Below are 112090 nucleotides of genomic sequence, written 5' to 3' on the forward strand. Positions count from 1 at the left end.
CGTGTGGACGCCCTGCAACAGGCGCTGGCCACTTTGCCCGACCGCCAGCGGCAAGCGGTGGTGTTGCGCCATATCGAAGGTATGGCCAATCCCGAGATCGCCGAGGTGCTGGGCATCGGGGTCGAAGCGGTGGAAAGCCTGACCGCGCGGGGCAAACGGGCATTGGCCGCGCAACTGTCGGCACAACGGGACGCATTGGGGTTTGAAAATGAGTGACTTCGACGATCTGGAAGATTTCTTTGCCGCGGCCCGGGCCAATCCGCCACAGGTCTCGGCCGATTTGCAGGCGCGCGTTCTGGCCGATGCCGAAGCGCATATGCCCAAAGCACCGCGCCAGCCGTGGCATCAAGCGCTCTGGCAACTCTTGGGCGGTGCGGCGGGGCTGAGCGGTCTTGCCACTGCCGCGGCTGTCGGGGTTTGGGTCGGAGTGGCACCGCCCGAAGGCATGCCGGATTTGGCCGGGCAGTTCGTGACCGGCACATGGGAGACCGAGACTTCGGACCTCACGGCGGCTGACACAGACAGCGAATTCGGTGGATTTGGCTGGGACATGGAGGAAAGTTGAGATGACACAGGATCCCATACCACGGCGCAGGCGCCTCATGCGGGTGGCCCTTGGCCTGTCACTGGCGCTGAACGTGATGATCCTCGGCGCGCTTGGCGGGGCGATGTGGCGTCACGGCGGGCCGGGGCCGCATGGCGGGGGTGATTTGCCGGGGCTGCGCAGCTATGCCTCGCCCTATGTGCAGGCGCTGCCGCCCGAAGCGCGGCGCGGGTTGCACGGGAAAATGCGGGCCAGCGGCAAGGCGCATCACCTCGACCGGGAAGCGCGGCGCGCGCTTTACGACGAAATGCTCACCGCGCTTCGGGCCGAGCCGTTTCAGGCGGATGTGGCCGCTGCGGTGCTCGCCGCACAAGGGGAGGCTGCCGCGGGTGTTCAGCAGGTCGCCCATGACGCTTGGTTGGCCGAGGTCAGCGCGATGGATGCCGCCGCCCGTCAAGACTATGCCGACAAGCTGCAACAGCGGCTAGAAGCGGGGCCGCCGCGCAAGAAAGGCAAACGCGACGGCAAGCCCGAACGGTGAGCGGGCCGGGCGCTGCCCAGTGCCCGGTCTTGCCCTTTGCCGGACGGCGGGCTAGGCCGAGGGCGAATGACCCCGGCAGGGGGCGGCATTAACCGGCCCCTTGCCCCTTAGAAAGCCCGGCCCATGACCGACACCTCTCAGACGATGCACAGCGGCGCGGAAACCGTGCTGGCCACGGCCAAGGCGTCACCCGCGCGGCGGGCGGTGGGGCTGTTGTCACTGGCAGGACTGGGGCTGCTGCTGATCTATTCCGCGCTGACCCGCTCGCCCGATCCGGTTTGGCAGAGCGTTCTGGTGCTGGTGGGGCTTGGTTTTATCGCGATTGCCGAGGTGATGCGCCGCGCCACCGCCAGCGCGGTGGAACTGACCGAAGAGGCGCTGCGCGATGCCGATGGCCGGGTGATCGTCCGCATGGACGAGATCGCGCGCATCGATCAGGGCGCTTTCGCCGTCAAACCCTCGAACGGTTTCCTGCTCAAGACCAACCGCCGCGTGGCGCGGGGTTGGCGCTTGGGCCTGTGGTGGAGCCTTGGCCGCCGGATCGGTGTGGGCGGCATGACCCCGGCCAATGAAACCAAGCTCATTGCCGAGATCATCCGCGCCAAACTGGCCGAGCGTGAGACCGCTTAACCGTCCGACCAGACCGTGCGCGGCGCATAGCGCGGGCGGGTGAAGACGAAGTTGTGAATGTCGCGCCGCTCCAACCCGGTTTTGAACAGCGGCTCGAAGTCGCGCCATGTCTCAACCAGCGTGACGCGTTCGTTATTGGGCATAACGGGCAGCTTGTCATGCCAATCGCGCACATCGTCGCTGGTCAAAGGCTGAACCGTTCCGCGCACTTGTGACCAATCCGCGTGGTAGCGGTCGTTCGTCTGATCATACCAGATCGAACTGACCCGAAGGGCCGTTTGCCCGGTGCCGCGGGTGAGATACTCTAAAAGCTGTTGCATCCCGCGCAGATAGTCCGCGTCAATCGCCTGCGTCTCGCGCGAGATGGCATCGCCCAGGGTGTAGGCCGCCGTCTGGTTAAGGTTGTACATCCGGAAGGTGTCAAAGGTCGAATACATCGCCAGATAGGCCCAGAACATCAGCGGCAACATGATCACCGTCTCAACGGCGATGGAGCCGTCCTCGCGCCCTTTGAACCGGGCCAGCAGATTGCGGAAAACGCGCATCAATTCGGCTCCTGTACGAAGGCCGCGCTTGAGACCATGGAAACACGGCCCGCGCCGTCTTTCTCAAGGGCATAGCCAAGGCCGGTGGTCGGAAAGAAGGGCTCAAACCGTGCGCAGGCGCGCAGCAGCATCAACTGATGCTCGACCCCAAGGGTCCAGCCGCGCACCGGTCTGGGGTCTTCGGAAGTGTCGACGCAATCGGGCGACTGGTCGAAGCTGGCGAAATTGCGCGGGTCCACGCGGATCATCTCAAGGCGCAGGGTCTCTTCGCAGTCATCCAAAAAGATCGCGGCCTCGCAGATTTTGTCCTTGATGGTCTGATGGGTCATCGGGGTATTGGTGTTCAGCCGGATGTAGCGCACCGTCATGTCGAGCCCCCGGTCAAGGAGCATGTGGCGGATAGCGTAAAAGCTCATCTCGACGGACATGAGCAGGCAGCCGAAGAGCAGGGGCGACAGGATGGCGAATTCCATCAACATGGCCGAGCCATCCTCATCGCCGCGAAACCGGCGCCATGCCTTGATGCAGCGCTGTATCATTGCGTCAGCCTCAACTGGTTGATCTGGCGGGCAATGGCCTCGAACGCGCTGACGATTTCCACCCCTTCGACGCGGAAGAAATGGCTGTCGGAGGAGGCGCAGTTCTTCATCACCGATGCGCCGTGGTCGGTCACTTCAAAGCCGATCGACCAGATTACGATGCCCTTGGCCTTGGCCGCGTCGCAGATGTTGTCGAGTAGGGTATCGGCCTGCGATGCGCTGTATTTCGTCCAGTACCAGCGGTGACGCTCGCTTGAGCGGACATTGCGGTTCAGCCACCAGTAGAAGGGGTAATCGCTCCAGTGGCGGTAATGGTCCCGGTTGGCATAGACTTGGCGGTTGATCCGGCGGGTGGTCACGTTCACCCCGTCGGTCATCAGGATCACCGTTTTCAGCGTGTCGATATCGCCGTAGTCAGCCGGGCGCCCTTGGAAAGCCGCATCGCCGCCGATGGCTTGATTGATCGCGCGGAAGGACGGGTCGAGCAGGGCCACGCCCCATTTCATACCCAGATGAATGGCGGTGTTCGCGCGGGGCTGGAAATTGGAGATCCGGGCTTTCAGCGCGGCGGCGTTCTGCGAATAGGGCGCGACTTCTTCGTAATCCTGCTTCGGGCAGCCGGGGTTGTAGATGTTGTCATAACGGCCGGTGTTGTCGCGGTGATAACCGTTCCAGCTATAGCCCGCCTCAAAGTGCTGCATATGCTCATAGCTGCGGGTCTGGCTGATGGCGGTGAGGTCAAACTCGCTGTCGTCGAAATCAACGCAATGGGAGAAGGAATGCAGCTGGGTGACGTTCAACTCATCCATGATGTCCTTCCCGACGTTGACCTGCGCAGTATAGGGCACGACGGAGATTGAGATCAGGTCCGCGTTCTCGGGCTTCAGCACGGTGTCGATGAAGGCATCGCTCGCGTCATGGAGGTTGGCCATCTTGCCGTTCTCCCGCATGGAGCCCGAGATATCGAGCACCATAGAAATCTCGACCTTGTTCACCTTTTCCTCCGCCGTGGATTTGGCAGGGACATGCAGCCGGTCTTGGCCGAATTTACTCATGAACATCGTGTTGAGCGTGCGCGAGGCATCGACGGTGACACGGCGGTAGTTCAAGCCTTCGTCGACCGTTACGCTGGATACATATTCGGCCAGCCCCGCTTTATCGAAATAGTCGCGGGCCACGGCCTCGGGGCTGAGCGTTTGGTCGAGGTCCGCCGCCGCCAGCACGGCGCGGTCGGCCACGGCTTGCACCCTTGCGCGTTCGCGCTCATGGCGCATCAGGTCCACGCCGATGCCGCCCATGAGGATCATCAGCAGGATCATCAGAATGGCAAAGACCGTGACCAGCCCGTCTTCTTCGCGCGCGAAGCGGCGCAGCAGCGCGGGCAGGGGCTGCGGGGGATTTTCCGAACTGTGAGTGCTATCGCGCATCGTCATCAACCTCTCTTCCTTTGGCGTCCTGCGGGCGCCAAAGGGAATGGGCGGCATTTGCCTTGCCCTGTTGTGCTGCGGGAAAGTGTCCAGAGTTTGGCGCGTCTGGGGCAATAGGCGGCGCTTGGGGCCGGTTTTCGGGGGCGTTTTGGACCGATTTCCACCGGGCGGGGAGGGTGGCGCGGGTTGCTCCTACCCACGGTTGATAAAGTTTCGCAAATCGCGAGGAATTGGGTCGCGCCCCGCCATGAGGCGTCCTACGGTGCGACTGCATGCCCCTAGGGCAGCCAGATGAGTCGCGCCCGCAAACAAAGGGACCGTGACCGGACAAGAAGAGGAGAGACCGATGAATCCAGCCAATGAGCCGAGTTTCCGCGACAGTGTGGACCTGATGTTCAATCGCGCGGTCGCGCTGATGGATTTGCCGCCCGGTCTCGAAGAGAAAATCCGCGTTTGCAACGCCACCTACACGGTGCGTTTCGGCGTGCGTCTGCGGGGCCGGATGCATACGTTCACCGGCTACCGTTCGGTCCATTCCGAACATATGGAGCCTGTGAAGGGCGGTATCCGCTATTCCATGGCCGTGAACCAGAACGAGGTCGAAGCGCTGGCCGCGCTGATGACCTATAAATGCGCGCTGGTAGAGGCGCCCTTTGGCGGCTCCAAAGGCGGCCTTTGCATCGATCCGCGCGACTACGATGAACATGAGCTTGAACTGATCACCCGGCGTTTCGCCTATGAGCTGATCAAACGCGACATGATCCACCCCGCGCAGAACGTGCCCGCCCCCGATATGGGCACCGGCGAGCGTGAGATGGCTTGGATCGCGGACCAGTACAAACGCATGAACACCACCGACATCAACGGTGTGGCCTGTGTCACCGGCAAGCCGATCAACGCGGGCGGCATTCAAGGCCGGACCGAGGCGACAGGCCGGGGCGTGCAGTATGCGCTGCAAGCCTTCTTCCGTGATCCCGAGGGTCTGAAGAAAGCGGGCCTTTCCGGCAAGCTCGACGGCAAGCGGGTCATCATTCAGGGTCTCGGCAACGTGGGCTATCACGCCGCCAAGTTCCTGAGCGAAGAGGATGGCGCGAAGATCACCGCGATCATTGAGCGCGACGGTGCGCTGCACAGCGAAGACGGGCTGAACGTCGAAGCCGTGCACAAGTGGATCGAAAAGCACGGCACGATCAAAGGCTATGCCGATGCGAAGTTCGAGGAGGATGGCGCCAAGTTTCTGGAAGCGGATTGCGATATCCTGATCCCCGCCGCACTTGAGGGGGTGATCAACCTCACCAATGCCGAACGTATCAAGGCGCCCCTGATCATCGAGGCCGCGAACGGTCCGGTGACCGCCGGTGCGGATGAGGTGCTGCGCAAGAAGGGCACGGTGATCGTGCCTGATATGTATGCCAACGCAGGCGGTGTGACGGTGTCTTACTTCGAGTGGGTCAAGAACCTCAGCCACATCCGCTTTGGCCGTATGCAGCGCCGCGCCGAGGAGTCGCGTCACCAACTGGTGGTGGATGAGCTTGAGCGGCTGAGCGCGGATAAGGACCTTGGCTGGACGCTGAGCCCCGACTTCAAAGAGAAGTACCTGCGCGGTGCGGGGGAGTTGGAACTGGTCCGCTCCGGTCTCGATGACACGATGCGCACGGCCTATGAGGCAATGGCACATGTCTGGCACAGCCGCGATGATGTCGATGATCTGCGCACGGCGGCCTATCTCGTCTCGATTGAAAAGGTCGCGGCGAGCTACCACGCCAAGGGGCTTTGAGGGGCACATCGCGTCTCTTGAAGTGACCGAAAAAGGGGCGTCTTGCGCCCCTTTTTGCCGCCTGGGGGCGTAGGGGCCGGGGGAAGCGTTTTCGGTCATTGATACTTCCGCCCCAAGTTGCTTGACTGCGCCAAGACCGGGGGAGGCGAATGATGCGATTTTCAGGACTGCGGGTGTTGCGCGAAGGCTTGACCGGCAATCGGGGTTGGACGGCGCAATGGCGCGATCCAGAGCCGCAGGCGGAATATGACGCGGTGATCATCGGCGGTGGCGGGCATGGGCTGAGCACGGCCTATTACCTTGCCAAGAACCACGGCATGACGAATATCGCGGTGCTCGAAAAAGGCTACCTTGGCGGGGGCAACGTCGGGCGCAACACGACCGTCGTGCGCGGCAATTACTTTCTGCCCGGCAATTCCGAGTTCTACAGCCATTCGCTGAAACTCTGGGAGGGGCTGTCGGAAGAGTTGAACTATAACGTGATGTTCAGCCAGCGCGGCGTGATCACCCTGTTCCACTCCGACGCGCAGCGCGATGCTTCGGCCCGGCGCGGCAATGCGATGATCAACCAAGGCGACGATGCGGAACTGCTCGACCGCGACGGCCTGCGCAAACTGCTGCCCTATCTGGACTATGACAACGGGCGCTTTCCGATCCACGGCGGGTTGCTGCACCGACGCGGCGGCACCGCTCGCCATGATGCGGTGGCTTGGGGCTATGCCCGCGGCGCGGACCAGCGCGGTGTCGATCTGATCCAGCAATGCGAAGTCACCGGCATCGACATCGAGAACGGCCGCGTGCGCGGCGTGCAGACCACGCGCGGGGCGATCCGGGCCAAGAAGGTGGCGATCGTCACGGCTGGGCGCTCAGGCCAAGTCGCCGCCATGGCGGGGATGCGCCTGCCGATCGAGAGCCATGTTTTGCAGGCTTTCGTCTCCGAAGGGTTAAAGCCCGTGATCGACCATGTGATCAGCTTTGGCATGGGGCATTTCTATATCAGCCAGTCCGACAAGGGCGGGTTGGTCTTTGGCGGCGATCTGGATTTCTATGCCTCCTACGCGCAGCGCGGCAATCTGCCGATGATGGAACATGTGATGGAGGCGGGGATGACCCTGATGCCGATGATCGGCAAGGCCCGCGTGCTGCGCTCTTGGGGTGGGATCATGGACATGACACCCGATGGCAGCCCGATCATCGACAAGACCGAGACCGAGGGTTTGTTCGTCGACTGCGGCTGGTGCTACGGCGGCTTCAAGGCGGTGCCCGCCTCGGGCTATGCGCTGGCGCATCTGATGGCCACCGGACAGCCCCATGAGACGGCGGCGGGCTTCAGGCTCGACCGGTTCCGTTCGGGCGAAGGTTTGATGGATGAAGAGGCCACCGGGTCTCAGCACAACTTGCACTGAGGGAGGGCCAATATGCGGATCGAATGCCCCATCTGCGGCAGCCGGGATCGGCGAGAGTTCTATTATCGCGGCGATGCCATCGCCTTGGCCCGGCCTGCGCCCGATGCCTCGGATGAGGACTGGGACGCCTATCTGCATCTGCGCGACAACCCGGCGGGAGAGACCCGCGAGCTGTGGCAGCATGAGACCGGCTGCGGCGCGTGGCTCGTCGTCACCCGCGATACGGTGACCCATGCGGTGCACGCCGTGGAACTGGCGTCGGATGTGAAAAGGGCCATGGCATGAGGATTGCAGGGCGCGGATTGATCGACCGGGACAAGCCGGTCAGCTTTACCTTCGACGGGCGGCGCTATGGCGGGTTTGCGGGCGATACGGTCGCCTCGGCCATGCTGGCGAATGGGCAGCGGCTGATGGGGCGGTCGTTCAAATACCACCGCCCGCGCGGGGTGCTCAGCGCGGGCAGCGAAGAGCCGAACGCGTTGGTGACCACCAGCGTCGGCCCCGCCTCGGATCCCAACGTCCGCGCCACGACGCAGGAGATTTACGAAGGGCTGGCGGTGCGCAGCCAGAACGCTTGGCCGAGCCTCGATCTCGACCTCATGGCGGTGAACGATCTGGCGTCGCCGTTTCTGGGGGCGGGGTTCTATTACAAGACCTTCATGTGGCCGCGCAATTTTTGGCGGCGCGTCTATGAGCCGGTGATCCGCCGCGCCGCGGGTCTGGGGCGGCTGAGCGGCCAGCCCAATGCGGACGCCTATGAGAAAGCCTATGCCTTTTGCGATCTCTTGGTGATCGGTGCAGGCCCGACGGGTTTGATGGCGGCGCTGGTGGCGGCGCGGGCGGGGGCGGATGTGATCCTCGCCGACGAAGATGCGCTGATGGGCGGGCGGCTGAATGCTGAGAGTGAGCGTGTCGATGGTGAGCCGGGTCATGTCTGGGCAGCAGGCTTGGTGGCGGAACTCGCGGCAATGGACAACGTCCGCCTGATGCCCCGCACGACGGTGACCGGGGCCTATGACGGCGGCATGTTCGGCGCGCTCGAACGGGTCAACCAACACCGCGCGCGGCGGGGCGAGGGCGCACCGCTTGAGTGTTTCTGGCGCATCGCAGCCAAGCAATCCATCCTCGCGGCAGGCGCGTTGGAGCGCCCCGTGGCCTTCGCCAACAACGACCGCCCGGGCATCATGACCGCGGGCGCGGTGCGGGCCTATCTCAACCGCTGGGGCGTGGCCCCGGGCAAGCAGGTCGCGGTCTTTGGCAATAACGACGACGCCCACCGCACCGCGCGCGATCTGGCGGCAGCAGGTGTGCATGTGGCCGCGCTGATCGACAGCCGCGAGGGCGTCAGCCACGATGGCGCGGATTTCCCGGTGCTGAGCGGGGCGGTGGTCTGCAATACTTCGGGCGGCAAGGAGTTGGAGGCGGTGTCGATCCGCACCGCCGGGGGCGTGCATAAGATACAGGCCGACTGTCTGGCCATGTCGGGCGGTTGGAACCCCTCGCTGCATCTCACTTGTCATATGAACGGGCGACCGACATGGTCGCCGGAGATCCACGCCTTTGTGCCCACCCCCGGCGCGGTGCCGGGAATGCATGTGGCGGGAGCCTGTAACGGCAGCTTCTCGACCCACGGCTGCCTTGCGGCGGGTGTGGCAGCGGCAGGGGACGCGTTGGCGGCTTTGGGCCGCAAGCCGGAGCCCATCGATCTGCCGCAGGCCAATGACGCGCCCTACCGCCTTGCCCCGCTTTGGGCGGTGCCGGGCAAGGGCCGGGCGTGGCTGGATTTTCAGAACGATGTCTGCGTGAAGGATGTGCAGCAGGCGGCGGCAGAGAGCTTCCCCTCGGTCGAGCATATGAAGCGCTACACGACCCAAGGCATGGCCCCCGATCAGGGCAAGAACTCCAACGTGGCGGCGCTGGCGGTGCTGGCAGATGCCACCGGGCGCGGCATTGCCGAGACGGGCACGACCACCTTCCGCCCGCCCTATACCCCGGTCGCGATTGCAGCGATGGGCGCGGGTGGGCAGGGCAAGGGCTTTGCGCCCGAACGGCTGACCACCAGCCACGCGGCCAGCCTTGCCATGAACGCCCCGATGGTGGAGGCGGGGCTATGGTATCGCCCCAGCTATTTCCCGCGCGGGCAGGAGCGCAACTGGCGTCAGTCCTGCGACCGCGAGGTCGGGTTTGTCCGCAAGACGGTGGGCATCTGTGATGTCTCGACCCTAGGCAAGATCGACATTCAGGGGCCGGATGCGACCAAGCTGCTCGATCTGGTTTACACGAACAAGTTCAGCACCTTGAAGGTCGGTAAGGTGCGCTATGGTCTGATGCTGCGCGAGGATGGTTTCGTCATGGACGATGGCACCTGCGCGCGCTTGGGCGAGACGCATTACCTGATGACCACCACCACCGGCGCTGCCGGTGAGGTGATGCGCCATTTGGAATTCGTCACGCAATGCCTGCACCCCGAATGGCAGGTGCATCTGTCTTCGGTCACCGAACAATGGGCGCAATTCGCCGTGGCAGGGCCGAAGTCTCGTAAATTGCTGAACGGGCTGCTGAAGCAGCCGATCGACAATGACAGCTTCCCCTTCATGGCCTGTGGTGACGTGTGGCTCGGCGGGGTCGCGGCGCGGCTGTTCCGCATCTCCTTCTCGGGCGAACATGCCTATGAGATCGCCGTGCCCGCGCGCTATGGAGCGGCGCTGTTCGACCTGCTGGTCGCGCGGGCCGAGGCGTTGGAGGGCGGCGCCTATGGGATGGAGGCGCTCAACGTGCTGCGGTTGGAAAAGGGCCATATCACCCATGCAGAGATCGACGGCCGCGCCACGGCAGAGGATATCGGCTTGGGGCGGATGCTGTCGGATGCCAAGGATTGCATCGGTAAGACCATGTCCGAACGCCCCGGCCTGCGCGACCCGAACCGCGCGCAACTGGTCGGGCTGCGGCCCGTCGGCGCGGTGAAACAACTCACGGCAGGGGCGTTTCTGTTCGAGGCCGGGGCCGAGGCCAGCCGCGAGAATGCGCAGGGGCATACAACCTCGGTCGGATTTTCACCGGATGTCGGCACCTTTATCGGGCTGGGCTTCGTCACCCGGGGCCGCGCCCGGCATGGGGAGGTGATGCGCATGGTCGACCATCTGCGCCAAATCGAGGCGGAGGTGGAGATCTGCGCCCCGGTCTTTTCGGACCCGGAAGGAGGGCGCACCCGTGGTTGAATTGAAAGCGCAAACGCCGTTCGGTGATCTGCTCCCGCTGCACATCGGTGACATGACGGTGGCGGCCCGCGATCTGGGCCAGTTGACCGTGCTGGGTGTGTTCGATCCGGCTGGCCTGTCGGACGCGCTGGAGGCCGCTCATGGGGTTGCCCTGCCGGAGCCGCTTCAGAGCACCGCCGAGGACGATGTCCAATGCCTGTGGTTTGGCCGGGAAGAGGCGTTGCTTGTCGGGCCTGCGCCGGATGAGGCGCTTGCGAAACATGCAGCCCTTGTCGACGTCTCGGACGGATGGGCGGTGGCGGAGTTGCAGGGGCCGGGGGCCGAGGGTGTGCTGGCGCGACTGGCCCCGGTGGACCTGCGCGCGGCGGCGTTCAAACCCGGTCAGACCCTGCGCAGCCCCCTGCGCGAAATGCCCGCCGCGATCACCCGCACGGACAATGGCTTTTTGTTGATGGTCTATCGGTCGATGTCCGCCACTTTGGTGCAGGAGTTGCGCCGCGCTATGGAAGCGGTGGCATCGCGGCGCTAGGTTGTCCCGCAGGGGCCCGTATCCCCGTTTGGCAAACAACGGAGCATAGACATGAACAAAACGATTTTCGCCGCATTGGCCGCGATCAGCATGGCGGTCTCGGGCCCGGCGCTGGCGGCCTCGAAGAAAGAGACGAGCTGCATGCATCAGGCCGCCGTGGTCGCCGCCGTGCAGCAGGCCCGCCTCGACCGCGTAAAAGAGCGCCAAGTCCCCGCCGCCGTGAAGGCCAAGGCGACATGGCCCGAGAGCTTTAACACCGCGATTCCGCTGGTGACCCCTTGGGTCTACGAGATGAAAATGCGCGACGTGAAAAAGAACGATCTCGCCGCCGCTTGGAAAGAAATGTGCCTCGCCCAATAGGCTGACCAACGCCGTGCCGGGCAGGGGGCGCTGCCCGGCAAAAGGGGTGTTTTACCGCCCGCTGCCGCTCTGCCTCCTCTGGACTCTGAACTGCCCCAGCCGGTATATGAAGCCATGAGCCTGCCCCCCGGATTTTTGGAAGAACTGCGTGACCGCGCTAGCCTGTCTCAGGTGGTGGGGCGCAAGGTTGTTTGGGACAACCGAAAGTCCAATCAGGGCAAGGGCGACATGTGGGCGCCATGCCCCTTCCATCAGGAAAAATCCGCCAGCTTTCATGTCGATGATCGCAAGGGGTTTTACTACTGCTTTGGCTGTCACGCGAAGGGCGACGCGATCTCATTCGTACGCGAGACCGAGAATGTGAGCTTCATGGAGGCGGTGGAAATCATCGCCCGCGAAGTCGGCATGCCGATCCCCAAGCAAGACCCCCGCGCGCAGGCCAAGGCCGACAAACGCACGCAACTGGCCGAGGTGATGGAGCAGGCGGTGCAGTGGTTTCGCCTGCAACTGCGCACCGGGGCTGCGGGGGCGGCGCGCGACTATCTGGCCAAGCGCGGGTTGTCGGAACAGGCGCAGGCGCATTGGGAGATTGGCTTTGCGCCGAACAGTTGGCAGGGTCTATGGGATGCGCTCAAGTCAAAGGGTGTGGCGGATGAGTTGATCCTCGGCGCGGGGCTGGCGAAACCCTCCTCCAAGGGCGGCAAGCCCTATGACACGTTCCGGGGGCGCATCATGTTCCCGATCCGCGATGCGCGGGGCCGGGCGATTGCCTTTGGTGGCCGCGCGATGGACCCGGAGGATAAGGCGAAATACCTCAACTCGCCCGAGACCGAACTCTTTGACAAGGGCCGCAGCCTTTACAACGTCAAACACGCCCGCGCCGCCGCAGGGCGGGGGCAGCCGCTGATCGTGGCCGAAGGCTATATGGATGTGATCGCCCTGCATGGGGCGGGGTTCGAAGGGGCGGTGGCCCCCTTGGGCACCGCCATCACCGAGAACCAATTGCAAATGCTGTGGCGGATCGCGCCTGAGCCGATCATCACGCTGGATGGCGATGCGGCGGGCCAACGCGCGGCGTTGCGCCTGATCGATCTGGCGCTACCGCGGTTGGAGGCCGGGCAGAGCCTGCGTTTCGCGGTCATGCCCGAGGGACAGGACCCCGACGATCTGCTGCGCGCGCAGGGGGCCGGGGCCTTGCAAAAGCTCTTGGACAATGCCCTGCCCATGGTGCGCCTGCTGTGGCAGCGTGAGACCGAGGGCAAGGTTTTCGACAGCCCTGAACGCAAGGCCGCGCTGGATAAAAGCCTGCGCGAAAAGATCAAACTAATCCGCGACCCGTCGATCCGCAGCCATTATGGGCAAGAGATCAAGGACCTGCGGTGGGAGCTGTTCCGCCCGCAGAAGAAACGGCCCGAATTCCGCCCCGTCGGGGGCAAAGCGCCGGGCAAGGGCAAAGGCGGCAAGGGCGCTGCATGGGGCGCGCCGCCGCTGGCCCCGCTGGCCAGCACCAAAGCCTCCGCCCTCGTGGCGATGAGCGATGAGCAGGTGGGCATGCATCTGCGCGAGGCGGTGATCCTTGTGGCCCTCGTCGATTGCCCGCAGTTGATCGAGACCTTCGAGACCGGGTTGGAGGCGATGCGCTGCGATGATCCCGATCACGCGCGGCTGCGCGATCTGCTGCTGCGCTTTGGCCATGCGGGCGAAGAGACGCTGCGCGAGGAGATTTCCTACTCCCTCGGCTGGGAGACACTTGAAAATATGAAGGGGCAACGCCACGTTGCCATCACGCCCTGCATCCGCAATCCTGGCAATGTGGACATGACCCGCCTGACCGTGGCCGAGGAACTGGCCAAACTGGATGCTGCCCGTGGGCTGAACGAAGAGATCGCCGAAGCCGTCGAAGACCTCAGCGGCCCGGCGGATGAGGGGGTCACCTGGCGTTTGAGCGAAGCGGCCCGTGCTGCCGATCTTGCCCGCCGCAGCGCACAGGAAGAAAGCAACGGGGAATTCGACGTGGGCGACAACGGCATGACGATGGACCGCGATGAGCGCAGCGCATTGGACGCGCTGTTGGGAACGATTAAATATGACAAGTCAAAGGGCCGCGGATGAGCATCGGCGTGGCCCATTTGCAGGACTTTTTGAAAATGCTGGGCAACGGGTTTAAGAATCACCCATAACCCCGCATGATTCGGAAAACCGAATCGTCTGCGGATGATTCGCGCTGACGCGCTGAAGGAGCATGAGATGGCTGCCAAAGATACGAATGACGACGCAAAGAGCAACGATTCAGAGGCCGGCCACTCGCTCGACATGAGCCAAGCCGCCGTGAAGAAGATGATCGGTGAGGCCCGCGAGAAGGGCTATATCACCTATGATCAGCTCAACACGGTGCTGCCGCCCGATCAGGTCAGCTCGGAACAGATCGAAGATGTGATGTCGATGCTCTCGGAAATGGGCATCAACATCATTGAAGACGAGGAAGCCGAAGAGGAAGAGAACAAAGGCTCGACCGAGGTTGCGACCACTGAGTCCAACCGCGACGTGGCGCTGTCTTCGGGCACCTCCGAGAAGCTCGACCGCACCGATGACCCGGTGCGCATGTACCTGCGCGAGATGGGCAGTGTCGAACTGCTGAGCCGCGAGGGCGAGATCGCCATCGCCAAGCGCATCGAGGCTGGCCGCAACACGATGATCGCCGGGCTTTGCGAAAGCCCGCTGACCTTCCAGGCCATCACCATCTGGCGTGACGAACTTCTCTCCGAAGACATTCTGCTGCGCGATGTGATCGACCTTGAAGCCACCTTTGGCACGCAGATGGGCGATGAGGAGGAGACCTCTCCGGTCGTCGCCCCCGCCGCCGGGGCCGAGAGCAAGACCGAAGAGTCCAAGCCAGAATATGACGCCGACGGCAATCCGATCTCGTCGGATGACGACGACGACGAGGACGAACAGGCCAACATGAGCCTTGCGGCCATGGAAGCGGCGCTGAAACCGCAGGTTCTGGAAGCGCTCGACATCATCGCGGATGACTATGAAAAGCTCAGCGCGATGCAGGACAGCCGGATTTCGGCCACGCTGAACGAAGACGGCTCTTTCACCAAGGAACAGGAAGAGACCTATCAGAAGCTGCGGTCGGAAATCGTGCTTTTGGTGAACGACCTGCACCTGCACAACAACCGTATCGAAGCGCTGATCGACCAGCTTTACGGCATCAACCGCCGCATCATGCAGATCGACAGCGCCATGGTGAAGCTCGCCGATCAGGCGCGCATCAACCGCAAGGAATTCGTCGACAACTACCGCGGCTATGAGCTTGATCCCAACTGGATGGAGCGGATGGCCGAGAAGTCCGGTCGTGGCTGGCAGATGTTCATCGAACGCTCCTCCGAAAAGGTCGAAGAACTGCGTGCCGACATGGCGCAGGTTGGCCAATATGTCGGTCTGGATATCTCGGAATTCCGCCGCATCGTGCAGCAGGTCCAGAAGGGTGAGAAAGAAGCCCGTCAGGCCAAGAAGGAAATGGTCGAGGCGAACCTGCGTCTCGTGATCTCCATTGCCAAGAAATACACCAACCGTGGCCTGCAATTCCTTGATCTTATTCAGGAAGGCAACATCGGCCTGATGAAGGCCGTCGATAAGTTCGAGTATCGCCGCGGCTACAAGTTCTCCACCTACGCGACATGGTGGATCCGTCAGGCGATCACCCGTTCGATTGCTGACCAAGCCCGCACCATCCGCATTCCGGTGCATATGATCGAGACGATCAACAAACTGGTCCGGACCGGGCGCCAGATGCTGCACGAGATTGGCCGCGAGCCGACGCCGGAGGAACTGGCCGAGAAACTGCAAATGCCGCTCGAGAAGGTCCGCAAGGTGATGAAGATCGCCAAGGAGCCGATCAGCCTTGAGACGCCCATCGGCGACGAGGAAGACAGCCAGCTGGGTGACTTCATTGAGGACAAGAATGCCGTGCTGCCGCTCGACAGTGCCATTCAGGAAAACCTCAAGGAGACCACGACGCGGGTGCTGTCCTCGCTCACGCCCCGGGAGGAACGTGTGCTGCGGATGCGTTTCGGCATTGGCATGAACACCGACCACACGCTCGAAGAGGTCGGCCAGCAATTCTCGGTCACGCGCGAACGTATTCGCCAGATCGAGGCCAAGGCGCTGCGCAAGCTGAAACATCCCAGCCGCTCGCGCAAGCTGCGCAGCTTTCTGGACCAATAAACCAAAACGCGGCCCCGGTGGCCGCGTTTTCTTTTGCGGGGCGGGTCTTTGACCTGCCGCCCGCGCCGCTTACATCAAGGGGGTATCCCAAGAAGGTTCCCATGATGCGCAAAACTGTCCTTACCCTTCTTTGTCTTATGCTGCCGCTGCAAGCCGCCGCACAGGCCTACCGGGCCGAGAACCGGCTGATCGTCGTGCCCCTCACCGCGCAGGAGTTCGAGGTGATCGAAGACCACGGCGCGGGCGCGCGTCACATCTGGTGCGCTGCGGCAGAGTTTGCGCAGGACGTGCTGGGCCTTCCGCGCGGGGAGCGGCTTTATATCAAAACCCCCCGCGGCCCGTCGGTGAGCGGTGTGGGCCGTACCGGCGTCGTTTACACCACCAACCCTGAGCGGGTGAGCGGCGACAGGGGGCAGTCCTATTCCGTCACGATCAACCGCGCGGGAGAGAACTTGCCCAGCCACCATGCCCGGCAGTTCTGTCTGGATCGCATAATTGAGTTACGGGATTTCTGAACCGGGGAAGCCGTTGTTTTCACGCGGTGGCAGGCTTATTCTGCGGGTATTATTACGACGGATTTTTCTCATGCGTTTTCTGCTCGCCAGCTTGTTTCTGACCCTCGGCATCAGCCAAGCCCATGCCCACTGCCACCAGCGCAGCGCCACGGTTCTAACCTGCACGATTGACCAAGGGGCAAAGCAGTTGGAGGTCTGCCTCGACGGGGAAGAGGTGATCTACCGCTTCGGCCCGGCTGACGCGCCCGGTCTGACCCTGATCGCTCCGATTACGGAGGTGGCGCATCAGCCTTGGCCGGGCATAGGTCGCGCCATTTGGGAGAGTACGACCTTCCGGAATGGCGATTTTACCTATCAGGTCTATGGCTCTTTCGACAAACTCGATCAGATCAGCGATGGCGGGGTAACGGTGCGCGAGAATGGGCGCGAGATCGCCTCGCTTTCCTGCGACAGGGGGTCAGCGGAACTGGGCCTCTTCGCGATAAGCGACGCGAAGGAGGCGGCGGGCCAGTGTTGGGACATCGACGCGCAGCGGTGGGGAGGTTGCTGAAATGCAGACAGCCTTTACCATTCAAACCCGCGGTCAGGCGCTCTACGAGTTCACGGATGACGTGGCCCGATGGCTTGCGGGGCAGAGGGATGGGTTGCTAACGCTACTGGTCCGACACACCTCGGCATCGCTGCTGATCCAAGAGAACGCGGACCCGGACGTGCAGCGCGATCTCTTGGCCTATTTCGCGCGGCTGGTGCCGCCTGCAAATGCGCCGGAAATGCGCTATCTCACGCATCTGCTGGAAGGGCCGGATGACATGCCCGCGCATATCAAAGCCTCAGTCCTGCCGGTGAGCCTTAGCATCCCCGTCGCGCGGGGCCAAATGATGTTGGGCACATGGCAGGGCATCTATCTGTTCGAGCACCGCGACGCCCCGCATCAGCGGCGCATCGCGGCACATTTCCGGCCCGACTGACGCCGGACCGGGCAGGGGTCACCCTGTCGGCATCAGGTGAATTTCCCGCACCGCCGCGCGCGCGGGCGCTTCAAGCGCATGCATCACTGCATCTGCCACGTCCTCAGGTTGAAGTTTGTCGGGCTTGGCCTCATCGAAAAAGGCGGTGTCGACCATGCCGGGTGAGACCACCATGCAGCGGCCACCCCATTCGGCCATCTCATCCGCCAGATTGCCCGCGTAGCCGTGGATAAACCACTTGGTCGCCCCGTAGATCGACCCTTGGATATGACGCCGCCCGGCAGCAGAACCGGTCACGATATATTGCCCCGTGGTCTTGCGCAGATGCGGCATGGCGGCATGGGCGGTATAAAGCGCGCCCATGATGTTAAGATCGACCATCGCTTTCCAATCCTGCGGGTCGCCATTCTCCGTCCCCGGCGGACTGGTGCCGCGCCCGGCGTTGGCGAAGGCAGCGTCAACCTGTCCGAAGTGGTCGGCCAGTTTGTCGATCGCTTGTCTCTGTGCGTCGTAATCTGTGGCGTCGCCCACCAGCACCAACGCCTGATCGCCGATCTCATCAGCGAGGGCGTTCAATTTCTCTTCGCTCCGGGCAAAGAGGCCGATGTTCCAGCCCGCTTTCGCGGCGGCGCGGGCGGTGGCGGCGCCGATCCCGCTGGAGGCGCCGGTCAGGAAAAGTGTCTTGGTCATGGTATGCTCCGTTTATAGCCTTCGCTGACCAACGCAGGGGCATGGCGTTGGGTCCATGACACATTTTTGAACGCAAGATATAGCTGTGGAAATCTTCTCTACCCAAAACCTCGCGGCTCCCCTATAAGTTTTGACAAGAGGGCCGCGCGCCCCACAAGTGAGGCAGGATGAAGAGGGGGACGGCCGATGCGCTGCCCGTTTTGCGGAAATATCGACACCCAAGTGAAAGACAGCCGCCCGGCCGAGGATCACGTCTCGATCCGGCGCAGACGGTTCTGCCCGGCCTGTGGGGGCCGCTTCACCACCTATGAGCGAGTGCAACTGCGCGATCTTGTGGTGATCAAGACATCCGGCAAACGCGAAGATTTCGACCGCGACAAGCTGGAACGCTCGATCCGTATCTCCATGCAGAAACGCCCCATTGATCCCGAACGTATCGATCAGATGATCTCGGGCATCGTGCGCCGGTTGGAAAGCATGGGTGAGACCGACATCAGCTCGAAACATATCGGTGAGATCGTGATGGAGGCGCTGGCCCGGATCGATACTGTGGCCTATGTGCGTTTCGCCTCTGTCTACAAGAACTTCCAAGCCGCGGACGATTTCGACAAATTCGTTCAGGAACTGCGGCCCGACGCCCTGCCGGAAGAGTGACCGGCGAGCGGGTGAGCGACGCGCGGTATATGGTGCTGGCGCTGTCCTTGGGGCGGCGCGGGCAGGGCAATGTCTGGCCCAACCCGGCGGTGGGCTGTGTCATCGTGCAAGGCACGCGGATCGTCGGGCGCGGTTGGACCCAGCCGGGCGGGCGCCCCCATGCCGAGCCGCAGGCGCTGGCGCAGGCGGGTGCGGCGGCGCGGGGGGCGACGGTCTATGTCACGCTTGAACCCTGTTCCCACCACGGCAAAACGCCGCCCTGCGCGCAGGCGCTGATCGACGCAGGCGTGGCCCGGGTGGTGATTGCGACGCAGGATGACGACGCGCGGGTCAACGGGCGCGGCATCGCGATGTTGCAAGATGCCGGGATCGAGGTATCGGTCGGGCTGCACGAGGATGCGGCCCGCGCGGATAACGCCGGTTTCTTCTGCCGCACCGATCTGGGCCGCCCGATGCTGACGCTGAAGCTGGCCAATTCCTTTGATGGGCGCATCGCCACCGGCACGGGCGAAAGCCAATGGATCACCGACGCCCCCGCGCGGCGGCTGACCCATGCCATGCGCAGTCGCCATGACGCGGTGATGGTCGGGGCGGGCACCGCCCGCAAGGACGACCCGAGCCTGACGGTGCGTGGTCTTGGCATCGCCCAGCAACCGGCGCGCGTCGTCGTCTCTCGCAGGCTCGACCTGCCGTTGATGGGGCAACTGGCGCGCACGGCGGCTGAGGTGCCTTTGATCCTCTGCCACGGTGCGGATGCCGATCCGGCTTTGGTCAAAGCCTGGGCCGATCTGGGGGCGACGCTGTTGCCCTGTGCCGCACGCGGGGCGCAGTTGGACCCGCAGGATGTGATGCGGCAATTGGCGGCGCATGGCCTCACAAGGATTTTCTGCGAGGGGGGAAGCGCCTTGGCCGCTTCGCTTATCGAGGCGGATTTGGTCGACCGGCTGGTGGGGTTCACCGCCGGGCTGGTGATCGGGGCCGAAGGTCTGCCCGGCATCGGGGCGCTTGGCCTGTCGCGGCTGGCCGAGGCCCCGCGCTTTGCGCTGCAATCCAGCCAGCAGATCGGGCCGGACCTGTTGCACGTCTGGCGGCGCAACGCAGCCGATTGAGCGCTATCGCCGCCAGAGGTGGCTTTGGCTGGCAAAGACCCCTTGGAGTTTCGATAGCATCCGGTTGCCCAACCCGGCGCGGGGCAGGCGGCCCGTGGCCAGCCGTTCGACCACCACTTCGACAGGGCAGGGCAAGCCGCTGACCGGGTCGCGGTAGCGCGGGTAGTCGATGAGCGCGGCATGAACAAGGCCTTCGAGCGTCGGTGTCGCGCGGCGGCGGGGCGGGACATCGCCCCGGTCTTCGGTCAGCCCCCAGCCCGCGTAGAAGGGCGCGCCCAAGGTCACCACCGGCACCCGGCGGAGGAGCGCTTCGAACCCCAAGAGGGAAGTCATGGTCCAAACCGCGTCGACTTGACCCAAAAACGCCACCGGGTCGGCGTGATGTAGGATCAGATCGGCGTCGCCCGCCTCGGTTGCGCCTTTGCGCAGGCCCGCTTCGACATCAGGGTGGGGTTTGTAGAGGATCACGGCATCCGGGTTTGCGGCGCGGGCGGCGGCCAGCAGGGCCGCGTTGCTGCACACATCGCCCGTGCCGGTGAGGATGGAGGCGTCGTCTTCGACCTGTCCGGGGACGAGGATGCGCCGCCCCGGCGGTAGGTCGGGCGCGGCACCGCCGAGGTTGTATTTGCTGAGGCCCGCCCCGGTGAGCGCCGCGATCAGCGCGCGGGCGCGGGCCAGTTGATCGGGGCGCAGGTCGGCGCGTTTCTCGATCCATTTTTCCAACCGGCTCGGCCCTTGGGGATCGTAGTAAATGCCCAGATCGTCACAGACCAGCGACAGGGGCGGGACCAGTTCGGCCCCCAGCCCACGCGAGCGCAGAAACCCGTCCTCGACCCGCAGCGCATCTTGGGGCGCGACCTCGGCCTTGCTGGCCCAGACCATGGCGCGGCGGGGCGGCTTGGGGGCTTCTGCCGAGCCGTTGCGAAAGCGGAGGGGCGTGGCCCCTCCGAAGAATTGTTGCAGCGGGCGGCGCTTCCACAGGCGCATGCCCCATGCGTCCCAGCCGCGATGATCCTCTCGCCACGCGCGGGCCTGCGCGGCGAGGGCGGTGAGGGCCGTCTCGAAACTGCCGAGCTGGTCGCGATAGGGATCGTACCACGTCGGATAGAGGATCATCGCGGCGGCGAAAAGTTGCGCGCGGCTAAGGCGGCGCTGGCGGCGTTGGACGGGGAACTCATCATCCGTCAGCCCCCAGCCGGCATAGAAGGGTTGGCCGAAGACACGCGGCCTGTGGCCGGCAAAGATCGCCTCGAACCCCATTTGCGATGAGACGGTGTAGACATCCACCGCCCCTTCGAACAGCGCCCAAGGGCTGATGGGATCGGTCAGCAGGGTGATCCGCTCGTTGGTATCCTCGGGGCCGTAATGCCCGGCGCGGAAGCCCTGTGCCGTCTCGGGGTGGCTCTTGATGATGACCCGCGCGCCGGGGTGTTCCTCTTGCGCGAAGACGAGCATTTCCAGAAACCGTGAACGATCCGCGCCTGAGGCGGTGATCGAGGCATCGCCGCGGGTCTGGTCGATCACCAACACATAGCCCGGCTCCGGCGCGGGCATGTCGGGGTCAAAGCCCGCATATTTTGTCAGATGCGCCTCGGCCATCTGCGCCATGCCGCCCCGGGCGCGGTCCAGAAGGGCGGTATCGTCCAGCGGGTGATGGGCGAGCAGCTCTTCGAGGTCCGAGGGCTGGGCAGGGTCGAAATGCGCCCCCCGGCTGTCGATCAGCAGGCCCAAGGGCGGCTCGCCCGCGCGACCGGGGTGGAGCGAGCGCAGCCATGCGTCCTCCACCCGGATCACCGGCACGCCGCGTTTTGCGGCCACGGCGAGCCCCCGGTGCGCGGTGGGGGAGTTGCCCCAGACCGCCACGGCGTCATCGGGGCCGGGCAGGCCGAGGCGCAGGGAATGGCCCGACAGTTGCAGGATGCGCCGCAGACGGCGCTGCGTCAGAAACCCACCGTTATATACGAAAAGCCGCCGGCTCCTTTCGGGACCGGCGGCGGGGTATTGGTATGGGTCAGCTTCGAATGCCACCGGGGTGGATCATTCGGTCAGCGAGGTGATGCTATCCGCCGAACCCGCCGTGCCGGTGATGGCCGAGATTACCTTGCTCCACTGGGTGAAGGGCGCTTCGGTCACATAGATGGTGTCGCCATCGCGGATCACGAAATCGCGGGCCATGAACATGCCGTTGGGTTTGGTCAAGTCGGTGACATAGACCATGCGCTGCGCACCGGTCAGATCGCTGCGGCCGAGCACCTGTTCGGCGACTTCCTCTGGCTCATTGCGGAACACGAAGACGCCGGTGGGGTCGGCCGAGAGGGGGCTGAGCCCGCCCACCTGCGCGATGCCTTCCAAAAGCGAGAGGTTTTGCGATTCAAAGGGCACGCGGGCCTGTCCGCCGGTGGCGCCAAGCGCGGTGAAAGAGCGGGTGTCTTCCTCGACCAAAATCCGGTCGCCCGGACGCAGGGCGATGTCGAGTTCGGGGTGGTCATAGAGGTCTTGGAACCAAATCTTACCGCGCTGCCCGCCGCGGATCACGGTGACCTGCGCGATTTCGGGGATGATGGTCACACCGCCCGCGCGTGCCAGCATGGCGGCCAGCGTGCGGGTAGGCCGTTCGATCGGGTAGACGCCCTGCGCCCCGATGGAACCGATGAGCGAGACGGTCGAGCCGTCACCGGCGGCGCGACGCACTTCGACCTGCGGGTCTGGGGTCTGTTCGCCCAGCTTGTTGGTGATGATGCGGCGGATCGCTTCGGGCGTGTTGCCCGCAGCGCGAATGCGGCCCGCGTAGGGGATGAAGATAAAGCCCGCGCCGTCGACCTGCACCTCTTCCAGCATTGTGGCCGGGGCGCCTTCGACGCCGAGAAGCGGATCGTCCACGTTCTCATAGACCGTGATGCCAAGAATGTCGCCCGGCTGGATCGTGTCGGAGCCGACCCGGCCTGCGTTCTTGAAGCTTTCCGAAAAGCCAAGCGCCGGGGCCACGGCGGTGGCGCGGGTCACACGGTCATTCACGCTGACGACAAAAGCATCGCCTTCGCGCTGAACAGAGCCTGCATAGATTTGCCGTTTGTTCGGTCCGACCTGCGGCAAGCCACATGATGAGATGACGGCCACCGCCGCCAGCGCTGCGATGGGGCGCGCCCACCGGAAAGATACGGATTTCACTGCCCGGTCTCCTCGACCTGAAATATCTGCCTCGAAATCGCCAATTGTCTTGACGTATTACTTTGCAACTTAGCGCAGCCTAGCGAAAAAATCTACAGGGCGGAATGGGTTAACTCAGGTGACGACCCGCAACTGTTGCCGAGGGGCCGCGGTGCCCTGTTCCAGTGCGTCATAGGGATCCTCGGCGGCGAGCATCATATCGACCACTTGGCGCAGCAATTGCCGCCGCCCGCGTGCGGCATAGAAACCGCCGGGAACCTGAGAGGTTTCAAGCAGATAGCGGCGGTAATCCTTATAGGCGCGGTTGTCGGGGCGGTTGGCAGTGGCAAAGAATTCCGGCAGCGGCTGGTCCGAGACAAACTCAGGCTGGGAATAGACCGCGCGGCCAAAGACCTTGAGGGGGATGCCGCGCCAAAGCACCTGTTGCCCGGCGGTGGAATTCACCGTGACAGCACTGCGGGTGTCATTGAGAAGCTGTGCCAGCTTGCCGCCGCGCACGAAATGGACACGGTCGGAAACCCCATGCGCGCGGGCCAGCCGTTTGACATCGCGCCGCACCGGCACGCGGCCATCCTCCAGCGGATGCGCCTTGATGACGAGGTGGTGGTGCTGCGGCGCGCCCTTGGCGAAACCTTCGATCACCAGTTCAAGGAAATCGGCCATTGTGTTGAAGGGCGAATGTTTCTGAAAAGAGGAATCATGCTCCAGTTGCAGCAGCGCCAGATGGTAGGGAAAGCCGCCCAGCCGGATCTTCAGCGTGGCCAGCAGGCGGTCGGCGGCCAGCACCGGCATCAGCAAGAGCCGCTTGAGGTAGAGGCGGAATTCCTTGGTCACCGGCAGGCTGCGATGCGGTTTGAAATTGCGGTAGTCGCCGTTCCGGAACATCACGAACCAATGGTAGAGTGCGCCGTAAAAGATGTGGTGGCGCATGTCGCCCCAATGGCCGGGGGGCAGGGGGGCTTCCATGTCCGAGCGGGCGAGGGCGGCCTGCATCTGGGGAATGGTCATCTCCATCAGCCGCGAATTGCCGTTCGAGCCGCCGCGCTCATAGGTGACCCAATAGGGCCGCATATAGCCTTCCTCGAAGACATGGACGGTGATGCCACGGCGCTTGGCCTCGGCTACGGCTTCGGCGTGGATGGGCCGGGTGTCGCCGTAAAGCACGATGTCGGTGATCTGCTTGTCGTCCAGCAGACTGGCAAAGACGCGCGGCCAATCCTCAACCCTGCCGCGATAGGGGATGTAGGTCGACGGGTGAAACCAAAAGGCCCGGTCGCCCGCGTTGAAGCCCACGCGCCAGACCTCGGCCCCCGCACGGCGCAGCATCTTGCCCAGACTGTTAAAGAAAGGGCCATGCGGTCCTTGCAGGAACAAGAAGGTTCTGGTCGGGGCGGCGATCACGGTCACTCTGGTCCTTTGGTGGGGCTTTGCCCTCTTAACCACCATATAATAGGGGCGACAATGTGGCGTCACCCGCTCTTGCCTGTGGCGGTGACCGGGTTTACCACTGCGCGGAACCAGCAAAGGAGCCTACCCCATGTTCACCGGCATTATCACAGACGTTGGCACCGTGACCAAGCTGGAGCAGGAAGGCGACCTGCGCGCGCGCATCCAGACCGGCTATGACACCAGCTGCATCGACATGGGCGCCTCCATCGCCAGCGACGGGGTCTGCCTGACCGTCGTGGGGCTGGGCGAGGATTGGTATGAGGTGCAGATCAGCGGCGAGACGGTGGCCAAGACCAACCTCGGCCAGCACTGGCGCGAGGGCAAACGCGTGAACCTTGAACGTGCTTTGAAGGTGGGCGATGAGCTGGGCGGACATATCGTCTCGGGCCATGTCGACGGCGTGGCCGAGATTATCGAGATGAAGGATGAAGGCGACAGCACCCGCGTGACCCTGCGCGCGCCCGAGGATCTGGCGCGGTTCATCGCGCCGAAAGGCTCGGTGGCGCTGAATGGCACCTCGCTGACGGTGAATGATGTCGATGGCTGTGATTTTGGTATCAACTTCATCCCCCATACCAAGGAGGTGACGACTTGGGGCGATGCAGGCGTCGGCGATCTGGTGAACCTCGAAATCGACACGCTGGCCCGTTACGTGGCACGCCTGAACGAGATGTGACGCCGCGCCCTTCGGGGCGCGCTCTGGCCAAGCGGCGCGGGTCAGGCTAAGAGCCGGGCAACAGATAGATGGAAGCAGCCGATGCAATTTGACAAACCCGGACCGGTCGAGACAGGGCTGAGCGATGCGATCTCGCCGATCGAAGAGATCATCGAAGACGCGCGCCAAGGCCGTATGTTCATTCTGGTGGACCATGAGGACCGCGAGAACGAAGGCGATCTGGTGATCCCGGCTGAGTTTGCCGATGCTGCGGCGATCAACTTCATGGCGACCCACGGGCGCGGGCTGATATGTCTGCCGATGACGGCAGAGCGGGTCGATCACCTTGGCCTGCCGATGATGGCGGTGAACAACTCCTCCCGGCATGAGACGGCCTTTACCGTCAGCATCGAAGCGCGGGAGGGTGTCAGCACCGGCATCTCTGCCGCCGACCGTGCGCTGACCGTGGCCGTGGCGATCTCGGAACAATCCGGTTCGGCGGATATCGCCACCCCCGGCCATGTCTTCCCGCTGCGCGCCCGCGATGGTGGCGTGCTGGTACGGGCAGGCCATACCGAAGCGGCAGTTGATATCTCGCGCCTTGCGGGGCTGCATCCTTCGGGCGTGATCTGCGAGATCATGAAGGACGACGGCGAAATGGCGCGTCTGCCCGATCTGGTGGAATTCGCCGCCGCGCATGGGCTTAAGATCGGGACGATCAGCGATCTCATCACCTACCGCCACAAGCATGACAATCTGTTGGTGGAGCGCGACAGCCGCACCGTGACCTCCGCCTATGGCGGCGACTGGCAGATGCGGGTGTTCTCCGACCAGATCACCGGGACCGACCATGTGGTGCTGACCAAGGGCGACATCTCAACCCCCGAGCCGGTGCTGATCCGAACCCATGCGATCAACGCGCTGGAAGATATCCTCGGCCTCGGCCCCAGCCCGGCGGACGAATTGCCCCGTGCCATGCAGATCATCGCCGAAGAGGGGCGGGGAGCCGTAGTGCTGTTCCGCGATCCTTACCCGCGCCTCAAGCTCGACCCCGAGGATGACGACCGCCCGCGCACGATCAAACGCACTGGGCTTGGCGCGCAGATCCTCTCGACAATGGGGCTGCATGAACTGGTCCTGCTGACCGACAATCCCGATACGCGCTATCTGGGCCTCGACGCCTATGCGCTGGAAATCGTGGGCACCCGGCCCATCACCACGGAGTAATCGCTATGGCATCCGCCGAAGAGCATACCATCCTGCCGCGCCCCAGCTTCGACGAACCGGTGAAGCTGCTGATCGTCGTCTCGCCCTATTACTCGGACATCGCGAATGGCCTTCTAACCGGTGCCAAGGCCGAGTTGGAGGCCGCGGGTGCTAGCTATGAGGTGATCGAAATGCCCGGCGCGTTGGAGATTCCCACCGCCATCGGCATTTCCGACCGGGGCAGCAATTTCGACGGCTATGTCGCGCTTGGTTGTGTCATCCGGGGCGAGACCACGCATTACGAGACCGTCTGCAACGACAGCAGCCGTGCCTTGCAACTGCTTGGCTTGCAAGGGCTTTGCATCGGTAATGGCATCCTGACGGTCGAGAACAAACAACAGGCCGAGGTGCGCGCCGACCCCGAGGGGCAAAACAAAGGCGGCGGTGCAGCCGCTGCGGCCTTGCATCTTATCGCGCTCGCTCGTAAATGGGGCCGCCAGAGCAAGGGCATCGGGTTCAAGCCATTCGGGCAGGACACTTTGATGGCCGGCGACACGGATGGATCAAACATCGCATGACCAGCAACGGGCCTTCGGGCAACCAGAAACGTAAGATGAAGTCGGCCTCGCGGCTCTATGCCGTGCAGGCGCTGTTCCAGATGGAGCATTCCGCGCAGACGGTCGATGTCGTGCGTCACGAATTTATCGACCACCGTTTCGGTGCCGTCTATGAGGGCGACGAGATGCAGGAGGGGGATGTGGATCACTTCTCTCGCGTGCTCGAAGATGCGGTGAACTATCAAGCGCCGATCGACCAGATGGCCAACCGCGCCATCGTCGCCAAATGGGCCATTGCCCGGATCGACCCGACCCTGCGCGCGCTGTTCCGCGCCGCCGGGGCCGAGTTCCGCCATGACGACACGCCGCCGCGCGTGGTGATCAAGGAATATGTCGACGTGGCTCATGCCTTCTTCCCCGATGGGCGCGAGCCGAGCTTTGTCAACGCCGTGCTTGACCATATGGCCCGCGAGGCGCGTCCCGAAGCGTTCTAAACGCGCGGGAAAGTGGCCCCGAGGGGGCCATCTACCACATCAATGTCTTGGGAAAGTGACGGGAACCGCGCCTGCCGCTGCTGTTTTATATTCCCGAGGACCTGTATGTACAGGTGGGCGCCAGGTAACCGAACCAGGGCTCGGACAGAGCCAGCTCCCTCGGATTTGCTTAAGGCCACTGGAATGTAACGTTCACGAACAGGGCAGAACCCGTCGACCCCCGATGTAGGGGCCAAGTGGGGCTGCGGCAAGGGGGCGGAAGTGGATTTGCAAAACTTCTCTGCCCCGCTCAATCTTCCGCGGGGATAAAGCCATAGCGGCGCAATTCTTCGGGCAGCAGCACATAGATTTCATCGGGTGGCGTGACCAGCGCGTGCTGCATCACCATCGGATCAATGCCCATATCATCGAGGTATCGCATCACCTCACCTTGGCCGCGCTGGATGTCCTCCACAGCGACAAAGGCGGGCAGGATCGTGCTTTCGCCAAAGTAATGCTGATGCACCCCGACCGAGGCGCTCTCGGGCACCGTCCGTGCCGCGCCGGCGGCCAGCAGATAGGGGCAGGCGGAATAGCAGATGTCCCCCTCTCGCAGTGCGGTGTTTAGCCCCTCGCGCCGCAGGTGGCGGCCCAGTTCCAAAGCGTCGCGGACCGATCCGCCGGGGGAATTGAGGTAAATTTCCTCGGGCGTGGGGGTCAGTTCGCTCAACTGCTTGATGATCCGCTCCGCATCGCCCGCTTCGATGGCCCCTTCCAGCAGCGCCGCCCGCCCGCCCGAGACGGGGGTGAGCACCAGCCGGTCGGGCAGGGCGGTCTCGGGCATCGGCTGGCCGGGTGTTGGGGCGCGCTCGGGGCGGAAGCGGCGGGTCTGATCGCCGGGGCGGATCGGCTCGGTCAGTTCCGGGGCGCGCGGGCCTAAGCCCGGCAGGCGCAGCCCTTCCCCTAGGTCCCCCCAGAACAGCAGCACCGCAAGGCCAAGTTGGAAGATCAGCACGCCGATCAGCACCCGCCCGACAATCGGCTTCCGGTGGGGGGCGTCGGCTTCTGGTGGGGTTTCCTCGCTCATGTGCTTTTGATCGATGTGACGGGGCCGGGGGCCGGTTCTTCGGGCGCATCCGCGGCGGGCGGCGCTTCGGCGGCGGGGCGTTTGTGGGCGGGGCTTTCCTGCATCGCCACATCGACATCGCGCACGGCGGCCAGCGCGGCGCGCAGTTCTGCAAGGGTCAGCGTGTCTTCGACGGCAGCCCCCTCACGGCCCGAGCGGATCGCCCCTTGGGTGATGGAGAGGATCAGCACCAGAACGGCGGGCAACAGGTCAATCGCGATGGCCCCGGCCCAAGAGGGCACGAAATTGCGCGCATAAAGGATCACCGCATCGGCGCTGGAGATCGGCGTATAGGTCGTGTCGGCAGCGGGCGGCATGGTCTGCACGTCCTGCGCCGCGCGCTCCAATGTTGCTGCACGCTGGGCCAGCACCTCCAGAACCGAAGTGATCGTCGCCCCTTGCGCGCCGCGTTGTTCTTCGTTGCTGCCGTCCAGTTCCGGCAGCACGACGGAGGCCGCCAAATCCTGCGCTGCGCGTTCCACCAGCGGGGCCACGGAAAGCTGCCGCAGCCGGGTGATCAGACCTGCAAGCCGCACGGCCTGTTCGGAAAACTCGACCGAACGCGCCTCGACCGGGCCGGGCTCTACCGTAAGGGCGCGCATCCGGCTGAGGATCTGGTTCCCCTCGGCGAAGGCGTCATTCACCAGCGGGGTCTGGGTGGCGATCTGCGCCTCCAGCGCGCCCAGTTCCGCCGACTTCTGCCGCAGCACCCGGAACACCGCGCCGCGCCCGGCAAGGCCCGACAGGCTGCCAGCCGCCTCTTGCTCGCTGAGGTCTTCGAAGCTCTGTCTGACCCGCGCCACGTCCCGCTCAAGCCCTTGAGCAGACAGGGCAATCTCATGTGTGCGCTCTAACGCGCCTTGGTAGTCTTGCACCGTCTCGGCCAGATGCTGCTCCACCGCCGCCGATCCGGCAAGCGCGGCGGCGTTCAGCCAGCTCGACATCGCGATGATCGCGACGGAGCCGAGCCCCATGGCCCCCAAAAGTCCCATCCGCGCACGGGTCGTGCGCACAGCGGGGAAGAGCCGCAGCAGATAGGACCAAAAGACAAAGATACCCACCGAGACCGCCACCGAATAGGCGATCGCGGCAAAGGCCGACATGGCGCCATTGTCATCCAGCAGCGACGAGACGCCAAGATAGGTGTAAATGCCCGAGGCCACTGCCAAAACGCCAAGCGCCGTGCCGGAGAATGTATCGAGCCATGTCAGGTGGCCCTCCAATTCACGGGCGTAACGCACCCCGCGCGCCTGCGTCTCACTCATCGGTTCGCGTTGTGCCATGGGCCTCCCTCGCTTTGCTGGGGTGAAGATAGGGGGTCGCGGGGGAATTACCAAACTTTCCGGTGCTGCCCCTTGTGGATGTTCATCAAATGTTCATATTTGTCGCCATGATGGAGAATGACATACGACAACTCCAACCCGGGCAATTACTGGCACGGGGGGTGATGCGGCATCTCGCCGATCTTGGTTTCGCCTCGGTAGAGGAATTGGTGCCAACGCGCGGCCTGCGGGTCGATGTGATGGCGCTTGGCCCGAAGGGGGAGATTTGGATCGTCGAATGCAAATCCAGCCGCGCCGATTTCATGGGCGACGCAAAATGGGAGGGCTATCTGGAATGGGCGGACCGGTTTTTCTGGGCCGTCGACAGCGATTTTCCGGTCGAATTGCTGCCGGAGGAAACCGGCCTCATCATCGGTGACGCCTATGGGGCCGAAATTGTGCGGATGTGCGATGAGACCAAGCTTGCGCCCGCCCGGCGCAAGGTGATGGTGCAGAAATTCGCGACCCATGCCGCCCGGCGCCTGCATCGTCTACGCGATCCCGACATGGCGCCGAACTGGTCTTGAAAGGGGGGGGGTGAGGTTGTTCGCCCATATCCCTAAGGCGGGGCGAACCTGCGCGTAGGCGGCTTAGCGCCCTTTTTTGCCCGCGCGGTTTGCGGCGGCCATAATCTCTTCCGCGATTTCGCGGGCTTCTTCCGGGGTGAAATCCATCGGAATTTCAACGCCGCCGCCTTCGACGAAAAGGCGGACCATGCCCTTGTCTGTCGGGCCGATTTGCAGGTTTGCTTCGATGTCGCGTTCGGTGTCGATGCCCATGGGAGCCTCCGGTTTGGTGGGGCTTATCGCTAGCGCGGCATGGGCGGAAAGGCAAGATATCATGGCGAGTTGCGTGGAAGGGCAGGGGGCGCTTTGGCCTTAGGTGACGGATGCGTCATCACCATTTTGTACGAGGGTGGGGTGCCGTTCGGGGGGATCGGGAGATTGCTGCGATGCGCAGCTTGGAGACCGAGGGCGGAATCGCCGCGTAATCCACCTGCGTTTCCCGCATGAGTGCCGATGACACCGGGCGCGCGAAAAATCTGACGGAAACCGGCATTTCTTCTGACTTTGAGGTCTTGCATTCCTCCGCCACGGGCGCTAAATCCGCCCCAGTGCCGCCTTAGCTCAGTTGGTTAGAGCGCTTGATTGTGGATCAAGAGGTCCCTGGTTCGAGACCAGGAGGTGGTACCACCCCCCCCAATTTCATTCTACCTCCGCCTTGGGGCGAACTGCCTTTTCTGCGGCGCGCCGCATAACGCTGCCGGCGCGCTGGCACCCTAACCCATAGTAAATTTTAGATTTTCTGGAACGTTCTGTCCGAGCTTTCGTTGTGACCATAGCAAATAACGAAGAGGAGAGAGACATGAAAACGCTTACAGCCAGCACCCTTGCCCTGACACTCGCAGGCACCGCCGCTCTCGCTGAAACGCATATGACCGACTATTCCAATGTCGACAGCATGCAGATGAACGAAATGCGCGGCGATCTGATCCGCTCGCGCGATATCACTGGCGGGGAGATCTACACCCTCAACGAAGCCGGCGACGAATGGAGCCCCAACACGGCCTATAACGAAATCGGCGCCGATTGGAACGAAATTGGTGAGATCGAAGACATCGTTCTGTCCAAGAACGGCCAGATGGTCGGTATCGTGGCCGAGGTCGGTGGTTTCCTCGATATCGGTGACAAACACGTCATGATCTCGACGCCCGACGTGAACCTCGTGGCTGTTGATGATCAGACTTACGCCTATGTCACGCGTCTGAGCGAAGAAGAGCTCAAAGCGCTGCCCGGCGTTGACGAAGGCTTCTGGGACTAATTTAAGCGGTTAACGCTTAAGTTGAATTTTTGGACCCCGGCGTGGAGCTTTCCGCGCCGGGGTTCTTCGTGAATGGACTTAGCCCAGATTCATCACGATGCAGGTGGTGGAGCCTGTGGCATAAAGCTTGCCATCCTCGACGCCGCGAATCTCTCCATGCGCGACACCGGTCGAACGGCCCACATGATCGGTCACCCCGATACAGTCGATCTCCATCCCCAAAGGCAGGCCGCGCAGGATATTAATCTTGTATTCCAAAGTGGTATAGACCGAGCCCCGGGGGATTTTCGTCATCACCGCGCAGGCCATCGCTGAATCGAGCAGCGTGCCGTACCAACCGCCGTGCACCGTGCCCATCGGGTTTGTCATGGCAAAGCTCGGTGCGCCGCGAAAGACGATGCGGCCCTCTTCAACCGAATGCAGCGCATAGCCCATGGTCTGGCCGATCGGTGGGCCGGGGGTGGTGCCATCGAGAATGGCCTGCATGAACTCCAGCCCCGAAAGCTTGAGCGCTTCGGATTGGGACAAAAGGTCAGCGGGGCTTTGGGCGATGCGGGGCATGGTCTTCTCCGGCAAGTGAATTTTGCCGGAGGATACGCCCGCGCGGGGCAGGGGCAAGCCCCCCTGCCGGAGGGACAGCGCTTACGCGACGTCCGAGAGATCGACCTGCGGGGTCACACCGATGGCACGGCAGACGTCGCGGGTGAGTTCCGCGCGGTTGAGCGTGTAGAAATGCAGCGCATCCACGCCTTCATCAATCAACTCGCTGCACAGTTCGGTGCACATGGCTTGGGCCAGCAGATCGTGCCGGTCATCGCGGATCGCGGCCTCATAGGCTTGGTCGACCCATTCCGGGACTGGGGTGCCGCATTTGACGGCGAATTTGCGGGCCGAGGTCCAGTTCACCACCGGCAGGATGCCCGGCGTGATCGGCTTGTCGATGCCCGCTTTCACGCAGGCGTCGCGGAAACGCAGGAAGGTCTCCGCCTCAAAGAAGAACTGGGTCAGCGCCTCATCCGCGCCTGCGTCGAACTTGCGCTTGAGCCAGTCGATATTCGCCTGTTGGTCTGCCGCTTCGGGGTGCGGGTCGGGGTAGGCGCCAACGCGGATGGTGAATTTGCCGGTCTTGGCTAGCGCCTCAATCAGCTCGCAGCTGTCGGCGAAGCCCTCGGGGTGGGGCACGAACTTGTCGGTGCCCGCTTGTGGGTCACCGCGCAGGGCGACGATGTCTTTGATGCCCGCCTCGGCGAATTTATCGGCCACGTCCAGCGTTTCCGCCCGGCTGGCGCCAACGCAGGTCAGATGGCCCGCGACGGGCAGGCCCGAGGTGCGGTGCAGCACATGGGCCGAATCATGCGTCAGATCGCGGGTGGTACCGCCCGCGCCATAGGTGACGGAAAAGAAACGCGGTGCCAGCGGGGCCAATGCCTGCGCCGCATCCCACAGTTTGAACGCCGCGCCGACGGTGCGGGGCGGGAAGACTTCGAAGGAAACGGCAGGGGTGGTCATTGAGAGATCCTTTTGGCGGTTTCACGTCTTGTCTCACATCTAGGCTTGTGAGACAAACTCATAACATTCATCTTGAACATGAGTAATGCCTCAAATGCACATTGAGTTCCGTCACCTGCGCACAATCAAGGCCATCCACGAGGCGGGCGGCTTGGCCCGCGCGGCGGATCAGATGAATATCACGCAATCGGCGTTAAGTCATCAGGTGAAGGGGTTGGAGGAGCAGGCGGGGGTCGAACTCTTTGTGCGGCGTTCGAAACCGTTGAAGTTGTCGCCCGCCGGGCAGCGGCTGTTGAAGCTCGCGCAGCAGGTCTTGCCGCAGGTCGAAGCCTTGCAGGACGAGTTTTCGGGTCTGCGGGCGGGCAGCACGGGGCGGATGCACATTGCGATCGAATGTCATGCCTGTTTCGAGTGGCTCTTCCCGGTGTTGGAGCAGTTCCGCCGCCATTGGCCGGATGTGGATGTCGATATCCGCCCCGGTCTCGCCTTCGATGCGCTGCCTGCGCTTTTGCGGGAAGAGGTGGATTTGGTGGTCTCCTCGGACCCTGAGGAATTGCCGGGTGTCGAATTTGTCGAACTCTTTGATTATAATCCGGTTTTCGTGGCCTCGCAGAACCACCCTTTGGCCGAAAAGCCCTTTGTCGAGGCGGCCGATTTTCGTGGGGAGACGTTGATTACCTATCCGGTGGAGCGGACCCGGCTGGACGTGTTCAGCCAGTTGTTGATCCCCGCCAAGGTCGAGCCTGCGACGATCAGGCAGGTAGAGCTGACGGCGGTGATCCTGTTGCTGGTGGCATCCAACCGCGGGGTCTCGGTCCTGCCGGATTGGGTGGTGCGGGAGGTGAAATATTCCTCCGATTACGTCACGCGGCCTTTGACGGCCGAGGGGATCACACGGCGGCTTTATGCAGCGGTGCGGCGGGATGATCTGGGCAAGCCGTTCATGGATGAGTTGCTAAAGCTGGCCGGGCAGGAGGCGCGGAAGTTGCAGCGGGCCTGAGCGGGGTGCCGAGGGCCAGCGCCTGCCCGTGGGTGGGCGATTGACCGTGGTTCATGCCGCTTTATGGTTCAGCCATGACGCACGGTCGCGAAGTCGTGCCAAGCCTTTCTAAATCGCCTACCCGGGGGACGGGCAGGCGATGGCCCGGCGCCTGCGACTTGACGCCGGGCCGGGTGCGTGAACGCGCCGTTCCACAAGGCGGAACGACGCATTCCAAAGCTTACTTCACCTTAACGATAGCCTTGCCGGTGTTCCCGCCATTCAGCATGTCGATGAAGGCCTGCGGTGCATTCTCCAGCCCTTCGGTGATGTCCTCTTTCACCTTCACGCGGCCATCGGCGACCATTGGCGCCACTTCGCGCTGGAACTTCGGCATCTGGTCCCAGTGGTTCGAGATGATGAAGCCGCGCACGGTGAGGAAGTTCACCAAAATCGTGCGCCATAGCCGCGGCGCGGTGAGGCCAGCTCCCTCGGCATCGGCACCCAGCCCACCTGCGTTATACCACGCGATCATGCCGCAAAGCGGGATCCGGCCATGGGGGTTCATCAGCGGCAGCACCGCGTCCAGCACCTTGCCGCCGACGTTTTCGTAATAGATATCAATGCCATCCGGTGCGGCCTCTTTCAGGGCGGTGCGCAGGGATTTGGCATCGTCATAGGCGCGGTGATCAAGGCAGACGTCAAAGCCGAAATCGCGGGTGGCGATCTCGCATTTCTCAGCCCCGCCCGCGATGCCCACGGTGCGCAGCCCTTTGGCCTTGGCCAATTGCCCCACGATTGAGCCGACGGGGCCGGTGGCGGCGGCCACGACGAGGGTCTCGCCCTCTTTCGGTTGGCCGATGTCGTTCAAACCGTACCAGCCGGTCAGGCCGGGCATGCCAAGCACGCCGAGGGAGGCGGTGATAGGCACGCCTTCGGCATCTACCTTCTGACATTGTTTCGCCGGGGCGACGCCATGGGTGGCCCAGCCGAAGGCGCCAAAGGCAAAATCGCCCTCGGCGAAGCTCGGGTCATTCGAGGCGATCACTTTGCCCACGCTGCCGCCTTCCATCAGCCCGCCGATGGGCACAGGTTCGGCATAGGACTTCGCATCGTCCATCCGGCCCCGCATATAGGGGTCGAGCGACATGTAATGCACTTCGACCAGAATTTCGCCGTCGCCCGGCTGCGGGATATCCGCGCTTTCAAGGCGGAAGTTCTCGGGCGTGGGTGCGCCATCGGGGCGGGAAGCGAGGACGATTCTCTGCATCTGGTCGGACATGGGGTTTCCTTCGTGCTGGTTGCTACAGCGTCCAAGGTGTTCCCTCGCGCTCTGAATGCAACCCGTGAAGCGCGCGAGAATCAATAAGCGGTGCAGGTTTCTGCCCCCTTGGCAATTGCGCTCTTGCGCCCTATACGTCCCGCCTTATCCATCAAAGGGCGCGAACAATGATCGGCAGTGCGAATCTCAACATCATGATCAAGGCGGCACGCAAAGCGGGGCGTGCATTGGTCAAGGATTTCCGCGAGGTCGAGAACCTTCAGGTCTCGGTCAAGGGCGCGGGCGATTTCGTGACCAAGGCCGATATCGGCGCCGAGAAGATTATCAAAGACGACCTCATGGGCGCGCGTCCGACCTATGGCTGGCTGGCCGAAGAGGGAGGCGAGGAAGAGGGCCAAGACCCGACCCGCCGCTGGATCGTCGACCCGCTGGATGGCACGACGAACTTTCTGCACGGTCTGCCGCATTGGGCCATCTCCATCGCGTTGGAGCATAAAGGCGAGATTGTCGCCGGTGTGGTCTTTGACCCCGCCAAGGACGAGATGTTCTTTGCCGAGAAAGGCACCGGCGCTTGGATGAACGAAGGCCGTCTGCGGGTCTCTGGCCGACACCGCATGATTGAGTCGATCTTTGCCACAGGTCTGCCTTTCGGGGGCCGTGCCGATCTGCCTGAAACGCTCAAGGATTTGGGCCGCCTGCTGCCCGTCTGCGCCGGTGTGCGCCGCTGGGGCGCGGCATCGCTCGATCTCGCCTATGTCGCCTCGGGCCGTTACGATGGCTTCTGGGAGCGTCGTCTGAAGCCATGGGATGTGGCCGCGGGCATGTTGATCGTTAAAGAGGCCGGTGGCCTTGTCGAGCCGATCCGGCCTGAGCGCAACATCCTGCAACATGGTGAGATCATCTGCGCGAACGAGCCGATCTATTCGACCTTTGCCAAGACGATCCGCGGCTGATCACTCGATCGCGACCGTCTGGCGCAATGCGCCGGTCAGCTGGTCAAAGATCAGGATCTCATCCGCATCCGTCACCACCGCATACCAGCCGCGGCCTTGCGTGAACGCTTGGGCGCTGCTGCCATCGGGCAGGGTGATGCTGCGCGGCATGGTCGGGCCCTGATCGCTCAGGCGGGTGACAAGCACGAAGATCAGCACTAGAACCCCGCCAATCATCACGACGGTCAAGACCGTCACCATCCGCCGCAGAAACCGCAGGTTCGCCGGTTCATCAGGGTTGTCCGTGTCCATGTCTCACCGCCGCATTGATTTCATTCTGAACGATAGCCCGCCCGCCCGTCTTGATAAGGCGCTGGCCCGCGATGTGCCAGAGGAAGCGAACCTGTCGCGCACCCGTTTGGGCCGTTTGATCACCGAGGGCGCCGTCACGCTGGACGGTGTGGTGGTCCAAGACCCCCGCGCCAAAGTGGCCGAAGGGCAGGCGGTGCAGATCACTGTCGAAGAGGCGGCGGAAAGCCACATCCTGCCCGAGGACATCCCCCTTTCGGTGGTCTTTGAGGATGACGACCTGATCGTGATCAACAAGCCTGCGGGCATGGTGGTGCACCCCGCGCCGGGCTCGCCCTCCGGCACCCTGGTCAACGCATTGCTGGCGCATTGCGGCGATGATCTCTCTGGTGTGGGCGGAATGAAACGGCCCGGCATCGTGCACCGGATCGACAAGGATACCACTGGTCTGCTCGTCGTCGCCAAATCTGATGCGGCGCATCACGGGCTGGCGGCGCAATTCGAGAAACATACCGTAGAGCGCTATTACCAAACCCTCGTCTATGGGGTGCCGGATGCCAATGATCCGCGCCTGCGCGGGGTCAAAGGCGCGTCCTTCGAGGCGGGGAATATCCTGCGGATGACCACCCAACTGGCGCGGCACAAGACCGACCGACAGCGGCAGGCGGTGCTGTTTCAGGGCGGGCGGCACGCGGTGACCCGCGCCCGCACGGTTGAGCGTTTTGGCACTCCGCCCGTGCTGGCGCTGCTGGAATGCTGGCTTGAGACGGGGCGCACGCACCAAATCCGTGTGCATATGTCCCACGCGGGCCATGGTTTGGTGGGGGATGCGACCTATGGCGGGCGGCGCAAGCTGGCCAAGACGGCCTTGCCTGAGGCCACCGCCGAAGCAATCCGTGCCTTCCCCCGCCAAGCGCTGCACGCCGCCGTTCTGGGGTTCGAACATCCGGTGACTGGTGAGAACCTGCGTTTCGAAGCACCCCTGCCGACCGATATGGCCGCCCTGCTGGACCTGCTGCGCGACGGCCCCACCGCCCCATCGGCGTGACCCCGCCACCCTGCGGAACCGCCTAAGGATCGGTTACGTTTTGTCCACAGAAACTGTGCAGTCATGAACAAAAGCGTGAATGCTTCTGTCTTGAAAGCACGAAGGGGGCCGCCCATATTGCATGTTAAGCGAAATAACATAGGCCCCAATTAAACTGGGGAAAGGGACAAGACATGGCAAATTATGCAAATCTGCCCGCACCAACGCCCGAAGGCGGGCTGAACCGCTATATGCAAGAAATCCGCAAGTTCCCGCTGCTGGAGCCTGAGGAAGAATACATGCTGGCCAAACGCTGGGTCGAAGAACAAGACACCGAAGCCGCGCATAAGATGGTTACCTCTCACCTGCGCCTCGCGGCAAAGATCGCGATGGGCTACCGGGGCTATGGATTGCCACAGTCCGAGGTGATCTCGGAGGCCAATGTCGGCCTGATGCAGGCGGTGAAACGTTTCGATCCTGAGAAGGGCTTCCGCCTTGCCACCTATGCGATGTGGTGGATTCGCGCCTCGATTCAGGAATATATCCTGCGGTCGTGGTCGCTGGTTAAGCTCGGCACGACCTCAGGTCAGAAAAAGCTGTTCTTCAACCTGCGTAAGGCCAAGAACAAGATCGGCGCGCTGGAAGAGGGCGATTTGCGCCCTGAAAACGTGAAAGAGATCGCGACCCAGCTTGGCGTGACTGAGGATGAGGTCGTCTCCATGAACCGGCGGATGTCGGGCGGGGATGCTTCGCTCAACGCCACTGTCGGGTCCGAAGGCGAAGGCACGATGCAGTGGCAAGATTGGTTGGAGGATGAAGACACCGACCAAGCGGGCGACTATGCGGAGCGTGACGAGCTTGAAACCCGGCGGGAGATGCTGGCCGAGGCTTTGGACGTGCTGAACGAGCGCGAGAAGGACATTCTGACCCAGCGTCGCCTGTCGGATGAGACGGTCACGCTCGAAGACCTCTCGGCGCAATACGATGTCAGCCGCGAGCGGATCCGCCAGATCGAAGTGCGCGCCTTCGAGAAGCTGCAAAAGCGGATGCGCGACTTGGCGAAGGAAAAGGGCATGTTGGCGGCTAGCTAACGGCTGATCCAGTTGATGCAGAGGGCCCCGCTTCTTTGGAGCGGGGCTTTTCTTTATTAGCTTTGGGGTTCGACAAGCTGGCTTTCGAGCCTTGCGACTTCTTCGAAACAGGCGCCGATCATGCCCGACTGCATCGCCCGGGCAGCGGCTTGCAGCACCGCCCGCAGATGCACGATCTGAGGTTCCGGCGCGGTGTCGAAATCACGCAGGGACCATCTGATCAGCCGCCAATAGGCCGCGCGAAAGGCGTCGCTGAGGATCGGGTTCTCGATCATCTCCGATAGGGCGTTCAAAAGTCGGGCGCGGATGTCGAAAAAGGCCTCAGCATTGTCCAGCGGGGCGAGGTCCATCATTCCCAGTATCCCGGCGAGTGACATGAAGTGCGCCGTCGGGGCGGTGGAGGGCTCTGCACATTTGCCGGCGGCTTCGATGATCGCCCCAGCCGCGTGAATGTCATCCGCGCGCATGGGCGCGTCCAAAGGGGTCACGACAGACCCCACGCCGGATTTCACGGCGATCATGCGTTCATAGGCCAAACGTTGCAACGCTTGCCGGATGGGCGTGCGGGACACGCCGAAACGCTGGGCGAGGGCCACCTCATGCAGCATGCCGTCGGCGATATTGCGGTTCAGGCAGATGTCCGTCCGAAGCGCTTCTGCAATCGCGGCGCTGGATTTGACTTGGGTAGGCATTGCCCGGCATCCTTAGTCTATTCGATTTTACCTATTTAACATGTATACAGGTGCTCCTGCCGTTACTCAAATTCTATGGACGTTTTTATGTCTCGTGATGTGCCTTTTTTCGATCCTGAAGCGACCTCGATACGCGCTGTTATCCCCACGCCCCGCGGCGGGCATCTGGCGATGACGGGTTTTCCGGGGCTGTTGACCCATGTGGATGGCAGCGCTTACCTCGATCCTCAACAGATGCGGGAAACCTTGGAAGGCCTGCGCGCAGCTGAGGCGCGTGAGTTGCTGGTTCTTACCGAGGAGGTCGAGCTTCCTGACGGAGCTTTTCCCTTGATTTTAAAGACTTCACAGTCTCTTGGCTTAAGGCTCTCTTTCGCGCCGATCGAAGATTTCAAAGTCCCTTGCGATAGATTCTTAGCCGAATGGCCTGCACACCGGGTGCGTTTCGAGGCGGCGCTAGAGGCGGGTGAGACAGTCGCCTTTTCCTGCCAATACGGCGCGGGGCGCAGTGGGCTGATCGCAGCGTGGATGCTGATTGGGGCCGGAATGCCGGCCGCGGAAGCCATCGCCTTGGTGCGCAGCCATTTCCCCGAAGCGATTGAAAACCAGCTTCAGGAGAACTGGCTGCTAGAGGTCGAAAAGGAGAGGTAGACCTCCCCTTCGCATAGGAAATGTGAAAAACGTTTGGCGAATTATACGATTGCCCCATTGTCGGCAAGTTGTTGCCACATTTGAGCCACAATTGGGCCCGACAACATGTATACAGGTTGGGCAAAAGCGGCATCTCAGGGAACGCAAAGGCCCATAGAAAGGGAAGATAAGCGACCAGACGATTAGGAAGAGGATCAGACATGCCAAGCCGCTCTACCGCGCCAGAAACACTCGGCCCCATCACGTCCCTCAATGCAGGTGACATTCTCCGCCGCAAACGCAGCTATGATCCCGTCACCCTTGGTCACCCGTCCGATGAATGCCCCGTCACACTTACCATCTGCGACGCCCGATTTCACAGTGTACAGTATGCCCGCGACTTCGGCCGGGTCGAGGCGATGGTTGAAGTGACCTATACCTGCCATCCCGCCGCCATGCCGCAAAGGGTCCACCTGCGCACCAACGTTCCGCTGCGCCCTGCCGGCCAGCGACAAGAGCTTCGCCGGCGGCTCATTCAAAGCGCCGTCACCCTGTCCACCCTGCTAAACCGCTTGAATGGAGGAGATACGACCCTGCGTGCTGCTTGACTCACAGCCCAATGCCTAGCAACTGCACCCCCTTTTGGGGGTGTTTTTTTATTTGCGCGACCCATTTAATAAATCTTGGGGCGGGGGGCATATCCCGGGTGAAGCCGTGACAAGCCGCCGCTGCGCCCCATATCTCTGGAGTGAACCGCATAAGGAGGGCGCAACATGGCAGGTGGATGGACGCGCGATGGCGCGGTGAGCGAGCAGATCGAAGCCTCCATTTCCGACGAATTGGCGCGGCTAAAAGCGCGCCGCGCGCCGGTGGGCGAGAGCCGCACCCATTGCGCGGAATGCGAAGAGCCGATTCCAGAGGCGCGGCGCATGGCGCTGCCGGGGGTGAAGCTTTGCATCGACTGCGTGCGAGAACGAGACGGGCAGGCGCAGATGCGCGGCGGAATTAATCGGCGTGGCTCGAAAGACAGCCAATTGAAGTGACCTCAAGGCCGTTCTGCCCGCCGTCTGCGGCGAAGAGAGCGCCAGCGTCGAAATAGCCGCACATCCATCGCCGCCACCATGAGGCCAAGCGGCAGCATCCAGAATCCGAGGATCGGCAAGAACCCGAGGATGCCGCCGCATATGAGCAGCAGGCCGAGCGCAAATCTAAATCCGGGCGGCACCCGCCGCTGAATCCAGACAAAGAAGGGGGCGAACCTTTCTTTCATGCACTCGGCGCGGGACATCAGTCCTCCATCGCTTCCAATTCGTCGATCATGTCAGAGATCATCGACAGGCCCTTGTCCCAGAAAGCCGGGTCGCTGGCATCAAGGCCAAAGGGGGCGAGCAGTTCTTTGTGGTGCTTCGATCCGCCCGCTTTCAACATGTCGAAATACTTCTCTTCAAAGCCCTCTTCACCATCCGCGTAGACGGCGTAGAGCGCGTTCACGAGGCCGTCGCCAAAGGCATAGGCATAGACGTAGAAGGGCGAATGCACGAAATGCGGGATATAGGCCCAGAAGGTCTCGTAGCCGTCCATGTACTCGAATGCTGGCCCAAGGCTTTCGGCCTGAACGCTCATCCACAGCGCGTTGATGTCGTCGGGTGTCAGCTCCCCGCCGCGGCGCGCCTCGTGCAATTTGCACTCGAAGTCATAAAAGGCGATCTGGCGCACGACCGTGTTGATCATGTCCTCGACCTTGCCCGCCAACAGCACCGTGCGCTCGGCTTGGGTCTGCGCCTTGTCGAGCATCTTGCGGAAGGTCAGCATCTCGCCGAAGACCGAAGCCGTCTCGGCCAGCGTCAGCGGGGTGGAGGAGAGCATTTCGCCCTGATCGGCGGCCAGCACTTGGTGCACGCCGTGGCCCAACTCATGCGCGAGCGTCATCACGTCGCGCGGTTTGCCGAGGTAGTTCAGCATCACGTAGGGGTGCACGTCCGTCACGGTGGGATGCGCGAAGGCGCCGGGCGCCTTGCCGGGTTTCACGCCCGCGTCGATCCAGCCCTTGGTGAAGAACTGCTTGGCCAGTTCGCCCATACGCGGATCGAAGGCGTGGTAGGCCTCCATCACGGTCGCTTCGGCCTGCGCCCAGTCGACGACCTTGGGGTCTTCCATCGGCAGCGGCGCGTTGCGGTCCCAGACCTGCATCACGTCAAGGCCCAGCCACTTGCGCTTGAGCTCATAATAGCGGTGGCTCAGCTTCGGATAGGCTTCGACCACGGCGTTGCGCAGGGCCTCGACGACCTCCGGCTCTACGTGATTGCTGAGGTGACGGCCCGTCTGCGGCGTTTCCATGCCGCGCCAGCGGTCGATGACCTCTTTCTCCTTCACCTGCGTGTTGTGCACGCGGGCGAAGGTGCGGATATTGCGGCCCAGTACATTGGCCAGTTCCCGCGCACCCGCCTCGCGCTTGGCGCGGTCGGGGTCGGTCAGCAGGTTCAGCGTGCCTTCGATGTTCAGCGTCTCGCCGTCGACCTCGAACTCCAGCCCGGCGATGGTTTCGTCGAACATCCGCTCCCATGCGTCGCCGACGACGCCGAGGTCATGCAGGAACTTCTCCATCTCGTCCGAAAGCTGGTAGGGCTTCATCGCGCGGATGCGGTCGAAGACGGGCTTGTAGCGCGCGAGGTCGGGGTTCTCGTCCAGCAGTTTGGCGAGGTGATCGTCGGGCAGCTTGTTGAGCTCCAGCGTGAAAAACACCAGCGGCGTGGTGTAGTCTGTGATCTTCTCCTGCATGTCGGACATGAACTTGGCCCGGCCCGCGTCGGTGGTCTGCTGGTAGTAGCGCAGGCCGGCGAAGGACATGATGCGCCCGGCGACCTGATTGATTTTCTCGTTGCGCAGCACGCAGTCGAGCAGACCCTTGGCATCGAGCGCGGCCAGATTGCCTTCGTAATCGGCGGCGAAGCTGGCGCAGGCTTCCTCCAGCCAGTCGAGGTCGCGTTTCAATTCGGGCGCGTCCTCACTGGTATAGAGATCGCTCAGATCCCATTCCGGCAGATCGCCAAGGTCTTTGCCCCCGGCGCTGGCGTTGGCATCGTGAAGCGGGAAGGGAAGCTGAAACATCGGTGTACCTCATTTGCGTTTCGTCACATCTATGCCTCCGGGCGGGCCGGAACAACCTATCCGTAGATGCGCAGCATTTCTTTCAGATCGTCGAGGGTGTTGGCCTCTTGCAGCGGCTTGTCCTTGCGCCAGCGCAGCATCCGGGGAAAGCGCAGGGCGACGCCGGATTTGTGGCGCGGGCTGGGCTGGATGCCCTCGAAGGCGATTTCGAAAACATGGTGCGGCGTGACCTGACGCACGGGGCCGAAACGTTGCTGCGTGTTCTTGCGCACCCATGCCGTGATCTGGCGGAACTCGGCGTCGGTGAGGCCGGAGTAGGCCTTGGTGAAGGGCACCAGATCGTTGCCGTTCCAGACCGCGAAGGTGAAATCGGTAAAGAGGTTCGCGCGGCGGCCCGAGCCTGATTGCGCGTAGATCATCACCGCGTCGATGGTCAGCGGGTCGAGCTTCCATTTCCACCAGTCGCCCTTTTTGCGGCCCGAAAGATAGGGGCTGTCGGCGCGTTTCAGCATCAGCCCCTCGGCCTGCGCCTCGCGCGCCGTTTCGCGCAGGGTGGCCAATTCGGCCCAATCAGTGAATTGGTGCTGGGGCGAGAGGCGGACGGGTGCGTCCTCGGGCAAATCGGCGGCGGCCTCTTCCAGCAGGGCGCGGCGCTCGGCGAAGGGGCGGTGGCGGATGTCTTCGCCCTGCCATTCCAGCAGGTCGTAGGCGTGCAGCACGACAGGGGCTTCCGTCAGCAGCTTCTTCGGCACCGTCTTGCGTCCGATGCGGGCTTGCAAAGCATTGAAGGAGGAAGGGTATTCGGCGCCGGGTTGCCAAACCAGCAATTCGCCGTCGAGCACGGTGCCCGGCGGCAGGTGATCGGCGGCGCGGGCCAGTTCGGGGAAACGGTCGGTCATCAACTCCTCGCCGCGCGACCAGACGAAATAGTCGCCGTCGCGCAGGATGAGCTGGCCGCGGATACCGTCCCATTTCCACTCCGCCCGCCAGTCACTCGGATCGCCCAAGCCTTCCGGCCCGTCCTCAAGCGCATAGGCGAGGTAAAAGGGGTAGGGGCGCGAGGCGTCGGCGCTGGCGTCCTCCGCCTCGATCAGGCTGTGCCATGTGACGTCGTCGGGGTGCCAGTTGCCCATCAGGCGGTGCGCCATCTCCGCCTCGGGCCGCCCGGTGGCGCGCGAGAGCGCCCGGGTCATCAGCTTCTGGCTGATGCCGATGCGAAAGCCGCCGGTGATGAGCTTGTTGAAAAGAAACCTTTCGGTGCCGCCAAGCTGTTGCCACGCCGAGAGGACAAATTCCTTGCCCGCCGTGTCGTCGAGATCCTTCAACCCGCGCAGGGCGTTTATCCACGAGGTGAGCGTGCCGGTGTCGTCGCTCTCGACTGGTGGCAGGACCAGCGCGATGGTCTCGGCCAGATCGCCGACGATGGCGTAGCTGTCCTCGAAGAGCCAGAGCGGCACGCCCGAGGCTTCCGAGGCCCATTCGCGCAATTTGGTGGTGGTGACCGCGCGTTTCGGGCGGCGGCCCGAGAAAAGCGCGACGGTCCAGAGACGGTCATCCTCGGAGGCCGTGGTGAAATACTCGGCCAGTGCGGCGACCTTCACCGTGGTCTTGGTGGTCTGGTCGACGGCGTTAAAAAGCGCGGCAAAATCCTTCATTCGCTGTCGCCCCCGTCGCCTTCGAACTGGGTGGGCACGACTTCGGCGTTCCACCCCTGATCGTTCAAGTATCGCGTGAAGATATCTGTGTAACCATGCGTGACATATATGTTTTCCGCCCCGGTCTCGCGGATCGCCCAGAGCAGCCCATGCCAATCCGCATGGTCCGAGATGACAAAGCCCCGATCCCCCGCGCGCCGCCTGCGCACCCCGCGCAGCGCCATCCAGCCAGAGGCAAAGGCGCTCTCCTGCGCGCCGAACCGCCGTGCCCATTGGCTGCCGAGCGCGGAGGGCGGGGCCAGCACCAGCGCGCCGGGATGTTCTTTAGGCGCCAGTTCGGGCGTCACCAGCGTGGTGTCGGGCAGCGCGATGCCTTGGCCGCGCAGCACCTCGTTGGTGTTCTCCACCGCCGTATGGGTCAAGATCGGGCCGATCTCGGGGTCAAGCATCGACAGAAGCCGCTGTGCTTTGCCCAGTGAATAGGCCCCGAGGAAAGCGGTCTTGCCCGCCGCCTTGCAACCCGCCCACCAGTCGTTGATCTGGGCTGCTACCTCGGCCTGCGGCGCCCAGCGAAAGACCGGCAGGCCAAAGGTGCTCTCAGTAATGAAATGGTGGCAGCGGACCGGCTCGAAAGCCTCGGACATGCCATCGTCGATCACCTTGTAGTCACCCGAGGCAACCCAAACCTCGCCACCGACCTCAACCCGGATCTGCGCGCTGCCGGGGACATGGCCCGCGGGGTGGAAAGAGACCGTCGCCCCGCCGATCTGGCGCGTCTCGCCATAGGCGATGCCCTCGATGGCGATCTCGCCCAACCGGTGGCGCATTACGGGGAGCGCGGCATGGGTGGCCAAATAGCTGCCCATGCCGTCGCGGGCGTGGTCGGAGTGGCCGTGGGTGATCAGCGCCCGGGCGACGGGGCGCCAAGGGTCGATGTAGAAGTCACCGGCGGCGCAGTAGATGCCGTTTTCGGTGAAGCTGAGGACGGGTTCGCGTGTCATCCCAAGCAATCTAGGCGGCGCAGGCCAATTGCACAGGAAAATGACGCTGGCGAGGGCTTAACCGGTGATATTGCCCAGATAGAGCTTTTCCAGCCCGTCGAAGATCGGCTTGCGCAACTCCGGCCTCTCCAACAGCACCTCGTGCTCACCGCCCGGCACGATCTCCAGCCGCCCGCCTTTCCACTGCGCCATGCGCTTGTGAACGCGGTCGGTGGCGACGATACGCTCGTTGCTGCCAAGGTAGGTGACGCAGGGAATGTTGGGCGCCGAGCGTCCGGCGAGGTGTTTGGTCTCGGCCAGCGCCTCGCGCAGCCAGACGAAGCTGGGGCCGCCGAGGCTCAGCTCCGGATGGGCGGCCAGTTGGTCGCGCATCATGTCGTACATCTGCGGATCGGTGGTCAGCAGGTTGTCTTCGAAAGGGGCGATGGCAGGATAGGCTTCGATCTTGGTGCCCGGGGGCAGGCGGTGGCCCTGTCCGACCCGGGGCATGAACTGCGCCAAGGACCACGCCAGCGCGCGCAGATGCGGGACAACATAGATGCCCCACATCGGGCCGGTGAAAGCGACGGCCTGCACCGGCAGCCCTTCCATCACGGCACGCAGGCCGATGCAGCCGCCCATGGAGTGGGCCAGCAGGAAATAGGGGCGCGGCAGGTTCAGGCTGCGCGCGGCGCGCAGCATGGCGGCGACGTCTTTCTGATAGTCGCTGAAAACATCCACATGGCCGACGCGCGCGTCCGGTAAAAGCCGGTCCGACAGTCCCTGACCGCGCCAGTCGATCGCCATGGTGGCAAGGCCGCGCCGCGCGAAATCGGCGGCGCAAAGCCCGTATTTTTCGATATATTCGGTCCGCCCCGGGAAGAACAGCACCGTGCCCCGCGCGCCTGCGCAGGGCCAATGACCCAGCCTGATCCGCTTGCCATCCGATGCCTCGGCCCAATGGGCTTGGCCCCCATCGGGGCCGGGGGCGATATCGGTGTAGAGCGGGGCCGGGTCCAGATGCATCAGCCGAGAACAGCGGCGAGCTTCATCGCCATGCCCATGTCGCCGTCGATCTTGAGCTTGCCGGTCATGAATGCGGATGTGGGGTTGGTGTCGCCTTCGAGGATGGACTGGAAGGTTTCGGCATCCGCGCTCAGCGTCACGTCGGCCTCTTCGTCCGCCGCGCGGGCGCCGTTTTCGTCCATCATCACGGTGCCTTCACCTTCGATGTCGAACTTGGCCGTGCCGTCAAAATCGCTGCCGGCCAGCTTTTCGTTCAGCACCACTACCGCTTCGTTCACAATATCGCTCATCGCTCGCCCTTTTTTGGCATTTGGCCCCGCTACGTCTGGAATTGCGGCGGCAGCCTGTTACATTCAGTTTTGTTATGCGCATCATACCCGTCAACCTCAAACATACCGTTGCGGCAGTTGGTAGCTTTGTGTTGCTTGCGGGCATGGCCGTGGCCGAGAAGGCCCCGCCCGACCTGATGCAAAAGCTGCGCGAGGCCCCAGCGGCGGAGGCCCCCAGAATCGCCCATGAGATCGAGGCGCATTGGCAGCGCTCCGGTTCGGCTGCGATGGATTTGCTGCTGTCGCGGGGGCGGGAGGCAATGGCGGATGGCGATGCACGTTTGGCGATCGAGCATTTGACCGCGCTGACCGATCACGCCCCCGGTTTCGCCGAAGGGTTTCATGCGCGGGCGCAGGCCTATTACGGGGCCGACCTCTATGGCCCCGCGCTGGATGATCTGGAACGGACGCTGGCGCTGAACCCCGACAATTACAACGCGATCTTCGGCCTTGCCGTGATGATACAGGAGTTCGGAGATCTGGGCCGCGCGGCCGCACTTTACCGCAAGACGCTCGCCCTCAACCCGCATCACGAAGACGCCCGCGCGGCCCTTGAGGGGCTGCGCCGGGACGGCATCGGGCGCGAGCTTTAATTCAAGGATAGACAGGTGGCAGGCAACAAGCGCGTCGTGGCCGTTCTCGGCCCGACAAATACCGGCAAGACGACCTATGCAATCGAACGGATGCTGGCCCATCGGACTGGGGTGATCGGCCTGCCGCTGCGGCTTTTGGCGCGCGAGGTCTATGACCGGATCGTCAAGGCGCGCGGCCCCTCGGTGGTGGCGCTGGTCACGGGCGAAGAGCGGATCGTGCCGCCGCGCACGCAGTATTGGGTGTGCACTGTCGAGGCGATGCCGCAGGAGATGGGCGCGGATTTCGTGGCCATCGACGAGATCCAGCTTTGCGCCGATCCCGAGCGCGGCCATGTCTTTACCGACCGTCTGCTGCGCGCGCGGGGCCTGCATGAGACGCTGTTCATGGGGGCCGTCACCATGCGCGGCACCATCGCGGCGCTGGTGCCGGGCGTCGATTTCATGCGCCGCGACCGGATGAGCGAATTGATCTATGCAGGTCAGAAAAAGATAAGCCGGATGAAGCCGCGCAGCGCAATCGTCGGCTTTTCGGTTGAGAATGTATATGCCATCGCCGAGCTGATCCGCCGCCAAAAGGGCGGTGCGGCGGTGGTTATGGGCGCACTCTCTCCGCGCACGCGCAATGCGCAGGTGGCGATGTATCAGAACGGAGAGGTCGACTATCTGGTTGCCACCGATGCCATCGGCATGGGGTTGAACCTCGATGTCGATCATGTGGCCTTCTCGGCGCTCAGTAAGTTTGACGGGCGGCGGATGCGGCCCTTGGCCCCGAATGAACTGGCACAGATCGCTGGCCGGGCGGGGCGCGGGTTCAAATCCGGCACCTTTGGCACCACCGGGGACGCGCCCGCGCTGGACGATCACGTTGCCCGCGCGATCATGGATCACAACTTTACGCCGCAGAACAAGATCAACTGGCGCAATCACGCTTTGCAATTCGGCAGCATTGATCGGCTGATCAAGACCTTGGAAATGCCGCCCGAAGACGAGCGGCTGGTCAGGGCGCGGGAATCCGACGATCTGCGCGCGCTCAAGGCGCTGGCGCAGGTGGATGAGGTTTTTGCCCGGGCCACGGATGGCGCTTCGGTGCGGCTCCTGTGGGATGTCTGCCGGATTCCCGATTTCCGCGGCATCAGCCATGCGGAACATGCGGGGCTCTTGGAGACCATTTTCAACGATCTGCACCAGCGCGGATATATCCCCGATGATTGGCTCGCACGACAAATCAAACGAATTGATCGAACCGATGGCGACATTGATGCGTTGTCCAAACGACTCGCGTTTATTCGCACATGGACCTACGTTGCGCAGCGCAAGGGCTGGACAAAGGACGAAAGCCATTGGCGCGACACGACGCGTGTCGTAGAAGACCGCTTGTCGGACGCTCTGCACGAGCGTTTGACTCAAAGATTTGTAGATCGGCGCACGAGTGTATTGCTGCGCCGGCTTGGACAGAAGGAAGCCATGGTGGCCGATGTAAACGAGACCGGTGAAGTCACCGTTGAAGGTGAATTTGTAGGCAAGCTGGACGGGTTCCGCTTTCGGGTGGACAAGGGCGCGGGTGCGGCTGAAGACAAAACGGTGAAAACCGCCGCATTGCAGGCCTTGGCTCCGCAGTTCCATCTGCGCGCCGACCGGTTCTACAACGCTCCAGACACCGAGATTGATTTCACCGAACAGGGCGGCCTCATGTGGGGCAGCGCCGCGGTGGGCAAACTGACCGCTGGCAGCGACGCGCTGAAGCCGCAGGTCGAAGTCTTCGTCGACGACATCGCCGGGCCTGAAGTGGCCGAGAAGGTGAAACGCCGCCTCCAGCACTTCATCGACCGCAAGGTCGCGGCCCTGTTCGAGCCGCTTTTGGGGCTGAGCAAGGATGACACGTTGACCGGTCTGGCCCGTGGCTTTGCTTTCCAACTGGTTGAGAATTTCGGCATTCTGCCCCGCGCCCAAGTGGCCGAGGATGTGAAGGCCCTGGATCAAGACGCCCGCGGTGCGCTGCGCAAACATGGCATCCGGTTCGGCCAGTTCACCATCTTCATGCCGCTGATGCTCAAACCCGCGCCGACACGTCTGCGTCTGGTGCTGTGGTCGCTGGCCAAAGGGTTGAACGAATTCCCTGAATCCCCCCCGCCCGGTCTGGTGACCATCCCGGTCGAAGCCGAAGCGCCCGCCGGGGCCGACACCATGTCGGGCTACCGCAACGCCGGCAAACGCGCGATCCGCATCGACATGCTGGAACGTCTCGCCGATATGCTGCGGGCCGAAGATTCGCGCGGTGGGTTCGAGGCCAAGCCTGACATGCTGTCGATCACCGGCATGACGCTTGAGCAATTCGCCGACCTGATGGAAGGTCTGGGTTACAAGGCCGAAAAGGACGAGCGGACCAAGGTGAAACCCGTCGATGTGGTGATGCCCAAGGACGGCAGCCATGACGCGATGGCCCCTTCCGCCGATACCGTGGTGCCCGAGAAGCTCGACAGCGATCTGCCCGGGGACGACGCGGCCGACAAGCCGATCATGGATGTCGCTGCCGAGGAACCTGCGGGCGGTATCATCGAGACTCCTTCAGATGAGACCAACCCCGACGACCGCCCCGCAGATGTGGCGCAGATGCCCGACGACGGCATCGCACCTATCGCGGACGTGGCATCGGAAGACCCCGAGGTCGACACCAACATCCCCGAAGTACCAGCGGAAGAAATCCCGCAGGGCACCGCGCCCGATGCCGATGTCGCCGGGCCGGAGATGGAGACCTATTACATCTTCACGTGGGCCCGCAGCCCGCGCGGCAATGGCGGTAGCAACCGTCGCGGCGGGGACCGCAATCAAGGGCAAGGCAAGCCGCGTGGCAAGCCTGCCAAGGGCAAAGGGCGCAAGCCCGGCGGGGACAAGGGCGGTAAGTCGCAGAACTTCTCTGCCCGTCCTCCGCGTAAGGAAAAGCAGATCGACCCTGACAACCCCTTTGCCGCCGCGCTGATGGGGCTGAAGGACGACAAGTAAGTGGAGGCGGGCGCGAAACTGCGGCTGGACAAATGGCTGTGGCACGCCCGCTTTTTCAAAACCCGTTCGCTCGCTGCCGCGCAGGTGGCGGGCGGCGCGGTTCGGATCAACGGCACGCCGACGCAGAAACGCGCCAGCAGTGTCGGCCCCGGCGATGTGCTGACCTTTTCGCAAGGCGACCATGTGCGGGTGATCCGCATTGAGGCGATCGGCCATCGCCGCGGCCCGGCCCCCGAAGCGCAGACGCTCTACACCGATCTGTCCCCGCCGCAGCCCAAATCAAAGGACAGACAGCCCGAAAATCCCGGTTTTGAGGGAAAGGGCCGCCCGACCAAGCGCGACCGCAGGCAGCTTGATCTTTCTAAGGCGCGCCACCTTGAATGATCCCGCGCTCCGGTTTAGCTAGTCCCTCACATATCCAGCCAGAGTTTCCGCATGACCTATATCGTGAATGACGCCTGCATCGCTTGCAAATACACCGACTGTGTCGAAGTCTGCCCGGTGGACTGCTTCTATGAAGGCGAGAACATGCTGGTGATCCACCCTGACGAATGCATCGATTGCGGCGTTTGCGAGCCTGAGTGCCCCGCTGATGCGATCCGCCCGGACACCGAGCCGGATATGGAAAAATGGGTGGAGTTCAACCGGAAGTATTCCGAACTTTGGCCTGTCATCATCACCAAGAAAGACCCGCTGCCTGAAGCGGAAGAGATGGATGGCAAAGAGGGCAAGATGGAGCTCTTCTCGGAAAAACCGGGCGAGGGCGGCTAAGGCACGGCGATTCGCGCTTTGTTGCGCCTCTGTGACCTCAACTTTAAGTGTTAACCCGCTGAATTGACCGGGAAACCGCCGATGGCGGCTTGGGGGCGCTTCCGAAAGGCGTGATTCTGTGCTATAGTGTCTTTAAGCTGTAACACACGAGCCTGATAATGTTTCGACCCTGCTGCCAAGGTTGACCTCACATTTCTAACTCAAACGCACCCGAACGCAGACCACTCAGGCTGCGCTTCGCATGCGTTTTACGTGCTGTTCAGGTGTCTGAGTTAATGGCGGGGCTTCCCCCGCGCGCCAAGGAGCGATCTATATGACCAAATCGAAAAAGCTTGATTTCCGCCCTAATGAATTCGTCGTCTACCCTGCGCATGGCGTCGGGCAGATCGTCTCGATTGAGGAGCAGGAAGTTGCCGGCATCGCGCTGGAGCTCTTCGTAATTTCCTTTGAAAAAGACAAGATGACCCTGCGGGTGCCGACCCATAAGGCGACCGAAATCGGCATGCGCGCCCTGTCGACACCCGATGTGATCAACCACGCGATGAAGACGCTCAAGGGCAAGGCCAAGGTCAAGCGCGCCATGTGGTCCCGCCGCGCGCAGGAGTATGAGCAAAAGATCAACTCCGGCGATCTTATCGCCATTGCCGAGGTCGTGCGCGACCTGCACCGCACCGACGACCAGCGCGAGCAGAGCTATTCCGAGCGTCAGCTTTACGAAGCAGCCCTTGAGCGCCTGACCCGTGAAGTGGCGGCTGTTTCGGGGGGCGATGAACTCGCCGCTGCGAAACAGGTCGGCGATGTGCTGGAAAGCCGCGTCGCCGCCTAAAGGCCGCAGAATTTAAGAAAAGGCCGCGTCCCTTCCGGGGGCGTGGTTTTTTTTATGGAATGGCCTGCCAGCCATAGGCCATCATCTGACAGCCAGTTAGCAGGGCAATTTCGGTTACCTGCTGGGTGGCGCCTAAGACATCTCCGGTCTGTCCGCCGATCTTGCGCTTGGCGATTTGACGGACCACCAGCGCGGCCAGAAGCCCCAACAGCGCTAAACGCCACGCCGAATAGTCCGGTGCCATCACGATCACCCCCACGCCGATCAACACGGCAACCGCGGTTGCCAATTCGCCAGGGCGGCCTGTGCGATCCGACAGCCCGTCGCGGCGCGCGGGGGGCAGGCTGTCCATCACCCAGACCATCGCCGCCCGCGACCCGCAGGAGGCGACGACCAGCGCCCAGATCAGCGCCTCATCCGTAATCAATTCGCTGATGAGATACCAACGCAGCAAAAGCGACAGCACCAGCGCCACGACGCCATAGGTGCCGATCACGCTGTCTTTCATGATTTTCAGGCGCTTTTCGCGGGTCCAGCCGCCCCAAAACCCATCGGCGCAATCGGCAAGGCCATCTTCATGCATCGCCCCGCTCAGCATCACGAGTGTCAGCAGCACGAAGGCGGCGACCAGCGGCGGCGTGGCGCCCAGGCGCGTCAGCGCCATACCGACGGCCCCGGCAATCAGCGCCAGCACGATCCCGACCAATGGATAGGCCCAAGCGCTGCGGGCCGGGGGGCGGAGCGGCTCGGTCGGGAAGTGGAAATGCGGCAGGGGCAGGCGGGTCAGCAGGACAAAGGCCACGGCGATGTCGCGGGGCCGGAAGGCCTGCCTCAGGGCGGTGATGTTGGGAATGGCCATTATTTCGCCCCTTCGGCACTTTCAGCGCCGACAGGCTAAGGCTAGAAACGATTGAATATCAATCCGCAAAGGGCCGCATATGAACACGTCTTTCGCCAGTCTTACCGAATTTCGCAGCCTGCTGCGTGCGATGCCCGCCTGCGACGACGCGGCGATGGCAGAGGCGCGGGCCCATGACGCCATGCTGACCAAACCCCCCGGCGCGCTTGGCCGGTTGGAAGACCTCGCGGTCTGGTATCGGGGCTGGCGAGGCGGTGCGCGGGCCGAGATCGCCGCGCCTCAGATCATCGTTTTCGCAGGCAACCACGGGGTCGCCGCGCGGGGCGTCTCGGCCTTCCCGGCAGAGGTGACGGCGCAGATGGTGTCGAACTTTGAACAGGGCGGGGCGGCGATCAATCAGATCGCGCGGGTCAATGGCGCGAGCCTCGACGTGGTGCCGCTGTCCTTGGACAGGCCCACCCAAGATTTCACCGTCGCGCCCGCGATGGCGGAAGACGAATTCACCGAGGCGCTCCGGGCGGGCTGGGAGGCGGTGAATCCCGAGGCCGATCTGCTTGTCGTGGGTGAGATGGGCATCGCCAACACCACCTCGGCGGCGGCACTTGCCACGGCGCTTTTGGGCGGCGGGGCGGAGTTCTGGACCGGGCGCGGCACCGGGGTGGATGACGCGGGCCTGTCGCTGAAGACCGAGGTCGTGGCCGAGGGTGTCGCCCTGCATGCGGACAAGGGCGATGGGCTAGAGCAGCTGCGCCGCCTCGGGGGGCGGGAATTGGCCGCGATGGCCGGAGCTTTGGCGCGGGCGCGGGCCTTGCGCATCCCGGTGATCCTCGACGGTTTCATCTGCTGTGCCGCCGCGCTCAGCCTCGCGCGGACGGCACCCGGCGCGCTGGATCACTGCGTCGCGGGGCATCTCAGCGCGGAAAGCGGTCACCGGCGGCTCTTGGGCGCGTTGGACAAGGAGCCGCTGCTGGAGTTGAACCTGCGTCTGGGAGAGGGCTCAGGCGCGGGCTTGGCGATTGGCATCCTAAAGACCGCGCTTGCTTGTCACGCGGGCATGGCCACCTTTGCCGAAGCGGGCGTCAGCGACGCATAGGGCGGTGCGGGTGGCCCCCCGAAAGGGGCTGCCCGGTTCAGGCGCTTTCCTTGCCCTTGTCCTCGCCAAGGTTGAGAAAGGCGGTCTCCAACTCCTTTTGCAATTCCTTGGCGCGGGCCACATATGCGGCGTTTTGCGAAGGCGGCACATCGGGCCGCCAAAGCGCCGCCAATTCGCGGACCGAGACCCGGTCGTGGGCGTAGAAAAGCTTTTGCGCCTCATTCGCCTCGAAATCCGAAAGCCCCATGTTTTCCAACACATAGCGCCCGGCGCGGAGGGAGCTGTCGAACATTTCGCGCACGATGTCATTCGACCCGGCCTGATAGTGGCGGTAGACCTCCTCGCGGTCGCGGGCGCGGCTGACGATATGCAGGTTCGGGTTCTCTTTGCGCGCGTAGGAGATCAGAGAGACCGCGGATTTCGGATCATCAAGGGCCACCACCAAGACGCTGGCCTCTTGCAGCCCCGCCTTGCGCAGGATGTCGGGCCGCGTGGGATCGCCTAGAAACCCTTTGAAGCCAAAGCGCCGCATGACGGCAATGGTCTCGGGGTTGTGGTCCAGCACGACGGTTTGAAATCCGCTAGCTTGGACCATCCGGTTCACCATCTGGCCAAAGCGCCCGACGCCCGCAATGATCACCGGGCCGCTGCTGTCGATCTCATCGGCGATGACGGGGCCGCCGTCGTCAAGGCGTCGGCTGATCAGGTCGTGCAGGATGAAAAGCAGCGGCGTGATGAGCATGGTTAGGGCCACGACCAGCAAAAGCGTCTCGCCAATCGGGTCGGGCATGACGCCGGTGGCGAGGGAAAAGCTGACCAGCACAAAACCAAATTCCCCGGCCTGCGCCAGCGCCAGCGTGAAAAGCCAACCGTCGCGGCCTTTGAGGCGGAAGAGGCGGCCCAGTACCATCAGGATCAGCGCTTTGACGATGATGACCAACAGCGCCATGCAGATCAGGATCAGCGGTTTTTCGAACAGGAGGACAAAGTTGATGCCCGCCCCCACGGTGATGAAAAACAGCCCCAAGAGCAGCCCCTTGAAGGGTTCGAGGTCGGTTTCCAACTCATGGCGGAACTCGCTGCTGGCCAGCACCACGCCCGCCAGAAAGGCGCCGAGCGCGGGCGACAGGCCGACCACGGTCATCAGCGAGGAAATCCCCACCACGATCAGCAGCGCCAGCGCGGTATACATCTCGCGCAGCTTGGCGAGGTGGATGTAGCGGAACACCGGACGGGTCAGGTAGATGCCCACAAGGATGATCGCGGCGACCGCTCCGATCGTGACCAGCGTAACGCCCCAGCCGGGCAGGCTTTGCACGAAGGTCTGGGCGGCATGGGCGACGTCGCCCGCGTGGCTGCCCTCGGCCCCGTGATGGGCATTCTCCACCGCCTCAGGATCGAGCGAGATGGACCCATCGGGCAAAAGCCCGCCCGGAATGCCCGTGGCCAGCAGCGGCAGGAAGGCGAGAATGGGGATCACCGCGATATCCTGCGTCAGCAGGACAGAGAAGACGGAGCGCCCGCCTTGTGTCCGCATCAGCCCCTTTTCCGAAAGGGTTTGCAGCACGATGGCCGTCGAAGAGAGGGCCAGCGTCAGCCCGATCGCCAGCGCCACGCGCCACGGCTGGTCGTAAGCCATGGCGATGGCCATGAGCGCCGCGGTCGACAGCAGCACTTGCAAGCCCCCCAAGCCCAGCAGACGGTGGCGCATGTCCCACAGCGCGCGCGGCTCCAACTCCAGCCCGATCAGGAAGAGCATCATCACAACGCCGAATTCCGCGAAATGCTGCACGTCTTTCGTCTCGGACCCGACAAGGCCCAGCACCGGCCCGATCAGAATGCCCGCCGCCAGATAGCCCAGCACCGACCCCAGCCCCAATCGCGCGGCGATGGGCACGGCAATCACCGCAGCGGCCAGATAGACGGAGGCTTGGAACAGGAAACCTTCCATTGCGGTCCTCTTTCAGCGTCAGGTGGGCAGCGGCCCGTCCTGTTTCAGTTGATCCATGACAATCTGGCTATGCACCCGGCTCACGGCCTGATGGGGCAGAAGAACGTCGTGAATGAGCCTGTTCAGGCTCGGCAGATCGTCACAATAGACCCTCAGGAGGTAGTCCGCATCCCCCGTCATCGTCCATGCGCTCACAATCTCGGGACGGGTGGCCATGAGCCGGGCAAAGCTTGCCGAATGTTCCGGCCCGTGGGTGCCCAGATGGACCTGCACGAAGCCCTGCACGTTCAGCCCCATGCGCACCGGATCGAGCCGCGCGTGATAGCCGCGAATGTAGCCCTCCGCCTCCAACCGCTGCCGCCTGCGCCCGGCTTGGCTGGGGGAGAGGTTCAGCTCTTGCCCCAACTCCTGCGCCGTGAGGTGGGCGTTCTTTTGCAGCGCCGTTAGCAGCCGCCTGTCGATCTCATCGAGCATGATGCGCAATCTCCGCATGGTTTGGAGGTACTATGCGTCACTTCCGCGAAATTGACCAGATGAATGCTGCGATACGCGCAATCCGCGCGGCGGTTGCTGCGTAGACTGGGGGAAATCCAAAAGCAGAGGAGACTAACATGGGCCCTTTCCCGCATGACGCCCCGAAATCGCAGATCACGGCAGAGAACCCCGCCGGTACCGATGGTTTCGAGTTCGTCGAATTTGCCAGCCCCGACCCGCAGGCGCTGCGCGATGTCTTCACCAAAATGGGCTATGCCCATGTCGCCAATCACAAGACCAAGAAGATCGAGCTTTGGCAGCAGGGCGACATCACCTACGTCCTGAACCACGACCCCGAAAGCTTTGCCGCGCGTTTTGTCGAAAAACACGGCCCTTGCGCCCCCTCGATGGGCTGGCGCGTGGTGGATGCGCAAAAGGCGCTGGAGCACGCGGTAGCGAATGGCGCCGAGGAGTATAAAGGCGATGGCAAGGTGCTCGACGTGCCCGCGATCATGGGCATCGGCGGCTCGCTGATCTACTTCGTCGACCAGTATTACGACACCTCGCCCTATAACTGGGAATACGACTGGATCGCCACCTCCAAGCCCGAAGGCGTGGGGTTCTACTACCTCGACCACCTGACCCACAACGTGCACAAGGGCAATATGGACGTCTGGTTCAAGTTCTACGGCGACCTGTTCAACTTCCGCGAAATCCGCTTCTTCGACATTGAGGGCAAATATACGGGGCTTACTAGCCGCGCGCTGACCTCGCCCTGCGGGCGCATCCGCATCCCGATCAACGAAGACCGGGGCGAGACCGGCCAGATCGTGGCCTATCTCAAGAAGTACAACGGCGAGGGCATCCAGCATATCGCCGTCGGCGCGCGTAACATCTATGACGCCACCGATGCGATTGCCGACAATGGGCTGAAGTTCATGCCCGGCCCGCCCGAGACCTATTACAAGATGTCGAAAGAGCGGGTGACCGACCACGAAGAGCCGCTGGACCGCATGCAGAAACACGGCATCCTGATCGACGGCGAGGGCGTGGTCGACGGGGGTGAGACGCGCATCCTGTTGCAGATTTTTTCGAAAACCGTGATCGGGCCGATCTTCTTTGAGTTCATCGAACGCAAGGGCGACGACGGCTTTGGTGAGGGCAACTTCAAGGCGCTCTTTGAATCGATCGAGCAAGAGCAGATCGACAATGGTGAGCTTGAGGCTACCTAATCAGAAGAACATCCGGGGGAGGGAGAAAGGGGCGCTGCGGCGTCCCTTTTTATGTGGTGAGACCTAGTTCGGCATCTTCAGCACGACATTCCGACCCCGGCGCACATAGCGCAACTCGCTATCGCCAATGGCCGAGACGCGGCCCCCGTCGATCCGGTCGCCGACCTCAACCTTTTGATAGCGCCCGTTGCTGAGCCGAACCAGAGCGCGGCGGTTCGAGGGCTTGCCATAGACGCCGATCAGATTGACGTCGCGCAGGTTGATCGCATTCTTCACCGTGGCCTGTTTCGCCACGGAGGTTTTCGATGGAAAGCGCGGTTGGACCGCTTTGGGCGCGACGCTCGCGACCTGCGCAGGCGCAGCCCGGCGGGCGGCGCGTTTCACGATCCGGTCGAAATTGCGGGGCCGGGTATCGGGGCGGCGCGACTGGGTTGTGGCCTGTTTCGTCGCGTTTTGGATTGCGGGCGGCGTGGCGAGGGCGGCGGCGACCGCGCCACTGGTGTCGATGGGGGCAACCTCGGGCTCAGGCGTGGCAGCGGCGAGCGCTTCTTGAGCGATTTCTTGAACGGATTTGGGCCGCAGTTGCGGGCGCAGATCGGCCAATTCGGACCGTGTCAGCCCGCCAAGCTGGGCGCGTTCGGTCGTCTCTGCCAAATCGTTGGGGCGCAGACGGGGCCGGGCCTCGGCCAAGCCGCTGTCGACCTCAGGCTCAGCCGGTTCGGCTTCGGGCCGTGTGAGAGTGGCGGGGGGCTGCACGGCGGGGCGTCCGAGGTAGACCAGATGGCCGTCGGGGCTGAGCGCCCCCTGCGTCGTGGGTTTGACCAAGCCGCGCGCGTCCAGCGCAAAGCGTGTGCCCGCCGCCGCCGGAGAGCTGACCGCGCCGGGGGCGATGTCGGTGCCGAACCCATCGGCGGGCGGCAGGGCCACGGCATCTGTCGTGCTGCTGATCGGGTCGATGCTGGTGAGGTAGAGATCGTCGATATCAATTGCCGCCGCCGGGGCCGGGGGCACGTCCGGGGCGCGGGCCCAGATGCCGGTGGTGGCATATTTGGCGTCGATCTCGGCCTCGGTCATCTCTGACAGGGGGCGCGGCTCAGGGTCGCGCAGCGCGTCGAGCACGGCACCGTCTTCATCGGTCAGGCCGGCGTCCAAGGCGGCGGTTTCTATCGCGTCAGGCTCTGCCGGTTCGGGGGGCAAAACGGCGATGTCATTCTCGATTTCAGGGGGTTCCGCAGGGGCCAAGGCTTCGGCGGTGCTGCGCGGGCTGCGGTCGCCAAAGAGCCGCGAAAGCGCGCTGCCCTCGTCGAGGAAGATTGAGGCCCAAGCCGCGACACCGGCCAAGAAGACCAAAAGCGCCGCTGTCAGGATCAGGCCAAGGAAACGCGGCTTGCCGCCGACTTCGTTCCGGCGGCGCGCGCCAAAGACGGTCATTCGCTCGGCCTCCGACGCTGGGGTGGCCGCGGCGGGGCTGGCAGGGGCGGTCCGGCGGTCTTTCGACGCTTTCGGTTTGCGGCGGCTGAGGAAGGTGCCGGTGGAGGTGGTCGCCTCGGGCGTCAGCGAGCTGCTGTCGGGCTGGGGGGCGGAAGCCTCCGTCGCGGCGGCGGCGGCGGTGGCCGGTTCGACGGGCATCTGCGGCGCAAGCGGGGCCGCGGCGGGCGAAGGTGCGCCGACGGGCAGGGAGGCTGTGCTGGGGGCGGGCGCGGGCGTCGCTTCCGCTTTGGCGGCAGGCGGGGGCGGGGGTGCCTCCCGGCGCGCGCCGCCAAGGCTGGGCGCGTTGTCTGACCCGCCACGGCGGCTTGCAAAACCGGCGGCAGGGGCGCTGCGCGAGGGCGGTGCCGAGAAATCAACCTTGCGCGAAGGCTCGGGCTGCGGCGCGGCCTGCGTGCTTGCCGCCGCCGCAAGGGGGGCTGCGGATGCCGCAACGCTGCCCGTGGGGGCGGGCTGCGCGTCCGCCTCCGTCTCTTCCGGTTCCTCGCTTGGCGCGGCGGTCCCCAGCGCGGGCAGGTCTTCCTCCAACGGCGGTGGGGTTTCCTCTGGAGTGGGGGTCAGTTCGGCCTCTGCCGGGTCTTCCGTCGCCTCCGTTTCCGTCGCAGCGTCCAAGGCGGGCAGGTCTTCGTTCAAGGGAGGTGGCGTGTCTTCGGGGGTTGGCTCCAACGCGGGGGAGGCTTCCGAAACGTTCTCGGTCGATGCCAAATCTGGCAGGTCTTCCTCTAACGGCGGCGGGGTCTCCTCCGGCGTCGGGGCAAGCTCAGGCTCGGCCACGGGGGTCGTCTCATCCGTGTCCACGACCGGCCCTTCGGGCGCGTTCATCACGCCGGAAATCACGATGGGAGCCGTCTCAGGCTCCACGGTTTCGCCGGGTTCCAGCAGGTCTGACGCGGCTTTCGTCATGCCGAAATGCGGCGCGCCCTCGAAATTTTCATTGGCCGGGGCGGCGGCAAAGCTGACCGGGTGGAAACGGTGCTCCACCGCGAAGGCCTCGGCTTCGTCCAAGGTCTCGCGGGCCACGGCGGCCACATGGCTCTGCCCGCCATCGGCATGCACGTCGAACACCAGATCGGAAACCGGATAGGGCGTGGCCCCCTCCAGCGCCTCTGCCGCTGCCGCACGGCGGGCGGCGGGGTCCATATCCGGCGTGTCGAGGGTGAGGTATTTGATCTGCGCGTCGGGGATCAACAGCAGGCTGCGCAGCCCGCCCGGCTCCAACGCCGTGGCAGTTTTGCGCAAGACCGCCAGTTCCGCCGCCAGATCGGCACTGTCGAGCGCCACTTCACCAACAAGCTGCCATCCGCCCGATGTGCGGTGGAGCAAACGAATGCCGTCGAACGACAGGGAGAGGGTAAAATTCGGCTTCATCGCGGTCGACTTTAGCATGGGGTCGGGCGCACTTACAGACGCGCCGCAGTCATGGCGAAGGATAGAGCAGGAGTTCGCCCAAGGGAAGGGTGCGCACCGCGCAGGTGCTTGTCAGACCCCGCCCGCGATGGGCAAATGGCGGCGCATTGATGCACGGAAAGGAACGAACATGCGACTGATGAATTGGGTGGCGCTGGCGTGGATGGCGGGGGCCGGGTTGGTCTCGGCCCAGCAGGGACCGGAAGAGGGGATTATCGTCACCGGCCAAGGCAGCATCGCCGCCGCGCCCGACATGGCAACGATCACTCTGGGCGTGACCGAAGAGGCCGAAACCGCCAAGGCCGCGATGGACGGGGTGAATGCCGCCGTGAGCGCAATCCTGACCCAGCTGGATGCGCAGGGCGTCGCGGCGAAGGACCGTCAGACCAGCCGTTTCTACCTGCGCCCGCTACATGACCGCCGCGGGAATGAGAACGGCCAGCCGCCGCGCATCACTGGCTATCAGGCGGGCAACTCCGTAACGGTCAAGGTGCGGGATCTGGACCGCTTGGGCGCGATGATGGATGCGGTGATCGACGAGGGCGCGAATGATTTCAACGGCTTGGACTTCGGTCTTCAAGACCCGAAAGATGCGCTGGCCGAGGCACGCAAGGCCGCCGTTGCGGATGCCACCGAACGCGCGCGGCAGTTGGCCGAGGCGGCAGGGGTGAAGCTCGGCACGCTGATCCGCATGACCGAAAACTCCCACGCGCAGCCCAAGATGTTCGAATCCGCCCGTATGGGGATGGCGATGGACAGTGCCGTGGCCGAAGGTGAGGTTGAGGTGCGGGCGCAGGTCTCGATGACCTTTGCGATTGCCCCGGGGCAGTAAGCTGCCGCAGATGGAAAACCCCCGCCGAGGTGATCGGCGGGGGAAGGTGGTTTAGCTGGTCGCCTTGGCCAGTGCCTGATCGAGATCGGCGATCAGATCGTCAGCGTCCTCCGTCCCGATGGAGATGCGCACGACGCCCGGACCGGCCCCTGCCGCTTCTTGCTGCTCTGCCGTCAGCTGTCGGTGCGTGGTGGAGGCCGAGTGAATGATCAGCGAGCGCGTATCGCCCAAGTTCGCCACATGGCTAAAGATCTCAAGGCTGTTGACCAGTTTCACACAGGCGTCATAGCCGCCCTTGACCGCAAAGGTGAAAAGCCCGCCTGCGCCCTTGGGGCAGACCTTTTGCATCCGCTCGTGATAGGGCGAGGATTTCAGCCCGGCATAGGTCACATACTCAACCCGGTCGTCCTGTTCGAGCCATTCGGCCACCTTCACCGCGTTTTGCACATGCCGCTCCATGCGCAGCGACAGGGTTTCGATCCCCATGAGCGTGTAATGCGCCGCCTGCGGGTTCATCGTCATCCCCAAGTCGCGCAGCCCGATGGCGATGCCGTGGAAGGTAAAGGCCATGGGGCCGAAGGTCTCGTGGAACTTCATGCCGTGATAGGCTTCCTCAGGCTGGCTGAGGGAGGGGAATTTGTCATTCGCGGACCAGTCGAACTTGCCCGAATCCACCACGCATCCGCCCATGACAGTGCCATTGCCGGTGAGGTATTTGGTGGTGGAATGCACCACCAGCGTCGCGCCGTGTTCAATCGGGCGGCAGAGGTAGGGCGTGGCGCTGGTGTTGTCGATGATCAGCGGAATGCCCGCCGCATCGGCCACATCCGCAATGGCGCGCACATCCATGATATAGCCGCCTGGGTTTGCGATGGCCTCACCAAAGACCGCGCGGGTGTCGTCGTCGATCGCATCGGCCACGGCCTGCGGATCGTCGAAGTCGACGAATTTGCAGGACCAGCCAAAGCGCTTGATCGTATGGCTGAATTGGGTGACCGTGCCGCCGTAGAGACGGGTGGAGGCGACGATATTCTTGCCCGGCCCCATCAGCGGGAACAGCGCCATGATCTGCGCCGCGTGACCCGAGGAGCAGCAGACCGCGCCCACACCGCCTTCGAGCGTGGCGATACGCTCTTGCAGGACCGCGTTGGTCGGGTTGGTCAGGCGCGAATAGATATAGCCGACTTCCTCAAGGTTGAACAAAGCCGCCGCGTGATCGGCATCGCGAAAGACATAGGCTGTGGTCTGATAGATCGGCGTCTGCCGCGCGCCGGTGGCCGGGTCGGGGTTGGCTCCTGCGTGAATTTGCAGCGTGTCGAAATGTGGGGTGGGGCTGTCGGCCATTGGTCTGTCCTCTCAGAAAATGGTTCTCGCGCAGCCTAGGCGCAAAGACCCGTCCAGACAACGGGGCGGGCGGGGCTCAGCGCATCCAGAAACCGTTTGATTTGATCCGGTTGCGGATCGCCTGTTCGCGGCGGGGCAGGTTTTCTTGATCGAAAAGCGCGCGCACCTTGGCCCCCCGGCCCTGATAGACCATCCGCTTAATGGCATCGCGCTGCTTGAGCAGCTTTTTCATTCGGTTGGGGGCGGTGATGGCCTCTAGCACCTCGATCGCATGATCGTTCTCCCGCGCGTAGAGCAGGGGCAGAAAGCGATAGTGGCAGGAGACCGTGCCATCCAGCAGGCCAGCGGGCAGGGTGGCGCGCCCGCCGCCAAGGGCGTGGATCACCAGCGGCAGCACGATTTGGTCGAGCCAAGGATCAAAGCTCTGCGCGCAAAGCTCGACCGGAGGGTCGTCGCGTACCGCCAGGGCGTAGCGCAGAAAGAGATCGCCGAATTCCTTGGGGCAGCGGTAGTAAAAGAACCCGGCGTTAAAATACAGATAACGCCGCCAATATTCATCCGGTTGGCTCAGGTCGAGGCTGCTGGCGAAGTCAAGGCCGAACTTGTCGTAAAGCGACTTCCACAATGCGCTATAGCCCGGCCCGTATAGCTGTGGCTCGGGCCATGTGCCCTCGCGTTTGAGAGAGGCCGATGGGCGGTCGAAATCAAAGGGCACCGCCGTCAAGTCGCCGGTGATCAGCGTATCGGTGTCAAAGAAAACAAAGGGTTCGCCCGCGGGCAGGGCGCTGAGCATCTCAATCTTATTGCCATTGGGGTAGGTGCTGCCGAAATGCTGATTGTCAAAGGGGACGAACTCCGCCCCAAGCTCGCTCAGAGCTTCGCGCAGCGCGCTGTCGGTGATGCGCGGGTCACTGTCCCAAAGCGGGCCGGGCTGCGGCTCGGCGATCAGCAAACGACCTTGGAACTCTGGGCAGGAATGGCGCAGGGAGGCGGCGAAAAGCAGCGCCTCATAGGCCAGTCGCCCCTCTTGGCCCACGATGACGACGTTGAAAATTTGCGGGATACGCGAATTGCGTGTCATACTTAACTGCGGCCTTTGGTTTTCGGCCAGTATAGGGGCAGGGCTCTGTCGGCAAAAGCCAGCAATTTGAGCGGCCTGCGAAAGGGGTTCGAATGTTCGATTTTGTCTTTGCCGTGATCGCGATCAGCTTGGGCGGCCCCTCTGCGCCTTCGGACGGGGTAGGCCGACCGGATGCGCCGATGACGGTGCAGGCTCCGGCACGCCCTGCGGCCCCCGCCAGCCCGGCGGCGCCCCCGGCGCCCGCGGCCCCGCCGCCTGCATTCTACATGGATGCCGTGCCCCCCGGCTTGGTCTCCGAAGACCAGACGCCCACGGGCCGTTTCACCACCGCCGCAGAGGTGCGGCCGATCCTGAACGCCACCCGCGGCAATTGGATCGCCGTGCGGGAGTATGATGGGCGAGACTTCCTCTATGTGACCCACCTGTGGAGCTGGCGCTGCGGGCTGGCCGCCATGGCAATCGCGGTGAACGACGCGCCGATGCAGAATCTGCCGATGCCGCCCTGTCACGATTTAGTGCCGACGCCGAATGCGATTCTGGAGGGGGATCCGCAGCCTTACCTGACGTTTGACCTCGGGTCGGTTGAGAGGATTCGGGTTCAGCTCGTTTACGACGATTTGGGAATGGCGCTTGAGGGGTTTTTGCGGAGCGATGTGCTGATCCCGTGATAGCCATCGGGCGCGGCATTAATCGGTCGCCACGAGCGCGCCTTAACTGCGCATACGAACTATCGAGAGGGGGGAGAAAGTGGTGGGCGACCCTGGAATCGAACCAGGCGTGCGTCTCCGCGAGGGAGTTACAGTCCCCTGCCACACCTTGCGGCCTGTCGCCCACTTTGTCCCGGTGCATTGCACCTGACGTGGGGGCGTGATTACAAGCGAGCCAAAGAAGCGTCAAGGCGAATTCCTGAGAAAAGTTGGGGAAATCGCACGAAAGGATAAAGAGATGAAGAAACCCAAATGGGTCGTGCAAAAAGAGCAGGACAAGAAGGCCGAAGCGGCGCAGACGGTCTGGCTGTTCGGCCTGCATGCGGTACGCGATGCGCTGATGAACCCGCGGCGTGAAAAATTGCAGTTGATGGTCACGCCGAACGCGCAGGCGAAGCTGGAAGAGGCCATCGCCGAGGCGGGAATCACGCCGCAGGTCGTGGACCCGCGCAAGTTCCGCCCGCCGCTGGATCCGAACTCGGTCCACCAAGGCGCTGTGCTGGAGGTGAGGCCGCTGAACTGGGGGCGGTTGGAAGATGTGGCCATCGGTGATTCCGCGCCGCGGCTGTTGCTGCTCGACCGGGTGACCGATCCCCATAATGTGGGCGCGATTCTGCGCTCTGCCGAAGTGCTTGGCGCCTCGGCGGTCATCGGCACCAAACACCATTCCGCGCCCGAGACCGGGGCGCTGGCCAAAACCGCCAGCGGCGCGCTGGAGCGGCAGCCCTATCTGAGGGTCCGCAACCTTGCCGATGCCATCCGGGCCTTGCAGGAGATGGGCTATCTGGTGTTGGGGCTTGATGGCGAGGCGACGCAGACCATCGAGGAAGCCGTCGAAGGCCGCCGTGACCGCCCCGTGGCGCTTGTTCTGGGGGCCGAGGGGCCGGGGCTGCGGGAGAAGACCCGCGAGACTGTAGACGCACTGGTGCGGATCGATGCGGCGGGCGGATTCGGCTCGCTCAACGTCTCTAACGCGGCGGCCATCGCGCTTTATGCCAGCCGGGTTGGCGGCTGAGAATCGGCAAGAACTGGCTCAAATTCGAACAGGGGGCAGGGCGGCCGGGCCCGGCCCCTTTGAAAACGGCTAAGGCTTCCTAAATTTATGGGTGACCGCAGGCCCGGAACGCCTGCCGGCCACCTACTGTCCCTCGTTCCGTACCTTACGCCCCGTGTTCGTCATGGGGCGTTTTTTTCTGGGGCGAGATACACAAAAGCCGCCCCGAAGGGCGGCTTTGCGTTTCCTACGGGGTGGTAGGATCAACCTGGAGCGGGCGAGGCGATTCGAACGCCCGACCCTAACCTTGGCAAGGTTATGCTCTACCCCTGAGCTACGCCCGCATCCGGTTGGTGAGGGGGGAATACCCATTCCCGCAGGGGGCTGCAAGGGGGAAATGTAGCGATCTGAGCGTCGCGCGGCAATTTTTTCGGGAAGGTTTTGGGGGCGGAAAACACAAAGGGCCGCATCCGAAGATGCGACCCTGTGAAGTCCAGATGGAGCGGGCGAGGCGATTCGAACGCCCGACCCTAACCTTGGCAAGGTTATGCTCTACCCCTGAGCTACGCCCGCTTACCGTCTGGTGAGGGCGAGATACCTATTGGGGCGGGGGGCTTCAAGAGGGAAATGTGGTTTTTGGTGGAAAAATTTGCGTAAGGCGGGGGCTCTGCCCCCGGACCCCCGAGGGTATTTGAGAAAGGATGAAGTTGGAGGGGGGGGGGGCGGCTGTCAGAGGAGTGGGGGCAAAAGAAAAGGCCCCGCGGGAGAGCGGGGCCTTTGTGGTTTGGGTCAGCTTAGTGGCTGTGCTGCTTGTCCCAGTCTTCCTGTTTCGGAAGCTGCTCGAACGTGTGTTCGGGCGGCGGGCTGGGCAGGGTCCATTCCAGCGTATCTGCGAATTCGTTCCACGGGTTGTTTGCTGTGGAGCGCGCGCCGCGGGTCAGCGTGTAGGCCATCACCCCGAAGAAGAAGAGGAAGGAGGCGAAGCTGAGGAAGGCGCCGATCGAGGACCACTGGTTCCAGTAGGCAAATGCCTCCGGGTAGTCGATGTAGCGGCGCGGCATCCCCTGACGGCCCAGGAAGTGCTGCGGGAAGAAGGTCAGGTTGGCACCGATGAACATCGCCCAGAAGTGCAGCTTGCCGGCCCATTCGGGGTACATGCGGCCCGTCATCTTGGGCAGGTAGAAGTAGATGCCCGCGAAGATGGCGAAGACGGCGCCGAGCGACATCACGTAGTGGAAGTGCGCCACGACGTAGTAGGTGTCGTGATAGGCGCGGTCGACGGCGGCCTGGCTCAGTACGATGCCGGTGACGCCACCAACAGTAAAGAGGAACAGGAAGCCAAAGGCCCAAAGCATCGGTGTTTTGAACTCGATCGAGCCGCCCCACATGGTGGCGATCCAGCTGAAGACCTTCACCCCCGTTGGCACCGCGATGACCATGGTGGCCAGCATGAAGTAGGCCTGCTGGTTCAGGGTCATGCCCACGGTATACATGTGGTGCGCCCAGACGACGAAGCCCAGAGCACCGATCGCGATGATCGCCCAGACCATCGGCAGGTAGCCGAAGACCGGTTTGCGCGAGAAGGTCGCGATGACGTGGGAGATGATGCCGAAGCCGGGCAGGATGATGATGTAGACTTCGGGGTGGCCGAAGAACCACAGGATGTGCTGGTAGAGGATCGGGTCACCGCCGCCTGCGGGGTCGAAGAAGGCGAAGCCGAAGTTGCGGTCCATCAAGAGCATGGTGATCGCGCCCGCCAAAACCGGCAGGGACAGGAGGATCAGCCAGCTTGTGACGAAGATCGACCACGCGAAGAGCGGCACTTTGAACAGCGTCATGCCGGGGGCACGCATGTTCAGGAAGGTGGTGATCATGTTGATCGCGCCGAGGATCGAGGAGGCACCGGAGACGTGCACCGCGAAGATCGCGAAGTCCATCGACATGCCCGCTTCGCGGACCGAAAGCGGCGGGTAGAGCACCCAGCCCACGCCGGAGCCGAGCTGGCCGTTGCCGCCGGGTGTCAGCAGCGAGCAGACCGCAAGCGTGGTGCCCGCGACATAGAGCCAGAAGCTGAGGTTGTTCATCCGCGGGAAGGCCATGTCCGGCGCGCCGATTTGCAGCGGCATGAAGTAGTTGCCGAAACCGCCGAAGAGCGCGGGAATCACGACGAAGAACATCATCAGGATGCCGTGGCCGGTGATCAGCACGTTCCACAGGTGGCCGTTTGGCGTACAGGCGGCAGAGCTATCCGCAATGAAACGCGCGCCTTCCATACACATGTATTGAACGCCCGGATCCATGAGCTCAAGGCGCATGTAGACGGTGAATGCCACCGAAATAAGACCGACCAAGGCCGAGACGATAAGGTACAGAATACCGATATCTTTGTGGTTGGTGGACATGAACCACCGGGTAAAGAACCCCCGGTCGTCGTGATGATCTTGGCCGTGAATGGCTGCGTCTGCCATGCGGTGCCTCCTGCAAATGAATTGGACACATGGCGCCATAGGCGGCACATGCGGTGTCGCGCCCGTTTTAGAGCGACCGTCTCGCGGGGGCAATGGGCGCGATGGTCGCAGGGTGGGTATTTTTTGCGCTGTGGCTGTCGCCGTAAAATCCGGCCTTTGGGGCGCTTGGCGCGTGCTTTGCTGCTGTTAGGGGGTGATGTCGCAGCTGCCTGTGGGGGCGCTGGCAAAGACCTCATCAAAGGTGGCGCGCAGGGCCAGATCGACATCGTCCATCGTGACGGGCAGGCCCAGATCGACCAGCGAGGTCACGCCGTGGTTCGTGATGCCGCAGGGGACGATGCCGCCAAAATGGCTGAGGTCCGGCTCCACATTGATGCTGATGCCGTGGAAGCTGACCCATTTGCGGAGCCTGATTCCAATGGCGGCGATCTTGTCTTCGGCGGGGCTGCCATCGGGCTGGGCGGGTTTCTCGGGCCGTTGCACCCAAACGCCGACGCGTCCGGGGCGGATTTCGCCGCGCAGGTTGAATTGATCCAACGTGGCGATGACCCAATTTTCGAGCTGGCGCACGAAACAGCGCACATCGCGCCCCCGGGCGGCAACGTTGAGCATCACATAGGCCACGCGCTGGCCCGGCCCGTGATAGGTGTACTGCCCGCCGCGCCGGGTGGGGTAGACGGGGAAGCGGTCGGGCTCTGTCAGGTCTTCGGCCCGCGCCGAGGTTCCGGCGGTGTAGAGCGGGGGATGCTCGACCAGCCAGATGCATTCCTCGGCCTCGCCGGCGGCGATTGCGGTGGCACGCGCCTCCATCCACGCCTCGGCGCTGCGGTAATCGGTCAAGCCGTCGGTGATGATCCATTCAACCATGGGGATGCCTTAGCAAGACCCGCGCCGCACCGCCAGAGGCACAGTGTCAGGCGGCGGCGTCGCGTTCCTCCAAGACCTTGCGCAGGAGTTGGGCATAGTTTTCTGCCCCCTGCGCCCCGGTGATTAGGTATTTGCCCTCGAAGATCATCGACGGCACGCCGGAGATGCCGCGCGAAGTCCAGAATTGCTGCGCTTCGCGGGTCTGTTCGGCAAAGCTGCCGCTGCGGAGCACCTCAAGCGCCTCATCCCGGTCCAACCCGACGGAGGCCGCCACATCGGCGAGCTCATCGGTATCGTTCACATTGCGCCCTTGGGTGAAATGCGCGTCAAAAAGGGCCATCTTCAGCGGGTGTTGCAGCCCTTGGGCCTGCGCCCATGTCAGCAGTTGATGCGCGGCAAAGGTGTTTTGCATCCGCGTGTCGTCGGAAAAGTTGAAGGTAAAGCCCAAGTCTTGGCCCATCTGCGTTAGCCGTTTGCGATTTTCGACCGATTGTGCAGGGGTGGAGCCGTATTTCTCGGCCAGATGTTCGGCCATGTTCTGGCCTTCTGCTGGCATCTGCGGGTTCAACTCAAAGGGGTGCCAACGCACGTAGGCGCCGACGCCAACCGCGCCGAGTGCTTGCTCAAGTTGTTTGTAGCCCACGATACACCAAGGGCACATCACATCCGATACGATGTCGATCTGCACGGTGGGGGTATCTGTGGGGGTGGCGGTATCTGCGGGCATGGCGTGTTCCTTCTTGCTTGCGTGACAGATGGCCCGCCGAAGGCGCTGATTCAACGGTTGGGCCGTCAGATTGCAGGGCGGTAAGGGGATTGTGATCGGGGGTGCGGCTGCGCAAAATCGGGGGCTGAACCCGCATTCTGAAACGCATTGAAAAAATTTGCAGATTGCCTCTTCACAAGCCCTTGGTCTTTGGCTAAACCCCGACCACCAACCATGGCGTGCGGTCGTGGCGGAATGGTAGACGCGCAGCGTTGAGGTCGCTGTGGGGTAACACCCGTGAGAGTTCGAGTCTCTCCGACCGCACCACCATGCTTTGCATTGCAAAGCGATGGTCGGACCCCCCTGAAAGAAAAAACGTTTTTGTCCTCGTCTCGGGCCGTGGTCAGCCTACAGTCTTGCTGCGCGGTATCTTGCCGATTCCCCGCGTGACACCTGCGCGGGGCGGGGGCAGGCCGTTCTCATCGCGCGATTCCCCCGGCAGAGTGTTTGCAGCCAAGGCGGCAATGCCGTTTAACGGTTGCTAAGAATAAGGCCCGTTTGGGCGGGCAAAGGAGAACCGGCGCGAAAACCGGGGTGACGAACGCAAGGAGGGTAGCGCGTGGCGCAACAAGGGCAGACTCAAGGGGCGGCGCTTTGTCTCGCTCTTGGACTACTTCTTGGCGGGGGGGCTGCGGCACAGGCGGCGGAACTGGCCATCACTGGCATCGCAGCGGATTCGGACCTCTATGCCACCCTGCGCGATGGGTCCTTGTTGGCCGAGCAGACCGATGAGGATGCCGAGCCTGCCACGCCGCAGGAATTGGTCGCCGCGGCGCAGGCCGATTATGGGCGGCTTTTGGCGCTGCTCTACGACAACGGGTATTTCGGGCCGACGCTCAAGATCACCTTGGATGGCGTCGATGCCGCCGCGATTCCCCCTGTGCAACCGCCGCGCCGCATCGACCGGGCCGTGATCACGGTAGACCCGGGGCCGAAGTTCCGCTTTGGCGCGACCCGCATCGCGCCCATAGCCCCGGGCACCGAGTTGCCGGACGGATTTGCCGCGGGGGAGACCGCGAGCCTTGGCGTGCTGAAGGAAACCGTCTCGGCCGGGGTCAGCGGTTGGCGTGACGTGGGCCACGCGAAAGCGGCATTGGCGGATCAAGACCTTGTGGCCAAACACCGTGAGCGCCAGATCGACGCTGCCCTGCGGCTGGCCCCGGGGCCAAAGCTGCGTTTTGGCGCGCTGACTGTGACCGGCAACGAAGACGTGCGCACCGCGCGGCTGATCGAAATCGCAGGACTGCCACAGGGGGAGGTCTTCTCGCCCGAAGAGTTGGAACTGGCCACCGATCGGCTGCGCCGCACCGGCGCGTTCGACGCTGTGGCGCTCATCGAAGCGGATCGGATTGGTCCGAACGACACGCTGCCCATCACCGCGCAGGTGACCGAAGCGCCCAAGCGGCGCTTTGGCTTTGGTGCGGAACTGTCTTCGCTCGAAGGGCTGACGCTGAGCACTTTCTGGCTGCACCGCAATCTGTTGGGCGGGGCCGAACGTCTGCGCCTCTCGGCTGAGATCGAAGGTATCGGCGGCAATTCGGGGGGCGAAGACTATACGCTCTCTGCCCGGTTCGAACGCCCGGCGACCTTTAACGAAGACACCGATTTCTACGCGCTGGCCACGTTGGAACAGCTTGATGAGGTGAATTACTTATCCCGCCAGTTGGATCTGGAGGCGGGGATCGAGCGGATTGCCAACCAGAATCGCACCTATTCCGCGGGCCTCGGCCTGCGCGTGGCCGAGACCGAGGATGCCTTCGGCACCAACCAATATACCCTGCTGACCCTGCCACTGGGGGCAGAGTTCGACTACCGCGACAATGAGCTGGACGCGACCGATGGCTATTACATCGACGCCAATATCACGCCTTTCGTTGCCCTGTCGGGGTCTGAAAGCGGGCTGCGCAGCTATCTTGATGCGCGCTACTACCGCAGCTTCGGGACGGAGCGCCCGGTGACGCTGGCCTTCCGGGGGCAGCTTGGTTCGGTCGCGGGGCCGGACCTGTCGGAAGCCCCGGCGGACTACCTCTTTTACTCCGGCGGGGGCGGCAGCGTGCGCGGGCAGCCCTATCAAACGCTCGGCGTCGAGCTGCCGAGCGGCGACACCGTGGGCGGGCGCAGCTTTGTCGGGCTCTCGGCAGAGGCACGCGTGGCCCTGACCGAGAAGATCGGCGTCGTGGGCTTTGCCGATGCGGGCTATATCGGTTCGGAAGAATTCTATGACGGATCAGGCACTTGGCACTCGGGCGCAGGTCTGGGGCTGCGCTATGCCACGGGCATCGGGCCGATCCGGCTGGACGTGGCCGTGCCCACATCGGGGCCGGAAGTGGATGAAGATTTCCAAGTCTATATCGGGATTGGACAGGCGTTTTAATGCGACAGTTTTTGCAGATCCTCACCGCCAGCCTTGTCTATCTGGCCTGCCTCACACCGGCTGCCGCACAGGATGACGACAAGGGCTTTCTCACCCGGACCATTCAAGACGCGCTGAGCGGCGCGGGCCGCACCGTTAGCATCGACGGATTCGCAGGGGCGCTGAGTTCGGAGGCCTCCTTTGACCGGATGACGATTGCGGATGACGATGGCATCTGGCTGACGCTTGATGACGTGGTGCTGGATTGGAACCGTTCGGCCCTGTTGCGCGGACGGCTGGAGGTCGAGCAACTCACCGCCGGACGGCTCGATGTCGAGCGCCTGCCGGTCAGCAATGAAGTCGATCTGCCCGATGCCGAGGCCAAACCCTTTGCCTTGCCCGAACTGCCTGTCTCCATCGAAATTGCGGATTTCTCGGTGGATGAGATCAACTTGGGCGAGCCGATCCTGGGCGAGGCGGCGCAGCTTTCGGTAAGCGCCAATGCACGGCTGACCGATACGGTCGGCATCGTCGATTTTCAGGCCCGCCGCACCGATGGCAAACGGGGCGAGTTCGACATTCAGGCCGATTTTGACCGCACCGAAAATGTGCTGGACCTGTTGTTGAACCTGACCGAAGACCCCGAAGGCATCGCCTCGAAACTGCTGAACCTGCCGGGGCAGCCTTCGGTGCAGATGACCGTCGAAGGCGCAGGGCCGCTGGATGATTTTGCGACCGACGTGACCATCGCCACCGATGGGCAAGAGCGTTTGGCCGGGCAGGTGACCCTTGGCACGCAGGCCCCGCGCCGTGCCAGCGATACACCGGACCGCCGCATTCAAGCTGATATCGGCGGCGACATCACTGCGCTGCTCGCCCCGCGCTACCGTGACTTCTTCGGCGAGGACGTGCGGCTGGCACTGGACGCGCTGCTGGAAAGCAACGGTGCGGTAGAGGTCAGCAGCTTTGCCCTTGCCGCGAATTCCGTCGATCTGCAGGGGCAGGTCACGTTGAACCAAGAGAAATGGCCGACACTGATCGACATCTCAGGCCGGATCGCAAACCCAGATGGCACCTCGACCCTTCTGCCGGTCTCGGGTGAGGGCACGCGGGTCGAGGCCGTGACCCTGCGGGTGGATTACGATGCTGCCGATGGCGACCGTTTCGACAGCGCCTTCGACATCACCGGGCTGCACACGGGCGCGCTGCAAATCGCGCAGACCCAACTGGCGCTCGACGGCATTCTCGAAGGCAACCTTGGCAGTCTGGGGCAATTCTTTGGCGATGTGACCTTTGCCACCGAGGGGCTGACGCTGACCGATCCGGCAAGTGCCGAGGCCATCGGCGATGCGATCACCGGCAGCGCCGAGATCCGCTTTGTCGAAGGTGAACCGATTGAAATCAACGGGTTGACCCTATCGGGCGAAGACTATGGCCTGACCGGCGAAGCCGCGATCGACGGGGTCGACACCGGGCTGCTCACCCAGTTGAAGATGACGCTCGAAGCCCAAGATATCAGTCGCTTTTCCACGCTGGCGGGCCGCGATATCGCGGGGGCCACGGCGCTGGCGCTGAACGGCACGGTCACGCCTTTGGGCGGCATGTTCGATTTGGCGATTGCCGGGGGGACCGATGACCTTGAGATCGGGATCGAACAGGCCGATGCGGTTCTCGCGGGGCGGACCAGCCTTAGCATGGTGGCGAAACGCAACGAGACGGGGACTTTCCTGCGCGATCTTGAGTTGAAGAACGATGCGCTGGACCTGACCGGCGATGTTGAGCTGCGCAGCGAAGACAGCCGTGCGGCCTTGGACTTCACACTCGCCGATGTCGGGCTGGTGCTGCCGCAATACGAAGGCCCCATCGCGGTCAAGGCGACAGCGGTGCAAGAGCCGCGCGGCTGGGTTGTCGACGCGGTCACCGATGGCCCCTATGACGCGGCGCTCACCGTGTCGGGCCTGGCCACGGGCGAGGACGCGCAGATCGACTTCACCGCCGATATCCCCCGGATCGAGGATTTCCTGCCCGATGCGGATATCACCGGCCCGGTCACCGCCAAGGGCGCATTGCGCCAGACGCCGCAAGGGTGGAAAATCGACACCGAAGCCAGTGGCCCGATGGAGGCGCAGGCCTCGGTCGAAGGGTTGGTCACACCGCGGGTCGATGTGGCCTTTGACCTGTCTCTGCCCGATATCCAACCCCTCGTCCCGCAGATCAACGGCGGGGTCGCGGCCAGCGGCACACTGGAGCAGACCGAACAGGGGTTTGTCGTCGATACCATTGCCGATGGCCCCTACGACAGCCGCGTCGCGGTCGAAGGCTTGGCGACGGGGCCTGACATGGCGCTGCGCTTTGACCTGACCTTGCCGGATGTCAGCCCGCTCGCCCCCGGTGTGAACGGCCCACTCTCGGCCAAGGGTGACATCCGCCAAACAGAAGACGGGATCGCCGTGGATGTCAGCGCCGATGGCCCCTATGGCAGCAGCGCCATGGTCGAAGGGCTTGTGACTGGAGAGGTCTCTCTGCGCTTTGACGTCTCGGTGCCCAACGTGAACCCGCTGGTGCCCAGTGTCTCGGGCTCTTTCGCGGCCAACGGCGTGGCGCGCCAGACCGAAAACGGCGTGGTCCTCGATGCCAGCGCCAGCGGCCCCTATGGCGCACGGGCGACGGTCGAAGGTTTGGTCACCGGCCCCAATGCGGCGGTTGATTTCCAGTTGAACATGCCTGACATCGGCGCCTTGGTGAAACAGGTGAACGGCCCGCTCAGCGTCGCAGGCTCGGCCCGGCGCGAGGGGGAGGCCTGGCGCATCGACACCAGTGCCAATGGCCCCGCAGGCACGCAGGCGACTGTGGCAGGGCTGGTGAACCCGGATGGGACGCTGAACCTCGATATCGCGGGCAATGCGCCGCTTGGTCTGTCGCGCCCCTTCCTTGCCCCGCGCAATTTGCAGGGGCAGGCGCGCTTTGATTTGCAGATCAACGGCCCGGCGGCACTGTCGTCGGTCAGCGGTCAGATCACCACCAGCGGCGCGACCTTCACGGCGCCGAACCTCCGGGTGGCGCTGCGGGGGATCGACGCGGATGTTCAGCTTGGGGGCAACCGGGCGCAGCTCAATGTGACCGGTCAGGCCGTCGATGGCGGAGAGCTGCGCGTGGCGGGGGCGATCACCCTGACACCGGCCTTGCCTGCGGATATCAAGGTGACCTTGCGCAACCTCGTCTATGCGGACCCGAGCCTGTACAGCACCACGCTGAACGGCGATCTGCGGCTTGCAGGTCCCTTGAGCGGGGGGGCGCAGATCACCGGGGTGATCAACGCGGGCGAGACGAATATTCAGGTGCCCGCAACGGGTCTGACCTCGATCGGGGACATCCCGCAGATCACCCATGTCAACGCCCCCGCCGATGTGCTGGCCACCCGCCGCAAGGCGGGGTTGGAGGGGGGCGAGGCCGGGGATGATCCTGCGGCGGAGGCCTCCGGCCCCGGTTTCGGACTGGACCTGCAACTCAACGCGCCCAACCGTATTTACGTCCGGGGGCGCGGGCTGGATGCGGAACTGGGCGGCGCGCTGAACCTCAGCGGCACCACCAACCGCATCATCTCGGCCGGGCGGTTCGAGTTGATCCGCGGGCGGCTCGATATCTTGGGCAAACGCTTCTTGCTCGACGAAGGGTCGATCCAGTTTCAGGGTGATTTCATCCCCTATATCCGGTTCGTCACCTCGACCGATACCGAAGCGGGGGAGGTGCGTGTCATCGTGAGCGGCCCGGCGAATGAGCCCGAAGTCACTTTCGAATCCACCCCCGCCGCGCCGCAGGACGAGGTGCTGTCGCAACTCCTCTTTGGGCGCAACATCTCGGAAATCTCGGCCTTTCAGGCGTTGCAATTGGCCAGTGCAGTGGCGACCCTTGCGGGGCGCGGCGGCGACGGGGTTATCGGCAACCTGCGTGAGGGCTTTGGTCTCGACGATCTGGACGTGACCACCACGGAGGAGGGCGAGACGGCGCTGCGGCTGGGGAAATACCTGACCGACAACATCTATACCGATGTGACGGCGGCCTCGGATGGTACGGGCGAGGTGTCGCTCAACCTCGATATCACCGAAAGCCTGACGGCCAAGGGCACCTTGGGGTCGGACGGCGACAGCAGTATCGGCATCTTCTTCGAGCGGGACTATTGATTGAAAGGGGCGCCTTACGGGGCGCCCTTTTTCTTAGCTGTCGTCGCGGGGGGTGAAGTGGCCGTAACGGCCTTGGTCGAACATCAAGCCCGCCGCGCCATCCTCGCGCAAAGCGACCTGTTGCACATGGCCCAAGATCAGCGAATGATCGCCCGCCGGATGCACGGCATAGGTCGCGCAGTGAAACCGGGCGAGGCAGCCTGCGAAAGTGGGCACACCGGCGGCGTCCTCCGTCCAATCGAAACCAGAGAAATCATGGCCTTGGCTTGCGAAACGCTGGGCCAAACCCTCTTGATCCGCGCCCAAAACGTGAATGCAAAAGGATGCCGCCGAGGTGAAACTGTCGTGCCGTTTGGAAGAGATCGCAGGCGACCACAGCACCAAAGGCGGGTCGAGCGAGACCGAGGCGAAGGAATTCGCAGTCATCCCCAAGGGGCCTTGGGCGGTTTTCACGGTCACCACGGTCACGCCGGTGCCGAAACGCCCGAAGGCACGGCGCAGCGCCGGGGCATCGCCACTGTCGGGCGAGAAGGGGATCAGATCATCACTCATAGCGATAAGCGGTGCCATGTGGCGGCTGATTTGTCCAGCGGTGCCGGGGCGTTGCGCATCGGCCCCCTTGCGCGGATTTTCGCGCCCGCGGTTGGGCCGAGGAACCGCTGCCAAGGCCCGGCGTTGGGCCAGCGATGAGAGGCATCATCGGCCCTGAAATGTGTCGATGCTGGCTGTCTGAAAAGGGGCGGGGCAGGTGACCTGCGCCGTCTGTCAAAGGCACCCGAATGCCGTTCACAGCAGAAAAGGCGCGCATCGCCGCGCCGGAAAGTGACAAAAGATGATGCATGCAAGCAAACTCACCCTTGGTGCGGCCCTTCTGAGCGCCACCGCCTTCGGCTCCACCGCGATGGCCGATGACAATGAGACCGTCGACCACGTCGAGATCGGCTCCCTGTCTTGCGATGTGGGCGAGGGCACCGGCTTCATCTTCGGCTCCACCCGTGAGCTGACCTGCACCTTCAACCCCATCCAAGAAGGTCTCGAAGATGAGACCTATGTGGGCGAGATCAACCGCTGGGGCGTCGATATCGGCAAAACCGAGAACGGCCAGATGTCATGGCTGGTGCTGGCCCCGACCGAGCAGGAATATTCCGAAGGCGGGCTGAACGGCAGCTACAAAGGCGTTTCCGCCGAGGCGACCGTCGGTGTCGGTGCGGGGGCCAACCTGATGACGGGCGGTTCCGAGAACACATTGGCGCTTCAACCGCTGAGCGTGAATACCCAGACCGGCGTGAACTTTGCTGTGGGCGTGGGTGAGATCAACCTTCAGCGCGTCGAAGGCTAAACCCGCGCGAAAACGTTTGAAATGATGATCTGGGCCGTCCCTTGGGGGCGGCCCATTTCTATGTGAGAGGCGTCAGAGCTTGGTCAGCCGGTCCCCACGGCGAACGGTGCCGTCTTGCACGATTTTGCACAGAACGCCGCGCAGCCGATGCGGGCGGTTTTCCTTTCGGTTGATCCACCGCAGGCTGTCTTGGCCATAGCGGTCGCGCCATTTGATGCAGCCGGTGTTGAACTTATCGCTCACCTCCAGCACCGCAGACCCGGCTTGAAGGCGCGTGCCGACGGGCAGGTTCTCATGGCCAAGGTCCATGTCCACGATCATCGTATCGCCGGGGTGCGGCGTGTTTGCCCGGTCGCGCCAGCAGAGGTCCATCACGCGTTTGGGCAGGATGGAGATCTGTATCCGCGGATCGGGGCTGCCGTCAGGCAGGGTTAGCCAAGGTTTCTTGGTCCAACGTTCGCCAAGGATGCCTTGGGCCACGGTCAGATCCAGTTCATCACGGAAATCCCGCTCCCCGTAATCGGGGCGAAAGCAAAGTTCTTCGATCACGGCGCCATCCTTGGGCGCGGCGATGATATCCGCGAGGGCGGCGTCACATTCCGCAGCGGAGGCGGGCGGCGGCACTTGGGGGGCGGTTTGGTCCATGTCTCTCTTTCTCATGCAACGCGGCGCGGGGGCAGGTAGCCGCCCGCGCCGCGCAGCGTGTCAGCGGTTCATGCGGTTGCCGATCAGATCGTCCACCACGCCGGGGTCCGCCAGCGTCGAGGTGTCGCCCAACGCGCCGTAATCATCCTCGGCGATCTTGCGCAGGATGCGGCGCATGATCTTGCCCGAACGTGTTTTCGGCAGGCCCGGTGCCCATTGGATCAGATCGGGCGAGGCGATGGGGCCGATCTCTTGCCGGACCCAATTGCGCAACTCGGCCCGCAACTCTTCGGAAGGCGCCTCACCGCTCATCAAGGTGACATAGCAATAGATGCCTTGGCCTTTGACGTCATGCGGGTAGCCGACCACGGCGGCTTCGGCCACTTTGTCATGCGCGACAAGGGCGCTTTCCACTTCGGCGGTGCCCATGCGGTGGCCCGAGACGTTGATCACATCGTCAACGCGGCCCGTGATCCAGTAGTCGCCATCGGCATCGCGTTTGCAGCCGTCGCCGGTGAAGTAATAGCCCGGGTAATCGGCGAAATAGGTCTTTTCGAACCTTTCGTGATCGCCCCAGACCGTGCGCATCTGACCAGGCCAGCTGTCGGCGATGCAGAGCACGCCCTCAGCGGGGTTGCCGTCGATCTCTTGACCCGACGTTGGGTCCAGCACCACCGGTTTAATGCCGAAGAAGGGTTTCATCGCGGCCCCCGGTTTCATGTCATGCGCGCCGGGCAGGGGGGTCATCAGATGGCCGCCTGTCTCGGTCTGCCACCACGTATCGACAATGGGGCAGCGGTTCTGGCCGACGACCTCGTGATACCAATTCCACGCCTCGGGGTTGATCGGCTCGCCCACTGTGCCAAGGATGCGCAGCGACGACAGATCGCTTTTGGTCACATAGTCATTGCCTTGCCCCATCAGCGCGCGGATCGCCGTGGGGGCGGTGTAGAACTGCGTGACTTTGTGCTTTTCGCAGACTTGCCAGAAACGGCTGGCATCGGGGTAGGTGGGCACGCCTTCGAACATCAGCGTGGTGGCACCATTGGCGAGCGGGCCGTAGACGATATAGCTGTGCCCGGTGACCCAGCCCACATCCGCCGTGCACCAGTAGATGTCACCGTCGTGGTAATCGAACGTCACCTCATGGGTCAGCGCCGCATAGGTGATATAGCCGCCGGTGGTATGGACCACGCCCTTGGGCAGACCGGTGGAGCCTGAGGTGTAAAGGATGAAAAGCGGATCTTCGGCGCCCATCGCCTCCGCTTCGCAGGTCTCGGCGGCATCCTTGATCAGTGCGTTGTAATCACGGTCGCGCGCATCGTTCCATGCCACGTCACCGCCCGTGCGGCGCACCACGAGGCATTGCACGGACGCATCGCATTGCGCCAACGCCTTGTCGGCATTGGCCTTGAGCGGCGTGGCCTTGCCGCCGCGCGGCGCTTCATCCGCGGTGATCACCACCTTCGCCTCGCAGCCGTTCACACGCGCGGCCAAAGCATCGGGGGAGAAGCCTGCGAAAACGATCGAGTGAATCGCCCCGATCCGCGCGCAGGCCAGCATGGCATAGGCGGCTTCGGGGATCATCGGCATATAGATGATCACGCGGTCGCCTTTGCCCACGCCGAGATCACGCAGCACATTGGCCATGCGGCAGGTGGCGCTGTGGAGCTCGCGGTAGCTGATATGTTTGGCCTCATCCTCGGGGCTGTCCGGCTCCCAGATGATCGCGGTCTGATCGCCGCGCGCCTCAAGGTGGCGGTCGATGCAATTGGCGCTGACGTTCAATTCGCCATCTGCGAACCAATTGATGCTGACCGACCCGAGGTCGAAGTTCACGTCGCGCACTTGAGTAAAGGGTTTGATCCAGTCGATCCGCTGCGCCTGCTCGCGCCAGAACCCATCGGTGTCGGTGACCGAGGCTTGGTACATCTTGTCATAGGCCTGCGCGTCCACATGGGCCCGGGCGGCCATGTCGGCGGATGGCGGATAGGTCTTGGCGGTGGCGTCGGACATGGTGGTTCCTCCCTTGATGTTCGCATCGCCACGGGGCGCGGGTCAAACCCGGTGGCCGTGGCGTCCTCCTCAGCCGGATCATAGCGGCCCGTGAAAAGAAGGGAATAAGCAACTGGATTACAAGGGCTTGCCTGTAAAGGTTTTTCCCGATCGGGGCGATTCCTGTAAATTTTCGGCGCTTCCCCGGCGATTGGCACGGTTTTTCAAAGCCTTGCCAGTCAAACTTGGCGCAACTGTCTTGCAGCTGTCGTATTTGCGCGGCATGACGGGGTTGGCAGGCCAGCCCCCGCGGGGTAGCCTGTGCGCCAATCCGCCCACCCAAGGGCGGCAACTATGGGAGAGAGCCATCATGAAAAATCTGCTGAGCGGTGCCGCCGCCTGTGCGCTGACTGTCGCGTTTGTAAGCGAAGCTGCCGCGACCGAATGGAATGCCTCGGTCTGGGGCAAGCGCCGCGCCTTCACCGAACATGTGGAAAAGATTGCCGAACTGGTCTCTGAAAAGACCGATGGCGAATTCACCATCAACGTCAGCTACGGCGGCCTGTCCAAGAACCGCGAAAACCTCGATGGTATCTCCATCGGCGCTTTCGAGATGGCCCAGTTCTGCGCCGGCTACCACGCCGACAAGAACCGCGCGATCACCGTGCTGGAACTGCCGTTTCTGGGGGTGAGCAACCTTGAAGAGGAAGTCGCGGTTTCCAAAGCGGTCTATGACCACCCCGCCGTCGCCAAGGAGATGGCGCAGTGGAACGCGAAAATGCTGATGACCTCGCCCATGCCGCAGTACAACCTTGTCGGCACCGGCGATCCGCGCACAACGCTGGAAGATTTCGACGGCATGCGCGTCCGCGCCACCGGCGGTCTGGGCAAAGCCTTTGAAGCTGTCGGCGCCGTGCCCACATCCGTGACTGCGACCGAAGCCTATAACGCGATGGAATCGGGTGTCGTTGACACCGTGGCCTTCGCCCAGCACGCGCATCTGTCCTTTGGCACCATCAACAAAGCCGATTGGTGGACCGCGAACCTCAACCCCGGCACCGTGAACTGCCCCGTTGTGGTGAACATCGACGCCTATGAAATGCTGAGCGACGAAGAGCGCGAAGCGCTGGACAGCTCGGTCGATGAGGCGCTGGATCACTACCTCGCCAACTATGCGGAACTGCTGGAGCGTTGGGATTCCGTTCTCGAAGAAAAAGGCGTGGAGAAGGTTGAGTATTCCCCCGAAGTCATCGCCGAGTTCAAAGAGAAAGCCGCCGATCCCGCGCGCGAAGCATGGATCGAGAACATGGAAGCGCAGGGCATCCCGGGTCAGGAACTTTATGACCTCGTGATGGAGACGCTGGAAAAAGAGCGTGCCTCGAACTAAGCCCAGCCGGGCATGATTGTGAGGGCCGTGCGGATTGACCGCGCGGCCCTTTCGACTTCCAAAACGCAACAAACAGACTTTCTGAAAAGGAGAGCCGATGGCCGGATCATCCGCCGTGCTGGAGGACAGCAGCCTCCTCAGCCGCCTCGACCGGGGCCTGCTGAAGCTGGAAACCTTCTTTGCCCTGATCTCGGGGCTTGCCGTTTTCTCACTGATGATACTGGCCGTCTGGTCCGTGGGGGGGCGCAAGTTCTTTTCCACGCCGCTGGCGGGCTATGTCGACTGGATCGAAGCGGCGATGCCTTTCATCGCCATCATGGGCATCGCCTATACCCAACGCATGGGCGGCCATGTGCGCATGGACATCCTGATCGGCCAGCTGAAGGGCCGCGCGCTTTGGGCGGCGGAACTGCTGTCGGTGGTGCTGATCCTTTTGCTGATGCTGGCGCTGACATGGGGCGCTTGGGCGCATTTCGACCGCAGCTTTGACATGAACGCCCCAATGTGGAGCCGCGACAGTTCGATCGACATCGGCCTGCCGATCTGGCCCAGCAAACTGGTGGTGCCGCTGGCTTTCGTCGTGATCTCTCTGCGGCTCTGCCTGCAAATTTGGGGCTATGGCCGGGCCTTGGTGCTGGGCTTGGAACGCCCCGTGGCCGTGCCGCTGGTACAATCGGCGGCGGAACAAGCAATGGCCGAGGCCGAACAACTGGATGGACGTGACTGATGGATCCTATTGAAATCGGCCTTTGGGTCTCGGGCGGTATGCTCGTCATGGTGGTGCTTGGCATGCGGGTGGCCTTTGCCGCGGCCATGGCGGGGCTTGTCGGCCTGATCTGGATTTTCTGGGCCAAGAAGGGCATGGAGTGGGACCAGCTTGGCTGGGCGCTGACCGTGGCGATCAAGACCGCAGGCCAAGTGCCGCACTCGAAGGTTTCGAGCCAGACACTCTCGCTTATCCCGACCTTCATTCTGATCGGCTTTTTGGCCTATTACGCGGGCCTGACCAAGGCGATCTTTGAGGCGGCGAAACGTTGGTTCGCCTGGGTGCCGGGCGGTTTGGCGGTCTCGACCGTTTTCGCCACGGCGGGCTTCGCGGCAGTGTCAGGCGCGTCGGTCGCGACCGCGGCGGTCTTTGCCCGTATCGCCATCCCCGAAATGCTCAAGATCGGCTATAACAAGCAATTCGCAGCCGGTGTCGTGGCGGCAGGGGGCACGCTGGCCTCGCTGATCCCGCCCTCGGCGATCCTTGTGATCTATGCCATCATCGTTGAGCAGGACGTGGGCAAGCTGCTGCTGGCGGGCTTCGTGCCCGGTGCCTTCTCTGCGGTGGTCTATGCGGTGTTGATCATCGGCATCGCGATGATCTGGAAAAGCGTCGGCCCGCCGGTGCGCGGCTTTACATGGGGCGAGCGTTTTGCCTCGCTCCCCGCTGCGATGCCGATTGTTGCCGTGGTCGTGATCATCATCTTCTTCGTCTACAACCCCTTCGGCGACGCTTGGGGCACCCCGACCGAGGGCGGGGCGGTGGGCGCCTTTATCGTCTTCTGCATGGCCGTCTTCCGTGGCATGCGGCTGGCCGAGTTGAAGGACGCGCTGCTAGAGACCGCGAAGCTGACGGTGATGATCTTTACTATCATCTGGGGCGTGCTGATCTATGTGCGCTTCCTTGGCTTCGCCGATCTGCCCGGTGCCTTCGCCGACTGGATTTCCTCGCTCGAAACCTCGCCGATGCTGATCCTGATCTGCATCCTCTTGGCCTATGCCGTGCTGGGCATGTTCATGGACGCCATTGGGATGCTGCTGCTGACGCTGCCGGTGGTCTATCCGGCGGTCATGGCGCTCAATGGGGGCGAGATGGTCTCGGCCGCCGACAGTGCCTTTGGCATGTCGGGTCCGATGTGCGCGATCTGGTTTGGCATTCTGGTAGTGAAGATGGCGGAGTTCTGTCTGATCACCCCGCCCATTGGCCTGAACTGCTTTGTCGTCGCGGGCGTGCGCCCCGACCTCAGCGTGCAGGACGTGTTCCGCGGGGTGATGCCCTTCTTCATCGCCGATGCAGTCACCATCGGCCTTTTGGTCGCCTTCCCGCAGATCGTGCTTTGGCTGCCGTCCCTCGCGGGATAAGCGGCCCTAGCCACCGGGCTTTTCCGCGGCGGGTTCATCCGCCGCGGTTGCCGCCACATCGGGAGCGGATTTGTCCAGAAAATGCCCGATCATGTTGAGCGCGGTCACGTTCTCGCAGATCACCTTGAAAACCACGAGGAAGGGCACCGCCACCAGCGCGCCCGCAATCCCCCAGAGCCAGCCCCAGAAGACCACGGTGAGGAACACCGCCACCGTGTTCAACTCCAACCGCCGCCCGACGAGGTAGGGGGTGATGAACTGCCCCTCGATCCCGGTGAGGAACTGATAGCCAAGCGGGGCGAGGATGGCATAGCCGACACTGTCGAAGGTCGCGATGGCATAGGCCCCCACCAGCACCGCGCCGATTACCCCGCCGATATAGGGCAGGAAGTTCAGCAAGAACGCCGCCAAGCCCCAGACGTAAGGCACGGGCAGCCCAAGCGCGAAGAGGTAGAGCCCCACCGAAATGCCCAGGCCTGCGTTGATGATGGTGATGGTCAGTAGGTAGCGCGAGACGCGGCGCTCCACGTCATAGACCGCTTTCAAGGCGCGTTTCTTGCCGGTGAAGGTCTGAAAGGACTGCACGAGCTTGAGGTAGAACAGATCGCCCGAGGCAAGCAGGAACAGCGCCAAGACCAAGGCGACCGCCACGGTGCCCCCGATCCGCGCGCCGGTGTTCATGGCGTTGTCCAGCAGGCCGGGCTGTTTGACCACCACCTCTTCGGGCTTCCCGCTGCCATTCTCGGTGCCGATCTGTTCGACCTGTTCAGTGGCCGAGCGGACATCCTCGACCGTTTGCGCCCAGCCCTGCAGCTTGCGCCGTATCTCATTGCCCATGGTGGGAATTTCGTCGGACCAAGTCGCCACGGTGCCCGCCGACAGGCCAGCCAGCACAAAGATGATCAGCCCGACACAGCCAATCAGCAGCACGGCACCCAATGGGGCGGAAATGCCGAATTTCTCGAAAGAGCGGATCAGCGGGCTGAGCGTCAGCGCAAGGAGGAAGCCCAGCAGGATCGGCAGCAGCAAGTCCTTTGCGAAATAGGCCGTCACGAAGAGGGCGATCAGAACCAGCACCTCCAGCAGCCGTCTGATCGCGGCGATATCGTTCAATGTCTTCCCCCCAGATGCCCTGCGCATACGTCAGGAGGCTAACGCGGAGCGGGGGGAAAAGTTCATTCGCGGCTAGGGGGCCGCCGCTTGCAGCCGCAAAGCCTGCCCGCCAAGGGCGCGAAAGGCACGTTGGCGGCAGGTCAGGACGATGATCTGCATATCCCCTGCCTGCCGGTGCAGCGCGTCGAACATCCGCTCGATCCGGTCGTCATCGGTAAAGACCAGCGCGTCGTCCAAGATCACCGGCGCGATACGCCCCGCCCGGGCCAGCATCCGCGCGAAGGCCAGCCGCACCAGCAGGGCCACCTGTTCCTGCGTGCCGCCCGAAAGCACCTCGATCGGCTCTTCCCGGCCCTCGCGGATCAGCGCATGGGGCAGGAGCGATTCCTCGCCCCATGTCAGTTCCGCATCGGGCCAAAGCAGTTGCAGCAGCGGTTTCAGTTCCTTGACGATGGGGGTGAAATAGCGCTCTCGCGCCTCGTTCCTTGCGTCCTGCAAAGCCTCTTGCAGCCGGGTCAGCACCGCGACCTCATGGGCGATCCGGGCAAGGGCCGCTTCGGCGGCTTGCAATTGGTCTTCGGTCTCGGCCAGCCGTTCCTCCACCGCGTCGCCCGAGGCGCGGGTGATGCGTTCGCTCAGCCGGGCCAGCAGGGGGTGCAGGCGGGCGATCTCTTCTCGGGCCTGTGTCTCGACCGATTCCGCGCGGGTGAGCGCGGCCTGAAGGCTGGCCGCATCCGGCGCGTCTTTGGCCTTCTCTGCATGGGCAAGACGGGCGGCCTCCAGCGCGGCGGCAGTGGTGACGGTTTGGGCGGCGAGGTCTTTTTCGGTGACGTCGCCCAGCTTGGCCTGCTGCGCCTCGGCGCGCTGCAACCGGTCGCTGAGCGAGGCGAGCTGCGCCTCTTTGCCCGCCGCATCGGCCTTGGCATCGGCCAGCGCCTCGGCGGCGGTCTCACGCGCGATGCGGCAGCGTTCATGTGCGGCCTGCGCGGTTTGCAGCACGTCTTCGGCCTGCGCGAGATCCGGCGCGTCCGAGACCTCTTCCGGCGCAGGAATGGCGGCGAGGGCTTGGTGCAGCGCGTCGATCCCATCGGGGGCGAGGCTGGCCAGCACGGCTTTCGCCTCTCCCTGCCGCGCGGCGGCCTCGGCACGGGCAGCCCCGGCGGCGCGGGCCTGCGCCAGATCAGCCGCGCCGATCTCGTCGAGGGCGGTTTGCAACCGGGCCGCGGCGGCGTCGACGGAGCCGTCTTCACCGCCCCCCGCGCCGGGCTCGATCTCCAAATCGCCGATCCCGTCGATCCGCAGGGTGGTGCGGCGTGGCAGGGGCAGGGGGGTGCCATCGGCCAAGGGGCCGTCATCGCCGTGGATGGCGCCCGATTGATTGGGGGCGTAGCGAACCGTCACCTGCGGGGCCGCGGCATCGCGGGCGGCGCGGGTGGCGGAGAGTTCGGCGGAAAGCCTTTCCAACCGTTGCAGCGCCTCGGCGTCCGGGCCGGATTTGGCGGCGGCAGCTGCGGTCTCCATCCGGCGGCGGGCGTCTTCGGCCTCTTTGATACGTTCTTCGAGCGCTTGGCGCCGGTCAGCACCATCGCGCGCGGCACGGGCGCGGAGGGCGTGGCGGTGGTCATCCTCGGCGGTTTTGAGCGCCGTTCGGGCCTCCGAGGCGGCGGCCTCTGCGGCCTCCAACGTGGCGCGCCGGTCTGACAGGGCGGCGCGTGCCGCCTCCGCCGCTTCGCATGCTGCGGCTTCGGCGCGGCGGGCGGCCTTTTGCTCGGCCTCTCCGGCGCGGTAGTTGTTGAGACGGGATGTGGCATTATCGGCGTTGAGACGGGCCAGTTCCACGGCCCGGCTCAACGCTTCCATCTCTTCCGCATGGCGGGTCGCGGCGGCATGGGCGGCGCGGGCGGCCTCCAGTTTTTCGCGGCGTTCGGCGACCACCTCGGGCGCTTCAAGCTCGGCCAAGGCGCGCCGCGCGCGCTGGCGTTCGGCCAAAGCGTCTTGCAACGCGCGTGCGGTCGCGGCCAATTGATCGCGCGTGGCCATCAGCGCCTCGACCTGATCCTGTGCCTCTTTCCACGGCCCGCCGGTGCGTGGCCGTCCGGTGCTGGTGGCGTATTGGGCAAGCTCCTCGCGGCATTGCGCCAGCGCCTTGTCCATGCGTCGCCCGCCGGTCATCGCCTCCACCTCGGCCCCGACCGAGGTCATCAGATCGCGCCGCGCCTCCAGCGCCAGTTTCTCTTCCTTGGTCGTGCCGCCGGTCAACGCGGTCATCCCTTGCCGCACCCAGATCAGCCCCGAGGGGCCGCCCGCATCCCCGCCCAAAAGCTGCGCGATCCATGCCTCGGCCTCATCCGCCTGCGCGATCAGCTTGCCATCGCGGTGCACGGTGGCGAGGGGCTTTTGCAACCAGCGTTTGTGCAGGGCGAAACGGCCCGCCTCGGTCTCGACCTCGATGGTGACCTCGGGCGCGCCGCCCGCATGGGGGCGCAGGGCCGAGACCTCTTTGTCGCGCGAACCGAAGGGTTTGAAGAACAGCGCTTGTATCGCATCGAAGAGGGTGGATTTGCCGTGTTCGTTCGGCTCGCTCAACACGTTGATCCCATCGCCGATTCCGGTGACCTGCGCGGGGTCGGTGAAACGGCGGACGTTGTTGAGGGTGATGGCGCGGATTTTCATGTTTTTGCCCCCTGCACATAGGCATGAAGCCGGGCTAACGCATCGGCGGCCACGTCACGGTCGGATTGAGGAAGGGTCTCGGACTGCGCCTCGCTCACCAAGGTTTCCGCCGCCATACGCAGCGCGCCGCCGCGGTCGATCTCATCAAGGTCCGCGGCCTCATACTGGGTGCCCAGCCCCTCAGTCAGCAATTCGAAATGGGCGAAATCGGGCGCGCAGGCTTGGGCCGCGTGGGCAAGAGCCGCGCGGTCGGGAAGGCTTGCCCAGCCCCCCGCCTTGACGCGCAGGAGGTGGTCCCTGCGCCCTGCCTCGGGCAAGAGCGCCTGCAAGGCCGCCGCGACATCTTGCCGGGGGTGCAGCGTGACCTCGGCCTCAGACCACAAGAAACTGCCGGTCTCGACCTCTTCGACCTTGGGGCGCGCGCCGGGGCCTGCGATTTCGACCGCAAGGCAGACGCCACGGCGCCCGTGTTTGAACCGATCTTGCTCGGGCGTGCCGCAGTAGTGCACCCGGTCCGAGACGGCCATCCGCCCGTGCCAATCGCCAAGGGCGAGATAGTCAAGCCGCGCGCGCTGGTCCCGGTCCGGCGCGATGGCCTCTCCGCTGTCGGTGAAATCGGTGACCCCGCCATGGGCAAGGCCGATGCGCATATGGCCTTCGGGGCTGTGCATGCGGTCCAGCGGGGCGCTTGGGTCACTGGCGCCCGCGCGAAAGGCGACGGGGCAGGGCAGCAGGCTGACCCCCTCGACCATTTCGATTGGGGTGGCTTCGGTAAGGGCGCGCAGATTGGGGGGCGCATCGCGGGCGATGACCTCCCACAGGGGTTCGGCATCGCGCAGGTTGTCGTGGTTGCCGGGCAGGAGCCACCATGTCACCTCCGCCGCCTCGCCCATGGCGGTGAGCGCCTGCCGCAGCACGCTGGCCGAGGGCGTCGCGGTGTCGAATGTATCGCCCGCCAAGAGCACATGCGCCGCGCCGTGATCCCGCGCGGCCTGGGCCAGTTTGGCAATGGCGCCATGCCGCGCTTCCATCAGACGCCCCCGGATATTGCCGTCAGGCGCTTGCGGAATATTCGCGAATTTGCGCCCGATATGCAGGTCGGACGCGTGGATGAAGCGGAATGTCATGCGGGGGTCCTGAATGGCTTTGGCGAAGGGCGGGGGTGAAATAGGCAGAGGGCAATGGTCGATCGGCTGCGCGGCCAGCCGGGGCGGCCCATCGCTGCCACCCCATTCATCGCAAACTCAGCGCGGAGTGCAAGGCCATGCAAAATATGCGTGAATTTCTGGCCCCCGGCAGATTGCGCGCTAACTATGCCCGAAACGCGTTCGAAACGCAGCGGCACCATTGCCCAAACCCGACAGTTCCGAGATAGGATACCATGTAGACCCGCATTCGAAATCCGCCCCCGCGTGGCGGGCACCGCTTGTCAGCTGCGGGCGTCCTCGCGCCCTTCGGCCTGTCGATCAGCACTTTCCATTGGATAGAAGACCCCCAAGATGAACCACGACTTTGAAAGAATCCTCCAAGCTGCGCCGTCGCCTTTTGTCTTGTTGGACAGTGCGCTTCGGGTGGTCTGGGCCAATGACGCCTATCTGCAGGTGACGGACCGCAAGATGGAGGGGCTTATTGGAAAGAACCTCTTCGACGAGTTCCCCTCGGACCCCGAAAGCGAGTCGGGGCGGATGTTGCGGGCGTCTTTCGAGCGGGTGTTTCGCGACGGCACCACCGATCACCTGCCTGTCATTCCCTATCCGATCGACACCGCCGACGGCACAACCGAAGACCGCTATTGGAGTGCGACCCATACGCCGATCCTGGGCCCGGAAGGGGAGGTGGAATTCCTTTTGCAACACACGCAGGATGTGACCGAAGCCTATATCGCAGAAACCCCCGGCGAAGAGCGAGCGGGCTCTGCTCATGCCGCCGTGATGCGCCGTGCACATGAGGTGACGCAGCAGAACCTAGAGCTTGATACCGGCATAAGCCTTTTCAAGATGATCTTCGAACAGGCGCCGAACTTCATGGTCACCCTTATGGGGCCGAACCACGTCTTCCGGACGGTCAACGCCGCCTATATGCAATTGGTCGGCCAACGCGAGCTAATTGGCAAACCAATCCGCGAAGCCTTGCCAGAAATCGCGGGACAGGGCTTTTTCGAAATGCTGGACGAAGTCTATCGGACCGGCAAGGCTTTAAGCCAGCATGGGGCCGAGGCGTGGCTGCAACGCAGCGCTGATGGCCCGGAGGAGCGTGTCGTCGTCGATTTCGTTTTCCAACCGCTCGACAATGTGCGGGGCGAGACCATCGGCATCATGATCCAAGGCAATGACGTGACCGCCCATAAGCTTGCCGAAATCCGGCTGCGCGAGGCCGAGAAACGGTTCCGCACCATGGCGCATACCATGCCGGTTCATGTCTGGACCGCCACCGCCGATGGACATTTGGACTGGATCAGCGATCAGGTCTATTCCTTTTCCGGGGCCGAGCCGGGCAGTCTGGTGGGGGATGCTTGGCCGACGATCATTCACCCCGATGACCGTGCGAAGGCCTTGACGACTTGGGCCCATGCGGTGGAAACTGGATCGGTCTATCAAACGGAATTCCGGCTGCGGCGGGCCGATGGGGCCTATTGCTGGCATCTGGTTCGGGGCGCACCGATTAAGGATGAGCATGGCGCGCTGATCCGATGGGTCGGCACGAACTCCGACATCCACGAGCAGAAAGAACTCTCCCGCCAACTGGCCGATTTGAACACGACGTTGGAAGAACGTGTCGAGAAGCGCAACCGTGAGTTGGAAGAGCTGCACGACCGATTGGCCCAGAGCCAGCGGGTCGAGGCGGTGGGCAATCTTGCCGGGGGCATCGCCCATGACTTCAACAATCTGTTGCAGGTGATGACCGGCAGCCTGACCATGGCCGCGCGCGAGATCGCCGCGGATTCGCCTGCGCGGGTGCGGATCGATGCGGCGATGCGCGCGGTGGAGCGCGGTGCCTCGCTCTCTTCGCAACTGCTCGCCTTCAGCCGCCGCCAGCCGTTGCAACCCCGCTCGATCGACCTGCGCGATCTGCTGCGGGATATCGACGACATCATGCGCAGCGCCTTGGGCGAGGGGATGGAGGTCGAGATCGACACGCCCGAGGCCCTCTGGCCCGCCTATGCCGATGCGGCCAGCACCCAGAATGCGGTGCTGAACCTCGTGATCAATTCGCGCGACGCGATGGAGGGGCGCGGCAAGCTAAAGATCGCTGTCGAAAACCGGCACGTCGGCCCCGAAGAGCTCTTTGGTGAGCCTGACATGGTGGCGGGCGACTATGTTGAGGTCAAAATCATCGACCAGGGGCCCGGCATCCCGGCCGAGACGCTGGCCAAGGTCTTTGACCCTTTCTTTACCACCAAACCCGTGGGGAAGGGCACCGGGCTGGGCCTGTCCACCGTCTACGGCTTCGCGCGGCAATCGGGCGGGCGGGTGACCATCGCCAGCCGCCCCGGCGCGGGCACGACGGTGACGTTGCTGTTGCCGCGGGCCGAGACGGCGGCGGAACCATTGCAGTGGCACGACCCATCCGAGATCGCAGGCGGGAGTGAGACCGTGCTGCTGGTCGAAGACGACGCCGAGGTGCGCGACGCCACCGCTGCCTTGCTGACGGATTTGGGCTATAGCGTGCGCACCGCAGAAGACCCCACCGCGGCGCTCAAATCAGCGCGGCAAGCACCGGACTTTGACCTTGTGATATCGGATGTCGTCATGCCCGGCGAGTTCAGCAGCCGCGAGATGGCCGAAACCCTTCAGGCCGAGCGGCCCGATCTGCCGATCCTGTTCATCTCCGGCTATTCGCGCGATGCGATCGTGCGCGATGGCCGGGTCGACGCCGGGGTACAGTTCCTCGCCAAACCCTTCACCAAAGACGCTTTGGCGATCAAGGTGCGCGATGCGCTGTCTTCGGCCCCGGTCGCCTCGACCAAGACCGAGACCCCGGCGCAGGAGCTGCCCGACCGGCCCCGTCATGTGCTGCTCTGCGAAGACGACGCGCTGATCCGGCTCGATCTGGCGGATATCCTCAGCGGGCTTGGCACCGAAGTCACGGAAACCGCCTCGGGGCAGGAAACCTTGGACAGGCTGCAAGCTGACGCGTACGACGTGTTGTTGATCGACGTGGGCCTGCCAGATATCTCGGGCGAAGAGGTGGCGACCCGGGTCCGGGCATCGCATCCCGATATGCCGATCATCTTTGCCACTGGCCAAGCGGAAGTCCCCGCTGCCGAAGCGCTGGGCCGCTGCGCCGTGGTGCAAAAACCTTTCGGTGACCGCGACCTCGAACGGGTTTTCACGCGTTTGGGCATTCTGGCACAGACGGAAACGGCGACGGCGGTGTGACGCGGCCAGCCGCCCTTCGCGACATCCCGCGCGGGGGCGGCTGCGGCATAAGAACAGCTTGCGCCACCCCTGCAAAGCCGTGCAGAAGGCCGTGACCAAAAGACGGAGCCCGCCGCATGCGCGACCAAAAACTCACCCACGCCGAGGTTTACCGCGCCGCGCGCTTAAGCGTGGCGCCGATGGTCGATCGGTAGGACATTCTTTTTATCGTTTTTATTTAGTGACTTACAGGCCGTTTCCGAGGTTTTTAGCGCTCTAGTAGCAGAGTTGGGCGCTCAAAGGTTTGAGCTTAGTTTCCAAAATTGATCGCCGCACCGGATGGGGCTCGATGCCGTCGAGGGCAATGGCTGGGGGAGGCTCGTCTGAGGCTTAGAGCAGGAACTCGGCCGGGAAATCGCGATGCGCGCAACATTTTTCTGCGCCGGCGCGGCCTGTGCGGTTTTGCTCACCTACGCATCGGCGATACTTCGGTTGGAATAGCTAAGTGGAACCTTTCTGCCGTTCGCTGCAGGCGCTCAGTTTTCTCTGCGGATGTGAGAACTTGGGGATAGAGGGCAGAAATCCGTCATTCTCTGCGCGCTGCGTTAACGCCGGCTGACAGGACTGAGCGGACTTTCATTACTTCTGCAGCGAAACGTTGGATCAAACTCTTTCTACCATTCGATTGACGCATGATCGTGTCGACGATATCTGCCGTCATATGGAAAACACTACGACCATCGCAATGACTTGGTGGCTGGCCTCCTGACAGGGTGGCCGGATGACCAAACGTATTCCGAGGCCGCCGCACGGGCGGCCTTTTGTTTTCCAAGCTTCCCGACGCGCTGCCTCTCAATTCATGAGAACACGCAAAATGAACAGACCAACCATCCTGACAGGCGATCGCACTCTTCGCGATGGCGGGGCAGGGCCGTGTCTGGTTGTTCGGTGATGGATCGCAGCGCCTCAACCCCATCGACGGCGCCGATTTGGCCGAGGCCATCGCAGACGCGACCGATGCCGACCGGGGGTGGGCCGAGATCGGCGGCCCCGACGTAATGACGCAGAACGAAATTGCGCTTGCGGCCTTTGCCGCGCTGGGGACCGAGCCGCGCATCACCCATCTTCCGGATATCCTGCGCCGCGCCGCGCGTGCCGTTCTGCCGATCCTGCCGCGCCGCATGAGCGGCCCCGCGCGCTTCTTCCTGACCGCGCTCGGGATGGACATGGTCGCGCCCCGCTTCGGGACGCGGCGCCTCTCCGACCATTTCGCACGCCTCGCCGATGCGGCAGACCACCCGAAAGGACACCGTCCATGACTTTCCGAAAAGCCGGCGGTCTTGCCGCCCTGATCTGCGCCGCGACCTACCTTGTCGGCTTCGTCATGATTGTCACCGTGTTCGCCCCTCTGGGCTTCGGCTCGGGCGACGTCGACCCCGCCGCCGTCGTCGCCTTCATCGCGGAACGCCCGGGCGTGATGATCGCCTGGAATACCGTGATCTACATCGTGAACGCGCTTGCGCTCGCGGTGCTCGTCGTCGCACTCCGCCAGCAGATCGCCGTCGCGCGGTCCGACGCCGCTGTCCTGACCGGAACACTCGGCGTGATCTGGGCCACGCTCGTCCTCGGCGTCGGGATGATCGCCAATGTCGCCGTCGAACAGACCTATGCTGTGACCGACGACCCCGAAGCCGCGGCCGCCCTGTGGCAGACCCTGCACGCCCTCGAACTGGGCCTTGGCGGCGGCAACGAGATCGCCGGCGGCGCCTGGATTCTGGCGGTCAGTCTCGCGGCGCTGAAGGGTGGCACCTTCGGCCGCGTCACCGCCGGGATCGGCGTCCTCAGCGGTGCTGCAGGGCTCTTGACCATCCTGCCGCCGCTTGGCGATATTATCGGCGCCGTCTTCGGTCTTGGCGCCATCGCCTGGTTCGTGGCCGTCAGTGTAGCGCTCCTGCGGGTCCGCCGGGAAACGCTCGGCAAGCGGGTCGCCGCCTGACTCTTGGGGCACTGGCCCCGGAGCGCTTACCGGGCCGGGGCCGGATGGACCTCGATCACGAAACCCTCTGCCGGCGCTGGTGGCAAGAAATGGCGCGAGACCTGCCGGAACTGGTCCTCGGTCACAGCGAAGGGATGCAGGCCCTCCTTGTTCCGCGCCCTGAGCCGCTCGAGGCAGACCTCTTCCGGCACATCGAGCACGTGAAGCACATGCGCGGCATTCGTCCCCATGGGGAGGCCGCGCAGCCGACCTCGCGCCTCGACGGTGTTCGCCTGGAAGTCGAGGACCACCGAGACACCCGCTGTCAGCAGGTCCGTGACATGTGGCCCGACGACCCCGTGAAACTGGCCGGCCCTGCGCATGTAGTTGGGCATCGACGTCAACTCCGCACCGTAGAGCTCCTGGAGCCAGTCGTCCTCGCGGATCACAACCGTCCTTGGACCGTGACCAAGCTCAGTCGCCAGCGTGGACTTGCCTGAGGCGATCCGGCCACAGAGCAGGTGCAGGGTCGGTTGATCGGCCATGTTGTCTTCCACTTCTCGTCATGCGGGCTGCTCTTCGGGCAGCGCCGTCAGCCCGAAGAGCAGCAGCGCCGCAGCCAGAGCGCAGGCGATGGTCCGGACCGTGTTCCAGAATGTCCAGCGCGGCAGGTAGGTGCCGGTCCAGTAGCTTTGCGTGGACTCCTCCTCCAGCTCCATCCCTCCCAGCGTCTCGTTCATCGGCACGTTGAAGACTACCGTAACCGCGAAGCAACCGAAAAGGTAGGTAAGGCCCGCCATAGCAATCAGCGTGGCCTGCGCGCCATCGAGCCTGAGCGCTGCAAAGGCGGTCAGCCAAGGGACTAGCGCGGCGCGACGGGTTCGATCTTGACCGCGCGCGCCAGGGTTTTGACCGATGCCGCCAAGAGCGGCTCAGGGTAAAAGGCGATCCTTGCGGTAGCTCGCCGGCGTCGTCCCCATCCAGCGCTTGAAGGCGCGGGTGAAGGCGCTCTGCTCGGAAGAGCCCGTCAGAAATGCGATCTCTGCCAGCGAATGGCGCTCGTCCCGTAGGAGCCCTTCGGCCAGCTCGCGGCGCGTCTCCTCGGTCAGGGCGTGGTAGCTCATCCCGTGCTCGGAGAGGCGGCGCTGGAAGGAGCGCGCGGAAAAGCCAAGACCGCGCGCGATCTCGGCTATCTTCGGTGTGCCCTCGCTCAGCGCCTGGGCGATGGCATCTTTCGAGCGGCTCACCAGATCGGGCGCGTTCGAAATCCGGGATAACTCCACATCGAGATGCGAAATGAGATAGCGCGAGATCCCCTCGTCACCGAGGACGTTCGACCGATCCAGCGTTTCGTTTGCGTAGAGGATCGCGTCGAGATCCGCGCCGAACCGGACTGGGCAGCCGAACCAATTCTCGTGCGCGGCGAGGGATTGCGGCGCGGCATTTAGCACCAGCACTATCTCGGGCAAGACCGGCTCCGGGCTGACCTGTCGGGCGATCGACACGGCGCTCGCAAGCGTTGCTTCGTTCGACAGCCGCATCCCGAGGCGTCTGTCGCCCGCCCGGTTCAGGATGAACAGCGTACCGCCCTTCGCCTCGCGCAGTTCATACTCGACTACGCTGGTCCAGAGCCGGGCATAGCGCTCGATCCGCGCGTAGGATGCGCCGAGCGTTGTCGCCGCCTTGAGGGCGAGCCCCAGCGCGCCGTATTCGTCTAGCCGCATGGACGCGCCGGTGCGCATGGGCAGATCGGTAACATCGATCTGCGCGGCCATGCGCTCAAGCATGTCGTAGTAGCGTTCGGCCGGGATCATCTGTCCGCTGTCCCAGGCGCTCTCCGGGTCGATCCCGACCGAGGACAGCATCTCGCTGGCGTCGATGCCATCGCCTGCCGCGGCGACAATCTTGCGAGCAAAGAGCGACGTCACATATCCCATGCGCGGCAGTCTACGGCGCGGGTCGGGATCGGCCAAGCTCGACGCTATGCGGATGTCCGATGGGCTCGTTCGATCACGCCCGCCCCCGACCATCAGAAAGTGCTGCACCATAGACGAATGGCCGGTCTGGTGAAACTGCAACACATCGCTTGACTACATCGGCAAGGGCCGGTTTGGGCCGTAAAGCGTCAATGTACCTGATGGTCAGACAGCAATCGTTCGTTGCGTCAAGCAAGAGCATTAGCATAGCGACAGGTCATTCAGCCGGTCTCACTCCAGCGTCGACCAAATTGCAAGAACCGACTCGAAGTCCGTTGAAAACAAAGGCCAATTGAGTAGCATCTTTTGACCTAACTCTAAAAGTCCCCCGGAGCGCATTGCAGACATATCAACCCTTCAGCGCGCCATGCCTCGACCACAGAGCTACGATCATCGATCACCAACCAAGGCTTGAAGCCATCCGCCTGCATTTCTTTCAATGCGCGTCGTTTCACTTCGGGGTCGGTGGCTTCATCCTGATCTTCGGCGCGCAGGTATATCCCGTCGAAAGGCAGATCGTGTTTGCGCAGCCATGCAATCGTATGTTCAGCCCAGCCCTTTGGCCGTCCGGAGCAAATTAGAATGGTTTCACCGCTTTCTTTTAACCGTCGCATCAACTTTGCGCCCGGGCCAATCAGTGCGGCATCTGCCATTGCGAGGTGGAAGTCGCCCCAGTGTTTTTCTACGCCATGCACAAGATGGCCCAGACGCTCTGCGTCGAACTCAGCAAGGGAGCCGTCGACATCAAAAACCACACATGGGGTCGCTGCGGTTTGGGTCATAGGGTTTGCTCCAGTAGTTTATTCTCGGTGATTTCGAATAAGAGGGGGGTCGCATTGGGCGGACGTTGGCCAACATCACCCGTCGTCCAGAGCACGCGTGCGGCGCGAATGACACCGGAGTGACATACAAGGACCGGCAAGGCCGTCGGAGATGCTGCGCAAATCCCCCTTATCGCGATCTGTACCCGCTTGAGCATATCGGGCCAGCTTTCGCCTCGGTCGGGAGTGGCTTCCCTAAGGGGCTGATCGCTCAGCGGTCGCCCTTCGAAGACGCCCCAGTCTCGCTCACGCAACCCGTCGTGCAACTCAATTCGCTGACCCGGAAAGGCGAGCCGCGCCGTATCCTGCGCCCGAGACATCGGACTGGCGTAGATCGCAATCGGTTCTGGCCATATTCTTTGTGATAGCAAGCAGGCTTGATGGCGGCCCAGCTCGGTCAGCAGCACATCGGTTACCCCGGCGATGATCTCGTCTGCATTGGCGGTCGTCTCGCCGTGGCGGATCAGGCAAAAGCTGCGCGATGGCAAAGCTGCGGCGGTCATAGGCGCACCCGGTCGTGAAAGAATACCTCTGCGTCGAGCCCTTCGACGAGGTAATCTTCGGGCTGGGTGCAAAATGCAGGGGCAAAGCGTTTTGCCCCGAGACGTTCCAGCATCTTGCGCTGATCGCGCAGCGGTGGGTGGACGTTCCAACGCTGAAAATATCCGCCCGGGACGCTGCAGATGCCCCGTGCATGTGCCGTCATATGGCCTGTGAACACGACATGCGCGTCGCGCCCCAGACGCCCGCTTTCATGCCAAGCCCGCACATAGCCCCAAGCGGCACCGCCGTCGGCGTTGGGTGTGTCGCAGATCAAGAACCGCGCCTGCTCCATCGGGCCGCGGTCCAACAGCGGGGCGATGAGGCGGGCCTCGGCACTGACGCCACCGCTGCTGAGTGCAGCGCGCAGCGTATCTTGGCATTCAGGGTCCAACATCACGCTTTCGCAGCCGTAGCGCCGCACAAGATGCAGCGCCATCTCGCCCGCGCGGCCAGAGGGGGGGACGGGCAAAAGCACCTGACCGTCGACCCTGTCGAGCAAGGCATTCAGCGCGTCGAACCGATCCGACTGTGGCACATCATCAAGGTGATAAGAGCAGTCCAAAATCGCGGTCGCCGCAGGGGGTGGCGCATCAAAAGTGAACCAGTCGGATTCCTCCGACCAGTCGCCAGAATAGAACAGCCCTTCGCCCAGATCGAAGTGGAACCAGACGCCGCCCATCGCATGGCCATTGCGCCCGGTGGTGAGGGTCACGTCGTTGATCGCCGTCTGACCCTGTTCGGGCAGCAGATGCACATTGGCCGCGGGCGGCAGGGCTTTGGCCGTTTGCGCCGTGGCATAGATGGGCAGACCCGCTTCAACCGCATGCGACGCGCCACCGATGTGATCAATGTGATCGTGGGTGATGAACACCGCCTCAGCCCCTTCAAGCCACGCGGGATCGAAATGCGCGTTGGCTTCGGGGCCGAAACCGCAATCAAGCAACCATATCCGATTATCCACGGTCAATTGCATGCACGCGGGGCCTTTGTCCCCGATGCCGGAAAGTAGTCGTATGCTTTGCATTTATTCCTCTGAAAAGGCCCAAGGGGTGGTGATTGTCAGGCCCAGCTGCGCGCCGACGTCGAAGCGGGCGCGGGTTTCTGCAAACAGGCGCGCGCCGCAGTCGGTCACCGTTTCCAATAGGTATTTTCCGCCCATATAGGTGACGCGCGCGACCTTGCTGCGCAGATCGCCACTCTCCGAGATGGTCAGGTTTTCGGGGCGCAAGCAGACATGGCTGACCCGCGTCTCAGCCCTTGCGGACTGAACCGCAACTTCGGCGCCCAGTATTCGCGCCTGACGGGCCTCTCCGGCCTGCGTGACCTCTTGCACCGGCACCACGGTGCCGCGCCCGACGAATTCAGCAACAAAGCGGTTTTTAGGCCGTTCATAGAGGGTTTGCGGCGTGTCGAACTGCTGAATGCGGCCCTGATCCATCACGGCGATCCGATCGGCCATCGCCATGGCTTCGGCCTGGTCATGAGTGACATAGACCATTGTGGCCCCGGTGCGCTTGTGAAAATCAGTAAAGACGCCCTGCATCGTGGCCCGCAACGCCACATCAAGGTTGGCCAAAGGCTCATCCAGCAGCACGGCACAGGGATCAGAGACAAGGCAGCGTGCCAAAGCCACCCGTTGCCGTTGTCCGCCCGAAAGGTCAGAGGGCATGCGATCAGCGTAATTCTCAAGCCCCGTCGAGGCGAGGGCCGCATCGGTGTGTTTTGCTACCTCGGACTTGGAGAACCTGCGGATTTCAAGCGGGTAGGACACGTTGCGCCGCACCGACATATGCGGCCAAAGCGCGTAGGATTGAAACACAAACCCGATGTTGCGCTCTTCGGGCGGCAGGTTCACCCCTGTTTGAGCATTGGCCATTTCGCGGCTGCCAATGCGGAGTTGACCGCTGCTGGGCGTCTCGAACCCCGCCAAGATGCGCAGAAGAGTGGTCTTGCCACAGCCCGACGGCCCCAGAAGTGCGATAAATTCGCCGTCGTCGAACCGGGTTGTGATGTCTTGTAGGGCAGGGGTGCCTGCGAATGTCTTGCTGACCGAAGACAGGTTTATGTCTGCCATGGGACAACTCCTTTTGGAAAGCGGCGGGAAAACAACTGGATCAGCGCCATGAGGACGATGACCACAAAGACGATGGTCATTGCCAAGGCGCTGGCCATGCCGGTTTCGCCACTGTCATCGAGGTTGAAAATCACCACGCCTAATGTCTCGGTGCCCGAGGACCACAAGAGCGCAGAAACAGTGAGTTCGTTGAACGCGGTGAGAAACACAAGGATCGCCCCCGCCGCTGCCGCTGGGGCCGAAAGCGGAAAGATCACATCGCGCAGCCGACGGTAGAGGGAGGCACCGACCGATTGCGCGGCCTCATCCATAGCAGGATCGAACTGTTTCAGGCTTGCCTGAACCGGGCGGAACATCACCGCGAAGAACCGCGCGAGATAGGCCAGAAAGATGATCCAAATGGTGCCATAAAGCGTGGCTTCGGTGAAAGGCAGCTTGATCAGCAGCAGGATCATCGCGATCGACAGGACAACCCCCGGCAGGGCGTAGGGCAGATCGAGCAGGCTGTCGAACAGCCGCGCGAGCCGCGTTTTGCGTCGCTCCATCAGCCACGCAAGAGGCAGGCAGATTGCCGCCAAAACCGCTGAGGCGCCTGCGGCCAGTCCAAAGGAGTTGGCGAAGGCACGCGAAGTGACAGGTTGGCGGAACAATACCTCGTACCAAGATGCAAGCGTCACAGTATCAAAGCGCAGGGTCACGCCATAGGCAGGCACGAGTGACGTCGCCAAAAGGCCGAACATCGGCAGGACGAGGATGACAAAAACCACGGCCCAGAGCACGATCTCAACCGGCAAACGGGCCGCCCTCAAAGGCAGGGCCAGCGGCCGCGAGGTGCTGCCCACAAGATGCAATTTTTGGCGCGATTGACATAGGCGCTGCAATAAGATGCCCGCAACGGCGACCACCCCGATCAGCATGGCCAGAACTGAAACCTCGGCCAGAACGGTCGTGCCCATGCCAGCCAGCTTTTGATAGACCAGCGTCGGCAGCGTCGCATAGCCTGCAGGAATGCCCAACATCGCTGGAATGCCAAAATTGCCAAGCGCGGTGACAAAGGTAATTGCCGTGCCCGCCGCGAGACTGGGCAAGGTCAGGGGCATGACGACCTGCCACCATGTGCGCAGCCCTCTGGCACCGCTGATCCGGGCGGCCTCTACCACATCTTGCGGGATGGATCGCAGGCCCGCGCGAAGGGTCAGGAAGATGATCGACATATGCTGGATGCCCAGCAAAAGGATAATGCCCTCGGGCGAGTAAAGTGGCTGGGGTGCGCCAAGCGGGGGGGCAATGCCCAATGTCTTTAGCAAGACCGAAGATGGCCCCATGATCTGGGTCCACGACAGCGCGGTGATCTGCGGCGGGATCATCATCGGGATCATCAGGCAAAAGACCAAAGCCGCCTTGGCCCGTAGGTCTGTCAGCGCCACCAGAAAGGCAAAGGCCGCGCCAAGCACCAGCGACACCAAAGTGCCAAAACCCGCCGTGACCAGCGAATGCTTAAGCGCACTTAGGGTCGAGGGTTGCGCCAGTACATCGCGCATAAGGGTCAGACTGGGGCTGCCTTGATCCGTGACACCCTCGACAAGAAGGCGCAGGACCGGCGCAAGCGTCAGACAGATGGCGACGATCAGAATGGCAGAGAGCAGCCGGGCCTCGGTCCGGCTGCCTCCAGTTTGTTGTACGGCACTCATCATTCAGCGCCGAAAAGCTCTGCGAATTTGGCCTTGTTAGTGTCGGCATTTGCGAGGGCCTCGGCAGGGTCAAAGGCCATCAGTTTGATGTCTTCGCGGGCGGGGAACCCTTCGGGTACGCCCATGCCGTTACGGGCAGGGATATAACCCATGTCCAGAACCAGTTCTTGGCCTTCAGTGCTGAGCAGGAAGTCGACGAATTTCTCGGCACCTTCGACGTTCTTGGCGGAAGACATGATCGCCACCGGCTCGGTCACATAGGAAACGCCCTCTTCGGGAAAGACGAAATCAACCGGGGAGCCTTCAGCCTTGTTGCGGATCGCAAGGAAGTCGACGACCATGCCATAAGGCTTCTCACCCGAAGCCACGGCTTTGAAGGTGCCGCCGTTGCCACCCTGCGCGCGGGCCTCATTTGCAGCGAGGTTTTCGTAATACTCCCAGCCCAAAGTCTCATCGCCGGTCAGCGTGGCAAGGTGGATTAGCGCGGCACCGGAATAAAGCGGAGAGGGCATCGCGATTTGCCCTTTGATGGCTTCGTCCGAGAGGTCGGTCCACGAGGTCGGCGCGGTCTCGACACCTGTGTTGTAAACGATCCCGGTGGTGATCAATTTGGTCGAGTGGTAATAGCCTTCGGCAGAATGCAGCGCCGCGTCATAGTCACCGGCTTCGGGGGACTGATAGGCGGTCAACAGACCCTCCTGCGCCATGCCCTCCAGCGTCACAGTATCGGCGATCAGCAAGACATCGGGCTGCGGGTTGCCCGCTTCGATCTCGGCGCGCAGGCGGGCCATAAGTTTGGTTGTGCCGTCGCGGACCCAATCAACTTCGGTGCCAGGGTTGGCAGCCATAAATGCGTCCACGGTCCTCTGCGCATCCGCATTCGGCTGCGATGTGTAGAGGGTGATCGTATCGGCCATGGCCGTGCTGGCCAAAAGCGCGAAAGCGGTGGATGTAACGAAGGATTTCATGGAACTCTCCTGGGGTTTTTACTTTCGAACGAAAGCAGTTCACGAGAGCCTTATCCCTGAGTTTTCTGACAGTTTTGTAACGGTTCTTTGAAACTTTTATTTATATTGCGGGGCCTGAGTTCATTTCCTAACCTATTAGAAAAAGTCATTATTTTTCGAAGGAAATGACCGTGCGACGGGATATTACCCAGAGAAGAGACGAGATTATTGCCCTACTCTCCAAGCGCGAAACGCTGTCGGCATCCGAGCTTTCGTCCGAGCTTTCGGTTTCGGTACAAACCATACGAGCCGACCTGCGCGATCTTGACGAAGCGGGACTCGTCCAGCGCCGCAACGGCTATGCCCGGCTGCGCCAGCAGAGTGAGAACATCGGCTATCTGCCCCGCGAAGGCATCGCGCGACAGGAAAAGCAGCGCATCGCATTAGCAGTAAAGGGTCTCATTCCCGATGGCGCACGGGTGGCCTTGGGCACCGGCACAACGGTAGAAGCCTGCGCGCGGTTCTTGGCTTCGCATAAAGACCTTTTCGTCGCGTCCAACAGCATTCACGCTGTCTGCGCCCTGCAACAAGCCCCTGGCGTTGCTGTTGAACTGGCAGGCGGAACCGTAAGAATGCGCGATTTGGATATGATCGGCACGTCAGCGCTCAATTTCTTTTCACGGTATCGGGTTGATTACGCGGTGTTCAGCTGCGGCGGTCTTTCCGAAGAGGGCGAGGTACTGGATTACAACGCCGACGAAATGTCCGCCCGCAAGGCCATTGCCGGCTGTGGGAAGAAGAGCATTCTGGTGGTGGACAGCACGAAGAACGGATTGGACCTGCCTTTCCAGATGGGTCACGCTTGGGACTTTGACGTGATCGTGACAGGGGCACGTTTTTCAGCATCGGTAATTGATAGCTGTTCGCGACATGGATGTCAGATTGTGCAAGTTTGACACCCTCGTTCGCTGGCTAACCTGCACGTCAGCCCGTCACATCCTCTGGAAGAGTATTGGCACGGATCAATGTCCGCTTGCAGGTACTACGATGCGGCATCCGGGCTATTTTGGGAGGTCGCTTTAGGGCCGTTCGCGTCGGCGCTCCCTCATGTAGGAAGGGCGGTTTGCCGACATTCGCTGCAGGTGCGCAATGCGGTGTCAAAGTGCATGATCGGCAGGTGGAACCATAGAGTTGAAGCTGTGTCAGCCGCCAAAACCAGCAACCGAACCGGACGTCACCCATGCGCTAGAGCACTTGCCGTCATAGGCAACATTCGGTGGCCAGTTAGCCTCGTTCAGGCCGCAGGCGACAAGACGTGCGTCGAAATCGAGCATGGACCACGGAAGGTCATCGCCGCGCTTGTCCCTATCCGGCCAGACGATGCCGCTGAAACCGTTTTCATTCCAGCATTCGAAGGCTCCCGTGGCGTCGTAGGGGCTGAGATACCCCATGATCGCGGCGCCCTCAAAGGCGGCGGTGTAAAGCGCGATTTGACCCGCGTCAGAGCCTTCCTTACTCTCGACCAGACCGACTTCGCGGCAAGCATAGCCGCCATAAGGCGTATCTCCAGGCAGTCGTTGGCGCGGGATGTAGAAGGGGCGGCTGTCTGCGGAAGGGCCCGTGCGCGCGCCATTTGGCGCAATGCCGCGTGTCGTTAGCAGAGCGTCAATTTCCGCGCGCAGGGCGGGCACCATACAGGTTAAAGTGCGCTGCGGTTCGGCCCCCCGTCCGAATAGGTCGAGCGAGATTTCAACGTGACTGTTATCCACGGCATCAATGGCACGGCGCAGGTTGAGCACGGCGTGTCCGCCTTCGTCCAAGAAAGTCAGGCCATAACTGTCCCAAGGGTAGCCACCTGTCCCGAGTGTCATCGCAAAGGGAATATCCCGTGCCACCTCGCTGTGTGGTCCCTTAGAGATCGCCGGATCGACGTTAAGAGTCAAAATCTCCATCTCGGTCATCGGGTGGACCGTGCGGCAGAGTTTGATTTCTTCTGCCTCTTCGGTCACACAAAGCACATCGGTTTCCAGAATGCCTTCGTCGCAAAACGCAGCGGCTTGGCTCGCAGCCAGCACAGCTGCAATTGTCATAGTTCTCCGCATCTTCCCCCCACTGCGCTCAAAATTGAAGGTGTCATGTGTTTTGTCTGTGTCGTAGATCTAAGCTTCGGCGATCCGTTACTGGATCATTAGTAGATACTGCTGATCCACCCAGCCCGTGGCACAGGGGCCGTTGTAGGGATGCCCCATGTCTTCAGGACGGATTACGCATTCGCTAACGCCGATCTGGATCGCCACGGCGCGAAAAGCGCCTTGCACGGCCAGCACCTCAACTTCGTCACCGTTATATAGCTGCCACCACATGGGCGTTGCGGCATTGGGGCTGCTCCACTGGTAGACAGGTACCGTTGTATCGGTCTGCACGCGTGCGCGACCGACTGTCTCTGGGGTCGGCACGATTTCATCACCCGAGAAAAACAAGCCCACAGGCCCGCGATCCACAAACCCGAGCTCCATCGTGGCGAGGTCGGCGTAGACGGTTTGCGGCAGGCACAGTTCCTGTTCAATCGGCATCTGCCAATCAGCGGTTTGCAACCAGGCTTCGGAGGGCAAGTCCAGCCGCTGTTCGTCCTCCTCTTCGTTCCACGGCAGAGCCATGTGAAGAATGCGCGCCATAGCGTAGGGTTCATCCCAAAATCCCAGTTGGACCTTGATCGTTTCCTCGTCGAGCCAGCCAAAAGTGTAGTGAGTCAGCGTCCCATCGGCGGTCAGAGGAACGTCATAGCGCAGCTCACCGGAGGCCAAGTGGTGCCGCACCATTTCAAACCGCGCATCAGACTGACAAACAGTAATCTGCTCCCGCTCCGCCTCGGGCGCGTTGGTGGCGCATTGAAACACCACCTCGCCCGAACACACCCCCTGCGCCTGTGCGGCAGAGCCGAGGCTCGCCGCGATCACGGCCGCAGCCCAAGGTCTCATGGGGAGACCTGCGCATTGTCGATCATCATGATGAACTCACCAAGGCTTTGCTGAACAGACCCCGCATCGCAGGACAGATCGGCAATCTCGCTGCCGTCCTGATAAACGGTGAGGCCACCGCCGACCTCGGCGTCGCCCCGTTCGGCCCACCAGTATACCTCGTAGCCATAGCCGTCTTCGGTTTGGAAGGTGACCGACTCGCTCATCATTGTGCCCATGCCCGTGCCCTCGTTGTAAAGCAGGGAGGCTTTGTCGACGATGATTTCCTTCTCGAGTTCACCGCTGGTTTGGAAAAAGCCATAGGAGGCCATATCGCCGTCCATCCAGAAGGCATCGCAAACCTCAACGGCCTTTGCGCCACCGTTAAAGGTGCAGCTGAACATCTCTGACCCGTCCAGTTCGCAGTAAGAGCCGGCCAATGCGGCAGAGGAGGTCATCATGGCCAAAGTTGTCAGAAGTGCCCGTTTCATGGGAATATCCTTTTAAGAAGTTAGAGTAATTGGGAATGTGTCTTTTGAACCTTGCGGCGGACCTGAAAAGCCCCATGAGCGCGAAGCCGATAAATGCCACCCCGAGCCCGACATCCTTGAGGGCTTTTTTTACGCGCGACCCAAGCTCGACATGGGTGGTTTGAGTAAGCTTGCTCATGGAGAATACGCTCCGAATTATACGTTTTGAAACGCTGCCGCGGCAAGGCGCGATCCACACATAGGCGGAGCCTAATGGTCTGAAAGTAGTAATTAAAAATCTGTTTTCGCTTTGAGCGAAATTGATAATTGCAACAACGCTACAATGCAAGTCGGCGCGTCCGCGAAAAAAATCTCCTTGGTTTGCTTCCCGACTTCCCTGGTTCAGACAGAGAAGCAAGGGAGGCGGCGCGCGGGGTGAACACGGGCGGAGTAAGTGGCGGTGTTCTGGCAGTTCAGATGTGCTACACGGTAGCAATCCTGAATCGAAAACCCCGGAAAACCGGGGGAAACCCCCGGAAATCCACGCGAAGCGTGCTACATCAAGCTCATTCGGAGATGAGGTTAAGCTATTGAAAAGTAATGTTGAAAGAGCAGCGCGCCTAAGCGTGGCACCCATGATGGATTGGACCGACCGCCACTGCCGTTACCTCCACCGTCTGCTCAGCCGCAAGACCTTGCTTTACACCGAGATGGTGACCGCCCCCGCCTTGGTGCGCGGTGGCGCGTTGCATCTGCTGGATCACGACCCTGCGGAACATCCGGTTGCATTGCAACTGGGCGGGTCGGACCCGCAGGAGCTGGCGCAGGCGGCGCGGTTGGGGGCCGCGGCGGGCTATGATGAGATCAACCTTAATTGCGGCTGCCCCTCTGACCGGGTGCAATCGGGTGCATTCGGGGCCGTTTTAATGCAGCAGCCGGGGCTGGTGGCCGATTGCGTCGACGCGATGCGCGCGGCCTGCGATGTCGAGGTCACGGTGAAATGCCGCATCGGGGTTGACGATCAGAACCCTGAAGAGATCCTGCCCGAGTTCCTGTCGCGGATCGTGGCGGCGGGATGCACCCGTGTGACGATCCATGCGCGCAAGGCGTGGTTGCAGGGGCTAAGCCCCAAAGAAAACCGCGATATTCCGCCACTGGATTATGACCTCGTCCATCGAATGAAGGGGCTGTTCCCGAACCTGCATATCTCGGTCAATGGCGGGATCACCTCGCTCGATCAGGCCGAAGCCTTTCTCGATGCGGGGCTCGATGGCGTCATGGTGGGGCGCAGCGCCTATCACGCGCCTGCGGATATCCTCGCCACGGCAGACCGGCGCATCTACGGCCAGGGCAGCGACAGCAGTGCTGAGGCGGCGGTGCAGGGGATGTTGCCCTATATCGAGGCCCATTTGGCAGACGGCGGGAGGCTGGGGCAGATCACCCGTCATATGCTGGGGCTTTTCGCCGGGCGGCCCGGTGCGCGGCAGTGGCGGCGTATCCTCTCCGAAGGGGCGCATAAGCCCGGCGCGGGTCCGGAGCTGGTCGAGGCTGCTTTGGCAGAAGTCGCCGCGGCGCAGGACATGGCCGCGGCGGGGTAGGGTCAGACGCTGGGTTCAGCCACAGGGCGGGGCCGCAGCAGCGCCAGCGTGAGCAGGGCCGCCACCAGACCGCAGGCCGCGATGGCCCCCAGCATGGGCGTGACGCTGCCGTCGAAAAACGGCCCGGCCAGCGCGATGGAGAGGCCCCCGGCCACCATCTGCAAGGTGCCGCCCAAGGACGAGGCCAGCCCTGCGATATCGCCGTGGTCATCCAGCGCCACGACCATCACCGTCGGCACCACCACGCCAAGGCAGGCATTGGCGCAAAACAGACCCGCCATCACCAGATAGAGGCCCGGCTCGGTAACCAACGCGGTGACAAAGATCGCGGCGGAAAAGAGCACGAAGCCCGCGACCCCGCGCCGGACGAGGCTGCGCATGCCCCAGCATTCGCCCAGCCATCCGGCCAATTGCGAGGCCGAGAAGAAGCCAACCGCATTGACCGCGAAGGCCAGCGAGAAGCCCGTCGGCCCCAGCCCGTATTGCCCGGTATAAACGAAGGGCGCGAAGGCAATGAAGACAAAGAAAGACCCCATGGCGAAGCCGCCGATAAAGGTCAGCCCCATGAAGATCGGGTCGCTCAGCAGCACTTTCGCCCCGCGCCAAAGGCTGCGCGGGTTGATCCGAACGCGGCGCTCTGCGGGCAAGGTCTCGGGCTGGGCGGTGGCGGTGAGGGCCAGCGCGGCAACCGCCAGAACGCCAAGGGCGATGAATATTGCGCGCCAATCGGCCAAGGCCAGAACCGCGCTGCCCGCCAGCGGGGCCAGCATGGGCGAGATCGAGATCACCAGCATCAACATCGCCATCAAGCGCGTCGCCTGTGTCCCGGTATATTGGTCGCGGATGATCGCGCGGGGCACCACCATCAGCACCGCGCCGCCCAGACCTTGCAGCGCGCGCCAGCCGGTCAGCGCCGCCATCGACGGGGCGAAGGCCGCCCCGAAAGAGGCCACCAGAAACAGCGCGAGCCCGACCATGATCGGCAGCTTGCGCCCCGCCTGATCGGCCCAAGGGCCGTAGAAAAGCTGCCCCAGTCCGAAGGCGATGAAATAGGCGGTGATCGTCGCCTGAACCGCCGTCTCAGAGGCGCCATAGCTGGCGGCGATGGCAGGCATGGCGGGCAGATACATATCAATGGCGAAGGGGCCGACCAGCCCCAGCAACCCGAGAATGAGCGCTGAACGTAGCACGAGATGTCCTTTCGGATGGCATGGCCGGGGCCATATGGGGCAGGCGGCAAACGGTCGGTGCGCTTGGGGCCCACAGTCGCGGGCAACCTAACCGGCCTTGGGCAAAGTGCAACCCCGGCGTTATGGCCTTGAACCCTTCGCGCGAAACGGCTTGATAGAGCCAAAGACAGCCGGGGAGGGGCTCATGCCAGAATTGAACGATCTATTGCCGATGCTGGTGCTGCTCGCCCTGATCGGCGGTTTTGCCGGGATTTTGGCAGGGCTTTTGGGCGTCGGCGGGGGCATCGTCTTGGTCCCGGCGTTCTTTTATGTGCTGCAATCGCTGGGCTACGGCGGGCCGCAGTTGATGCAGATTTGCCTTGCGACCTCTCTGGCGACGATCATCGCAACCTCGGCGCGTTCGGTTCATGCGCACAACAAAAAGGGCGCGGTGGATTGGGAGATTTTGCGCACTTGGGCACCGGGGATTATGCTGGGGGCCATTCTGGGCGTGCTGCTGGTGTCGCAATTGCGGACCCAGACGCTACAGGTGATCTTCGGCGGGCTGGCGCTTTGCGTGGGCCTGTACCTCGGCTTTGGGCGCAGCGAGTGGCGCTTGGGGGAGACCATGCCCTGCGGCCTCAAACGTGCGCTCCTGTCGCCGATGGTGGGCTTTCTGTCGGTGCTCATGGGGATTGGCGGCGGCAGCTTTGGCGTGCCGCTGATGACATTGCACGGGCGGCCCATTCACAAGGCCGTGGCCACGGCGGCGGGCTTTGGACTTTTGATCGCTGTGCCTTCGGTGATTGCCTTTCTGTTTGTCGATATCGGCCAGAACCGCCCGCCGCTGACCCTCGGCGCGGTCAACCTCGCAGCCTTTGGGATCGTCGTGGCGATGACGCTGACTACCGCGCCCTGGGGCGTGCAGCTGGCCCATGCGATGGACCCCAAGCCGCTGCGGCGGGTCTTTGCCGTCTTCCTTGTGCTGGTGGCGCTGAACATGCTCAGAAAGGCGCTTTGGGGCTGAGGCGACCCGGTTTTGACCTTACTCCTGCCGGAATGCGGCTCTTTCTGCCCAATTTCGGACAATGTTCACTGAATTGCCGCAATCTCGACACAAACTGCGGGCTAAATGGCATAACAAACGCAGAATCATCCGAACCAAGGGACGTGACGAGATGCGCCGAAGCGGGACCAAAGCGATCATCCTCAAAGGGCAGGGCAGCGACCTCGCCTATTGGAGACCTGCGCGCCGGGGTCGTCGGGCGTTTCGTTTCGATGGGATGTTCACCCGTGAGACCTGCCTGACCTTCGCCCGTGCCTCTGCGCCTGCCGCCAACTACAACGCGGCCCCGATGGGGCATCAGGACGCGACCAATGGCGAAGCGGCTCTTATTTTCCTGGACCAGATCGTCCAGCGCCGCGGCGCCTGAGCCCGCCTTAGTCGCGCCGCCGGGCCAGCCGCGCCGCGCGGCCCCCGCGCCGTTTCGCATGGGCGCTTTCGCGTGAGGGCAGTTCCGCCATGATGGCGCGGCGTTCCTCGGCGCTCATCGCGGACCAGCGGCCAATCTCGTCGATCGAACGCAGACAGCCGGTGCAAAGACGGCTTTCGGGATGCACCACGCAGATGTTGATGCAGGGGCTTTCGACCTCATCACGTTGCCAGACCTTTTTAGTCACGGCGTATCACCTGTAAACGATCCAGAAGCCCCTGAAGGATATAGCCCGCCGCCACATGGTCGATCACCTCGGCGCGGCGCTTGCGGGTGGTGTCGGCCTCAAGAAGCGCGCGTTCGGCGGCCACGGTCGACAGGCGCTCGTCCCAATAGGTGATCGGCAGCGGGCTGAGCCGGTCGAAGTTGCGCGCAAAGGCGCGGGTCGACTGGCAACGCGGCCCCTCGGTGCCATCCATATTGCGCGGCAGCCCCAGAACAAGCCCGCCGATGCGGCGTTCGGCGATGATCTCGGTCAGCCGGGCGGCATCGACGCCGAACTTTTTGCGTCGCACGGTTTCCAGCGGGGTGGCGACGGATTGGAAACTATCGCTCACGGCCACGCCGATGGTTTTCTCACCCAAGTCCAGCCCGATCAGCGCCTGCATCGGGGGCAGGGCGGCGATGAAATCTGCGGTTTCGTTGTAAATCATCCTGCTACCCCTGCGCGTTCCCCGGCGCTGCGGATCATGTCCAGCGCCGCATTGTCGCCCGAGAAGACCTCAAGCGCGTTATCATAGACCGCCCGGGCCTGATCGGTATCGCCCAAGACCCCCAGCGATGTGATCAGCCGCGCCCAGTCCTGCGGCGGGCCGCCTTCGCTGGCCAGACGGTCCGACAGCCCTGCGACCATGCCGCCGATCATCTCCATCCGGTCATCCGCGCTCATCTCCGAGGCGGCTTCGATGTCTTCGGCAGAAGGGCCGCGCGCGGGGGCGCCAGTGCCAATCTGCGGCATTTCGTAATTCACCCCAGCAAGGGCGGCGACCTGAGCGATCTGCGCACGGATCGGCTCGATCCAGGGGGCATCGGCAGGCCCACGCCGCAACAGCGCGTCCCAGATGCGAAAGCCCACGTCGGGCCGCCCGGTCTGTACCATCATCAGGCCGAGGTAATAGCGCGCCCGGCCATCTTGCTCATCGCGGTTCAACACCTCGCGCAGGGCGGTTTCCGCCTCGGGCGAGACATAGCCGCCCGCTGCCAGCACCAAGAGTTCGGCATAATCCGCGATATCCTTGGCGGTGCGGTCGGCGCCTTTGAGACGCAGCACATTGGCCTGCGCCTCGGCGGCGGCGGGGAAATTGCCGATCCGGGCTTCGTTCTGGGCCAGAAGGGTTTGCCCTTGCAGGTCTTCGGGCCGGTCTTTGACCGTGGCGCGCAGCTGTTGCATCAGGGCGAGGTAATCGGCGCTCAGCCCTTCGGTGGCGGGGCTGGGGGGCAGGCTTTCCACCGCGCTTTGCTGGCTGGGACGGTTGCGGCGCATATCCTCGGCAAAGGCGATGCGGTCAGCGAGGGCCAGATCGCCATAGCCGGGCTGCCCCAGATGCCAATAAAGCGCCAAAGACCCGGCTCCTAAGGCCACGACCCCGGCGATCAGCACGAAGGGCGCGGGGCGCGCGGCGGTGTGCGGGCCTCCGTCGCGGGCGGCATCGGCCGCGAGGATGCGGCGCGAAATCTCGGTCCGGATCCGCGCGGCATCGGCTTCGGGCACAATCCCGCGCGCCACGTCGCGCTCAACCTCATCCAACTGGTCGCGGTAAACCTGGAGGTCATAGTCCGCCTGAGCGGGCAGGGGCGTATCCGCACCGCGCCATGCGGCCCGCGCCAGAAAACCGCCCACGACAAGCGCCATCGCGCCAGAGAGAAACCAGAATATCATGGCCTCTACCTAACCTTTGACCGGCCCCGACAAAAGCCCGCAAATGCCGCCTGCCCTGCGGCATTTTTCACCAATCGCGCCGCATGTCGCAAAACCGCGTCCAAATGCCGTGGTGGTCATTTCGCATATCTGCTCCTAGGCTCAGAACTGAGCACAGCCGCCCGCGCGGCCCGAATCCTTGCCGGGAAGTGACGTGATGAAGAAATACTCCGTTTTCGCAGTGGCCCGAGAGGCGATGCGCCATCATACGGGCTGGACCCGCGCATGGCGGGATGCGCAGCCGAAAAAGCGCTATGACGTGATCATCGTGGGCGCGGGCGGGCATGGGCTGGCGACGGCGTATTTTCTGGGCAAGAACTTCGGCATCACCAATGTCGCGGTGCTGGAAAAGGGCTGGCTTGGCGGCGGCAACACCGGGCGCAACACGACGATCATCCGCTCGAACTACCTGCAAGACCCTTCGGCTGCGATCTACGAAAAGGCGCGCAGCCTTTACGAGACGATGAGCCAAGATCTGAACTACAACGTCATGTTCAGCCCCCGTGGTGTCATCATGCTGGCGCAGACC

Annotated in this window: 106 protein-coding genes, 5 tRNA genes and 1 other RNA gene (2 of these 112 cut by a window edge); 56 read left to right on the plus strand and 56 right to left on the minus strand. The window is 63.2% G+C overall.

Translation table 11 applies throughout. The features are described 5' to 3' along the window. From ACGYLI_RS11085 to ACGYLI_RS11100, 4 genes are all read left to right on the plus strand, one after another. Positions 1-216 carry the final stretch of an RNA polymerase sigma factor gene (locus ACGYLI_RS11085; protein WP_394419219.1) on the plus strand. Its footprint begins 381 nt before the window's first position, so the window shows 216 of its 597 coding nt (coding positions 382-597); the start codon falls outside the window, past its left edge; its stop codon occupies positions 214-216. Then, positions 209-565, plus strand: a complete 357-nt coding sequence (locus tag ACGYLI_RS11090) for a hypothetical protein (RefSeq protein ID WP_394419220.1) — start codon at positions 209-211, stop codon at positions 563-565. The genes ACGYLI_RS11085 and ACGYLI_RS11090 overlap by 8 nt, the downstream gene beginning before the upstream one ends. A 1-nt stretch (position 566) precedes the next feature. Further along, the gene (locus tag ACGYLI_RS11095) at positions 567-1085 is read left to right on the plus strand and encodes a periplasmic heavy metal sensor (RefSeq protein WP_394419221.1); all 519 of its coding nucleotides are present in this window, start codon (positions 567-569) and stop codon (positions 1083-1085) included. Between the two features lie 123 nt (positions 1086-1208). Continuing rightward, positions 1209-1715 (plus strand): hypothetical protein, encoded by a 507-nt coding sequence (locus ACGYLI_RS11100; protein ID WP_394419222.1) that lies wholly within the window; start codon positions 1209-1211, stop codon positions 1713-1715. Here the strand turns inward: ACGYLI_RS11100 and ACGYLI_RS11105 are convergent. From ACGYLI_RS11105 to ACGYLI_RS11115, 3 genes are read right to left on the minus strand one after another with little or no spacing between them, the layout of a single operon-like run. Next, complete coding sequence (locus ACGYLI_RS11105; RefSeq protein WP_394419223.1) at positions 1712-2260, minus strand: TadE/TadG family type IV pilus assembly protein; 549 nt, start codon at positions 2258-2260, stop codon at positions 1712-1714. The genes ACGYLI_RS11100 and ACGYLI_RS11105 overlap by 4 nt on opposite strands. Continuing rightward, positions 2260-2799: a TadE/TadG family type IV pilus assembly protein gene (locus tag ACGYLI_RS11110; protein ID WP_394419224.1), complete on the minus strand. Its 540-nt coding sequence runs from the start codon at positions 2797-2799 to the stop codon at positions 2260-2262. Before ACGYLI_RS11110 ends, ACGYLI_RS11105 begins: the two co-directional genes overlap by 1 nt. Then, positions 2796-4232 carry a Tad domain-containing protein gene (locus ACGYLI_RS11115; RefSeq protein ID WP_248646509.1) on the minus strand — a complete coding sequence of 479 codons (1437 nt, stop codon included), beginning with the start codon at positions 4230-4232 and terminating at the stop codon, positions 2796-2798. Before ACGYLI_RS11115 ends, ACGYLI_RS11110 begins: the two co-directional genes overlap by 4 nt. A gap of 340 nt (positions 4233-4572) precedes the next feature. On the opposite strand from ACGYLI_RS11115, the gene ACGYLI_RS11120 reads away from it, so the two are divergent. From ACGYLI_RS11120 to ACGYLI_RS11170, 11 genes are all read left to right on the plus strand, one after another. Then, the gene (locus ACGYLI_RS11120; protein ID WP_168612392.1) at positions 4573-6003 is read left to right on the plus strand and encodes a Glu/Leu/Phe/Val dehydrogenase; all 1431 of its coding nucleotides are present in this window, start codon (positions 4573-4575) and stop codon (positions 6001-6003) included. A gap of 152 nt (positions 6004-6155) precedes the next feature. Then, positions 6156-7409, plus strand: a complete 1254-nt coding sequence (locus tag ACGYLI_RS11125) for a sarcosine oxidase subunit beta family protein (RefSeq protein WP_067264778.1) — start codon at positions 6156-6158, stop codon at positions 7407-7409. A gap of 12 nt (positions 7410-7421) precedes the next feature. Next, positions 7422-7694, plus strand: coding sequence for a sarcosine oxidase subunit delta (locus ACGYLI_RS11130; RefSeq protein WP_394419225.1), 273 nt, complete (start codon positions 7422-7424; stop codon positions 7692-7694). Then, positions 7691-10627 carry a sarcosine oxidase subunit alpha family protein gene (locus tag ACGYLI_RS11135; RefSeq protein ID WP_394419226.1) on the plus strand — a complete coding sequence of 979 codons (2937 nt, stop codon included), beginning with the start codon at positions 7691-7693 and terminating at the stop codon, positions 10625-10627. Before ACGYLI_RS11130 ends, ACGYLI_RS11135 begins: the two co-directional genes overlap by 4 nt. After that, positions 10620-11156, plus strand: a complete 537-nt coding sequence (locus tag ACGYLI_RS11140; protein WP_394419227.1) for a sarcosine oxidase subunit gamma — start codon at positions 10620-10622, stop codon at positions 11154-11156. Before ACGYLI_RS11135 ends, ACGYLI_RS11140 begins: the two co-directional genes overlap by 8 nt. Positions 11157-11207: 51 nt before the next feature. After that, a complete protein-coding gene (locus tag ACGYLI_RS11145) occupies positions 11208-11516 on the plus strand; it encodes a hypothetical protein (protein ID WP_209219329.1) in 309 nt (102 codons plus the stop codon). Positions 11517-11630: 114 nt separating this feature from the next. Continuing rightward, the gene (dnaG, locus tag ACGYLI_RS11150) at positions 11631-13628 is read left to right on the plus strand and encodes a DNA primase (protein WP_394419228.1); all 1998 of its coding nucleotides are present in this window, start codon (positions 11631-11633) and stop codon (positions 13626-13628) included. Between the two features lie 135 nt (positions 13629-13763). After that, positions 13764-15746 (plus strand): RNA polymerase sigma factor RpoD, encoded by a 1983-nt coding sequence (gene rpoD / locus ACGYLI_RS11155; protein WP_394412909.1) that lies wholly within the window; start codon positions 13764-13766, stop codon positions 15744-15746. Positions 15747-15850: 104 nt separating this feature from the next. Then, the gene (locus ACGYLI_RS11160) at positions 15851-16261 is read left to right on the plus strand and encodes a hypothetical protein (RefSeq protein ID WP_168612407.1); all 411 of its coding nucleotides are present in this window, start codon (positions 15851-15853) and stop codon (positions 16259-16261) included. 70 nt (positions 16262-16331) lie between these two features. Then, complete coding sequence (locus tag ACGYLI_RS11165; protein WP_394419229.1) at positions 16332-16811, plus strand: hypothetical protein; 480 nt, start codon at positions 16332-16334, stop codon at positions 16809-16811. A 1-nt stretch (position 16812) separates the two neighbouring features. Continuing rightward, on the plus strand, positions 16813-17229 hold the full coding sequence (locus tag ACGYLI_RS11170) for a secondary thiamine-phosphate synthase enzyme YjbQ (protein ID WP_394419230.1): 417 nt from the start codon (positions 16813-16815) through the stop codon (positions 17227-17229). Between the two features lie 18 nt (positions 17230-17247). Here ACGYLI_RS11170 and ACGYLI_RS11175 read toward each other — a convergent pair whose 3' ends face one another. Then, complete coding sequence (locus tag ACGYLI_RS11175; RefSeq protein ID WP_394419231.1) at positions 17248-17919, minus strand: SDR family oxidoreductase; 672 nt, start codon at positions 17917-17919, stop codon at positions 17248-17250. 186 nt (positions 17920-18105) lie between these two features. On the opposite strand from ACGYLI_RS11175, the gene nrdR reads away from it, so the two are divergent. Further along, a complete protein-coding gene (gene nrdR, locus ACGYLI_RS11180; RefSeq protein ID WP_067264800.1) occupies positions 18106-18573 on the plus strand; it encodes a transcriptional regulator NrdR in 468 nt (155 codons plus the stop codon). Between the two features lie 29 nt (positions 18574-18602). Next, a complete protein-coding gene (ribD, locus tag ACGYLI_RS11185; RefSeq protein ID WP_394419337.1) occupies positions 18603-19682 on the plus strand; it encodes a bifunctional diaminohydroxyphosphoribosylaminopyrimidine deaminase/5-amino-6-(5-phosphoribosylamino)uracil reductase RibD in 1080 nt (359 codons plus the stop codon). A gap of 3 nt (positions 19683-19685) precedes the next feature. On the opposite strand, the gene ACGYLI_RS11190 is transcribed toward ribD, so the two are convergent. The 3 genes from ACGYLI_RS11190 to ACGYLI_RS11200 form a co-directional block, all read right to left on the minus strand. After that, positions 19686-21710 carry a capsular polysaccharide biosynthesis protein gene (locus ACGYLI_RS11190; RefSeq protein WP_394419232.1) on the minus strand — a complete coding sequence of 675 codons (2025 nt, stop codon included), beginning with the start codon at positions 21708-21710 and terminating at the stop codon, positions 19686-19688. Between the two features lie 9 nt (positions 21711-21719). Further along, positions 21720-22850: a polysaccharide biosynthesis/export family protein gene (locus ACGYLI_RS11195; protein WP_394412893.1), complete on the minus strand. Its 1131-nt coding sequence runs from the start codon at positions 22848-22850 to the stop codon at positions 21720-21722. Positions 22851-22964: 114 nt separating this feature from the next. Next, positions 22965-24257, minus strand: a complete 1293-nt coding sequence (locus ACGYLI_RS11200; RefSeq protein WP_394419233.1) for a capsule biosynthesis protein — start codon at positions 24255-24257, stop codon at positions 22965-22967. Positions 24258-24387: 130 nt separating this feature from the next. On the opposite strand from ACGYLI_RS11200, the gene ACGYLI_RS11205 reads away from it, so the two are divergent. From ACGYLI_RS11205 to nusB, 4 genes are all read left to right on the plus strand, one after another. Further along, on the plus strand, positions 24388-24975 hold the full coding sequence (locus ACGYLI_RS11205) for a riboflavin synthase (protein ID WP_394419234.1): 588 nt from the start codon (positions 24388-24390) through the stop codon (positions 24973-24975). 81 nt (positions 24976-25056) lie between these two features. Next, complete coding sequence (gene ribB, locus ACGYLI_RS11210; RefSeq protein ID WP_067264809.1) at positions 25057-26181, plus strand: 3,4-dihydroxy-2-butanone-4-phosphate synthase; 1125 nt, start codon at positions 25057-25059, stop codon at positions 26179-26181. Between the two features lie 5 nt (positions 26182-26186). Continuing rightward, positions 26187-26738: a 6,7-dimethyl-8-ribityllumazine synthase gene (locus ACGYLI_RS11215; protein WP_209219320.1), complete on the plus strand. Its 552-nt coding sequence runs from the start codon at positions 26187-26189 to the stop codon at positions 26736-26738. Further along, positions 26735-27211: a transcription antitermination factor NusB gene (gene nusB / locus ACGYLI_RS11220; RefSeq protein WP_067264814.1), complete on the plus strand. Its 477-nt coding sequence runs from the start codon at positions 26735-26737 to the stop codon at positions 27209-27211. Before ACGYLI_RS11215 ends, nusB begins: the two co-directional genes overlap by 4 nt. 58 nt (positions 27212-27269) lie before the next feature. Here the strand turns inward: nusB and ssrS are convergent. From ssrS to ACGYLI_RS11235, 3 genes are all read right to left on the minus strand, one after another. Next, positions 27270-27424: non-coding RNA, 6S RNA (gene ssrS / locus ACGYLI_RS11225), on the minus strand. A gap of 76 nt (positions 27425-27500) precedes the next feature. After that, positions 27501-28277: a hypothetical protein gene (locus ACGYLI_RS11230; protein ID WP_394419235.1), complete on the minus strand. Its 777-nt coding sequence runs from the start codon at positions 28275-28277 to the stop codon at positions 27501-27503. After that, a complete protein-coding gene (locus ACGYLI_RS11235; protein ID WP_394419236.1) occupies positions 28274-29599 on the minus strand; it encodes a hypothetical protein in 1326 nt (441 codons plus the stop codon). The genes ACGYLI_RS11230 and ACGYLI_RS11235 overlap by 4 nt, the downstream gene beginning before the upstream one ends. Positions 29600-29706: 107 nt before the next feature. On the opposite strand from ACGYLI_RS11235, the gene ACGYLI_RS11240 reads away from it, so the two are divergent. Further along, positions 29707-30165, plus strand: coding sequence for an MmcB family DNA repair protein (locus tag ACGYLI_RS11240; protein WP_394419338.1), 459 nt, complete (start codon positions 29707-29709; stop codon positions 30163-30165). A 63-nt stretch (positions 30166-30228) separates the two neighbouring features. Here the strand turns inward: ACGYLI_RS11240 and ACGYLI_RS11245 are convergent, their stop codons facing one another. Continuing rightward, positions 30229-30417: a DUF6324 family protein gene (locus ACGYLI_RS11245; protein WP_209219317.1), complete on the minus strand. Its 189-nt coding sequence runs from the start codon at positions 30415-30417 to the stop codon at positions 30229-30231. Positions 30418-30754: 337 nt separating this feature from the next. On the opposite strand from ACGYLI_RS11245, the gene ACGYLI_RS11250 reads away from it, so the two are divergent. Then, positions 30755-30831: transfer RNA gene (locus tag ACGYLI_RS11250), tRNA-His, on the plus strand. A gap of 172 nt (positions 30832-31003) precedes the next feature. After that, positions 31004-31459 carry a PRC-barrel domain-containing protein gene (locus ACGYLI_RS11255; protein ID WP_394419237.1) on the plus strand — a complete coding sequence of 152 codons (456 nt, stop codon included), beginning with the start codon at positions 31004-31006 and terminating at the stop codon, positions 31457-31459. 78 nt (positions 31460-31537) lie between these two features. Here the strand turns inward: ACGYLI_RS11255 and ACGYLI_RS11260 are convergent, their stop codons facing one another. After that, complete coding sequence (locus ACGYLI_RS11260) at positions 31538-32020, minus strand: PaaI family thioesterase (protein ID WP_394419238.1); 483 nt, start codon at positions 32018-32020, stop codon at positions 31538-31540. An 81-nt stretch (positions 32021-32101) separates the two neighbouring features. Next, positions 32102-32968 (minus strand): methylenetetrahydrofolate reductase, encoded by an 867-nt coding sequence (locus ACGYLI_RS11265; protein ID WP_067264828.1) that lies wholly within the window; start codon positions 32966-32968, stop codon positions 32102-32104. A 94-nt stretch (positions 32969-33062) separates the two neighbouring features. Here ACGYLI_RS11265 and ACGYLI_RS11270 point away from each other — a divergent pair, with 94 nt between their 5' ends. Beyond that, on the plus strand, positions 33063-33968 hold the full coding sequence (locus ACGYLI_RS11270) for a LysR family transcriptional regulator (protein ID WP_394419339.1): 906 nt from the start codon (positions 33063-33065) through the stop codon (positions 33966-33968). 220 nt (positions 33969-34188) lie between these two features. Here ACGYLI_RS11270 and ACGYLI_RS11275 read toward each other — a convergent pair whose 3' ends face one another. Further along, entirely contained in the window at positions 34189-35229 is a 1041-nt protein-coding gene (locus tag ACGYLI_RS11275) for an NADP-dependent oxidoreductase (RefSeq protein WP_394414008.1), read from the minus strand. Between the two features lie 167 nt (positions 35230-35396). On the opposite strand from ACGYLI_RS11275, the gene ACGYLI_RS11280 reads away from it, so the two are divergent. Then, a complete protein-coding gene (locus ACGYLI_RS11280; RefSeq protein ID WP_067264836.1) occupies positions 35397-36182 on the plus strand; it encodes an inositol monophosphatase family protein in 786 nt (261 codons plus the stop codon). Here ACGYLI_RS11280 and ACGYLI_RS11285 read toward each other — a convergent pair whose 3' ends face one another. Continuing rightward, positions 36183-36473, minus strand: coding sequence for a DUF6476 family protein (locus tag ACGYLI_RS11285; RefSeq protein WP_271689598.1), 291 nt, complete (start codon positions 36471-36473; stop codon positions 36183-36185). Between ACGYLI_RS11285 and ACGYLI_RS11290 the strand changes: the two genes are divergently transcribed. Then, a complete protein-coding gene (locus ACGYLI_RS11290) occupies positions 36472-37518 on the plus strand; it encodes an RluA family pseudouridine synthase (RefSeq protein WP_394419340.1) in 1047 nt (348 codons plus the stop codon). The genes ACGYLI_RS11285 and ACGYLI_RS11290 overlap by 2 nt on opposite strands. 173 nt (positions 37519-37691) lie before the next feature. Then, a complete protein-coding gene (rpoH, locus tag ACGYLI_RS11295; RefSeq protein WP_394419239.1) occupies positions 37692-38588 on the plus strand; it encodes an RNA polymerase sigma factor RpoH in 897 nt (298 codons plus the stop codon). Between the two features lie 56 nt (positions 38589-38644). Here rpoH and ACGYLI_RS11300 read toward each other — a convergent pair whose 3' ends face one another. Further along, on the minus strand, positions 38645-39280 hold the full coding sequence (locus tag ACGYLI_RS11300; protein WP_394419240.1) for a GntR family transcriptional regulator: 636 nt from the start codon (positions 39278-39280) through the stop codon (positions 38645-38647). Between the two features lie 75 nt (positions 39281-39355). Between ACGYLI_RS11300 and ACGYLI_RS11305 the strand changes: the two genes are divergently transcribed. The 3 genes from ACGYLI_RS11305 (at position 39356) to ACGYLI_RS11315 (ending at position 40950) form a co-directional block, all read left to right on the plus strand. Then, positions 39356-39928, plus strand: coding sequence for a hypothetical protein (locus tag ACGYLI_RS11305; RefSeq protein ID WP_394419241.1), 573 nt, complete (start codon positions 39356-39358; stop codon positions 39926-39928). Positions 39929-40128: 200 nt separating this feature from the next. Beyond that, positions 40129-40515, plus strand: coding sequence for a hypothetical protein (locus ACGYLI_RS11310; protein ID WP_394419242.1), 387 nt, complete (start codon positions 40129-40131; stop codon positions 40513-40515). Positions 40516-40680: 165 nt separating this feature from the next. Continuing rightward, a complete protein-coding gene (locus tag ACGYLI_RS11315) occupies positions 40681-40950 on the plus strand; it encodes a DksA/TraR family C4-type zinc finger protein (protein ID WP_067262455.1) in 270 nt (89 codons plus the stop codon). 2 nt (positions 40951-40952) lie between these two features. Here the strand turns inward: ACGYLI_RS11315 and ACGYLI_RS11320 are convergent, their stop codons facing one another. The 6 genes from ACGYLI_RS11320 to ACGYLI_RS11345 are packed head-to-tail and all read right to left on the minus strand — an operon-like array spanning position 40953 to position 46966. Continuing rightward, positions 40953-41195 (minus strand): hypothetical protein, encoded by a 243-nt coding sequence (locus ACGYLI_RS11320; protein WP_394419243.1) that lies wholly within the window; start codon positions 41193-41195, stop codon positions 40953-40955. Next, the gene (locus ACGYLI_RS11325) at positions 41195-43015 is read right to left on the minus strand and encodes a M3 family oligoendopeptidase (RefSeq protein WP_394419244.1); all 1821 of its coding nucleotides are present in this window, start codon (positions 43013-43015) and stop codon (positions 41195-41197) included. The genes ACGYLI_RS11320 and ACGYLI_RS11325 overlap by 1 nt, the downstream gene beginning before the upstream one ends. A 56-nt stretch (positions 43016-43071) precedes the next feature. Next, a complete protein-coding gene (locus tag ACGYLI_RS11330; protein ID WP_394419245.1) occupies positions 43072-44670 on the minus strand; it encodes an ATP-dependent DNA ligase in 1599 nt (532 codons plus the stop codon). Beyond that, positions 44667-45671, minus strand: a complete 1005-nt coding sequence (locus tag ACGYLI_RS11335; RefSeq protein ID WP_394419246.1) for a ligase-associated DNA damage response exonuclease — start codon at positions 45669-45671, stop codon at positions 44667-44669. The genes ACGYLI_RS11330 and ACGYLI_RS11335 overlap by 4 nt, the downstream gene beginning before the upstream one ends. A gap of 57 nt (positions 45672-45728) precedes the next feature. Then, positions 45729-46676 carry an alpha/beta fold hydrolase gene (locus tag ACGYLI_RS11340; RefSeq protein ID WP_394419247.1) on the minus strand — a complete coding sequence of 316 codons (948 nt, stop codon included), beginning with the start codon at positions 46674-46676 and terminating at the stop codon, positions 45729-45731. Continuing rightward, on the minus strand, positions 46676-46966 hold the full coding sequence (locus ACGYLI_RS11345; RefSeq protein WP_067262473.1) for an SCP2 sterol-binding domain-containing protein: 291 nt from the start codon (positions 46964-46966) through the stop codon (positions 46676-46678). The genes ACGYLI_RS11340 and ACGYLI_RS11345 overlap by 1 nt, the downstream gene beginning before the upstream one ends. A gap of 74 nt (positions 46967-47040) precedes the next feature. On the opposite strand from ACGYLI_RS11345, the gene ACGYLI_RS11350 reads away from it, so the two are divergent. From ACGYLI_RS11350 to ACGYLI_RS11370, 5 genes are all read left to right on the plus strand, one after another. After that, positions 47041-47598, plus strand: a complete 558-nt coding sequence (locus tag ACGYLI_RS11350) for a hypothetical protein (protein ID WP_394419248.1) — start codon at positions 47041-47043, stop codon at positions 47596-47598. Positions 47599-47613: 15 nt separating this feature from the next. After that, entirely contained in the window at positions 47614-50598 is a 2985-nt protein-coding gene (locus ACGYLI_RS11355; RefSeq protein ID WP_394419249.1) for a helicase-related protein, read from the plus strand. Then, entirely contained in the window at positions 50599-50982 is a 384-nt protein-coding gene (locus ACGYLI_RS11360; protein ID WP_271689608.1) for an RNA-binding S4 domain-containing protein, read from the plus strand. Between the two features lie 51 nt (positions 50983-51033). Continuing rightward, positions 51034-51369 carry a ferredoxin FdxA gene (gene fdxA / locus ACGYLI_RS11365; RefSeq protein ID WP_067262482.1) on the plus strand — a complete coding sequence of 112 codons (336 nt, stop codon included), beginning with the start codon at positions 51034-51036 and terminating at the stop codon, positions 51367-51369. Between the two features lie 313 nt (positions 51370-51682). Continuing rightward, positions 51683-52195 carry a CarD family transcriptional regulator gene (locus ACGYLI_RS11370; RefSeq protein ID WP_007120274.1) on the plus strand — a complete coding sequence of 171 codons (513 nt, stop codon included), beginning with the start codon at positions 51683-51685 and terminating at the stop codon, positions 52193-52195. 52 nt (positions 52196-52247) lie between these two features. Here the strand turns inward: ACGYLI_RS11370 and cobS are convergent, their stop codons facing one another. Beyond that, the gene (gene cobS / locus ACGYLI_RS11375) at positions 52248-53054 is read right to left on the minus strand and encodes an adenosylcobinamide-GDP ribazoletransferase (protein ID WP_394419250.1); all 807 of its coding nucleotides are present in this window, start codon (positions 53052-53054) and stop codon (positions 52248-52250) included. A gap of 79 nt (positions 53055-53133) precedes the next feature. Here cobS and cobT point away from each other — a divergent pair, with 79 nt between their 5' ends. Continuing rightward, on the plus strand, positions 53134-54147 hold the full coding sequence (gene cobT, locus ACGYLI_RS11380) for a nicotinate-nucleotide--dimethylbenzimidazole phosphoribosyltransferase (RefSeq protein ID WP_394419251.1): 1014 nt from the start codon (positions 53134-53136) through the stop codon (positions 54145-54147). Between the two features lie 37 nt (positions 54148-54184). Here the strand turns inward: cobT and ACGYLI_RS11385 are convergent, their stop codons facing one another. Both ACGYLI_RS11385 and ACGYLI_RS11390 read right to left on the minus strand, forming a co-directional pair. Then, positions 54185-56098: a monovalent cation:proton antiporter-2 (CPA2) family protein gene (locus ACGYLI_RS11385; RefSeq protein WP_394419252.1), complete on the minus strand. Its 1914-nt coding sequence runs from the start codon at positions 56096-56098 to the stop codon at positions 54185-54187. 18 nt (positions 56099-56116) lie between these two features. Further along, the gene (locus ACGYLI_RS11390) at positions 56117-56572 is read right to left on the minus strand and encodes an Lrp/AsnC family transcriptional regulator (RefSeq protein WP_271689612.1); all 456 of its coding nucleotides are present in this window, start codon (positions 56570-56572) and stop codon (positions 56117-56119) included. Positions 56573-56709: 137 nt separating this feature from the next. Between ACGYLI_RS11390 and hppD the strand changes: the two genes are divergently transcribed. After that, a complete protein-coding gene (hppD, locus tag ACGYLI_RS11395; protein WP_394419253.1) occupies positions 56710-57804 on the plus strand; it encodes a 4-hydroxyphenylpyruvate dioxygenase in 1095 nt (364 codons plus the stop codon). 63 nt (positions 57805-57867) lie between these two features. Here hppD and ACGYLI_RS11400 read toward each other — a convergent pair whose 3' ends face one another. Beyond that, positions 57868-60678 (minus strand): hypothetical protein, encoded by a 2811-nt coding sequence (locus tag ACGYLI_RS11400; RefSeq protein WP_394419254.1) that lies wholly within the window; start codon positions 60676-60678, stop codon positions 57868-57870. A gap of 151 nt (positions 60679-60829) precedes the next feature. On the opposite strand from ACGYLI_RS11400, the gene ACGYLI_RS11405 reads away from it, so the two are divergent. Beyond that, on the plus strand, positions 60830-61531 hold the full coding sequence (locus tag ACGYLI_RS11405; RefSeq protein ID WP_394419255.1) for an SIMPL domain-containing protein: 702 nt from the start codon (positions 60830-60832) through the stop codon (positions 61529-61531). A gap of 51 nt (positions 61532-61582) precedes the next feature. Here ACGYLI_RS11405 and ACGYLI_RS11410 read toward each other — a convergent pair whose 3' ends face one another. Together ACGYLI_RS11410 and ACGYLI_RS11415 are read right to left on the minus strand one after the other, a co-directional pair. Continuing rightward, positions 61583-62875 (minus strand): O-acetylhomoserine aminocarboxypropyltransferase/cysteine synthase family protein, encoded by a 1293-nt coding sequence (locus tag ACGYLI_RS11410; protein ID WP_394419256.1) that lies wholly within the window; start codon positions 62873-62875, stop codon positions 61583-61585. 76 nt (positions 62876-62951) lie between these two features. Next, positions 62952-63956 (minus strand): hypothetical protein, encoded by a 1005-nt coding sequence (locus ACGYLI_RS11415; RefSeq protein WP_394419257.1) that lies wholly within the window; start codon positions 63954-63956, stop codon positions 62952-62954. Between the two features lie 92 nt (positions 63957-64048). Between ACGYLI_RS11415 and ACGYLI_RS11420 the strand changes: the two genes are divergently transcribed. Further along, positions 64049-64624, plus strand: coding sequence for a hypothetical protein (locus tag ACGYLI_RS11420; protein ID WP_394419258.1), 576 nt, complete (start codon positions 64049-64051; stop codon positions 64622-64624). An 80-nt stretch (positions 64625-64704) separates the two neighbouring features. On the opposite strand, the gene ACGYLI_RS11425 is transcribed toward ACGYLI_RS11420, so the two are convergent. Continuing rightward, a tRNA-Tyr gene (locus ACGYLI_RS11425) sits at positions 64705-64788 on the minus strand. Between the two features lie 113 nt (positions 64789-64901). On the opposite strand from ACGYLI_RS11425, the gene rlmB reads away from it, so the two are divergent. Further along, entirely contained in the window at positions 64902-65678 is a 777-nt protein-coding gene (rlmB, locus tag ACGYLI_RS11430; protein ID WP_394419259.1) for a 23S rRNA (guanosine(2251)-2'-O)-methyltransferase RlmB, read from the plus strand. Between the two features lie 248 nt (positions 65679-65926). Here rlmB and ACGYLI_RS11435 read toward each other — a convergent pair. The 5 genes from ACGYLI_RS11435 to ACGYLI_RS11455 form a co-directional block, all read right to left on the minus strand. Continuing rightward, positions 65927-66001, minus strand: a tRNA-Gly gene (locus ACGYLI_RS11435). A 154-nt stretch (positions 66002-66155) separates the two neighbouring features. Beyond that, positions 66156-66230, minus strand: a tRNA-Gly gene (locus ACGYLI_RS11440). A gap of 221 nt (positions 66231-66451) precedes the next feature. Further along, a complete protein-coding gene (gene ctaD / locus ACGYLI_RS11445) occupies positions 66452-68125 on the minus strand; it encodes a cytochrome c oxidase subunit I (RefSeq protein ID WP_067261244.1) in 1674 nt (557 codons plus the stop codon). Positions 68126-68311: 186 nt separating this feature from the next. Then, positions 68312-68992: a lipoyl(octanoyl) transferase LipB gene (gene lipB, locus ACGYLI_RS11450; RefSeq protein ID WP_067261246.1), complete on the minus strand. Its 681-nt coding sequence runs from the start codon at positions 68990-68992 to the stop codon at positions 68312-68314. Between the two features lie 46 nt (positions 68993-69038). Beyond that, positions 69039-69719 (minus strand): DsbA family oxidoreductase, encoded by a 681-nt coding sequence (locus tag ACGYLI_RS11455; RefSeq protein WP_394419260.1) that lies wholly within the window; start codon positions 69717-69719, stop codon positions 69039-69041. 220 nt (positions 69720-69939) lie between these two features. Between ACGYLI_RS11455 and ACGYLI_RS11460 the strand changes: the two genes are divergently transcribed. The 3 genes from ACGYLI_RS11460 (at position 69940) to ACGYLI_RS11470 (ending at position 76292) form a co-directional block, all read left to right on the plus strand. Next, a tRNA-Leu gene (locus tag ACGYLI_RS11460) sits at positions 69940-70025 on the plus strand. A 292-nt stretch (positions 70026-70317) separates the two neighbouring features. Further along, positions 70318-72132 (plus strand): autotransporter assembly complex family protein, encoded by a 1815-nt coding sequence (locus ACGYLI_RS11465; RefSeq protein ID WP_394419261.1) that lies wholly within the window; start codon positions 70318-70320, stop codon positions 72130-72132. Beyond that, complete coding sequence (locus tag ACGYLI_RS11470) at positions 72132-76292, plus strand: translocation/assembly module TamB domain-containing protein (RefSeq protein WP_394419262.1); 4161 nt, start codon at positions 72132-72134, stop codon at positions 76290-76292. Before ACGYLI_RS11465 ends, ACGYLI_RS11470 begins: the two co-directional genes overlap by 1 nt. A gap of 33 nt (positions 76293-76325) precedes the next feature. Here ACGYLI_RS11470 and ACGYLI_RS11475 read toward each other — a convergent pair whose 3' ends face one another. Beyond that, the gene (locus ACGYLI_RS11475; protein WP_394412789.1) at positions 76326-76844 is read right to left on the minus strand and encodes a flavin reductase family protein; all 519 of its coding nucleotides are present in this window, start codon (positions 76842-76844) and stop codon (positions 76326-76328) included. A gap of 280 nt (positions 76845-77124) precedes the next feature. Here ACGYLI_RS11475 and ACGYLI_RS11480 point away from each other — a divergent pair, with 280 nt between their 5' ends. Further along, the gene (locus ACGYLI_RS11480; RefSeq protein WP_394419263.1) at positions 77125-77631 is read left to right on the plus strand and encodes a DUF992 domain-containing protein; all 507 of its coding nucleotides are present in this window, start codon (positions 77125-77127) and stop codon (positions 77629-77631) included. Positions 77632-77703: 72 nt separating this feature from the next. Here ACGYLI_RS11480 and ACGYLI_RS11485 read toward each other — a convergent pair whose 3' ends face one another. Both ACGYLI_RS11485 and acs read right to left on the minus strand, forming a co-directional pair. Next, on the minus strand, positions 77704-78276 hold the full coding sequence (locus tag ACGYLI_RS11485) for an MOSC domain-containing protein (protein WP_394419264.1): 573 nt from the start codon (positions 78274-78276) through the stop codon (positions 77704-77706). A gap of 60 nt (positions 78277-78336) precedes the next feature. Then, positions 78337-80292 (minus strand): acetate--CoA ligase, encoded by a 1956-nt coding sequence (gene acs, locus ACGYLI_RS11490; RefSeq protein ID WP_394419265.1) that lies wholly within the window; start codon positions 80290-80292, stop codon positions 78337-78339. Positions 80293-80641: 349 nt separating this feature from the next. Between acs and ACGYLI_RS11495 the strand changes: the two genes are divergently transcribed. From ACGYLI_RS11495 to ACGYLI_RS11505, 3 genes are all read left to right on the plus strand, one after another. Next, positions 80642-81658 carry a C4-dicarboxylate TRAP transporter substrate-binding protein gene (locus tag ACGYLI_RS11495; protein WP_394413443.1) on the plus strand — a complete coding sequence of 339 codons (1017 nt, stop codon included), beginning with the start codon at positions 80642-80644 and terminating at the stop codon, positions 81656-81658. Positions 81659-81755: 97 nt separating this feature from the next. Continuing rightward, positions 81756-82385: a TRAP transporter small permease subunit gene (locus ACGYLI_RS11500; protein ID WP_067260512.1), complete on the plus strand. Its 630-nt coding sequence runs from the start codon at positions 81756-81758 to the stop codon at positions 82383-82385. After that, on the plus strand, positions 82385-83785 hold the full coding sequence (locus ACGYLI_RS11505; RefSeq protein WP_209218615.1) for a TRAP transporter large permease: 1401 nt from the start codon (positions 82385-82387) through the stop codon (positions 83783-83785). Before ACGYLI_RS11500 ends, ACGYLI_RS11505 begins: the two co-directional genes overlap by 1 nt. A gap of 6 nt (positions 83786-83791) precedes the next feature. Here ACGYLI_RS11505 and ACGYLI_RS11510 read toward each other — a convergent pair whose 3' ends face one another. The 3 genes from ACGYLI_RS11510 to ACGYLI_RS11520 all read right to left on the minus strand — a co-directional run bounded on the left by ACGYLI_RS11510 (position 83792) and on the right by ACGYLI_RS11520 (position 88698). Then, a complete protein-coding gene (locus ACGYLI_RS11510; protein WP_394419266.1) occupies positions 83792-84898 on the minus strand; it encodes an AI-2E family transporter in 1107 nt (368 codons plus the stop codon). A gap of 72 nt (positions 84899-84970) precedes the next feature. Then, on the minus strand, positions 84971-87571 hold the full coding sequence (locus ACGYLI_RS11515; RefSeq protein ID WP_394419267.1) for a chromosome segregation protein SMC: 2601 nt from the start codon (positions 87569-87571) through the stop codon (positions 84971-84973). After that, positions 87568-88698, minus strand: coding sequence for an exonuclease SbcCD subunit D (locus ACGYLI_RS11520; protein WP_394419268.1), 1131 nt, complete (start codon positions 88696-88698; stop codon positions 87568-87570). Before ACGYLI_RS11520 ends, ACGYLI_RS11515 begins: the two co-directional genes overlap by 4 nt. Positions 88699-89070: 372 nt before the next feature. Here ACGYLI_RS11520 and ACGYLI_RS11525 point away from each other — a divergent pair, with 372 nt between their 5' ends. From ACGYLI_RS11525 to ACGYLI_RS11535, 3 genes are all read left to right on the plus strand, one after another. Further along, a complete protein-coding gene (locus ACGYLI_RS11525) occupies positions 89071-91950 on the plus strand; it encodes a response regulator (protein WP_394419269.1) in 2880 nt (959 codons plus the stop codon). 920 nt (positions 91951-92870) lie between these two features. Continuing rightward, a complete protein-coding gene (locus ACGYLI_RS11530) occupies positions 92871-93248 on the plus strand; it encodes a hypothetical protein (RefSeq protein WP_394419270.1) in 378 nt (125 codons plus the stop codon). Beyond that, positions 93245-93925: a hypothetical protein gene (locus tag ACGYLI_RS11535; protein ID WP_394419271.1), complete on the plus strand. Its 681-nt coding sequence runs from the start codon at positions 93245-93247 to the stop codon at positions 93923-93925. The genes ACGYLI_RS11530 and ACGYLI_RS11535 overlap by 4 nt, the downstream gene beginning before the upstream one ends. A 26-nt stretch (positions 93926-93951) precedes the next feature. Here the strand turns inward: ACGYLI_RS11535 and ACGYLI_RS11540 are convergent, their stop codons facing one another. From ACGYLI_RS11540 to ACGYLI_RS11580, 9 genes are all read right to left on the minus strand, one after another. Then, on the minus strand, positions 93952-94449 hold the full coding sequence (locus tag ACGYLI_RS11540; RefSeq protein ID WP_394419272.1) for an AAA family ATPase: 498 nt from the start codon (positions 94447-94449) through the stop codon (positions 93952-93954). Between the two features lie 18 nt (positions 94450-94467). Further along, positions 94468-94821 carry an anthrone oxygenase family protein gene (locus ACGYLI_RS11545; RefSeq protein WP_394419341.1) on the minus strand — a complete coding sequence of 118 codons (354 nt, stop codon included), beginning with the start codon at positions 94819-94821 and terminating at the stop codon, positions 94468-94470. Between the two features lie 15 nt (positions 94822-94836). Continuing rightward, the gene (locus tag ACGYLI_RS11550) at positions 94837-95877 is read right to left on the minus strand and encodes an AraC family transcriptional regulator (RefSeq protein ID WP_394419273.1); all 1041 of its coding nucleotides are present in this window, start codon (positions 95875-95877) and stop codon (positions 94837-94839) included. 320 nt (positions 95878-96197) lie between these two features. Next, on the minus strand, positions 96198-96635 hold the full coding sequence (locus ACGYLI_RS11555; RefSeq protein ID WP_394419274.1) for a polynucleotide kinase: 438 nt from the start codon (positions 96633-96635) through the stop codon (positions 96198-96200). Between the two features lie 23 nt (positions 96636-96658). Further along, positions 96659-97204 carry a histidine phosphatase family protein gene (locus tag ACGYLI_RS11560; protein ID WP_394419275.1) on the minus strand — a complete coding sequence of 182 codons (546 nt, stop codon included), beginning with the start codon at positions 97202-97204 and terminating at the stop codon, positions 96659-96661. Further along, complete coding sequence (locus tag ACGYLI_RS11565; protein ID WP_394419276.1) at positions 97201-98217, minus strand: MBL fold metallo-hydrolase; 1017 nt, start codon at positions 98215-98217, stop codon at positions 97201-97203. Before ACGYLI_RS11565 ends, ACGYLI_RS11560 begins: the two co-directional genes overlap by 4 nt. 51 nt (positions 98218-98268) lie before the next feature. Continuing rightward, positions 98269-99318, minus strand: a complete 1050-nt coding sequence (locus ACGYLI_RS11570) for an ABC transporter ATP-binding protein (protein WP_394419277.1) — start codon at positions 99316-99318, stop codon at positions 98269-98271. Beyond that, the gene (locus ACGYLI_RS11575; RefSeq protein ID WP_394419278.1) at positions 99306-101009 is read right to left on the minus strand and encodes an ABC transporter permease; all 1704 of its coding nucleotides are present in this window, start codon (positions 101007-101009) and stop codon (positions 99306-99308) included. Before ACGYLI_RS11575 ends, ACGYLI_RS11570 begins: the two co-directional genes overlap by 13 nt. Then, the gene (locus ACGYLI_RS11580; protein WP_209218632.1) at positions 101009-101977 is read right to left on the minus strand and encodes an ABC transporter substrate-binding protein; all 969 of its coding nucleotides are present in this window, start codon (positions 101975-101977) and stop codon (positions 101009-101011) included. Before ACGYLI_RS11580 ends, ACGYLI_RS11575 begins: the two co-directional genes overlap by 1 nt. Before the next feature lie 170 nt (positions 101978-102147). On the opposite strand from ACGYLI_RS11580, the gene ACGYLI_RS11585 reads away from it, so the two are divergent. Then, a complete protein-coding gene (locus ACGYLI_RS11585) occupies positions 102148-102912 on the plus strand; it encodes a DeoR/GlpR family DNA-binding transcription regulator (protein WP_394419279.1) in 765 nt (254 codons plus the stop codon). Positions 102913-103158: 246 nt separating this feature from the next. Here ACGYLI_RS11585 and ACGYLI_RS11590 read toward each other — a convergent pair whose 3' ends face one another. The 3 genes from ACGYLI_RS11590 to ACGYLI_RS11600 all read right to left on the minus strand — a co-directional run bounded on the left by ACGYLI_RS11590 (position 103159) and on the right by ACGYLI_RS11600 (position 105404). Beyond that, entirely contained in the window at positions 103159-104046 is an 888-nt protein-coding gene (locus ACGYLI_RS11590; RefSeq protein ID WP_394419280.1) for a hypothetical protein, read from the minus strand. Positions 104047-104133: 87 nt separating this feature from the next. Then, positions 104134-104934: a hypothetical protein gene (locus ACGYLI_RS11595; RefSeq protein ID WP_394419281.1), complete on the minus strand. Its 801-nt coding sequence runs from the start codon at positions 104932-104934 to the stop codon at positions 104134-104136. Next, entirely contained in the window at positions 104931-105404 is a 474-nt protein-coding gene (locus tag ACGYLI_RS11600) for a hypothetical protein (RefSeq protein ID WP_394419282.1), read from the minus strand. The genes ACGYLI_RS11595 and ACGYLI_RS11600 overlap by 4 nt, the downstream gene beginning before the upstream one ends. A 569-nt stretch (positions 105405-105973) precedes the next feature. Between ACGYLI_RS11600 and dusA the strand changes: the two genes are divergently transcribed. Then, entirely contained in the window at positions 105974-106981 is a 1008-nt protein-coding gene (gene dusA, locus ACGYLI_RS11605) for a tRNA dihydrouridine(20/20a) synthase DusA (RefSeq protein ID WP_394419283.1), read from the plus strand. Positions 106982-106983: 2 nt separating this feature from the next. On the opposite strand, the gene ACGYLI_RS11610 is transcribed toward dusA, so the two are convergent. Further along, positions 106984-108171 (minus strand): multidrug effflux MFS transporter, encoded by a 1188-nt coding sequence (locus ACGYLI_RS11610; protein ID WP_394419284.1) that lies wholly within the window; start codon positions 108169-108171, stop codon positions 106984-106986. Positions 108172-108355: 184 nt separating this feature from the next. On the opposite strand from ACGYLI_RS11610, the gene ACGYLI_RS11615 reads away from it, so the two are divergent. Together ACGYLI_RS11615 and ACGYLI_RS11620 are read left to right on the plus strand one after the other, a co-directional pair. Then, positions 108356-109177 (plus strand): sulfite exporter TauE/SafE family protein, encoded by an 822-nt coding sequence (locus tag ACGYLI_RS11615; RefSeq protein WP_394419285.1) that lies wholly within the window; start codon positions 108356-108358, stop codon positions 109175-109177. A 151-nt stretch (positions 109178-109328) separates the two neighbouring features. Further along, a complete protein-coding gene (locus ACGYLI_RS11620; protein WP_394419286.1) occupies positions 109329-109583 on the plus strand; it encodes a hypothetical protein in 255 nt (84 codons plus the stop codon). A 7-nt stretch (positions 109584-109590) separates the two neighbouring features. Here the strand turns inward: ACGYLI_RS11620 and ACGYLI_RS11625 are convergent, their stop codons facing one another. From ACGYLI_RS11625 to ccmI, 3 genes are read right to left on the minus strand one after another with little or no spacing between them, the layout of a single operon-like run. Beyond that, the gene (locus ACGYLI_RS11625; protein ID WP_067264719.1) at positions 109591-109830 is read right to left on the minus strand and encodes a DUF1289 domain-containing protein; all 240 of its coding nucleotides are present in this window, start codon (positions 109828-109830) and stop codon (positions 109591-109593) included. Further along, positions 109823-110296, minus strand: coding sequence for a Holliday junction resolvase RuvX (gene ruvX, locus ACGYLI_RS11630; protein WP_394419287.1), 474 nt, complete (start codon positions 110294-110296; stop codon positions 109823-109825). Before ruvX ends, ACGYLI_RS11625 begins: the two co-directional genes overlap by 8 nt. Beyond that, the gene (ccmI, locus tag ACGYLI_RS11635; protein ID WP_394419288.1) at positions 110293-111522 is read right to left on the minus strand and encodes a c-type cytochrome biogenesis protein CcmI; all 1230 of its coding nucleotides are present in this window, start codon (positions 111520-111522) and stop codon (positions 110293-110295) included. The genes ruvX and ccmI overlap by 4 nt, the downstream gene beginning before the upstream one ends. Before the next feature lie 196 nt (positions 111523-111718). Here ccmI and ACGYLI_RS11640 point away from each other — a divergent pair, with 196 nt between their 5' ends. Beyond that, positions 111719-112090: the start of a sarcosine oxidase subunit beta family protein gene (locus tag ACGYLI_RS11640; RefSeq protein WP_394419289.1), read on the plus strand. The gene runs 873 nt beyond the window's last position; the window shows 372 of its 1245 coding nt (coding positions 1-372); the start codon lies at positions 111719-111721; the stop codon falls past the right edge of the window.

It is taken from the genome of Sulfitobacter sp. 1A13421 (assembly GCF_043557285.1).
Taxonomy (GTDB): Bacteria; Pseudomonadota; Alphaproteobacteria; order Rhodobacterales; family Rhodobacteraceae; genus Sulfitobacter; species Sulfitobacter faviae.

Excerpts from the sequence above, each read along its gene's own strand:
- ACGYLI_RS11090 (WP_394419220.1), top strand. The coding sequence starts at position 209 with ATGAGTGACTTCGACGATCTGGAAGATTTCTTTGCCGCGGCCCGGGCC.
- ACGYLI_RS11095 (WP_394419221.1), top strand. The coding sequence starts at position 567 with ATGACACAGGATCCCATACCACGGCGCAGGCGCCTCATGCGGGTGGCC.
- ACGYLI_RS11100 (WP_394419222.1), top strand. The coding sequence starts at position 1,209 with ATGACCGACACCTCTCAGACGATGCACAGCGGCGCGGAAACCGTGCTG.
- ACGYLI_RS11105 (WP_394419223.1), bottom strand. The coding sequence starts at position 2,260 with ATGCGCGTTTTCCGCAATCTGCTGGCCCGGTTCAAAGGGCGCGAGGAC.
- ACGYLI_RS11110 (WP_394419224.1), bottom strand. The coding sequence starts at position 2,799 with ATGATACAGCGCTGCATCAAGGCATGGCGCCGGTTTCGCGGCGATGAG.
- ACGYLI_RS11115 (WP_248646509.1), bottom strand. The coding sequence starts at position 4,232 with ATGACGATGCGCGATAGCACTCACAGTTCGGAAAATCCCCCGCAGCCC.
- ACGYLI_RS11120 (WP_168612392.1), top strand. The coding sequence starts at position 4,573 with ATGAATCCAGCCAATGAGCCGAGTTTCCGCGACAGTGTGGACCTGATG.
- ACGYLI_RS11125 (WP_067264778.1), top strand. The coding sequence starts at position 6,156 with ATGCGATTTTCAGGACTGCGGGTGTTGCGCGAAGGCTTGACCGGCAAT.
- ACGYLI_RS11130 (WP_394419225.1), top strand. The coding sequence starts at position 7,422 with ATGCGGATCGAATGCCCCATCTGCGGCAGCCGGGATCGGCGAGAGTTC.
- ACGYLI_RS11135 (WP_394419226.1), top strand. The coding sequence starts at position 7,691 with ATGAGGATTGCAGGGCGCGGATTGATCGACCGGGACAAGCCGGTCAGC.
- ACGYLI_RS11145 (WP_209219329.1), top strand. The coding sequence starts at position 11,208 with ATGAACAAAACGATTTTCGCCGCATTGGCCGCGATCAGCATGGCGGTC.
- dnaG (WP_394419228.1), top strand. The coding sequence starts at position 11,631 with ATGAGCCTGCCCCCCGGATTTTTGGAAGAACTGCGTGACCGCGCTAGC.
- rpoD (WP_394412909.1), top strand. The coding sequence starts at position 13,764 with ATGGCTGCCAAAGATACGAATGACGACGCAAAGAGCAACGATTCAGAG.
- ACGYLI_RS11160 (WP_168612407.1), top strand. The coding sequence starts at position 15,851 with ATGCGCAAAACTGTCCTTACCCTTCTTTGTCTTATGCTGCCGCTGCAA.
- ACGYLI_RS11165 (WP_394419229.1), top strand. The coding sequence starts at position 16,332 with ATGCGTTTTCTGCTCGCCAGCTTGTTTCTGACCCTCGGCATCAGCCAA.
- ACGYLI_RS11170 (WP_394419230.1), top strand. The coding sequence starts at position 16,813 with ATGCAGACAGCCTTTACCATTCAAACCCGCGGTCAGGCGCTCTACGAG.
- ACGYLI_RS11175 (WP_394419231.1), bottom strand. The coding sequence starts at position 17,919 with ATGACCAAGACACTTTTCCTGACCGGCGCCTCCAGCGGGATCGGCGCC.
- nrdR (WP_067264800.1), top strand. The coding sequence starts at position 18,106 with ATGCGCTGCCCGTTTTGCGGAAATATCGACACCCAAGTGAAAGACAGC.
- ribD (WP_394419337.1), top strand. The coding sequence starts at position 18,603 with ATGGTGCTGGCGCTGTCCTTGGGGCGGCGCGGGCAGGGCAATGTCTGG.
- ACGYLI_RS11205 (WP_394419234.1), top strand. The coding sequence starts at position 24,388 with ATGTTCACCGGCATTATCACAGACGTTGGCACCGTGACCAAGCTGGAG.
- ribB (WP_067264809.1), top strand. The coding sequence starts at position 25,057 with ATGCAATTTGACAAACCCGGACCGGTCGAGACAGGGCTGAGCGATGCG.
- ACGYLI_RS11215 (WP_209219320.1), top strand. The coding sequence starts at position 26,187 with ATGGCATCCGCCGAAGAGCATACCATCCTGCCGCGCCCCAGCTTCGAC.
- nusB (WP_067264814.1), top strand. The coding sequence starts at position 26,735 with ATGACCAGCAACGGGCCTTCGGGCAACCAGAAACGTAAGATGAAGTCG.
- ACGYLI_RS11230 (WP_394419235.1), bottom strand. The coding sequence starts at position 28,277 with ATGAGCGAGGAAACCCCACCAGAAGCCGACGCCCCCCACCGGAAGCCG.
- ACGYLI_RS11235 (WP_394419236.1), bottom strand. The coding sequence starts at position 29,599 with ATGGCACAACGCGAACCGATGAGTGAGACGCAGGCGCGCGGGGTGCGT.
- ACGYLI_RS11240 (WP_394419338.1), top strand. The coding sequence starts at position 29,707 with ATGATGGAGAATGACATACGACAACTCCAACCCGGGCAATTACTGGCA.
- ACGYLI_RS11245 (WP_209219317.1), bottom strand. The coding sequence starts at position 30,417 with ATGGGCATCGACACCGAACGCGACATCGAAGCAAACCTGCAAATCGGC.
- ACGYLI_RS11255 (WP_394419237.1), top strand. The coding sequence starts at position 31,004 with ATGAAAACGCTTACAGCCAGCACCCTTGCCCTGACACTCGCAGGCACC.
- ACGYLI_RS11260 (WP_394419238.1), bottom strand. The coding sequence starts at position 32,020 with ATGCCCCGCATCGCCCAAAGCCCCGCTGACCTTTTGTCCCAATCCGAA.
- ACGYLI_RS11265 (WP_067264828.1), bottom strand. The coding sequence starts at position 32,968 with ATGACCACCCCTGCCGTTTCCTTCGAAGTCTTCCCGCCCCGCACCGTC.
- ACGYLI_RS11270 (WP_394419339.1), top strand. The coding sequence starts at position 33,063 with ATGCACATTGAGTTCCGTCACCTGCGCACAATCAAGGCCATCCACGAG.
- ACGYLI_RS11275 (WP_394414008.1), bottom strand. The coding sequence starts at position 35,229 with ATGTCCGACCAGATGCAGAGAATCGTCCTCGCTTCCCGCCCCGATGGC.
- ACGYLI_RS11280 (WP_067264836.1), top strand. The coding sequence starts at position 35,397 with ATGATCGGCAGTGCGAATCTCAACATCATGATCAAGGCGGCACGCAAA.
- ACGYLI_RS11290 (WP_394419340.1), top strand. The coding sequence starts at position 36,472 with ATGTCTCACCGCCGCATTGATTTCATTCTGAACGATAGCCCGCCCGCC.
- ACGYLI_RS11285 (WP_271689598.1), bottom strand. The coding sequence starts at position 36,473 with ATGGACACGGACAACCCTGATGAACCGGCGAACCTGCGGTTTCTGCGG.
- rpoH (WP_394419239.1), top strand. The coding sequence starts at position 37,692 with ATGGCAAATTATGCAAATCTGCCCGCACCAACGCCCGAAGGCGGGCTG.
- ACGYLI_RS11300 (WP_394419240.1), bottom strand. The coding sequence starts at position 39,280 with ATGCCTACCCAAGTCAAATCCAGCGCCGCGATTGCAGAAGCGCTTCGG.
- ACGYLI_RS11305 (WP_394419241.1), top strand. The coding sequence starts at position 39,356 with ATGGACGTTTTTATGTCTCGTGATGTGCCTTTTTTCGATCCTGAAGCG.
- ACGYLI_RS11310 (WP_394419242.1), top strand. The coding sequence starts at position 40,129 with ATGCCAAGCCGCTCTACCGCGCCAGAAACACTCGGCCCCATCACGTCC.
- ACGYLI_RS11315 (WP_067262455.1), top strand. The coding sequence starts at position 40,681 with ATGGCAGGTGGATGGACGCGCGATGGCGCGGTGAGCGAGCAGATCGAA.
- ACGYLI_RS11320 (WP_394419243.1), bottom strand. The coding sequence starts at position 41,195 with ATGTCCCGCGCCGAGTGCATGAAAGAAAGGTTCGCCCCCTTCTTTGTC.
- ACGYLI_RS11325 (WP_394419244.1), bottom strand. The coding sequence starts at position 43,015 with ATGTTTCAGCTTCCCTTCCCGCTTCACGATGCCAACGCCAGCGCCGGG.
- ACGYLI_RS11330 (WP_394419245.1), bottom strand. The coding sequence starts at position 44,670 with ATGAAGGATTTTGCCGCGCTTTTTAACGCCGTCGACCAGACCACCAAG.
- ACGYLI_RS11335 (WP_394419246.1), bottom strand. The coding sequence starts at position 45,671 with ATGACACGCGAACCCGTCCTCAGCTTCACCGAAAACGGCATCTACTGC.
- ACGYLI_RS11340 (WP_394419247.1), bottom strand. The coding sequence starts at position 46,676 with ATGCATCTGGACCCGGCCCCGCTCTACACCGATATCGCCCCCGGCCCC.
- ACGYLI_RS11345 (WP_067262473.1), bottom strand. The coding sequence starts at position 46,966 with ATGAGCGATATTGTGAACGAAGCGGTAGTGGTGCTGAACGAAAAGCTG.
- ACGYLI_RS11350 (WP_394419248.1), top strand. The coding sequence starts at position 47,041 with ATGCGCATCATACCCGTCAACCTCAAACATACCGTTGCGGCAGTTGGT.
- fdxA (WP_067262482.1), top strand. The coding sequence starts at position 51,034 with ATGACCTATATCGTGAATGACGCCTGCATCGCTTGCAAATACACCGAC.
- ACGYLI_RS11370 (WP_007120274.1), top strand. The coding sequence starts at position 51,683 with ATGACCAAATCGAAAAAGCTTGATTTCCGCCCTAATGAATTCGTCGTC.
- cobS (WP_394419250.1), bottom strand. The coding sequence starts at position 53,054 with ATGGCCATTCCCAACATCACCGCCCTGAGGCAGGCCTTCCGGCCCCGC.
- cobT (WP_394419251.1), top strand. The coding sequence starts at position 53,134 with ATGAACACGTCTTTCGCCAGTCTTACCGAATTTCGCAGCCTGCTGCGT.
- ACGYLI_RS11385 (WP_394419252.1), bottom strand. The coding sequence starts at position 56,098 with ATGGAAGGTTTCCTGTTCCAAGCCTCCGTCTATCTGGCCGCTGCGGTG.
- ACGYLI_RS11390 (WP_271689612.1), bottom strand. The coding sequence starts at position 56,572 with ATGCTCGATGAGATCGACAGGCGGCTGCTAACGGCGCTGCAAAAGAAC.
- hppD (WP_394419253.1), top strand. The coding sequence starts at position 56,710 with ATGGGCCCTTTCCCGCATGACGCCCCGAAATCGCAGATCACGGCAGAG.
- ACGYLI_RS11400 (WP_394419254.1), bottom strand. The coding sequence starts at position 60,678 with ATGCTAAAGTCGACCGCGATGAAGCCGAATTTTACCCTCTCCCTGTCG.
- ACGYLI_RS11405 (WP_394419255.1), top strand. The coding sequence starts at position 60,830 with ATGCGACTGATGAATTGGGTGGCGCTGGCGTGGATGGCGGGGGCCGGG.
- ACGYLI_RS11410 (WP_394419256.1), bottom strand. The coding sequence starts at position 62,875 with ATGGCCGACAGCCCCACCCCACATTTCGACACGCTGCAAATTCACGCA.
- ACGYLI_RS11415 (WP_394419257.1), bottom strand. The coding sequence starts at position 63,956 with ATGACACGCAATTCGCGTATCCCGCAAATTTTCAACGTCGTCATCGTG.
- ACGYLI_RS11420 (WP_394419258.1), top strand. The coding sequence starts at position 64,049 with ATGTTCGATTTTGTCTTTGCCGTGATCGCGATCAGCTTGGGCGGCCCC.
- rlmB (WP_394419259.1), top strand. The coding sequence starts at position 64,902 with ATGAAGAAACCCAAATGGGTCGTGCAAAAAGAGCAGGACAAGAAGGCC.
- ctaD (WP_067261244.1), bottom strand. The coding sequence starts at position 68,125 with ATGGCAGACGCAGCCATTCACGGCCAAGATCATCACGACGACCGGGGG.
- lipB (WP_067261246.1), bottom strand. The coding sequence starts at position 68,992 with ATGGTTGAATGGATCATCACCGACGGCTTGACCGATTACCGCAGCGCC.
- ACGYLI_RS11455 (WP_394419260.1), bottom strand. The coding sequence starts at position 69,719 with ATGCCCGCAGATACCGCCACCCCCACAGATACCCCCACCGTGCAGATC.
- ACGYLI_RS11470 (WP_394419262.1), top strand. The coding sequence starts at position 72,132 with ATGCGACAGTTTTTGCAGATCCTCACCGCCAGCCTTGTCTATCTGGCC.
- ACGYLI_RS11475 (WP_394412789.1), bottom strand. The coding sequence starts at position 76,844 with ATGAGTGATGATCTGATCCCCTTCTCGCCCGACAGTGGCGATGCCCCG.
- ACGYLI_RS11480 (WP_394419263.1), top strand. The coding sequence starts at position 77,125 with ATGATGCATGCAAGCAAACTCACCCTTGGTGCGGCCCTTCTGAGCGCC.
- ACGYLI_RS11485 (WP_394419264.1), bottom strand. The coding sequence starts at position 78,276 with ATGGACCAAACCGCCCCCCAAGTGCCGCCGCCCGCCTCCGCTGCGGAA.
- acs (WP_394419265.1), bottom strand. The coding sequence starts at position 80,292 with ATGTCCGACGCCACCGCCAAGACCTATCCGCCATCCGCCGACATGGCC.
- ACGYLI_RS11495 (WP_394413443.1), top strand. The coding sequence starts at position 80,642 with ATGAAAAATCTGCTGAGCGGTGCCGCCGCCTGTGCGCTGACTGTCGCG.
- ACGYLI_RS11500 (WP_067260512.1), top strand. The coding sequence starts at position 81,756 with ATGGCCGGATCATCCGCCGTGCTGGAGGACAGCAGCCTCCTCAGCCGC.
- ACGYLI_RS11505 (WP_209218615.1), top strand. The coding sequence starts at position 82,385 with ATGGATCCTATTGAAATCGGCCTTTGGGTCTCGGGCGGTATGCTCGTC.
- ACGYLI_RS11515 (WP_394419267.1), bottom strand. The coding sequence starts at position 87,571 with ATGAAAATCCGCGCCATCACCCTCAACAACGTCCGCCGTTTCACCGAC.
- ACGYLI_RS11520 (WP_394419268.1), bottom strand. The coding sequence starts at position 88,698 with ATGACATTCCGCTTCATCCACGCGTCCGACCTGCATATCGGGCGCAAA.
- ACGYLI_RS11525 (WP_394419269.1), top strand. The coding sequence starts at position 89,071 with ATGAACCACGACTTTGAAAGAATCCTCCAAGCTGCGCCGTCGCCTTTT.
- ACGYLI_RS11535 (WP_394419271.1), top strand. The coding sequence starts at position 93,245 with ATGACTTTCCGAAAAGCCGGCGGTCTTGCCGCCCTGATCTGCGCCGCG.
- ACGYLI_RS11540 (WP_394419272.1), bottom strand. The coding sequence starts at position 94,449 with ATGGCCGATCAACCGACCCTGCACCTGCTCTGTGGCCGGATCGCCTCA.
- ACGYLI_RS11560 (WP_394419275.1), bottom strand. The coding sequence starts at position 97,204 with ATGACCGCCGCAGCTTTGCCATCGCGCAGCTTTTGCCTGATCCGCCAC.
- ACGYLI_RS11565 (WP_394419276.1), bottom strand. The coding sequence starts at position 98,217 with ATGCAATTGACCGTGGATAATCGGATATGGTTGCTTGATTGCGGTTTC.
- ACGYLI_RS11570 (WP_394419277.1), bottom strand. The coding sequence starts at position 99,318 with ATGGCAGACATAAACCTGTCTTCGGTCAGCAAGACATTCGCAGGCACC.
- ACGYLI_RS11575 (WP_394419278.1), bottom strand. The coding sequence starts at position 101,009 with ATGAGTGCCGTACAACAAACTGGAGGCAGCCGGACCGAGGCCCGGCTG.
- ACGYLI_RS11580 (WP_209218632.1), bottom strand. The coding sequence starts at position 101,977 with ATGAAATCCTTCGTTACATCCACCGCTTTCGCGCTTTTGGCCAGCACG.
- ACGYLI_RS11590 (WP_394419280.1), bottom strand. The coding sequence starts at position 104,046 with ATGACAATTGCAGCTGTGCTGGCTGCGAGCCAAGCCGCTGCGTTTTGC.
- ACGYLI_RS11595 (WP_394419281.1), bottom strand. The coding sequence starts at position 104,934 with ATGAGACCTTGGGCTGCGGCCGTGATCGCGGCGAGCCTCGGCTCTGCC.
- ACGYLI_RS11600 (WP_394419282.1), bottom strand. The coding sequence starts at position 105,404 with ATGAAACGGGCACTTCTGACAACTTTGGCCATGATGACCTCCTCTGCC.
- ACGYLI_RS11615 (WP_394419285.1), top strand. The coding sequence starts at position 108,356 with ATGCCAGAATTGAACGATCTATTGCCGATGCTGGTGCTGCTCGCCCTG.
- ACGYLI_RS11620 (WP_394419286.1), top strand. The coding sequence starts at position 109,329 with ATGCGCCGAAGCGGGACCAAAGCGATCATCCTCAAAGGGCAGGGCAGC.
- ruvX (WP_394419287.1), bottom strand. The coding sequence starts at position 110,296 with ATGATTTACAACGAAACCGCAGATTTCATCGCCGCCCTGCCCCCGATG.
- ccmI (WP_394419288.1), bottom strand. The coding sequence starts at position 111,522 with ATGATATTCTGGTTTCTCTCTGGCGCGATGGCGCTTGTCGTGGGCGGT.